The sequence below is a fragment of the Acinetobacter sp. NIPH 1852 genome, assembly GCF_022549455.1.
Classification (GTDB): domain Bacteria; phylum Pseudomonadota; class Gammaproteobacteria; order Pseudomonadales; family Moraxellaceae; genus Acinetobacter.
The window spans coordinates 1-111,451 of the sequence record NZ_JAKZGG010000012.1; the positions used below are offsets into that span (position 1 = coordinate 1).

A 111,451-nucleotide genomic window follows, 5' to 3' on the forward strand; every position below is an offset into this window, starting at 1 on the left:
AATTTATGCATCTTTATGTGCTTACCAATTATGTCATCAAAACAAGCCAACCATTCGAGTAATGGAATCATTGGCTTAAGCACGATTCGGGTTAAATTAAGTAATATCACATTTCTAAAACCGAGCTACTTACTTTAGCTCGGTTTTTTTACTCAACTAATGCGCACTGGTTTTCGATAACAAATTCAATATCAGTACACCACACATAATCAATGTAATCCCCACAATGCCCCACACATCTAGTTTTTGATCAAAGACAATCCAAGCCACAGCCGAGATGAGTACAATCCCCAACCCAGACCAAATCGCATATGCAATACCAACAGGAATCGTTTTTAAGGTTAAAGACAAACAATAAAATGCGATAATATAACCAAGCACGACAATAATTGAAGCAATCGGTTTAGTAAAACCCTCGCTACTTTTTAAAGCTGAAGTTGCAATCACTTCAGCAATAATTGCAATGAATAAAAACATCCAATTCTTCATTAATTTAGATACCTAGTCCAGTACACACGAAATAGTAAGACATGATACACAAAGAAAAACACCCTTTTTGGTAAAAGGGTGTTTTTAGGATTTATCTTATATGGCTAAACGTTACGCTGATTTCTTCGCCATATTATTTTTACGAATCGTGATCATAACCAACTGAACCGCGGCTGGAGTCACACCCGGAATACGATTGGCTTGCGCCAATGTTTCAGGACGAACGGTCTTTAATTTTTGAGTGATTTCACGAGATAAGCCCGACACAATATCATAATCAAAATCAACAGGAATCTTGGTTTCTTCCAAACGCTTCATTTGAGCAACGTCATCATGTTGGCGATTAATATAACCTTCATATTTCACAGCAATTTCGATCTGCTCACCCACATGTTGAGCAACATCCGAACCTGTCAATTCTGCGATTTGACCAAAATTAATATTTGGACGTTTCAACAAATCAATCGCACTACACTCTTTACTGAGATCTGCACCTGTCATTTCAACAAACTTTTTACCCATTGGGTTATTTGGTGCAGCCCATAAATGCTGTAAACGAGAGGTTTCACGCTCGACCGCTTCCATTTTTTCACTATAAGCAGCCCAACGTTCATCATCAACCAAACCAAGCTCACGACCAATCGGCGTTAAACGTTGATCGGCATTATCTTCACGCAACATCAAACGATATTCCGCACGCGAAGTAAACATACGGTACGGCTCTTTCGTTCCTAAAGTGATGAGGTCATCGACCAATACGCCCATATAAGCTTGATCGCGTTTTGGTGTCCATTCTTCTTGTTCCCAAGCACGGCGAGCAGCATTCAAACCAGCAAGTAAGCCTTGCGCACCCGCTTCTTCATAACCCGTTGTACCGTTAATTTGACCGGCAAAATACAGGTTCTGAATCGCTTTGGTTTCAAGCGTAAATTTAAGTGCTTGTGGATTGAAATAATCATATTCAATCGCATAGCCCGGACGTAAGATATGCGCATTTTCCATACCACGAATCGAACGAACCAAATTGAACTGCACATCAAATGGCAATGAAGTTGAGATCCCATTTGGATAAAGCTCATGGGTATCCAAGCCTTCAGGCTCTAGGAAAACTTGGTGCGAATCTTTATCTGCAAAACGATGAATTTTATCTTCAATCGATGGACAATAACGCGGTCCAACACCTTCAATCACACCGGTATACATCGGCGAACGATCTAAACCACCACGAATAATCTCATGGGTTTTTTCACTTGTATGCGTGATATAACAATTCACTTGTTCTGGGTGCATCGACACATCACCCATAAATGACATCACAGGAGATGGAAAATCACCCGGTTGTGCGGTCATGACTGAGAAATCAACGGTACGTGCATCAATACGCGGTGGTGTGCCTGTCTTTAAGCGACCCACTGGTAATTTGAGTTCACGTAAACGCTGAGCAAGGGCAATCGAAGGTGGATCACCTGCACGACCACCGCTTGAATTTTGTAAACCAATATGGATGACACCACCCAAGAATGTTCCCGTCGTCAACACCACAGTTTTAGTGTCGAAACGAATGCCCATTTGGGTCACAACACCTTTAACCGTATCGCCTTCAACAATAAGATCATCTGCCGCTTGTTGGAAAATGTCTAAATTTGCTTGGTTTTCTAAGGTATGACGAATCGCAGCTTTAAAACGAACACGGTCAGCCTGCGCACGTGTAGCACGAACTGCAGCGCCTTTACGCGAATTTAAAATACGGAACTGAATACCACCTTTATCTGCCGCCAGTGCCATTGCACCACCGAGCGCATCGATTTCACGGACTAGATGTGATTTACCAATACCACCAATCGCAGGGTTACAGCTCATCTGCCCCAAAGTCTCAATATTATGCGTCAACAATAATGTTTGTCTTCCCATACGTGCAGCCGCAAGCGCCGCTTCCGTACCAGCGTGACCGCCACCAATTACGATAACGTCGTAAACTTTAGGATAGTGCATAGTGGTAAATGTGTATTCAAAAAATGACAGAGCATTATACAGGATTTTCCTTGTTATTTGACAAAAAGCAGTGAGATTCTTATCGGCTACAAAGGATTGATAAGGCGAAAAATGACACAAAAAGAAACTTTCTGTTGCATTTTCCCTGTACTTTTAACAAAGCGCTCTAAAATTGCTAACCTGATCACCACTGTCTTATCTCAAAATATTTCTATCCTAAAAGTACAGAACAAATACTTTAGGAAAATGAAATGAACTCGAAGCTTTTACTGTCATCATTAATCTGTGGTTTATTTTTTACTGTAACGGCTCAAGCAAACGCTAAAACTGCCACTGATCCACTGACCCAGAAGTATCAGCAAGTATGTAAAGGTAAGAAACAAGGTGATGCGGTTTCATTTGCCCACAAAGGTGTTGTTTTTAACGGTGCTTGTGAAAGCGATGAAAACAACAAGCTAAGCTTCCAACCTCCAACGCCTGCCTCTGAAGCACCAGTCGAAACACAAAGCAAAATTTCAGAAACGCAATCTGAACCACGCCCAGTAAGCACACCGACTGAAATGCCAGCAGAAGCACCATCCGGACTTGCTGCTCCGATGGAAAATGCTGAACAACCGATGATGGATAATGATCAAGAAGCACCTTAAATCAATCAAAGTGCTTAAATGAAGATCCAATGAAAGAAAGGATGCCGCGTGATGTGGCATCCTTTCTTGTTTTTTAAATACCGAATTCTTAGAAACTGCAAACATTTCATCTTAAAATTGTAATCTGTCTATTTTATAAGCCCTTTAATAAGCCTGAATCCATTACAATAATCCCAAATACATTTACTTAGGTTGTCCTGTGAACTGGCTACAAATTCATATTACTGTCGATCAAGATCAAGTTGAACTTACTGAAACCCTACTCCTATCATTAGGTGCAGTGAGTGTAACTTTAGATGATGCCGAAGATCAGGCTTTACTTGAACCATTACCAGGTGAAACACCACTTTGGAACAAAGTCATTGTTACAGGCATTTATCAACAAGAAGAAGATGATCCAATTGATGTCGATACGTTGGAAGCATTCTTAAAAGCACAACTTCCAGATGTTCCGATGCGTCATGAATATCTAGAAAACCAAGTGTGGGAACGTGCATGGATGGACTATTATGAGCCAATCCAAATCGGTGAGAAATACTGGATCGTACCTGAATGGCTAGAACCTCCAGAAGCAGATGCAACCAACATCAAGCTTGATCCTGGTTTAGCTTTCGGCACAGGTAACCATGCCAGTACATTCTTGTGCCTACAATGGTTAGGCAAAACCGATGTAAAAGACAAAGTCGTAATCGACTATGGTTGTGGCTCAGGGATTTTAGGTGTTGCAGCATTGTTGCTCGGCGCAAAAAAGGTCTATGCAACAGACATTGACCCGCAAGCAGTCTTGGCGACCAAACAAAATGCAGAATTAAATGGTGTACTTGATGGTCTTTATGTAGGCTTACCAGAAGAGTTCGATCAAGAATTTAAACAACAACAAGCAGATGTACTGGTTGCAAATATTTTGGCAGCACCGTTAATGGCACTTGCGCCTGAATTCTCAACTTTATTAAAAAATGAGGGCGAGTTCGCACTTGCTGGTGTAATAGAAGAGCAAGTTGCTGATGTTTCTAGTGTTTACTCTCAGTTTTTTGATATATTAGAGATCGAAAAGCGTGAAGAAAACTGGTGTCGCATTTCAGGAAAACGTAAAACAACAACTTGAGATCTCTATAAGTTATGAGTGAAAAACAAACCCGCTGCCCTAAATGCTCAACCGTGTACAAAGTGACCCTTTCACAACTCAGCGTTGCACAGGGTATGGTTTGTTGTCCAAAATGTGTGATTAACTTTAATGCACTCACTAATTTACTCGCTTCTGAAGAAGATGAAACGATTGCCGTACCTGCAAATCGTTCATTATTTTCTTCAATCCAACCAAACAGCTCATTTGCAGAAAAGCAAATGCAAATTTTAAGTATTTTTGATCAAAAAATTGAAAACTCAAATATCGATCTATTAACCTATTTAAACAACCTAAATTATTTCAATACCGAACCAGTCACTGCTTTACCCAACTTAAACCTTTCAGAAGACACCGTTCTCATAGATGAGACTTCGACTGAAAAACAACACGGTTGGCTGTACTACACCCTTTGGGGGCTTGGCAATATCACCCTTATACTGGTATTTGCCTTTCAAATTTTATGGTTCAATCCTAAATTGATGCACGAAAGCCCTGCATTAAATCGGATCTTTAACTACGCATGCGGTGCTTTAACTTGTAAAACACGAGATGAGCAGTATAAATATTTAAACTTTGAGAAAGTGCAAGTTAGACCTGCTGATCAAAATTCAACACGTTTTTCAGGTACGCTCGTCAACCGACACGAAAACAGTGTTGTGCTTCCTGCCATTAAAGTTATTTTGAAAGACAATGGTGAAGTGGTTTCAAATACGGTATTAACCCCCCAAAACTATTTGGTTGATAGCTTGAAGACGATTCAACGCATTCCGACAAATAGCCCATTTAGGTTTGAATTTACCATCCCAAATAGCAAAAACAGCTTCAATGACTATAGTTTAGAAATTGTACAACCCTAAAAACGAAAAAAAATGACAAAAAAATATAAAAAAAGTGCAGTTAATTTGCTCACTTTTTCGTAGACAGTGGTATGATACGCGCCACGAAAGCTTTGACCTACATACTCCTCGTTATTTATAGACAAAAAATAGTTAAACGAACTGTGCTTCTATCCCATAAGCGCATTGTCGGTTTTTTTGTTTTTGAAAGTAGGCTGTAACAAATATTTAACTATTGTTACGCTTATTTTTTACACAATTCGAGGATTTGTGGCAAGCTAATAGTCCCATTGTTTTAGAGTCACTGTTTTAGGATCTAAAACAGGGCTCAGTAATTCAGACCACATTTATATATCACTTTATCCAAGTGATATTTTTATTTTTCGGATTAAAACGCATGAATAGCAAATCTCCTATTTTTACGGCTCAATCTGATGTCGCTCTCCGCATCCATGTAGATCGCGCAGTTCGTCATTATTTTGCACAATTGCAAGGTGAGCAACCATCTCAAGTGTATGACATGGTTTTAGCAGAAATGGAGAAACCTCTTTTATCTGTGGTCTTAGAATATACTCGTGGCAACCAAACACGTGCTGCTGAGATTCTAGGCCTTAACCGTGGAACTTTACGCAAAAAGTTAAAAGCTCACGGTTTAATGAGTGAATAATTGATAAAATGCTCACGTTCTCGTGGGCATTTTTTTTGTGCCTTTGTTTTAATCTGTAGACTTCAAACTGTTGACTAAAATCATGACTATCAAACGTGCTTTAATCTCTGTTTCAGACAAAACTGGAATCGTTGAATTTGCTCAAAATCTTGCAGCTCTCGGGGTAGAAATTTTATCTACTGGTGGTACATATAAGTTGCTTAAAGACAACAATATCGCCGTCGTAGAAGTTTCTGAACACACGGGCTTCCCTGAAATGATGGATGGTCGTGTCAAAACACTGCATCCAAAAATTCATGGTGGTATTTTGGCTCGTCGTGGTCTAGACGAAGCTGTAATGCAAGAACACGATATCGATCCAATTGATCTCGTTGTGGTAAATCTCTATCCGTTTGCAGCAACAGTAGCAAAACCAAACTGTTCACTTGCTGATGCGATTGAAAACATCGATATCGGTGGTCCAACGATGGTTCGTGCTGCTGCGAAGAACCATGCATCTGTCGGTATTATTGTCAATGCTGCTGACTACGATACGGTCGTTGCTGAATTAAAAGCAAATGGGACTTTATCTTACGAAACGCGTTTCGACTTAGCGGTAAAAGCATACGAACATACCGCGCAATATGATGGCATGATTGCATCTTATTTGGGCGCACGTGTGGGTAAAACTGAAGGTGAAGCGGATACGTTCGCGCGCACATTCAACACCCAACTGAATAAAGCACAAGATTTACGTTATGGTGAAAATCCACACCAAAGCGCAGCTTTCTATGTAGAAGCAAATGCACAAGAAGCATCTGTTTCGACGGCGAAACAACTACAAGGTAAAGAACTGTCTTATAACAATATCGCAGATACCGATGCCGCACTTGAATGCGTGAAGTCATTTGTAAAACCTGCTTGTGTCATCGTTAAACATGCCAACCCATGTGGTGTTGCTGTTTCACTCGATGGCATCAAAGCGGCTTACGACCTCGCTTATGCAACTGATCCTGAATCAGCGTTTGGTGGCATCATTGCGTTCAACCGCGAATTAGACGTTGCAACTGCACAAGCCATTGTTGATCGTCAATTCGTTGAAGTGATTATTGCTCCAAGTATTGCTGATGGCGTACTTGAAGTGACTGGCGCGAAAAAGAATGTCCGCGTCTTGGTTTGTGGCGAACTCCCTGCAATTGATGCACGTGCACCACAACTTGACTATAAACGTGTCAACGGTGGTTTACTGGTTCAAGACCAAGATTTAGGTATGATCAGTAAAAATGACCTAAAAGTTGTGACCAAACGTGCGCCGACTGAACAAGAGATTGATGATTTAATCTTTGCTTGGAAAGTGGCGAAATATGTGAAGTCAAACGCGATTGTTTATGCAAAAGATCGCCAAACTGTGGGTATCGGCGCAGGTCAAATGAGCCGCGTCAATTCTGCACGTATTGCAGCGATTAAAGCTGAACATGCTGGTTTAGTGGTTGAAGGTGCAGTAATGGCATCTGACGCATTCTTCCCATTCCGTGATGGTATTGATAATGCTGCTAAAGCAGGCATTAAATGTATTATCCAACCGGGTGGTTCAATGCGTGACGAAGAAACAATTGCAGCAGCTGATGAAGCTGGCATCGCAATGGTCTTTACAGGCATGCGTCACTTCCGCCATTAATAACACCCAAGTCCCTCTTTCTTGCGATGCCTTAGTCGCATCTCAGGGGGACTTTTTTATTCTGAACAGGTATATTCTTAAATACTGAAAAAGGAAATAACTTAATAATGAATATTTTAGTTTTGGGTAGCGGTGGCCGTGAACATGCACTTGCATGGAAAATCGCACAAGATACAAAAGTGGCTAAAGTTTTTGTTGCTCCCGGTAATGCAGGTACAGCAACAGAAGATAAATGTGAAAACGTCGAACTTGATATTTTAGACAACCCAGCCGTGATTGCTTTTGCAAAAGCAAATGATGTGGCATTGGTGATTGTTGGTCCAGAAGCACCATTGGTGAATGGTGTGGTCGATGCTGCTCGTGAAGCAGGTATAAAAATTTGGGGACCAACACAATACGCAGCGCAGCTTGAGGGTTCAAAAGCTTTTGCCAAGCATTTCTTAAAGCGCCATAACATTCCAACTGCTTTTTATGATGTATTCACCGAAGTAGATGCTGCTAAAGCATATGTAGAAAAAAATGGCGCACCGATCGTTATTAAAGCGGATGGCTTAGCTGCGGGTAAAGGCGTGATCGTGGCAATGACCAACGAAGAAGCTTTTGCTGCCATTGATGACATGCTTGCAGGCAATAAGTTTGGTGATGCAGGTTCACGTGTTGTGGTTGAGCAGTTCCTTGCAGGTGAAGAAGCGTCTTTCATTTGTATGATTGATGGCAACAACATTTTGCCAATGGCGACTTCACAAGATCACAAACGTATCTTTGAAGCTGACCAAGGTCCAAATACGGGTGGTATGGGTGCTTACTCTCCTGCCCCAGTTGTGACTGCAGAAGTCTTTGAACGTGTCATGAATGAAGTGATGCGCCCGACCGTTGATGGTATGGCTGCGGATGGTCACGTTTATACAGGTTTCTTATACGCAGGTTTGATGATTGATGAGCAAGGTCAACCTCGTGTCATCGAATTCAACTGCCGCTTTGGTGATCCTGAAACACAACCAATCATGATGCGTTTAAAATCATCGCTGGTTGATCTCGTTGAAGCAGGTATTGAGGGTAACTTACCAAGCGAAGCAGAATGGGACGAGCGTAAATCGATCGGTATCGTTCTTGCTGCTGAGGGTTATCCAGAAACCGTCCGTAAAGGTGATGTAATTTCGGGTATCGGTCAATCTCCTGAAGATACTAAAATCTTCCATGCAGGCACAGCCATGACTGCTGATGGACATATTGTCACTGCAGGTGGTCGTGTACTCTGCGTAACAGCACTGGGCGACACCGTACTTGAAGCACAAATCAATGCACTAGAAGTTTGCGGTCAAGTGACATTCACAGGCATGCAGTACCGTAGCGATATTGGTTACCGCGCGATTGCACGTGAAAAAGCTGAATAAAACCATATCAAGTTTAAAAAACCTTCTTCGGAAGGTTTTTTATTACTCAAATCAAAACAGTGCCCAGTTGTTTATTCAATTTTCATATAGCGCATGCAAAAAAATATATATTCATTATTCAATTGAATTATCTAAACAAATATTTAAAAAATCTGTAAAATTTTCATTCAATTATCTTTACTTAACACACAATTCCCTCAAATAATCATATATTTATACTTCTCAGTATCGTTTACTCCACTATAACCTGATCTAAAATATTGCTATGATTGTGAAAATTTTTAGCTGTTATTTTTATGTTCAGATAAAATTCTTTTCCATTATTTTCAATTGATTAGAATCATTAACTGCGCCTGACAGATAACAACTAAATCCAAATTTAATTTCAAAAGTAAGTGAATGATTCACTGTGCTATTTATCTATAGCAAACTGGAACATGAATGTTCACCTATTTTTCTCATGTTGTGAAATTTGTATTGGCGAATGCTTCAAAAATTATTCACATGATTATTTGAATACAACGCCAATCAATAGCATCGCAATCTATTACAATCTTTAATGCGGAAACCACGTGATTTTCCGACATTAATTTGATTAGGATTTATACATGAAAAAGCTAATTAGTCTTTTTTTAAGTGTATCTGTATTATTACTTGCAGCTTGCAGTAAACAACCAGATACCACAGCTACCGACCAAAACGGGGATGCTGCTGCATTACAAACTGTGGTCATCGCCTCTACAGGTTCAGATGCTGATATCTGGCGTCATATTGCCACATTACCTGAAACCAAAGCTGCTGGCCTGAAACTCGAAATTAAAAACTTCACTGATTACGTTGCGATGAATACTGCGGCGGCGAACAAAGAAGTTGATCTCAATGCATTCCAATCTTACGCTTACCTTGTTGCATTCAATGCTGCAAATAAAGATAAGATTGCGCCTGTTTCAACCACCTATTTAGAACCAATGGGTATTTACTCAAGCAAAGTCAAGAAAGTTGAAGATTTTGCTGAAGGTGCAACCATTGCGATTCCAAACGACGGTGCTAATGAATCTCGTGCATTATTACTTTTACAAAGCGCAGGCTTAATCAAGTTAAAAGCTGACTTTGACCCAGTAAAAGGTACACCAGCAGATATTATTGAGAATACTAAAAAGATTGTGATTAAACCGATCCAGATGGCGACTGCTGTACGCGTAAAAGATGAAGTTGATGCAATTTTATTAGGTAATACGCTGGCAATGGAAGGCGGTTTGAACGTTCTTAAAGATGCAATCTTCTATGAACCTGTTGATCAAAGTACTAAGCTCAATGTGAATGTTTTAGCAACTGCTGAATCACGTAAAGATGATACGGTACTACAAAAAGTTGGTGCGCTTTATCATACTGAAGCTGTGAAAAAATATGTACAAGAACACTTTGATGGCACTAAGGTTGATGTAAACAAACCGACAAGCTATCTCACCGAAGCGAATTCGTAATATACTACGCTCCGACGTTCTACAAAACAGGCAAATGATTTTGCCTGTTTTCTTTTTAATTTAGTATTGACGATATGATCGAATTTAAAAATATTTCCAAACACTATCAGCTAAATGGCCAAACCATTAATGCGCTGGATCAAATCGATTTAGAGATCCCAGAAGGCAGTATCTTTGGCATTATTGGTTATAGTGGCGCAGGTAAAAGTACATTAATTCGTTTGATTAATTTGCTGGAACGCCCATCTAAAGGGCAAGTGATTATTCATCAAAAAGATTTTACTGCGATGGATGCGCGCACGCTTCGTAACGAACGTGCGAATATCGGCATGATTTTTCAGCACTTTAATTTATTACAGACTAAAACAGTGTCTGAAAATATTGAAATGCCGCTTAAATTGCTCGGTCATCGTAAAGCTGAACGAGAAAAGCGTTTAGCTGAACTGTTAGATTTCATTGATCTCAAACATAAAAAAGATGCCTACCCCGACGAACTTTCAGGTGGTCAAAAACAACGTGTGGGTATTGCTCGTGCCCTTGCCAATCATCCCAAAATTTTACTTTGCGATGAAGCTACCTCTGCTTTAGATCCGCAAACCACCAAATCTGTTTTAGCGTTGTTGAAGAAAATTAACCAAGAACAAAATATTACCATTGTGATGGTGACCCATGAGATGGATGTGATCGAATCAGTTTGCGATTACGTTGCTGTCATGGAAGCGGGTAAAGTGATTGAAACAGGTTCGACCTTAGAGATTTTCAGTCAACCACAACATCCCACAACCAAAACCTTTATCCAAACCGTATTACAGCAACAACTGCCGATCAATATTCTCAACAATCTCGAACACAAGCACCATAACAGTATCTATAACCTGCAATTCTTAGGTACATCAGCACAAGAAACTGTGATTCAGTCTGTGATTAAACAGTTTGATATTAGTTTGAATATTCTGTTTGCCAACATGACCGAGATTAACGGTACAGTGATTGGGCAAATGTTTATACAACTGCTCGGTGACCCACGTATCATCCAAGAAGCAATCCAATTTCTAGAGCAACAAGGTGTCAAAGTTGAACCGTCTGGAGTAAGCCAATGAGAGACTTTATCGTACACTGGCTGACTGAAATCACTGCGCCTTTTTGGCAAAGTTCTTTGTCAATGGATCAATTTGTGACAGCCTTACAAGAAACCTTACAAATGGTATTCTTCTCACTGCTTTTTGGTTGTATTTGGGGCTTCATCCAAGGCATCACCTTAGTAGTGACACGTACAGGTGGTATCCTACAAAATCGAGCGATTTATTATTTCCTCAACCCAATCGTCAATGCGTTACGTTCGATTCCTTTCATTATCTTGCTAATCGCAGTTATTCCATTTACTAAATTCCTCGTTGGAACATCAATCGGAACGTGGGCAGCGATTGTTCCCCTCACCATTTATGTTGGCCCATATTTAGGTCGATTAATCGAAACCTCATTACTTGAAGTCAATGAAGGAATCATTGAATCTGCTCAAGCAATGGGCGCAACGCCTTGGCAAATCGTTTTCAAATTTATTATTCCTGAAGCACGAAGCTCAGTGATTCTAAACTTAACCACGGGAACGATTAGCTTGATTGGTGCAACGGCAATGGCAGGTGCGGTCGGTGCAGGCGGAATTGGTGACTTAGCGATTTCTTATGGCTATCAACGTTTTGATAGTAGTGTTGTGATTCTGACCGTGATCGTGCTTTTATTGTTGGTTCAATTTGTGCAAACCTTTGGTGACTGGTTAGCAAAAATGCGTTAATCATTGAGTAAACAGCTTAAAGCTCTCAATATGAGGGCTTTTTTTATCTCAAGTATTTTTATGGAAAATAGATTTCAGTCGCAGCCTTAAATGTATTGACATGTAAAGGAACGAGATCAGCTAAGGGTTGATATCCTCCAGCCAAAACAAACAACAATGGAATATTCATTTTCTTTGCCATTTCAAAGACCAAACGATCTCGTTCAAACAGTAATTCTGTCGTGAACCATTTTGAACCATAACGGTCATGCTGATGACAATCCATACCTGCCTGATAAATAATTAAATCAGTATCCCAGCGCGAAGCATATTGAAATGCCTCTAGAACAGCCTCACGGTACAAATCGAAGTTGCCTTGCTTGGGATGAATATAACGAGTCAAACTGCGTTCACTCGCCTTACAACCGAAGCGAATACCAAAGATTCCAAAATTCACAAGGTTGGGCATTCGGTTCGCAAATACGGCGGTGCCATCGCCACCATGCTGATCGCAATCTAAAATAAAAATCCGTTTTTCAGGATGCTGTTTCGCAACCAAAGCCAAACCATTAAAGGTGCAGTAGGCAGCGCCCGACTCATAACTGGCGTGATGAAAACCTTGCGCAATATTTGCGGCAATCCCCTCTTTTAACGCAATTTTAGCGCCAAGCAGTTGCCCTGCTTGTATAGATAAAATTGCGTCACGTAATTGTACTTTCCAAGGTTTAAAGCCTTGGATCGTCGCAAAACTAGATTGACCTGAAACAAATGCTTCCACATATTGAGGATTGTGTAATTTTTTAAGAATTTCAACATCAATCAAACCTGGATCAATCAACTCAACCATTTGATTGGTACGAAGCACATCCGCAACTGCGGTCAATTTTTCCATGCTATTGGTATGCGTTTGCGCATAATAGCGTGGTGAATAACAAGCTTTTAGCATGGATGTCCTACAGAGATTTGACCTTGAGCGATTTCCATAAGCTGCCCCAGTTCAGTGATATCAGGTCTAAACAATCCGTTATCCACCTGTTGCTTAAAGTGATAACCAAACGCACGGGCACGATTTTTCGGTGAAACGGCTAAAGTCGTTAATCTTAGAAACCAAAATCCATTGATCGCAGAAATCGGAATCACATGTCCTTTATAGTGTTTATTTTGGTGCTTTTCTATTGGCTCAATTTCATAATTTGCTGAAAAAAGGCTGCCTGCTGGTAAACGAACCCCATTCATCAATAATGAAACAAGGCTAATACAGGAGTGATTGTCCCCCATATTCATTTTTTCCATCATAATCGGTTGTTCATGCTCATCAACAAAAATATTTATCGCGCCCTGTCTAAGCAACCGATGATGTGCAATTCGAAGAAAGAATTTTTCAGCCATTGGACAAGAACCCACTTTAGGCTTTTCTGGCAAAGCATTGCATTCAATCAAGCCATTTTTGGCACTTTGAGGAAGAATAATATCTGCCAATAACTGACAAATCAGTACGCTTTCCTCCAGCTCGGCATATTGATGAATACTTCTGAGCTTCGCTTGAAAATCGACTTGCTGCTGCAAGTTTTTCGCAAATAATTCTTGTGGACTCAAATGCACTAAGCATTGCTGGACATCTGTGTTTATATCTAGGTTCCGCCAACTCGTTAGTTCCAAACCATAGGAAGATGCTTGATTCAAAATACTTTTCAAAGCCTTAGTTTCATAATCTTCAAAAATACGAAAATCCTGAAAACCAAGCGCATCGCGAAGTTGCGAAACAAATTCTGCGATCACACGTGTTGCTTGGGTATATCCACAACCACGCCGCTCGGTTTGATGACTAAAGTGCTCATTGAGCATTTCTGTAAGTTTGGCAGATAGAGGATATAAATATTTTCTAAAGATAACGACCACTTCATGATCGACCAAATCTGACATGATTCCCTCTCTGTCTTATTGTGATTTATTTCCGCTTTTCGCTCATTAAATTATATTTATTTACAATAACTTGTCTTTTTCAATGCCATCTTAGCAAAGAGCACATCTCTTTACCCTAAATCAACATTCGATACTTCAACAGGATAAATCCCTTCATTTTGATGATATTGAATAGAGCTCTTTCATAATTACTCATACCCTCTTAGTAATTCTCTCACGATAAGAAACAAAAGGGATTTATGAAAACCGTCTAATATGCGATTTATTTAACGCCATTTAAAACAATATAAACCATTAACTTATATGCCTTTTATCTCATCTTTATGTAAAACACCAAGCTTGTCAATGATAAAAATCCACCCTGATTTAAGCTGTCAAAATTTGCCCAAAACAGTCATATTTACGCGATGTTCATCATCAGCAGTTTTGCACTGTTACGCATTTACACTTACACTAGGAGCTCTAAAAAGCGTTTATCGACAGCTTCAAATAACCACATGACGAAAGGTTTAGGAATCGGCTATGCATTATAAGGTTCATGTAATTGACGTAAAAAATGCCTTAAAAAACTATATCTGGTTATTGGAAGATACTCACTCAAATGAAGTTATTGCGATCGATCCCACTGAAGCCTGTCTGGTCAGTGATTTCTGCGAACAACACCAGTTACAACTCAAGCAAATTTGGCTCACCCATTGGCATCCCGACCATACCAATGGTGTAGCAGAGTTATCCGCGAACAACAATCTTCCCGTATACGGCCCGCGTGACGAATTGAGTAAGATTGCTTTCATCTCAAATCCGCTGCAACACAACGACCATTTCCATTTCAATGATTTAAAGATTGAAGTCATTGCGACACCAGGACATACCTTAGGTCATATCGTTTATTTTATTGAAGAAATTGACAGTCTATTCTGCGGTGATACCCTGTTTGCAATGGGTTGTGGACGTTTGTTCGAAGGTACAGCAGAACAAATGTATCATTCTTTAAATCGTCTAGCTGCGTTGCCAATCCAAACTAAAGTCTATTGTACCCATGAATATACGCTCGCAAATGCTGAGTTTGCGCTCACCATTGAACCGAACAATGTTGCACTACAAGAGCGTGTAAAACAGGTCAAAGCATTAAGAGAATCTGATCAAATCACGCTACCTAGTAGCATTGAGTTAGAACTAGAAACCAACCCTTTCTTGCGCACCGAGAGTGCCGAGGATTTTGCTCGAATCCGTAGCCTGAAAGATCAGTTCTAATCGATTCGATCAAATAAAAAATGATTTCATTTTTCACATAGAACCAAACTGAAAAATGAAATTATTTTTTACATTTTTAATTAAATTATTTTTAAGTTTGAAACCACTTACTCAAATACACAAATATATTTTTCACAATTAAATACAGACACTTAAACCAAATGCAATTAGAACAAAATACTTAAAAATTACTCTATTTTTACATTATTTACATGTAGCAAAATAAATCTATGCAATCCCCCTTTAAAAAAATTTAAGCAACCCTTATTAATGAATACAGGTTCACAAGGAGTTCGGCTATGAAAAACAGAGTTGTTAAAGCAAAAAATTTATTGGCTTTTCGTATTTGGTTGGAAAAGTTGGGATATTCGGTTAAAAATCTGACAGATAATCGGGGTTTTACTTTTAGCTTTAAAAAAGAATATGGTTTAGTCACTTGTGATTTATCTGGAAATTCTTTAGCAATGCAGCTCGGTGAAGAATTCGAAGATCACTTGAAAGCGTAATGGTCAGTTTTAAAATTTAGGGTTTCAAATGGATAAGAAACCCTAAAGCGTCTATATAAATTTTTTAATGATATATTTGCCCCTATTTATTCCCTCATTTTCTCACCATCTCATTCAAAATTTCATTGGAACTCAACCGATTTCCAAGTATGATAATGCCCTAGTCGAGGGATGCTGCGACAATTGATTGGCACAAAAAATCAATTTGCTAGGCTCGGCGTAAGAAGCAATGCTTCCAAGACAACGGCATCCGCGAACAAAACGATCCATACTATTTTTTCTAGGAGATCCTGATGAACGCGGTGAATGCTTCATTTACAGATTATAAAGTTGCCGATATTTCACTTGCTGACTACGGCCGTAAAGAAATCAAACTTGCTGAAGCTGAAATGCCAGCCTTGATTGGTTTACGTAAGCGTTATGCTGCGGCTAAACCGCTTGCAGGCGCAAAAATCTTGGGTTGTATTCATATGACAATCCAAACTGCCGTTTTAATCGAAACTTTAATCGAGTTAGGCGCTGAAGTTCGTTGGACATCATGTAACATTTTCTCTACTCAAGATCACGCTGCTGCTGCAATTGCTGCGCGCGGTATTCCTGTATTCGCTTGGAAAGGTGAAACTGAAGAAGAATATGTTTGGTGTTTAGAGCAACAAATCAATGTCAATGGTCAGCCGTGGGCTGCCAACATGATCTTGGATGATGGCGGTGACTTAACTGCACTTGTTCATGACAAATACCCTGCACTTTTAGAACGCATCCACGGGATTACCGAAGAAACCACAACAGGTGTTCAACGTCTGTTGGAAATGTGGAAAGATGGTTCACTTAAAGTTCCAGCGATCAACGTGAATGACTCGATTACAAAATCGAAAAACGACAACAAATATGGTTGCCGCCATTCATTAAACGATGCCATTAAACGTGCGACTGACATGCTACTTTCTGGTCGCCGTGCACTTGTGATTGGCTATGGCGATGTGGGTAAAGGTTCTGCGCAATCTTTACGTCAAGAAGGCATGATTGTACGTGTAACTGAAGTTGATCCAATCTGTGCAATGCAAGCATGTATGGATGGATACGAAGTTGTTTCTCCATATAAAAATGGCGTACAAACAGGTAATAAAGAAGATATTAACCAAGACCTATTAGGCAATACTGATCTTGTTGTCACCACAACAGGTAACTACCATGTTTGTGATTCTGCAATGCTCGATAGCTTAAAAGCGGGTGCAGTCGTATGTAACATCGGTCACTTTGATACAGAAATCGACACCGCATATTTACGTGGTTATAAGTGGGTTGAAGTAAAACCACAAGTACACCAAGTATATCGTTCAGAAGATGAAAGTAATTATTTGATCCTTCTTTCTGAAGGTCGTTTGGTTAACCTTGGTAATGCAACTGGTCACCCATCACGCGTCATGGATGGTTCTTTTGCAAACCAAGTATTAGGTCAAATGCATTTGTTCGCTGAGAAATTTGCAGATCTACCTGCTGATCAAAAGCAAGCTGCAATCCGCGTAGAAGTACTTCCGAAGAAATTAGATGAAGAAGTTGCTGCTGCCATGGTCCTTGGTTTTGGTGGTGTGTTAACACAACTGACTCAAGTGCAAGCCGATTACTTAGGTGTACCAGTTGAAGGTCCATTCAAAGCTGACGCTTATAAATACTAAGTTTTAGTACCCGTCTCCCTAGCCCTCTCCCTTAGGAAGAGGTGTTATTCGTTACCCTAATGAGTATCAAAAAGTCCTCTCCGTTAAGGAGGGGATTTAGGGGAAGTGAAAAGAAATAAAAAAAAGGATTTGAAATGACCAAACGTGTTCCTATTTCTTTTGAGTTTTTCCCACCTAAAACTGATGTAGGTGCGGAGAAACTACGTACTGTTCACCAAGAATTACAGCGATTGAATCCTGAGTTTTTCTCGATTACCTACGGCGCTGGTGGTTCTACACGTGAACGAACTTTAGCTGCAATTCATGATTTCAATGGCAGTGGTACGCCTGTTGCACCTCACCTATCTTGTATTGGTGATGATAAAACACGTATTGCTGAGCTTTTAGACTTATACAAGTCTCAAGGTATTGATCGCATCGTGGCATTACGCGGAGATTTACCTTCAGGTCAGGTTGGCCTAGGTGAGCTTCCATACGCTCAGGACCTCGTGCGCTTTATCCGTGAATATTCGGGTGATCACTTTCATATCGAAGTTGCTGCTTATCCTGAAATGCATCCTCAAGCCGAAAGCTTTGATGTCGATATTCAACGTTTCGTTGAAAAAGTACACGCTGGTGCAAATGCAGGGATTACACAGTTCTTCTTTAATCCTGATGCTTATTTCTATTTTATGGAACGTCTTGATAAAGCGGGTGTGAATATCCCCGTTGCTCCTGGCATTATGCCGATTACCAATGCGAGTAATTTGATCCGCTTTGCTGATGGCACGGGTGCAGAAATTCCTCGTTGGATTCGTAAGCAGCTTGCAGCTTATGGAGATGACAGCAAAAGTATCAAAGCATTCGGCCATGAAGTTATTGTGAAACTCTGCGAACGTTTAATCGCTGGTGGCGCACCATCACTTCACTTCTATTCAATGAACCAAACTGAACCGACTCAACAACTGGTTGTTGATCTTGGTTTAAACTAATTTGTACGAGCCTAATCCAAGCATGAATCGTTTTTATATCGAAACCGAATTAAATACTGGCAATACCATTGAATTAACGGAATCGGTGTTTCACCATTGGGTACGGGTATTACGTGCAAAAGAACAAGAACAAGCCATCTTTTTTAATGGAAAAGGTGGTGAATACGTTGTAACACTGACTGAAATCAATAAGAAAAATGCATTGGTATCCGTTGATCATTTTGATCCAATTGATCGCACGCCCCCTTTTCAAATTGTTTTAGGCCAAGTCATGAGCAAAGGCGATCGCATGGATTATGCAATTCAAAAAGCGACTGAACTAGGTATTACAACGATTCAACTCTTGACCAGCGAACGCTGCGAAATGCGACTCAAGTATGATCGCGATCAAAAGAAACTAGAGCATTGGCAATCTGTCGCCATCGCCGCATGTGAACAATGCGGCATGAATCGAGTTCCAGAGGTGTTAGCTCCTATCGCATTAATCGATTGGGTCAAGTCAGCCCGACTCCCGCCATCTCGCTTTGTTTTAGCACCAAACAAAACTCAAGAAAATGTATTATTAGATGCTTCACCCGATTTGGCATTATTAATCGGTCCTGAAGGTGGCCTCAGTGAAACTGAAATCGAAACCGCAAATCAAAACCAGTTTAAAAACTGGTGCATTGGCGACCGTGTTTTAAGAACTGAAACTGCTCCGGTTGTGGCTTTGTCTATTTTGAACTATCACTTTTCCATCAAATGATATATGTGGATTGCTTTCCATTGGGTTTAGCGTTAATTTAAATGCACTCAACTCTGCTTACAAAAATAAAAGCTGTAGGCATGAAAAATGAAAAGGATTATTCGTTGTATGTCTGGGGTTCAAAAGCAAGATTCACCGCCACCTATTTATACGGATTTGATCAATTGTTCTAGCCATATCCGTACTTTTGTGCTCAGTGTACTCTGTATTTGTCTTTTAGATTATGTGTTGTTTGGTGTTTTCTACTCTTTTAGTCCCAACATTTTCACTGTTTGGATCTGTATTACTCTAATTGTTTTTCTGCTGTTCTTTTTTCTATGTCGATTCTCTTTACAACACACCTCATCCCCACTTTTCTTAAAAAGAACCAACCATTTATTCCAAATAATATGTTTTTTTACGGGTTTATTGCTCGGCGTTAACTCCATCATTATTAATTATTATCTCATCCATGATGTACCTAGCCTAACAAGCTCACATATTTCAATCTTAACCGCCTTGCTCCTCACGACATCACATATCATTGCACTTACATTTTTAACCCAACATATTCGATATTTTTTATTATTTTTTATTCCCAGTATTGTTCCACTCATTATTTCACAAATTCTATTTGGTGATCATCACCAGACGCTGTTCTATCTCGCGTATTACTCAACTTTCTTTGCAACATTACTATGCGCACAAGCAACTTATAAAATCCATAAACGTCTTTCAGGCGTACTTGAAAAAAACAAACAACTGATGGATGTTTCTGAACGACATAATCAATGGACTGAAGAACTATGCCAGCAGCTACAGCGAGAAATCAATAAATCCAAAGATATAGAAGCACAATTACAATTTAATAATCATTTATTGGAACAAAAAGTTCGTGATCGTACTTTTGATCTCACCCAAATGAATGAAAGCTTAGAAGAACACCGACAAAACCTTGCCTTTGCACATGAAACTGCGGGTATCCACCCTTGGGAATGGAATCTAGAAAATCAGACCATAGGAATAACCAACACACATAGTAAACCTGTTAAACGCGACTCAGATAACCACTATGCGCTGTTGCACAAGATCACCCATCCTGATGATATTGAACGTGTAAAAAACACCTTATATGGTCATTTATATGGACACATAGCACGATATGAAGAGACCTTTCGTATTAAGCGTCCAAATGGCGAATGGTCGTGGATACATGATGTTGGACAAGTGATTCAAAGAGATCCTGTAAATCGAAAACCTTTACGTATGGTTGGTGTCTATCGAGATATCAATCAAGAACGTAAAGATCAAGAACGCTTGAAGCTTTCTGCCAGTGTTTTTGAACAAGCGTCTGAAGGCATATTTATTTTGGACGAACAGTTTAACTATGTTGAAGTTAATCCCAAATACGAACAAATGACAGGATTAGATAAGCAAGCTATTTTAAATAAACATCTGTTTGACATTACCAAGCAAAATAAACCACATCATCAAAACTTCCAACTTTCGATACTCGACACATTAAGCGAAGAATATGAGTATGAAGGAGAGTTTCAAGAGACGTATCATTCAGGAAAGTCATGTTTCCTATGGATTCATATCAATGCCGTCAAAAATGAACAAGACCAAGTCATCAATTATATCGGCATTGTTTCGGATCAAACCGAACGTAAACATCAAGAGCAACGTTTATCTTATTTAACCAACTACGATACGCTAACAGACCTGCCGAATCGTTTTTATTATCAACAGCAGCTTCATCAGTATTTAATCAGTGACGCATCTATTCAGCACCTTGCTGTGATTCGTTTGAACATAGATCGTTTCCGCACATTGAATGAATTGATTAGCAATCAAGCGGGCAATGAACTGTTAAAACAAGTTGCTCAACGCTTACGTGTTAGCAATATCGATGCCCTTTTAGTTGCACATTTGAGTGCAGATGATTTTGCCATTATTTATGAGATGTCACCATTACATCCGCCTATTCATCAACTGTGCAATAATATTGTTGAAAACTTTTGCCAACCTTTCTATATCTCTGACCAAGAGTATTTGGTCAGTATTTCTGTGGGCGTAGCAATGTTTCCAGAGCATGGGCGTCAAGTTGATAATTTAAATACCCATGCAGAACAGGCCCTCAACGAAGCAAAACGCTTGGGTGGGAACACCATTCGCTATTATTCAAATGAAAGAGCGAGTCTAACCGCCAAATATTCAGATCTAGAACTCGACTTAAGAAAAGCGATTCAAAACAACGAACTCGTCGTTTATTATCAGCCAAAGATTATCGCCCAAAATGATCAAATTGATGGTTTCGAAGCCCTCATCCGTTGGGAGCACCCAACCAAAGGGCTGATCATGCCTGACATATTCATTCCTTTAGCAGAAAGTACCAGCCTTATTTCTGATATTGGGCAATTTGTCCTGCATGAGGCAGCTAAGCAATTGCATATATGGCAGCAGCTCGGCTTCACTGATATTCATATTGCAGTGAATATCGTGGTACAACAAATTTTACGTGGGCAACTACTTCATGATATTGATACTATCCTAGCTCAGTATTCAATTTCAGGGCAGAATCTTGAGTTAGAAATTACCGAGTCTGCTTTTCTAGAAAATACAGAAAGTGTAAAAGTCGTTTTACAAGCCCTCAAACAACGCCATATTTCGATAGCGCTTGATGATTTTGGCACGGGCTACTCTTCCCTTGCTTATTTAACCGAATACCCAATAGACACACTGAAAATTGACCGTGCTTTTATCTCAAAAATCGGCGATGCAAAACAAGACGCGATAGTTAATGCCATGATTGCAATGGGTAAAACGATTGGCCTAAAAGTCGTGGCTGAAGGCGTTGAGACTGAGCAGCAAAGCGAATACCTGAAACGTCAAAACTGTGACATATTGCAGGGTTACTTATTTGCTAGACCATTAACAGCAATACATGCGACTGAATATTTACAACAGCATACCTAACTGTCAACCGCAAAAACTTCCAATTAAGGGTGGATTTTAAGCATTTTGGCAGTTTATTTTAAGCTCGTTATGAATTGTCAATAAGCATGTTCGTTCAGTGAAAATAAGCTTTTTTGACTGGGCGAAAGCATGAACTAGTGCTATATTCTTGTGCACTTATCTTAATATAGTAATTAGCCTCCTATATGGCTGATTATTATCGGAACAATCGAGACTCAGATGGACGATCAATCTTTAAAACAGGCCGCTTTGTATTACCATGAATTTCCTACTCCGGGAAAAATCAGTGTGACACCTAGCAAGCAGCTCGTTAACCAACGAGATCTAGCGCTTGCATATTCTCCTGGTGTTGCAGCTCCGTGTTTGGAAATCGAACGAGACCCTTCTACTGCTGCCAAATATACAGCACGTGGTAATCTGGTCGCCGTCGTGAGTAATGGTACAGCTGTACTGGGTTTAGGGAACATTGGTCCTTTAGCATCAAAACCTGTAATGGAAGGTAAAGGCGTACTTTTCAAAAAGTTCGCTGGTGTCGATGTATTTGATATCGAAATCGCAGAAAATGATCCAGACAAAATCGTCGATATCGTTGCAGCATTAGAACCAACATTTGGTGGTATCAACTTAGAAGACATCAAAGCACCTGAATGTTTCTATATCGAGAAGAAGCTTCGTGAACGCATGAAGATTCCTGTGTTCCATGATGATCAACACGGTACCAGTATTATCGTAGGCTCTGCATTATTAAATGCTTTGCAAATCGTAAATAAGAAAATTGATGAAATCAAAATTGTAGCGTCTGGTGCAGGTGCTGCGGCATTGTCTTGCTTAGATTTACTTTGTGCTCTTGGTGTGAATAAAGCCAACATCACTGTTGCCGATTCTCGCGGTCTTCTCACTACTTCACGCGAAGGACTGGATGAGTCGAAAAAGCGTTACGTACAAGACATCGCAGCAACACAATTGCATGAAGTGATTGCTGGTGCGGATATGTTCTTGGGTCTTTCGGCAGCAGGTATTTTAACCAAAGAAATGGTTAAAGAAATGGCTGAAAATCCGATTATCTTTGCACTCGCTAACCCTGATCCAGAAATCTTGCCTGAACATGCACATGAAGTACGTCCTGATGTCATTATGGCGACAGGTCGTTCGGACTATCCAAACCAAGTCAATAATGCGCTTTGCTTCCCGTATATCTTCCGTGGTGCACTAGATGTCGGTGCAACCACCATCAATGAAGAAATGAAAATTGCATGTGTACATGCGATTGCACGTATGGCGCACGTAGAAGCGGATGCTGCTACTTATGGTGAAAAATCAGTATCATTTGGCCGTGATTACTTAATCCCTGGCCCACTTGATCAGCGCTTGATTTTAGAAATCGCACCTGCGGTTGCTAAAGCAGCAATGGATTCTGGTGTTGCAACACGTCCAATTGAAGATTTCTCTGCATATCGCCAAAGACTTTCTGAGTTCGTGTATAACTCAGCGTTCTTAATGAAACCAATTTTTGCTCAAGCGAAAACTGACCCTAAACGTATTGCATACGCTGAAGGTGAAGACGAGCGCGTATTACGTGCAGTACAAATCGCAGTTGATGAAGGTTTGGCTAAACCAATTTTAGTTGGCCGTACCACAGTAATTGAAGCAAATATCAAAAAATTAGGTCTGCGTTTACAACACGGTGTAAACATCGAGATCGTTGATCAAGAAAAAAATCCTCAATATGAGGAATTTTGGAAAGATTACTATAAAACCATGCAGCGCAAAGGCGTGACGGTAGAGTATGCGCAGCGTGAAACACGCCGTCGCTCGACCCTCATTGCTGCTTTATTGGTAAAATTTGGTCAAGCCGATGGTATGCTCTGTGGTACTTATGCAAGCTACGATATCCATTTAGATTTCGTTAAAAATGTCATTGGTTTAAAAGAAGGTCGCAGCACTTTCTTTACCCTAAATGCGTTAATGCTTGAAGATCGCAATTTGTTTATTGCTGACACTTATGTGAATACCAACCCAACAGCTGAACAGCTTGCTGAAATGACCATTTTAGCTGCGGAAGAAGTCCGTCGCTTTGGTATCACACCACGTGTTGCACTGCTTTCCCATTCAAGTTTTGGTAGTGATCAACTTGATTCTAGCGCTCAAAAAATGCGTGAAGTCTATCGCTTACTTACAGAGCAAGCGCCTGAACTAGAAGTTGAAGGTGAAATGCATGGAGATGCAGCATTAGACGAAAACATCCGTCACTTTGCTTTCCCAAATTCACGTTACAAAGGTTCAGCTAATCTATTGATCATGCCAAACCTAGACTCAGCAAATATTTCTTTTAATTTATTAAAAGCGACCTCTGGGAATAATGTAACGATTGGGCCGATTTTATTAGGTGCTGCCAAACCAGTTCATATCCTTACCCCAACAGCAACAACCCGCCGTCTAATCAACATGACTGCATTGACTGTTGCTGAAATTCAACAAAGCGAAAACTAACTGCTATAAGCAAAGCTTTTCCTGAAAAGCTTTGCTTAGTGCTTGAGAAAACCTCTATTCTGTAGCATGATTGTGTGAAGAATAGAGGTTTTTTCATGCAAGTTTATTTAGTAGGCGGTGCTGTTCGAGATCATTTACTTGGGCATCCCTATCACGAAAAAGATTATGTTGTGGTTGGTGCAACGCCAGAGCAATTACTCGCCGAAGGTTATCAACCTGTTGGCAAAGACTTTCCTGTATTTCTACATCCCAAAACAAAAGAAGAATACGCACTCGCTCGTACAGAACGTAAATCTGGAGTTGGTTATCATGGTTTCCAATGTTTTACAGATACTAGTGTTAAGTTAGAAGAAGATTTAATCCGCCGCGACCTTACCATCAATGCCATGGCAATGGATGAACAAGGCAAAGTTTATGACCCCTATGGCGGACAAAAAGATTTAGACCAAAAAATTCTGCGCCATGTTTCTGATGCTTTTACCGAAGATCCACTTCGCGTGCTTCGAGTTGCACGCTTTGCTGCACGATATGCAGCGTATGACTTTAAAATTGCGGATGAAACACTGCAACTCATGCAAGACATCGCTCAATCAGGCGAGTTAAATGCCCTTACTCCAGAACGCGTCTGGAAAGAAACCTCTCGGGCATTAATGGAAGATCATGCAGATGTATATTTTCAAATACTCAAAGACTGTGGTGCTTTAAAAATCTTATTTCCTGAACTCGATGCCCTGTTTGGTGTACCACAGCGCCCTGAATACCATCCTGAAATAGATTGTGGTATTCATACACTTATGGCACTGAAACAAGCATGTCAGGCCAATTATGCGCTAGATGTCCGCTTCGCTGTGCTTGTCCACGACCTAGGTAAAGCACTCACCCCTATTGAAGAATTACCAAGACATATTATGCATGAAGAACGCGGTATACAGCCCGTGACTGATGTGTGTGATCGCTTAAAAGTACCTAGCTATCTTAAAAATCTAGCGCTCACAGTATGCAAAGAACATTTGAAATGTCATCAAGTCAAAAATCTAAAACCCGGTACGTTATGGCGTTTTTTACAACGCTTAGATGTACTGCGTAGACCTGAAAAAGCTAAAGCTTTTGTTCAAGCCTGTGAATGCGATGCCAAAGGTCGTTTGGGTTTAGAACACCGCCCATATCCTCAGGCACAATATCTGCTAGATGCGATGGAAATCGTTAGACATATTCGGGCACAAGATTTACCTGAACATATTAAAGGCCCTGAAATAGGCGAAATGTTGATTCAATACCGTATTGAGGCATTAGCAAAATTTAAGGAACAGCACGAAGAATAAACCCGTTTAACACGCCATCGTTGTGCGACGAAGCAGTTTAAAATTTATATTAGACCCTTTCATAACCCTGCATATTTCTCCTATAGAGAGAATGAGGAACGATTGAAGTTTCGCAAGGGATTTATGAAAGAAGTCTATTATTTAGTCAATAATATTGGATCTTCAATGCTATAACCCGTTTCAAAAGGGATACCAAGGTATTTGACTGTCACAAGCACATTATTACTGTGAGGCACTTTATAGACTTTAGATATATTCAACCCTTGCTTGTAAGTGTTAGCTGTTTGTAATGTACTTTTTAGACGGAAGCTTTTAACCCGATATTGATAAGACCATTTATCAATAGATTCTTGTGGGTCATACCATGCCTCTGCTGTTCCCTTTTTCGTGGTTAATATTTGAATGTGGGCATTACGGTTGTGTACAGGTTGAAGTGAAAGTAAACGCTTTTGAATTTTCTTAATTTCTATATCAAATTGCGTACTCTCTTGATCATAATCAATTAATTTAGTTTTGGGATTGAGATAAAGCGAATGAACTTGAATAAGTTTCGTCGGATTAGTACTATTTAATTGATAATAATAGAGTTGAGGTAAACGACCCCGACCGTCTTCAAAATGTCGCATCAGATAAATCTTTTGGGCCTTTCGATCCAACCCTAAAACTTCTATATGCTGTGGTCCACCAACCGTTGCATAAACGGTTAGAGGTAAGCATGACAAAAAAAGTGCACCGAAAATAATTTTTAGTATAGGTTTAGACATATCCAGCTCCAAAGCAATCTGTATAGTTAAGCCCAATATATTGAGTTTTTAATGAAGATATGGTTGATTTTTATCCATTACACATTGATTTATAATAAGATCGAAAAATTCTTTTGTGACATGTTCTGGTATTGGTTTACCTAAAATGAATTTTTATTTCCAATAAAAAACCCAGCCAAAAAATGACTGGGCTTTTATAACTTTTACTTATTCAGTAAAAATTATTGAGCAGCAGCAGCTTGTGCAGCAGCAACTTCTTCAGCAAAGCTCATTTCAGCTTTCTTCTCAATACCTTCACCTACTTCAAAGCGAGTGAATTGAGCAACAACTGTACCAGTCGCTTTTAATACATCAGCAACTTTCTTATCGTTGTCGATAACATACATTTGACGATCAAGCGCAACTTCGTTCAAGTATTTCTCAACTGAACCAGTAACCATTTTCTCAACGATGTTTGCAGGCTTACCAGATTCTAAAGCTTTTGCTTCAGCAATTTCTTTCTCTTTAGCGATCAAGTCAGCTGGAACAGCTTCAGCATTTACTGCAACTGGGTTGAACGCAGCAACGTGCATTGCAATACCTTTACCAGTATCAGCATCACCAGTGTAAGAAACAACAACACCGATTTTTAAACCGTGCTTGTAAATAGCCAAGTTTTCGCCTTCAACGATTTGAGCACGACGTACTTGGATGTTTTCACCGATTTTTTGAACAAGTGCAACACGCGCTTCTTCAACAGTAGAACCATCTTCAAGTTTAAGTTCAGCAATTTTCGCAGCATCAGTTTCATTTGCAGCAAGTGCAGCTGTCGCTACTTTATCAGAGAAGTTTTTGAAGTTTTCGTCTTTAGCAACGAAGTCAGTTTGACAGTTAACTTCAACAAGAATCGCTTTATTACCGTTTTGAACGATCGTGATCGCACCATCAGCAGCAATGTTGCCTGCTTTTTTAGCAGCTTTTGCTTGACCTGATTTACGAAGGTTATCAATCGCAAGTTCGATGTCACCGCCTGCTTCTGTTAATGCTTTTTTGCATTCCATCATTGCAAGACCAGTACGGTCACGTAATTCTTTTACCATGCTTGCAGTAATTGCAGTCATGTTGATCTCCTAAAATCGGTAGAATATAAATCTGTTCAACAAAAACGGCCCAAAGGTTTCTCTGGGCCGTTTTGCTTTCTCGACGCTCAATTTGTCATCATTTTAAATCACAAAAATGACAAGCTTGCGTCAAAACGCATTAAGCCTCAGGAGCTTCTTTAGCAGCTTCTTCGCCTTTCGCTTGTGCATTCGCTTGTGATTGAGCGTATTCTTTACCAGCAAGAATCGCATCAGCCATAGCTGAAGCATACAAAGTAACTGCACGGATCGCATCGTCGTTACCAGGAATAACGTAATCTACGTTATCTGGGTTAGAGTTTGTATCAACGATACCGATTACAGGAATACCTAAGTTTTTAGCTTCTTTAATTGCAATCGCTTCGTGATCAACGTCGATTACAAATAATGCGTCAGGTAAACCACCCATGTTTTTAACGCCGCCTAAAGCACGTTCAAGTTTTTCCATCTCACGAGTACGCTCTAAAGCTTCACGTTTAGTAAGCTTAGCAAAAGTACCGTCTTGAGATTGAGTTTGAAGATCTTTTAAACGGTTGATAGATTGGCGAAGTGTTTTCCAGTTCGTCAACATACCACCTAACCAACGGTGATCTACATATGGTTGACCAGCACGTTGAGCTTGTTCACGGATGATGTTAGAAGCAGCTCGTTTTGTACCAACGAATAATACTTTGTTCTTTTTGCTCGCCAAGTTGTTAACAAAGTTCAAAGCATCATTTAACGCAGGAACAGTGTGCTCAAGGTTGATGATGTGAATTTTGTTACGCGCGCCAAAAATGTATTGACGCATTTTTGGGTTCCAGAAACGAGTTTGGTGACCAAAGTGTGCGCCTGCTTGAAGAAGGTCGCGCATGCTTACGTTGTAATCTGCCATTTTCTTTACCTTAAAGTTTGGGTTAGGCCTCCATATATCCGCATTCTCCACCCAAGGGATTGCTGTTACTTTATCAGTGGTTGCGACAGAGGACACTTTTTAGACAAAACAAGGCATGAATAGTGAAATTTAGCACTCTAAATGAACTATTCATAACGCCGTAGTGTCAAAAAACGACCCTGTCCCATAGGGTTGTGGCTAAAATTCCCTCATACTTCGTTATGAAACTTGATAAGGGAATACCATTACCAGCGTTTCATGCCTCGCATGCAGAAATTTTAGCCTACAACGCAACTCACATATAAAGTGACAACAATCCCTAGAAGCACCCAGAGTAATGTGTCGATATATGTGCGGATTTTTTTACGACTATAATTATCAGATAATTTCGTAAAATATATTCACGAAAAGCATTTGATAAAATAGGCGGCTATTTATACCATAGACACTTGCAAATTACCAAAAGTTTTTAGAGATCATGAATACAACTTATACAGCTCCTAGTCGATTAATTAAAACACCTGAAGAAATTGAAAAGATGCGTGTTGCAGGGAAATTGGCTGCTGAAGTTTTAGACATGATTAAACCGCATATTAAAGCGGGTGTGAGTACACTAGAACTCGATACAATCTGTCGCAATCATATTGAAAATGTACAAGATGCTATTCCCGCTTGTGTTGGCTACGGTGCAGCACCAGGTCGTCCTGCTTTCCAACACTCGATTTGTACTTCTGTTAACCATGTTGTTTGTCATGGTATTCCATCTGAGAATAAAATTTTAAAAAACGGCGACATTCTAAATATTGATGTCACTGTCATTAAAGATGGATATCATGGTGATACCAATATGATGTATATCGTTGGCGGTGAAACGTCTATTTTGGCAAATCGCTTGTGTTCAGTTGCTCAGGAAGCCATGTATCGTGGTATGGCCACAGTCAGAGATGGTTCATACCTTGGTGATGTTGGACACGCCATTCAACAATATGTTGAGTCTGAACGCTTCAGTGTAGTACGTGAATACTGCGGTCATGGAATTGGTAATGTTTTCCATGATGAGCCTCAAGTTTTACACTATGGGCAAAAAGGCACAGGAATGCGTCTAGAAGCAGGAATGACCTTTACTATTGAACCAATGGTCAATGCAGGTGTCTGGCAAACCAAACTTTTGGGTGACAAATGGACTGTTGTTACCAAAGATCATAAATTGTCTGCTCAATACGAACACACCATCTTAGTGACTGAGACTGGAATTGAAGTATTGACAGCTCGCCCTGAAGAAGATCTTTCACGTTTTCAATAATTCATTTTTAAGGGTGTGTACTTAAGTACCCACCCTTTTTAGCGTAAAAATCACTCAATTTTAATCTAATTACTACAATTTTAATCTAATTACTACAATTTTTTTCATAGTTATAACAATTATAAATTCTATCTAAACAAATTCTGCATAAAAAAACGTTATGATGAGCGCAAGAAAAATCCTTACAAACTTTAGGACATGGAGTCCCAAGATGATGAAGAAGTCATTTGCATGCCTGATTACAACAGGTTTATGTGCCCTTCCTACACTTACTTTTGCAGATTCACCATATTTTAGCCTCAAAGATGGAGATGGATTTAAGCGCTTCTCTGTTTCAGCGGGCTGGTTACATGCAATGCCACAAGGAAAAGCTAACAATATTTTTGTGAATACAAGTGCTAAAAATGGAACATATGCCGTTGGAGATGTTCAATTAAATTCTGTTACCGATGCAATTGCAAAAACCCCTGAAGGAGATAAAGCTAAAGAGAAACTTCTTAATGTTGCCGCTCTGGGAAAAGACATTGGACTAATAGAAAATGATACATTAACAGCAGATATGAGCGGAAGTGCAAAAATTACAAGCTTAGAAAGTTGGGAAAATCAAAATACAGGTCTAGAAGCAGAAGATGTAGACACTATTGGTTTAATGATAAATTACAATTTTACAGATAATCTATCACTAGAGGTGAAAGCTGGAATCCCTCCAAAGGTTGATATCAAAGGTAAAGGTCAAATTAATGCGCCTCTCTTAGGTATTGCCACACCAGAAGGAAATGTTGGAGGAATTCTTGGGCGAATCGCAAATGGGCTTATTAATGACATTGGTCCAATACCTCTTGACTCACAAATTCCTATCACGAATTTAAGTAAGGAGAGTAAAGCTGCCTCAGCACGAGCTTGGCTACCAGCTGTTGAACTCCATTATCAATTTGGTAAATCAGGCGTCAATAAGTTCCGCCCTTATGTAGGCGCTGGTGTAATGTATGCGTATTTTAATGATTTAAAAATGAACTCAAATATTGAAACAGATCTAATTAATGCAGGCCATATGGTACAAAATGTGCTTGATGGTAAGGCTGGTGCTGCATTAGATGGCAAAAAATCATCAGCAGATCCAGTAGTTAAACTCAAGGCAACGGATACTTTTGCCCCTATCGTTACTTTAGGTGCAACCTACGACTTTAAACCGAATTGGTTTGCTGTTGGCTCCGTTTCTTATTCAAAAATGAATAATGAGGCAAAAATTTATGTGACTGACCGAAATACAGGTAAAGAGCTGATTCGTGCAAATACTAAAATCGACATTGATCCACTCATCACTTATGTTGGTATCGGCTACCGTTTCTAATCTTTTCTTTTTATCAAAGCAGCTTCGGCTGCTTTTTTCGATCGCTATGTTTTTAATCAAACTGTATAAAAATGATGCACCATTTAAAAACAACTCATTCAATATTGCCTTACAGTTGCTATCACATTTCCTGTTTTTAAAATTTAAGCAACTGCCCACTCGGAATCTATAACAATAGAATAATTAATTTTCGCGATTTAAATTAGAATTTTAAATTGTTCTTTTGGTTAAATATTTTTATTGGCACATCCCTTGCATACTTCATAACATACAGAATCAATGTCGATTCAAAAAAATTTGTTGGCGGCCAATGATGTCCGTTCTGTTCGGTTTGTAAGCATAAGCATTTGGCTTACAGAGTAATATTTCGTTCAGTTCAGGGGAAGGCTATGTCTTCAAAAATGAGTCTAGATGCAAAGAAAGCAACTGAAATAAAATTATTTAGCTTCGCAACACCTGCAATGCGTGCATTCCATATGACATGGTTGGCATTCTTTGTTTGTTTTTTCGCATGGTTTGCCTGCGCTCCGCTAATGCCTGTAATTGCGGGTGAATTTAATTTAACCAAAGCCCAAATTGCAAACATCAATATTGCAGCTGTTGCAATCACCATCGTTATCCGCCTCATTGTCGGTCCGCTCTGTGACAAATATGGACCACGCAAGACCTATACCGCCCTATTGATTCTCGGCAGTATTCCTGTGTTTGGTGTTGCTGCTGCCAATACCTATGAATCCTTTTTATTTTTCCGTCTTTTAATTGGGGCGATTGGGGCAAGTTTCGTAATTACCCAATACCATACCAGCGTCATGTTCGCACCAAATGTTGTTGGTACTGCTAATGCCGCTGCGGCAGGTTGGGGAAATGCTGGTGGCGGTGCAACGCAAGCGATCATGCCACTCATTCTAGGTGCCATCATCATGTTTGGTGTTGAGCAAGCAATGGGCTGGCGTATCGCACTACTTGTTCCAGGAATCATGATGGTAATCGTGGGTATACTTTACTGGAAACTGACACAAGATAGTCCTCAAGGCAACTTCAAAGAATTAAGAGAACAAGGTATAGAAGCTGGCAATATTAAAAAAGGTGGTACAGCTATTTTAATGCAGGCCGCTCGTAATTACCGTGTTTGGGTTTTATTTACCGCTTATGCAGCATGTTTTGGCATCGAGATCTTCATTCATAATATTGCCGCAATGTACTATGTTGACCATTTTAATATGGGCTTGAAAGAAGCTGGACTTACTGCTGGAATTTTCGGCCTACTCGCACTATTTGCTCGCGCATTGGGTGGTATCGTTTCTGATAAAGTAGCTGCCAATAAAGGGTTGGATGGACGTACGCGGATATTATTCTTACTGATCTTGGGTGAAGGGTTATTCCTCATCATTTTCTCCCAAATGAATACTGTCATGCTCGCCGTACTTGCAATGACAATTTTTGCTCTGTTTACCCATATGGCCTGCGGTGCGACTTATGCACTCGTACCATTTATTGATCGTGACGCGCTTGGAGGTGTGGCTGGCATTATTGGTGCAGGCGGTAATGTTGGTGCTGTCGCCGCAGGATTCCTTCTCAAAGGTTTACTTGACATCCAAACTTGTCTCATGATCTTAGGCTGTCTCGTCACTGTTGCCGCATTCAGTGTCATTCTGATTCGCTTCTCAGTCGAACATAAAGAAAAAGAACAACAACTGTTTGAGCAAGCTTTGCTTGAACGTAACTCAACTGCTTAATTCAACGCTGCTCTAAGGGATGTGCTTAGTCACACATCCCTCCTAACCACTTATATCTAATTTTAACTCTAGGGGAAGTATGATGAAAATCATTTCAATTTCTTTGATCGCACTCGGCTGTTTTTCTACAACACATCTACTTGCCAATAGCGATTTTTTGACAAACACCAAGCTTTCACTCGATAGCCGCTTACGTTTCGAAATGGTTGATCAAGACAACCCGTTAAAGAAAGCTGAAGCTGCTACTTTACGGATACGCCCTGCACTGCAAACGGGTACATGGCAAGGCTTGAGTATATATGCACAGGGCGAGGCAAACATCGAACTCAATGATCGCTTTAATAGCACTCGAAACAATGAAACCACCTATAGCACCGTTCCTGATCCCAAAAACTTAGATCTTAATCAGTTATATTTAAATTATAACAGTTCCAAGTTTGATGCTCGATTAGGTCGGCAAGTTATCAATCTAGATAATCAACGCTTTATTGGTTCCGTTGGTTGGCGTCAAAATGAACAAAGTTACGATTCAATTAGCTTCAATTTTAAAGCAGATCCAAAACTCCAGTTCTACTATGCTTATATTGAACAGGTAAACACAATCTTTGGTAGTGAAACAGCTAAACCAGTTGCATTAAAAGCGCAAGACGGCAAACAAGATAGTCAAATCCATTTAGCACAAATTAAATACAGCTATAGCCCTCAGTTCAATGCCGTACTCTATGGCTACTTTCTTGACTTTGAAGACCTCAATGCTTGGTCAAATCAAAGCTATGGTCTTCGTTTCACAGGGAAGCACAAAAACTTCCGCTATAGTGCTGAATATGCAAAACAACAGGACTATGCAGATCAACCATTAACATACGATACGGATTATTATGCATTAGAGCTTGGCTACCAAGTTTCTGGACAGAAACCGCTTGGTGAAGTTGCAATTGGTTACGAAGTTCTAGGTAGTGATAACGGTAAAATTGCTTTTCAAACTCCACTTGCAACTAAACATCGCTTCAATGGTTGGAGTGATCTGTTTTTAAATACACCAGCCAATGGTCTACGTGATCTTTATATAAGCTCAAGTTTTAATATATTCAGTAAAGGTAAATTAACAACCGAGCTACATCATTACCGAAGTGATATAAAAGGATTAAACTATGGCCAAGAATTTTCTCTTTCCTATGGTCAAGCATTACCAATCAAGGGCTTGTCTGGATTAGCAAAATTTTCAAGTTATCAGGCTGAAGATTTTGGTGTCGATACCGAAAAGCTTTGGTTACAGTTAGATTATAAATTTTAAAAAATTTTTTTATTGTTGATTCAATGGATTGAATTAGATTACATCAAAACTTTGACAGTTGTCATCAAATTATCAAATTTGGATGATTTAATAAAAAATAAAAAGCCTATAAAAGCGCAAAAAGCCTGTTGATCGATAAGATCAACAGGCTTTTTTCTTAAGGATGAATTAATCAACCAGTCCTAATTTAAAGCGCTACTGCCCTTTCGGTAGCGGAATATATTGAGATTGAGTATTTTGTTGAACTTTTCGTTCCCCAACCTTCACTTCCAACTTCTGTTGCTTGCCGTCGCGTTCAACAACAACATCAATCATGCTCTCAGGTGCTTGCAATGCAACATAATTAATTAAATGAGAAGCTGACGAAATCTGCTCATCATTGACTTGAACAATGGTATCACCACGTTTTACACCGGCTTGATCAGCTGGACCACCACGTAAGACATCTGCAACTAGAACACCAACCGGTTTTGCAGTCAGTACGTTTTCATCTAAATTGTTTGGAATAAGACTAATTCCCAACCAACCACGCACAACACGCCCATCTTTTAGGATAGAGTTTAAAACTTGCTGACAAACCTTCGCAGGGATAGCAAAACCAATTCCAAGTGAACCGCCAGACTGTGAGAAAATCGCAGTATTTACGCCAATTAAATTACCTGCAACATCAATCAACGCCCCACCCGAATTACCTGGATTTATGGCAGCATCCGTTTGAATAAAATCTTCATAGGTGTTAATACCTAAATCTGATCGTCCTGTTGCAGAAATAATCCCTTGCGTAACAGTTTGCCCTACACCAAATGGATTACCAATCGCTAATACAACATCACCAACCTCATTACCACTAAGTTTAAACGGTAATACAGGAAGTTTATCCAACTCAATTTTGATTACAGCTAAATCTGTATCTGGATCTGTACCAATGACTTTCGCTTCTGCGCGACGGCCATCATATAACGCGACAACAATTTGCTCTGCTTGTGCAATCACATGGTTATTTGTCAAAATATAACCATCTGCACGCACGATTACGCCTGAACCTAAACTGTTTTCATTTTTAGGTTGCTGCGGAATCTGATTACCAAAAAATTCACGGAATACGGGATCATTTAAAAGCGGATGATTTGGTTGTTTGATTTTTTGAGTGGTAAAAATATTGACCACGGCAGGTGCTGCCACTTTAACCGCGGCATTGTAAGAAACTACCCCACCCATGCGATTTGTATCGACTAAGGGCTCGACCTTTTCTGCTGGCATTTTCACACCATCAGACGCTATTGTTGGTTTCGGCTGATGTGATTTTTGCCAAGCGAGAAAGCTGAATATAACGACAATGAGTAATACCCAAGGTAACCATGTAAATGCACGGCGCACGTTTATTATCCTCTAGGCGAAATTATGTTATGAACAAATTATTAAATCTGTTTTAAGAACAGGAAATTTCCATCATTGTAATGTAAATTACTTAAAAACAATGCAAAAGTTAAAAAAGTTTTGTCTAGCTTTAGTTACATTAAAAAGTATGTTTTTATTGACAGCTATAAAATGTAAATCATTTGAGGAATTCTATGGCAAATTTGCATGACATAGTGCAATGGTGTAATCAAACTTTAAAGTCGAATGAATTTAAAGACTACGCACCAAATGGCTTACAAATCGAAGGCAAGCCCGAAGTCAATAAAATTGTATGTGCTGTGACTGCATCTGAAAGTGCTATTGATGCTGCAATTGCACTACAAGCCGATGCTTTATTGGTTCATCATGGCTATTTTTGGAAAGGCGAGCCCTATCCAATCACAGGAATGCGTGGCAATCGTATCAAAAAACTCATTCAAAACAATATTTCACTGATAGCCTATCATCTACCTTTAGACGCTCACCCGACCTTAGGGAATAATGCAGCAATTGCCAATTTGATTGGTTTACAAAACATAGAAGCTTTAGATCCAACAGAAAGACATCCAATCGGAAATATTGGTTATTTAGAACATGCGATAAGTCCTGAACAGTTCAAAGAAAAGCTACAAACAATTTTTGACTTTTCTATTCTTCATCTGCCTTGTAGTAAATCTGCTATCCAAAAAGTAGGTTTCTGTACAGGCGGGGCTCAAGACTTTATCGAAAAAGCTGCGTTGGAAGATTGTGATGCTTATATCTCTGGTGAAGTGAGCGAGCGCACTTTTTATCAAGCTAAAGAACTGGATGTCCATTATTTTGCATGTGGACACCATGCCACAGAACGTTACGGTGTACAGCGTTTAGCTCAAGCGATTGCAAATCAATTTTCGATTAAAACTGAGTATTTTGAACTCAACAATCCGATTTAACCCAATCCATCTTCTGAGTGGAGTGAAATGCTTTTCACTCCTTTCCCTCGTCTTCTTATAACTGTATCTATTCATATTGAGTTATTGAAGTCATAAGGACTTCTATTGACAACCCTTCTAGCTCTTTCATATACGCTAAGAATCGAATACGTCTTCACTTTGCTACACCAACTTAATCCTCAATATAACCAATCATAAATAAAATTTATTTTTTATCTCTTCATCTATAGATAAAAGCAAATTAAAAGATATTGATTCTCATTTACTTTTAAATGAATAATGAAAGCGCTTCACTTTATACCAATAAAATCATTTTGATTAAAAGGAATCAAACACATGGCTTATTCTCTACCAGCACTACCTTATGCTTACGATGCACTTGAACCCAATATTGATACCAAAACAATGGAAATTCACCATAGTAAACATCATCAGACCTACATCAATAATATTAATGGTGCCATTGAAGGTACAGAATGGGAAAAACTCCCAGTAGAAGAATTGGTTGCAAAAGTGAATGAATTCCCTGCCAACCTTAAAAACATGGCAATCAACAATGCAGGAGGCCATGCCAATCACTCACTATTTTGGACAGTCATGAGTCCACAAGGTGGCGGCAAACCCACAGGGCCTGTTGCAGACGCAATTGATCAACAACTTGGTGGTTTTGATGCTTTTAAAGATGCTTTTACCAAGGCTGCAATTAGTCGTTTTGGTAGCGGTTGGGCATGGCTCAGCGTTACCCCTGAGCATAAACTGATAGTAGAAAGTAGCGCGAATCAAGACTCACCATTGATGTATGGCAATACGCCTATTCTGGGCTTAGATGTATGGGAACATGCATATTATTTGAAATACCAAAACCGCCGTCCTGAATATATTGCTGCGTTTTACAATGTTGTAAATTGGGATGAAGTGAATCGTCGTTATCATGATGCATTACAAACTAAAGCTCAGTAATTTTCTTGGTCAATTAACTTAAATCTACACCTCTAAAAAACGGGTTAGAGCCTTTTAGAACGTTCACTAAACGAACTAAAGACTCTAATCATTGTTGTATCGTATATGTCTCATAAAGAAATTTTTTGCATATTTTGTGTATTAAAAGACTGCCCTATTGTCCATAGAATCATTTACAATAAAGGCACTTGATGTAAAACCCAGCAAATTTGCAAGGAATGAAACATGACAACCATTACTTTACCTGCACTTCCATATGGCTATGATGATTTAGCGCCACACATCACTCGCGAAACTTTAGAATATCATCACGATAAGCATCATAATACATATGTTGTTAACTTGAACAACTTAATCAAAGGGACTGACCTTGAAGGTAAAACTTTAGAGGAAATCATCAAAGCGTCTGCTGGTGATGCATCTAAAGCAGGTATCTTCAACAATGCTGCACAAGTATGGAACCACACATTCTACTGGAACAGCATGAAGCCAAATGGTGGTGGTAAACCAACTGGCGCGATTGCAGCTAAAATCGATGAAGCTTTTGGTAGCTACGAAAAATTTGCAGAAGAATTTACTGCTGCTGCAACAACTCAATTTGGTTCAGGTTGGGCTTGGTTAGTAGCTGATGAAGTAAATGGTAAATTATCAATTACTAAAACTGCCAATGCAGACACACCACTTGCTCATGGTCAAATTGCAGTATTGACGATTGATGTTTGGGAACATGCTTACTACATCGATTTCCGTAACTTACGTCCTAAATACATCGCAACTTTCTTAGAAAGCTTAGTGAACTGGGACTATGCAAATGCAAAACTTGCAGGTCAACCAGCAGGCGTTGAGAAATAATCTTTTATTTCTTGCATAAAAACTGCCCACCTCGGGCAGTTTTTTTATGAATAAAATCCGAAAAGAATATTTATCAAGCAAACGATTCATTTTATTTACTATTCTTGTTGACGCATGAATATTTCATGCCTAAAATGCGCATCAGATTCTCCAATAGCTCAGTCGGTAGAGCGACGGACTGTTAATCCGCAGGTCCCTGGTTCGAGCCCAGGTTGGAGAGCCAAGCTAATCTCCCATAGCTCAGTCGGTAGAGCGACGGACTGTTAATCCGCAGGTCCCTGGTTCGAGCCCAGGTGGGAGAGCCAAATTCTTAAGTGAATAGCTTGACCGTTAAAAGTGACATGCATAAAATGCATATCCAGATTCTCCCATAGCTCAGTCGGTAGAGCGACGGACTGTTAATCCGCAGGTCCCTGGTTCGAGCCCAGGTGGGAGAGCCAAGATTCTAAAAACCCACTCCTTTCGAGTGGGTTTTTTATTGACACCTGATCTAAAATGTTTGAATCCAGTCAGCTCATATTTTTAATTATTGGCAGTATTAGTGCCCTACTATTATTAGTCAGTTGCTTACGCCCATACTTTTTTAAACAACAGTTTTTTGCTCGCCCTGTCATCACCAGCTTTGAATCACAAATGTTTTTAAGGTTGCAGCAGGCTTTTCCACAACATCATATTTTGGCGCAGGTTGCTTTTAGTGCATTAATTACCAGTGATCATTACAAGATTCGAAGCCGCTTTAATCGTAAAGTCACAGACTTTGTAATTTTAGACAAAGATATGCAAGTGATTGCAATTATAGAGTTAGATGATCCTAGCCATATAGGTAAAGAATTAGAAGACAAAAAGCGTGATCACATGTTGCAACAAGCAGGTTATTTAGTACAACGTTATACGCAAATTCCATCTATAAAGCAGTTACAGATGGATATTCGCTAAACTAAACTGATTGAGAATTATTTTTCCAAAGTTGCAGCTTCTTGCTCTGCATTTTTTTGTTGCTCAAATCTTTTTGCTATTTCAGCACGTTGCTGCTCATATTCTCTTTTAGTTTTAGCATCACTTTTCGCCGCTAGAAAGGCCATGCCAACGATAAAAATTGGAATCAACAACCCCAACCCCATCAAAACCCATGGTACAGATCTTTTTTCAACAGCATTTTGACTCATAGCCGATTCCAAAAAGTAATATTTCAAACGAGGCGACACTATAACAAAAAAAGAGCCTCAATAAAGAGACTCTTTTACTAATCAATGAGCTATTGGGCTGGCATATTTTGCTTAATAAACTGTACTAGCTCCCCACTCTCGTTTGCTGCAAGAATTGCTCCAGTATGTGATCCATTCACAACAGGATTAGCAGGACTTGGTACAATATCAACAGCCTTTAAAGCCACATCTGTTCCAGAATTATACATTGCTTTGTATAGTGCTTCTGTAATTACATATGGAACGTTGGTATCGTATACACCTTGGATAATATAAATAGGCTTATCCAATTTCTTGGTTGTTGGCTGACTATAGTCAGTTAAAAATTTTTGAATCGTAGCATCTTTCTGAAATGCTTCAGCATTTATACCCGGATACTCCGTTACCTTAGCTGTTGGATTTTCTTCAATATAAGCTTGAATATCTTCTTTATAAACCCCCACCAGTTCAGATAAACATTCTTGCTTTGCTAAACCAGCGATTTCTTTAGCCTTATCACTACCAAACATTGTTTGATAATTGAATGAAGGCTCGTAAGCCGTAATCCCCACGCCAGCCAAAGCAGCATAAGACAACAAAGTTGCATACGTCTCAATCGCAGCAGACTGCGGCAATAAGTTAATTGCTGTTGGAGCCACTTCCAAAATTATTTTACCCAAACTTGATGCTGGTGCTCCTGCAATTGCCCCTTTATAAGTCGCATCATTATTTGCATATTCAGCTATTCCCAAGGATGCTTGCCCGCCTTGTGATTGCCCTACAGACATCCATGAGCCTTGTAATTGATTACCATAGTGCTCTTTAGCTGCTTTAACCGCATATAATGCTGAACGTGCTTGGCTTGGAATGTTCAGATAAGGATGCTCACCCTCTCCGCCTAAACCTTCATAATCTGGCGCAACAATTACATATCCCTGCTCTAACAAATTCTTTGCTGTATAGTTTTTAAAATTAGCATTTAATGGTGTATTGGTTGGTGCACATTTATCTGCAACCCCCAAAGTTCCATGAGCCCACACTACAACTCGATAACCATCTTTAGGTTTTGCGATTTTTGGAAACAATACCAAAGCAGAAGTTTCAACCGTCTTCCCCAATACATTTGGCATCTTATAGTTCATTACTTTGATTGAACTAGCCGCACTTAAATCAACCAAGCCTTCCGACTCATAGGTGTAAGATGCTTCAGAAACAAAAGATTTACTATTCTGATCAACTTTTGAGTTTGAATCTTTATCATCATTACATGCTGATAAAAATAATGCTGAAATAGAGAATGTTACCGCCAAAGCAATATTTGACCGTTTCATAAAATATCCTTTTAGTCTTTGTCATTTTTTTGTGCATGAAACTACATGCGGTTCTATTAAGGCATAAAAAAAGTGCCCTGCATAGGACACTTTTCAACTAATAAGTCATTTTAAAATATGAAGCTTAAAAAAATTCCAATAAAAATTATCATTCCAGCCCAACGATTGTGACGGAATGCCCAAAAACAAATCTGAGGGTCACGATCTTTGGTTTTAACTGCTTGATAAATAAAATCAGCAGCAACAACCAATAATGCAACCAGTCCCAATGGAATTAAAAGATCTTCTAAATAAAGTGCACTACCGATCAAACCCAAACTTAACAGTTGCAATGATCCTATAATTTGTATATCAAATCGACCAAATAAAATTGCGGTAGATTTCACACCAATTTTCAAATCATATTCACGGTCTGTAATTGCATATTGAGTATCATAAGCCACGGTCCAAGCCAAATTTCCGAAATACAAAAGCCAGCAAATTAAATCAGGTGTCTGTCCAACTGCGGTATAAGCCATTGGAATCGACCAAGAAAATGCAGCACCCAAGAACACCTGAGGTAAATGGGTATAGCGCTTCATAAAAGGATAGATGAAAGCGAGAAATAACGCTCCAAATGACCAATAGAAAGTTTCAATCGGCAAGAAAAATAAAAGACAAGCACTTGCTGCCACCAGCCCTAAAAATACAAACACGGCTTCCCGCGCTCGAATCACCCCAGTGGCTAAAGGACGTGTTTTAGTTCGCTCAACATGTGCATCTACTTTACGATCTGCAAAATCGTTGATCGCACAGCCCGCTGCCCGCATGAACAGTACACCCAGTGACATCACTAATAATATTTTTAAATCAGGAATGCCTTTTGATGCAATCCACAATGCCCACATGGTGGGCCAAAATACCAGTTCTGTGCCAATCGGCTTATCAAAACGACATAAATAATAATATGCAGCTAAACGCTGTCGCCATGTTGTTTGTTGCACTGTTTCCATGTTGCCCCTTAGAGTCAATGCTGTCGAATAAACTGTTCAAATGCAGGCAAAAATGTTTCCTGTACGATAAATTTGCAACCATGCCACGTATAGCAACTTTGCCGCGTCCAGCCATCCGCGAGATAAATCACGCGACGTTCGCAGGCTGGATTAGCTCGCTGAAATAAAAACCAACCAATTGGCTTATTTCTAATATGTTTAAATAATCGTGCTTTTTTTTGTAAGCTTAAAATTGGAAAAATACTTTTTGCTTTCACCCAAGCCTGCTGTTCTGAGCCATATAAGTAAGTTTCTCGAACCCATGCAATATGCGTATGTGGCATTCTCATCCACTGACTATCGGCGAATAATAAGCGTTGATACTGCTCTTTAATTCGCTCAACATGAAACTCTCCTGTGCCAAGGTCAGTGAGCTGTTGAGTGAGTGAACCCGATGCATACAACCATTTTTTTAATTCAGGTGGAATGTCCCTGCCCTTTATTCTACTTGGTTGTAAATTGCGCATGCTCGGCTCACTAAAAACATCATAAGGGTCTGCTGATACTTCAGCCATGCATGCGTTATAGGCTAAAACCACACAAACAAGGCATGGAACGTAGACAATGGCGATACCCTTGTCAAGTTTCATAACGAAGTTTGGGGAAGTTTTAGACATAACCCTTCGGGACAGGGTCATTTTTTGAGGTTACTACGTTAGCTCGTATTCATTTAGAAGCACTAAATTTCATACGCCCCGCCTTGTAACATCTAAAAAATGTCCTCTGTCGCAAGCATCTGTGAAGTGCCAACAGACCCTATGAGTTTACATGAATTTTTCAATAAAAAAGCCCGCCGAAGCGAGCTTTTTGAATCGGAATGTATTACAAGCTGTAGTACATGTCGAATTCAACTGGGTGAGTTGTCGTGTTAAGACGACGAACATCATCAGTTTTAAGTTCGATGTATGCATCAAGCATTTCTTTAGTGAATACGCCACCTTTCAACAAGAACTCATGATCCGCTTCAAGTGCTTCAATCGCCATATCTAAGCTGTGCGCCACAGTTGGGATTTTCGCTTCTTCTTCAGGAGGAAGATCGTACAAGTTCTTATCAGCAGCTTCACCTGGGTGAATTTTGTTTTGGATGCCGTCAATACCAGCCATCAACAATGCTGCAAAACCTAAGTATGGGTTCATCATTGGATCAGGGAAACGTGCTTCGATACGCTTACCTTTAGGGTTAGAAACGTATGGAATACGGATAGAAGCTGAACGGTTACGTGCTGAGTAAGCAAGCATAATCGGCGCTTCGTAATGTGGAACTAAACGCTTATACGAGTTTGTAGAAGGGTTAGTAATCGCATTTAAGGCACGAGCGTGTTTGATTACACCGCCAATGAAGAATAATGCCATTTCAGACAAACCAGCATATTCATCACCAGCAAACAAGTTCTTGCCATCTTTAGCGATCGACATGTGAACGTGCATACCAGAACCGTTATCACCAACCATTGGCTTAGGCATGAATGTCGCAGTTTTGCCATATTGATGAGCAACGTTCCAAACTGCATATTTGAATTGTTGAACTTCGTCTGCTTTGCGAACCAAAGTATTGAAGCTCACACCAATTTCTAACTGGCAAGATGCAACTTCGTGATGATGTACTTCTACACGACCTGGACCCATGATGTCTTCGATACGTGCACACATTTCAGCACGCATATCTTGATGAGAGTCAACAGGAGGAACTGGGAAGTAACCACCTTTCACACGTGGACGGTGACCAGAGTTACCCGCTTCAAAGTCTTTACCTGTAGACCAAGCAGCTTCTTCAGCGATCAATGTATGGCGTGCACCAGACATGTCGATGTCCCATTTTACTTCGTCAAAAACGAAGAATTCTGGTTCTGGACCAAAGAATGCAGTATCACCGATACCTGTAGATTTTAAATACTCTTCAGCACGACGAGCAATCGAACGTGGATCACGCTCGTAACCTTGACCAGTAGATGGTTCGATTACGTCACAAGTCACAACAACTGTTGGCTCAGCAAAGAACGGGTCAAGAAAACCAGTTTCAGCGTCTGGACGTAAGATCATGTCAGATGCTTCAATGCCTTTCCAGCCAGCGATTGAAGAACCATCAAACATTTTACCGTCTTCAAATGTATCTTCATCAATCGTATCAGCTGGGTAAGTTACGTGTTGTTCTTTACCTTTGGTATCAGTAAAGCGAAAATCGACCCATTTTGCGCCGCTTTCTTTGATGAGTTGAAGGACCTTGTTCGCCATGCTCATTTGCTCCAATGAATTTTTATGCACTCGTTAAGTGCGTGTTAGTTGTTGGTGTATAAACAGCAATTATCATACCAACAATTTAAAAGCGTACCTAAAACATTGAAATTCTTTGCAGAAAAAATGATTTAAGCTCCATGTTCAATATCTATATATCTTGCCCATTATTTGCAAATGCACCATATTTAAACATTTCTATTTTAATGCATCCCCAAAATAGACAATGCGATCCAAAATGGTGCATAAATACATATCAAAGAACTAATGTAGTGCCAATTACGCCATTCTTTAGCATAAACTGAGTTTTTATATCATTCTTTTCAACTTGATTCCATTCAATTCATTTAGACTTTCGATTCACTTGTCATTTATTTTTTCAAACCTTTCAATTATAAAAATTTATTGGTCTTTTTAAACACAATTTTAGTCGGTCACTTTATCTATGTAAAAATCATCTGCTCTCGAAATATTCACCATTGATCATTTGTTTTTGTTACGATTATTTCCTACCCTCTGTATCTCAATCCTCCTTCATACGCATGGATATTGAATCGTATCAATTTATAAATAGATTCATCGAAATAAAAAGCACAATAAAGTTAAAATTTTCAGAAAGTTATAATCACACTTTTACTGATTGAGCAGAAGCATATTATCGCGCCCCTGTCTTATGTGCTTGTATGGGTGCTCAACCCTGTCACTAAACATGTTTAAATGCTTGCCCAATAGCTCATTGCTCTGATTGCAGACGTTAGCTCATCAAGCTCTAAGGCTCGACTACAATACTTTTTAAATCACTCACAATGTAATACTGATCAATACACAAATCAGCTAAAGGCACTGCTCTTTTTTACTTTCAGTCATGAATCTCACCCATTAAAAAACCCACCCTCTAAAAGAGAGTGGGTTTCACCTTGATTCTTGTTTTGCGCTGAATTAAGGTTATTGTTGTTTACTTTTTTATTAAAGTAAGTCTCAAATATAAATAAAAGTGTGAACTGCGTCAATAAAATATGAAATGTTTTTAATGATTTTTTAAAGAATAACTACACAATAAAATATTTATCTCGCTGTTTCCTGCGTTTTACAGAATGTTTTGTCGCTAAAATCCATCACTTAGGCGGTTCTTTTTAAACTGAATGTGAAACGCTTGTATCTGGTTAATAGAAGCTTCCAACCCCACACTGACCTCACGACCGTCGTAAATACCATTTTAGCTACTACCTCGATTCATACGTGAATGAGGTGGTCACAAGGGAATCAAAATCTGATACATTAGCCGCTTAAATAAAGTGGCTTTTCTATTTATACATAGCCAGTTTTATTAAAGTGAGTAACAATGTCGGTAATAAACAAGACCACATGTTAAAATATCAAATATAATCAATAGGTTGAATCTAAAATGCTTCTAATGATTGACAATTATGACTCATTTACTTACAACATCGTTCAATACTTTGGCGAGTTGAATCAAGAAGTAAAAGTTGTTCGTAATGATCAAGTCACATTAGAGGATATACAGCGATGGCAGCCGAAATATCTGGTGATTGGTCCTGGTCCATGCTCTCCAAGCGAAGCAGGAATTTCCATTCCTGCAATCAATCACTTTGCAGGGAAAATTCCTTTACTCGGTGTCTGTTTAGGTCATCAAGCCATTGGACAGGCTTTCGGCGGAAATATTATTCGTGCAAAAACAGTGATGCACGGGCGCTTATCCGATATGCATCATAGTGATAAAGGCATTTTCAGTGATTTGCCTTCGCCTTTTGCTGCCACACGTTATCATTCCTTAGTGATTGAGCAAGAAACGCTTCCTGACTGTTTAGAAGTCACGTGCTGGACCAATCAAACAGATGGTACGATTGAAGAAATCATGGGCGTAAAACACAAAACACTGCCAATTGAAGGGGTTCAGTTTCATCCTGAGTCTATTTTGAGCCAACATGGTCATCAGATTTTCAAAAACTTCCTCGATATTTACGCTTAAACGGATATTTAGTTTCAGATTTATAGTTCCAACAGCCTATTTAAATGAATAGGCTGTTTTTATTTTGAACATATAAAAAGCATATACAACCTATACATACAGGCAAAATTTCCAGTTTTAAAATTAATCGAAAAAGTTTCAATTTAAAACAAATCATTATTTTTCAATAATTAATACACTTTTCACATGTTTTAAAAAATTAATTTAACTGCTGTTTGCAACATTCATTAGTTGCTTTTTCATTTTTTAGATTAAGCATAGTGATAGGAATGATTAAGTTAAACAACAATCGGGTGCTAAAATCCTAAGTCATTTTTTAGCACACTTCGCCTGAAGCAAAGATCAGGATACTTATTGTGAATACATTAGTTTTATTGAATATTCTTGTTTTTATCCTGCTGCTAGCAGGATTGTTTTTTACCTATCGACATGACTGGAGTCTAGCCAAAAAAGTACTGATCGGTATGGTGGTTGGTATTTTCTTCGGTTTAGCACTCAAAACCATTTATGGTGATGGTCAAATTCTGGAACATTCTGTCGCATGGTTCAACATTGTCGGTAATGGTTATGTGCAACTGTTACAAATGGTGATCATGCCACTCATTTTTATTTCAATTTTAAGTGCGGTGATCAAATTACACCAAACCACCTCTCTCGGAAAAATCAGTGTATTGGTGATTGGGATTTTATTAGCAACCACTGCAATCGCTGCTTTCGTTGGGGCAAGTATTACCAATTTATTTGGTCTAACAGCTGAGGGCTTAGTTCAAGGCGCACAAGAAACCGCACGTTTAGCTGCAATAGAAAGTCAATATGTGGGTCAAGTTGCAGACTTAGATGTACCCAAATTATTGCTTTCATTGTTCCCACAAAATCCTTTTGCTGACTTAACAGGGATTCGTCCGACTGCAATTATTAGTGTCGTCATATTTTCTGCTTTTCTAGGCGTTGCCGCACTTAAACTCATGGAAAAAGATACTGTGAATGGCGAACGAATCCGTCATGGTATCGAAGCGCTACAAGCACTGGTTATTAGCCTCGTCCGTTTAGTTATGCAATTTACGCCTTACGGTGTTCTTGCATTGATGACCAAAATGGTCGCTACTGCAAATTTAGCGGATATTGTTAAATTAGGTGAGTTTGTCATTGCATCTTATTTGGGTCTGGCGATCATGTTACTCGTACATGCGCTTATATTACTATTCGTACGCGTAAACCCTATCGATTTCTTTAAAAAAGCATTCCCTGTTTTAAGCTTTGCCTTTATTAGTCGTTCAAGTGCAGCCAGTATTCCTCTGAATATTGAAACCCAAACTAAGCAACTCGGTGTACCTGAAGGTATTGCCAGCTTTTCTGCATCGTTTGGTGCAACGATTGGACAAAATGGTTGTGCTGGTTTATATCCAGCAATGCTCGCGGTGATGGTCGCACCAACTGTCGGCATCAATCCCCTTGATCCGCTGTGGATTGCACAACTGATTGTCATCGTTACACTTAGCTCGATCGGCGTGGCTGGTGTTGGTGGTGGCGCAACCTTTGCAGCGCTGATTGTTTTGCCAATCATGGGCCTACCAATCACCCTTGTTGCTTTACTGATCTCAATCGAACCACTGATTGATATGGGACGCACTGCCCTGAATGTGAATGGCTCTATGACTGCTGGTACAGCAACCAGTCAAATATTGGGCGTCAGAACGCCTGTAGATGATCAGCCTCAACAAACCTAGAAATGATTATGCCAATCGACACCAATCGATTGGCATTTTTTTCAGCCGATAAATCAAAACTAAAATGCAGCTACACCGTCTTTAGAATCTGAACTTCTTGTCCAATTGCAATCATCCCTTCTCCTCGATGCAGGGCGTTTTGTCCCATCATGACCTTATTTCCCTGCTTACGATATGCCAACATCGCCTGCATCACTGCTGGCTGCTTTTGACCCGTCTCCAAATCAATGGTTGGAATAACACAGCGCGAACACGGTTTAACCAAATCAAACGTCACTTCACCAATTTGAATCTGTTTCCATTGATCCTCGGCAAATGCTTCGCATCCAGAAATCACAATATTCGGTCTAAATCGCTGCACATCCAGTGGATAACCGACTTTTTCAGCAAGAAATTCTACCGATGCTTCACTGATGATCAGAAATGGAAAACCATCAGCAAAACCGACTCGATCCCCTAGCTCTGCATATTCCAAATCAACTTGGCGAACAGTCTCTTGCGGCATATAAACCAGTTGCACTTCTCGCCCCAGTTTTTGACTCAACCAAGCATTCACTGGATGATCAATACGATTTCCAATAAGCTGATCGCGCCATACGGTCACTAAACGTTCATCTTTTTGGCCTTGCGCTTCAAGCATACTCAGTTCGATCTGTTCAGATTGATAACTAAAACTTACACTTGCAGAAGAAATAGACACCCCAATTTGTCCCATTTCAGCAACTTGCCTTTGCGTAACAAAACGACCATCTTTATCAACGATCATCCATCGGCGATCCCACTGTGGCCCAAAGGCATCAATTTCCATTTCAATGCATTTATTGCCTCGACATGACTTCACTGGATAATGAAAAAGTTGACTGACACGCATGTTAAAATTCTCATAAAGACAAATTGAATAGTTCAGTAAAAAATTGTATAGACCAAAAACAGCATAATAGTTGAAAATTATAGCAATATGTTTAAATTTAAGGCATCACATAGTTTTTATTTAAAGCCTATAAAATCTGCATTATTTTCTGATAACATAACTCACTCGCTTTGAAAGCATGTATTACACCAAGGTCATACCGAACCCATTGCGATCAACCCCTATTCTATTCTTAAATTTTTAATCAATCATAATGCTGTAACTCATGACTATGAATATCCAACAGGCACTCAATCACATTACTAAAAACATTCATTTGACCCAGTCGCAAATGGAAAATGTCATGCGCAGCATTATGCAAGGTGAAGCAACCGATGCTCAAATCGGCGCGCTAATGATGGGGTTGCGTATGAAGGGTGAGAGTATTGATGAAATCACTGCTGCAGCACGGATCATGCGTGAGTTCGCCATTAAAATTGATGTCAGTGATATTCCACATCTCGTTGATATCGTCGGAACGGGCGGTGATGGTCAGAACTTATTTAATGTCTCTACAGCATCAAGCTTTGTAGTTGCAGCAGCTGGTGCAACCATTGCTAAACATGGAAATCGTGGTGTTTCGAGTAAGTCTGGCTCATCTGATGTGCTTGAACAAATGGGCATCCAGCTTGATCTGGACATGCAACAAACTGAACGTTGTATCCGTGAAATGGGCGTGGGTTTTCTGTTTGCACCCAATCACCACAAAGCAATGAAATATGCAGTTGCTCCTCGTCGTGAACTAGGCATTCGTAGTATTTTCAATTTATTGGGACCTTTAACCAATCCTGCGGGCGTAAATCGTTTTGTCATTGGTGTCTTTTCAGATGAGCTTTGCCGACCAATCGCAGAAGTTTTAAAACAGCTTGGCGCTGTACATGTATTGGTTGTACATTCTAAAGATGGTTTAGATGAAATTAGTCTCGCAGCACCAACCGCAGTTGCTGAATTAAAAGATGGCGAAATTACAGAATGGATGTTGACCCCTGATGATGTCGGGATTCCATCTCAAACACTCACTGGTTTAGTGGTAAATAGTTCTGAAGAAAGCTTAAAGCTGATCAAAGATGCTTTAGGCCGTAACAAATCTGAAATTGGTGAAAAAGCCGCAAATATGATTGCGCTGAACGCAGCCGCTGGGATTTATGTTGCAGGACTCACTAAAACCTATAAACAAGCGGTTGAACTGGCACAAGATATTCTTTACGGCGGTCAAGCCCTAGAAAAAATGAGTATCTTGGCTGAATTTACCAAAACATTGAAACAATATCAGGCAGACTAAGGATTTCTCATGATCGATATTCAAAATACCATTTTAGGTAAAATTGTTGACCGCAAACATGAGGAACTTGCTACACGTTTAAAACAACGTAGCTTGCATGATGTTGAACAATGGGCGAAAGAAGCAACTCCTGTGCGTGGTTTTGCCAAAGCTTTACAGCATAAACGCCCTGCTGTAATTGCTGAAATTAAGAAAGCCTCACCATCAAAAGGCATCATTCGTGCAAACTTCAATCCTGCTGAAATTGCACAACAATATGAACAAGCTGGTGCCGCCTGTTTATCAGTTCTGACCGATGTGGATTTCTTCCAAGGTGCTGATGAAAATATTGCGATCGCACGCAATCATTGTGCCTTGCCTGCATTACGTAAGGATTTCTTGGTTGATCCGTATAATGTTGTTGAAGCCCGTGCATTACAAGCGGATTGTATTTTATTGATCGTGGCATGTTTATCTGATCAACAGCTTGAAGAAATGTCTAAGACTGCATTTGAGCATCAGCTTGACGTATTGGTTGAAGTACATGATGAATATGAACTGGAACGCGCTTTAAAGCTTTCTGAGCGATGTATTTTGGGTGTGAATAACCGTAATCTCAAAACCTTTGATGTGGATTTAAATACATCATTGCGTTTAAAGAAATTACTGCCAGCTTCTCGTGTTTTGGTCACTGAGAGTGGAATTGCCACGCCTGCTGATGTTGAAATGATGCAAACCAACGATATTCATACTTTCCTTGTTGGTGAAAGCTTTATGAAACAGCCTCGTCCTGATCAAGCATTTGCTGAATTATTTGGCGAGCCTGAGTTGGTTTAGATTTATCACCTAAATACGCAAAGCCAAATCTGAATAGATTTGGCTTTTTTTACGATCAAATATCATGATTTTAAATAATAATACATGGGCATCTTCTTGTGAGTTTCAAAATCAAGGTAAAACTAATATGCATTTAATAGAAATAGAACCTTACTTATGGGAGCTTTATAAAGACAATGAAGGTATATATCTCAATGTTATTGTAAATAACCAAGCCACGAGTTGGGAAAAAACTATCATTCTAGACCAGAGAGCAATTCAAGAATATTTAGAGCAAGGTAGACCATTTATTAACAATTTGGCTTGTAGGATTGAAAATAGCCAAATTAGAAATGACTATGAAAAATATTACTCATATCGTGATGTTTGCTTGGTAAAAAAAAATGCAATGTTAGAAATATTTTTAACTTGGAAAAAATCATCTATCTAACTTTAAATTACACAATGGTTATTGTCTGATGCTTTTATTTTATTATTTTAAATAATGTTTAAAGCCTACTCGAAATATTAAGCATATTGAAGAGCCCTACCTTTGGCATCAAATCCGTTACTTAATTGCAATTCAGTTCAAATCTCAGCAGATTCAGACTATAATTTTGCACCTATCTCCTATCTCGCATATTTAACTGAAATTATGAGCAAACATGATTCATCGCTTTCTAAAGATCAGTTTAATTTACTGAAACAATTTAAAAAGCAAATCTCTCAGCCACAAACGAGCAAGATCGAGCAACAAGCCGAATCGAAAAAGGTACAAGCCGTTGCTGAAGAATTAGAAGACACTGAGCTTTTTAAAAAAGCACTACAGGGTGTAAAACCGATCGCCAATGACAATATTGCTGATGTTAAACCTGCTCGTCGCAAAAAAGTAGATGCACAAACTTTAGCAAAACGCGCTGCGGCTGAAGGCTCAACTGAACATGAATTAGCAGAAATCTCTGATACCCAAGCCATCTTAAACCCTGTCGCAAGCCAAGCCACGCTCAGCTATCGCATCGCCACTTTGCAGCACAAAGTTTTTGAAGACCTCAAAGCAGGTAAAATTCGCTGGTTTGAAGCGGTCGATTTACACGGCTGTACCGTTGAACAAGCACGCGCTGCGGTATTACAAATTATCCAAATGGCAAAAGATGAAAATCAAAATGTCATTAAAATTGTACACGGCAAAGGCCCAGAAGCGATTTTAAAAACCTATGTCAATGGATGGCTCAGACAACATCGCGATGTACTCGCTTTTGTCAGTGCACCTGAGACCCAAGGCGGTACTGGCGCGGTTCTCGTGCTGCTTAAACGCGCAGAAAAGAACCCAAAGTACAAACAATAATCGGCATTTGGTTCAAAATTAATTTTTTCAATCGTTTTCTGATACAATTCCCGTTTTGTTCAACCCACCTAAGTGAACATTGTTATGTCTATGCAGCAATCGTACGCAAACATCTTAACTGCCGTTGGTGAGGATTTAACTCGCCCGGGCTTACAAGATACCCCTATGCGTGCGGCTAAAGCTTTTTCTTTTTTAACCTCTGGTTATAGTAAAACGCTTGAAGAAGTAACCAATAATGCGGTTTTCCCTTCCGATAACCATGAAATGGTATTGGTGAAGAACATCGAGTTTTACTCGCTTTGTGAACACCACCTTCTCCCATTCTATGGTCGCGTGCATATTGCTTATCTACCTGAAGGTCAGGTTTTAGGCTTATCAAAATTTGCGCGTATTACTGAAATGTTCGCACGTCGTTTGCAGATTCAAGAAAACTTGACCCAGCAAATCGCAGAAGCCGTTGCCGAAGTCACTCAAGCACGTGGTGTAGCTGTGGTCATCGACTCAGCGCATATGTGTATGATGATGCGCGGTGTGGGTAAACAAGAATCAACCACGCGTACCGTTTCTTTCGTAGGTGAGTTTAAAACAGATAAAGATGCACGTCGTGAGTTTTTGAGTGCAGTTCCTGAAAGTTATTAATAACCGATCTGAGCATGAATAATATGTCATCTATTTACTTAGCAGGTCATGGTGATTTAACACCGAATCAAGCCAGTGTAGACTACCCTCGCCCTGACCGCTTAGTTAAAGGCAATCCTGAACGTTTGACTTATAGCCTATATGAACATGCGCATATGAGCTGTGGCATTTGGCAGTGTGAAGTGGGTGCTTGGAACATCCAATTTGCAGACAATAAACAAGAATTTTTTCAGGTTATTGAAGGTGTGGTGCGCATTCATGATGCAAAAAACCACTCTTTTATTGAGGTGACTGCTGGCAATGCGGGAATTATTCCTCCTGCATTTGTTGGTACATTTGAAGTGGTAGAAGCAGTTAAAAAATACTATGTCATTGTAGAAGTGTGATCACTTATGACCACGCCATCTCAACCCAATATCTAGAAAAACCGAACATACCCTAAACCCAATTTTGTCCAATCTTTGTGATCTTGCTGTTCATATTGCCAATTCAAACGCAGTGCATTATTCGCATTCAAACTATACTGAACATGCGTTCCTATTCTTAGATTCCATTGACTTTGATGCTGCCAGTAAGGCAACTCAACTTGTAGCAAACTGTTCCACTGATCAGACCATTGATTCATACAACCCAATGTTGGTCCTACTCCAACACGCCAACCTTTGTCTAATGCGCTTCCAGCTTGCAGATGCCCTTGCAATTGTGCATAACAGAGATGTTGACGATCGTAATCCGCCAAACTATAGCCCGCTTGCATATTCAGATTCATAACACCATGTTGCTGATCTTGGCTAAACTGTCCTTTTTCGACGGCTTCTTGCTTCCAACCTAAATTAAATCCCCATGTGAGTGGCGCTTTAAATGGCTGAATCGGGTTATAAGAATTCACAGCCAATAGATCTAAGTGTTCAAGTTTCAGTTGGTCATCACGGTATTGTAGTGCACCATTTAAAAACAGTAGCTGTGTACCCAATCGATAGCCACCAGATGGATCAATAAGGTCGTGATAGGCTTGACGATGCCCCAACTCAACGAACTTTTGTCCTTGCACCTCACCTACATTTATAGATAGATTTCGAGCATGATGCCCTTCAACAGGTTGAATCTTTGGTCGTGCAGGTTCTTGGCGTTGTTTATCGATCTGAATCTGGCTACGTTTAGCCAATAATTGTCGTAAATGAACTTGAGCGACATCACCGTCTGCTTTATTGCTAATATATTGCAAGTACAAATCATCGTATGCCATTTCTAGGATTTTAGCCTGATCTTGGGGGCTATAAGATGCCAAGACAGCCGAGACTGGTTCGATCGGTGAAAATGCAACTTGATGTGCGACTTTGGCTAAAGCTGTGCCATGTTGTTTTGCTTGGGCAAGCAATTGCGTTTCTAATGCAGGACGATAAACAATGTCTTTAACCAAATTCTGCTGCTCTACAGCTTTAAGCGTCTCAATTGGAATCGCGGCATAATTAAATTGAGCCTTTAAGTTTAGATTTGGACGAACTAAATCAATTAACCCCAGCAAGCGATAAGCACAATTATCACTGACAAAATAATAAGGAAAGCTCACATGCTGCATTTCCCAAATATGTTCAACCAAGAAACGCGTTTCTTCAGCGGTTAAATTCAGCTCATATTCCCACAAATCACGACTTTCAAAATCACCGTACTCTTTTACTTTCCGATAATACGGCATCAATGAATATTCACCTGGATACTGCCCAGTTAAGCCTTTCCACGCATAAGACCAGTTATCTTGGTTGTTAACAGTTGCAGCATAATTCACTGCATAAGAAACCAAATTTAATTCTTTTTGATCTTTTGGGTCTAAACGCAATAAGGTATGCCCAAACATTGAACTTGGATTGCCCATAAAATCGGTTGCGTAAATCAATGTCGCTTTATAAGGATTAATCTGATTAATCCATTCTTCAAATTCAGGGCAATTCACCGCTGGTAGATGTTTTACATCAATATTTAACTGTTGCATCAACCAACGACTACGCGCAGGAAACTTGCATCGAAATGACTGATTATCTGCTGACTCTAGAAATAATGCTTTTATATCTGCTTGTAATTCGTTATTTAAATCAGTTTTACCTTGTTCTGCATAAAAGTAACCTTGATAGTCAACTTCACTTTTTCCAGATTGGTCCGCATACATTAAGCGTTGCCAAGTGATCTGTTGATCTAATTGTTTTTGTTCAGCAAGGTTAAGATAGTTTTGAATATTTGGTGTAACAGTCGCATGTGCAAAATGGCACATCAAAGTCGCAATCGCAAAAGTAGCTAATTTCATTCACATCAACAATATATTTTTAGAATTTCCATATAAGAAAACCCTGTCAAAAAGACAGGGTTCACTACCATTTCTGATTAAACGTAAGCTTTTAATACGTCATCATTTGCCATTACACTTTGTAATGAATCTAAAACTTGAAGTGTATGTTGATTTTCGCTTGAGTAAATCTCAGCAAAGTTTGCTTTAGATACTGCGAAGAAGCGTGCCTTGTCTTCTGATTTAATTTGCATAAGTTCAGCAAGTACATTTAAGCTTTCGCCTTGACCTACCGCCATATCACGCGCTAAAGACTCAGCATTTTCATTGGTAAACGTCACAACTTGTGCAGTAACAGTTCCACCTTGACGGCAACCTAAAGTACCGAAAGTAATACCTAATAATTGGTTAGTAAAAATACCATTGGTGGTCGCAGCAAGAATTTTAGGTCCAACACCTTTTTTACCAGCCCATACCTGTGTACCAACACCACAACCAACATCATTATCAGCCATTGCCATGGTTGAACCAGCAGCGAGTAATGCAGCTAATGCAATTTTTTTTAACATAAGAAAGTCTCCAGTATCAATTATTCTTCAATATTTGTTATTGCTATCGTGCAGTGAAAGTCACACACACAAAATAAAATAGCGAGGTTCAACTTTTTTAGCAAATGAAATTTGAAATATCGCTGAAATATTTATACAGATCCGTTTATAAATAAATTGATTAAATTAAAGACATGCCTATTTAGTTCAATCGCCAAGTTCCATTTTTGTCCCTAGTCCCTAAGATTTTAAGTACCAATACCAGACTTAACAGGAGTAATAAATACCAAGAACCAAGTTTTCCCCACCCCACCATATGCCAATTATTGACCTGACTCGGATAAAGCCAAATTTTATAAAAAGTACTGATATTTTCCGCAATCCATATGAGAAATGCGAGCAACAGTAAAACAGACAACATCGGGATTTTAAAACGATACTGATCCAGTTGGAAATACAATTTGGTTTTCCAAAAAATCAACACACTCCAAATAAACAGACCCATACGAGTATCTGGAATAAAAAACTTGCTCATGAAATTAAAATACGACAACACCGCCAATAACAGCATATTGCCGAAAGTGGGTAGGTTCTCAAAAGAAACTTGATATAATCGCAATGATCGAGCAAAAAAACTGCCTACAGCCGAATACATAAAACCAGCAAATAAAGGCACTGTTAATAATTTTAAAATAGCAGGTTGCGGATATTGCCAAGAGGCAATGGCAGGATGAGTTAGAAAAACTTCCATTCCCATTGCCATGATATGAAACAAAGCAATAACTTTGGCTTCTTCCCATGATTCGAGCTTTAAATACAACAAGCAAACCTGAATCACTAAGGCATAAAACAACAGATAGTCATAGCGAAAGAAGCCATAATATTCATGGCTACCCATCGGGGCGGTTAATGCAAATGCAATTAAAAGCAATATACCGAATAAAGCAGCCGAAACTGCCTTAGTCAAAAAACTGAGTACCAATCCAATTAACTGCACAAAATCCGCCCTTCAAATGCGTTTAAAAATATCAGCCTAAATATTTGTGGCTGTATTCATGTACAGTATCAACAAAGATTTTAGGTTGTGCAGGGTCAACCCATTGAGTAATGCCATGACCTAAGTTTGCAACATAACCTGTTTTTTCACCATTGGCATATGCATCGTCAAGCATTGCTTTCACTGCTTTTTCAATCGATGCTGCTGAGCCATAAAGTACAGCTGGGTCCAAGTTTCCTTGCAAAGCGGCACGACCAGCAACCACATCACGCGCTGTATAAAGCGGTGTGGTCCAGTCCAAACCAACTGCGTCGGCACCAGTCGTGAGGATGGTTTCTAACCATTGCCCACCACCCTTAGTAAACACGATAATTGGAATACGGCGTCCATCTTTTTCACGTTGCAGCCCAGCAATGATTTTGGTCATGTAATTCATCGAGAACTCGACATACTCACGGTGAGCAAGCGCACCACCCCAACTGTCAAAGATCTGAATCGCCTGTGCACCAGCATCTATTTGCGCATTGAGATAATCAATGACTGAATCAGCAAGATGATCAAGTAAAGCATGTAACACTTCTGGCTGGGCATACATCATTTGCTTAAGGAAACGAAACTCTTTGCTCGAACCACCCTCAACCATATACGTTGCTAAAGTCCAAGGGCTACCTGAAAATCCAATCAGAGGAACTTGCCCATTTAATGCTGATCGAATTGTAGAGACTGCATTCATCACATAAGCGAGATCAGATTTTGCATTTAGCTTTGGTAAATTTGCGACATCCTGTTCAGTACGCACAGTTTTATGAAACTTTGGACCCTCTCCAGTTTCAAAATACAGCCCTAAACCTAAAGCATCAGGCACAGTGAGAATATCTGAAAATAAAATCGCAGCATCAAGCTCATAACGACGCAAAGGTTGTAAAGTCACCTCACAAGCAAATTCTGCATTTTTACATAAGGAAAGGAAATCCCCTGCTTGCCCACGAGTTTCACGATATTCTGGTAAATAACGTCCTGCTTGACGCATCATCCATACTGGTGTGGTGTCTACAGGTTCACGTAACAAAGCTCGTAAAAAACGATCATTTTTCAACGTTGTCATTACCAATCTCTAAATTTTTTCAGGTGGCAAGCATGATAGCAAAAATCGTCCCAGATATATAATGCTATGCGGTACATGACTTTAACTGACGAAAAAAACGCTTGATCACAAAATTGCTACTGCAAGCTTGATCATTTTCTGTAATACTTGCAAAGTCTTATATTCCTAAATGAATAATTCTTAAGGTTGAATTACATGTTTGTTCGCTCATTACTCGCTATGAGTTTAAGTTGTATTCTTGCTAATGTTGCTTTTGCTGCGCCAACAACTGAGCAAGCATTAAATCCCCAAAAGATTTCTGCAGTCCAAGATCCGATTGATCCTTTGGCAATTGATTATGCAGCGCCAAGTAGTGCTGCTGTGTCTGCTGCATCTGAACCTCAGCTTAGCCGAAACCCAGCAGCAGATGTTGCTCAAAAAATAGAAAATACACCTGAAACTGCTGTAACAGCAGCTCCAGCTCGTGAAGCGACACTAGATGCAGCAACAACTGTATCTAAAACGCCATCACAAGCCCCAGAAGTTCCTGCATCTTGGACCATGGATGCCATTAACGCCGCTGAATGGTATGAAGATATGCCAAGACGCCAATTGCCTGCTTATGCACGTGCACATGTGATGTTAAACAATGCGCATGCTTCACCAGGTGCAATTGATGGTTCAAATGGTCAAAACACATTAAAAGCAATTGCTTCATTCCAGCAAATGAATGGTTTAACACCAACAGGTCAGCTCACCAAAGAAACGTGGGATGCATTGGTTGCCAAACAAACTAAGCCAGCTTATGTTGAATACACCATTACAGAAGCAGATCTAAAAGTTCCCTATGTCGACTCAATCCCTTCAGATTATGCCTTACAAGCGAAAATGAAAGGGTTGCACTACACTCGCGTAACAGAAATGTTAGGTGAAAAGTTTCACATGGATGAACGATTCCTTAGACAACTAAACCCTAAAGCAAACTTTAACAAAGTGGGTCAAAAAATTGTTGTTGCAAACGTCCGCAATGATTTACCTGAAGATATCCATTTGATTGTGGCGCACAAAGGTGCAAAACAACTTTATCTATTCAACAGCCGTAACCAAATGATTGCATCATTTCCTGCAACAATTGGCAGTACAAGTACGCCTTCTCCGACGGGTACTTATAAAGTAACAGGTGTTGCTAAAAACCCTTGGTACAGCTATTCGCCATCGAACTTTGTCCAAGGAAAAAATCTTAAGCCATTATCACTTCCACCGGGTCCAAATGGTCCTGTAGGTAATATTTGGATTGGTTTAAGCAAGAAATCATTTGGTATTCACGGTACACCAAACCCATCACTTATTTCCAAGACTGCATCACACGGTTGTATCCGTTTGACCAACTGGGATGCCAATGATTTGGGTAATAAAGTACGTTCTGGTGTAACGGTAAGATTCTTAGAGTAATTCAAATCGTTTGCATAAAATAAAACCGAATATCATTGAGTTGATCTTCGGTTTTTTTAATTTTTAAGATTTTCTTCGATATTCGGTAATGGTTGATAATAAATCTGGTTGCGCCCCAATTGTTTGGCGCGATACAACGCTTTATCAGCAGTATGGATTAACACCTCTTGGCTAATTTTTGGATTTCCATTAAAAACGGTAATCCCCAAACTGATGGTGACATGATTTGAAACTAAAGACTTCTCATGCGGAATCATCTGTCGCTCGATGGCACGATATATATTCGTCGCAACAGCATAAGCACCTTGCGCAGACGTTTGCGGTAAAAGCACCACAAACTCCTCTCCTCCATAACGTGCAACAAAGTCCATATGCCTAATCGAACCTTTTATGGTTTTAGCGATTTCAGAAATAACTTGATCACCCATCTGATGACCGTAAAAATCATTATAGTTTTTAAAATAATCAATATCGATGAACAATACAGATAAAGATGTCTGCTCTTGACATGCTAAGTCATAATAATAAGAACACATCTCTTCAAAAGTACGCCGATTTGAAACATTAGTAAGTTCATCATGTTGACTCAGATGCAATAACTCAGATGCTTGTAAACGTAGAATTTTTTCATCTATTTCTGAGATTTTTGACTTTAAAAATATTCGTCGCTCTTTAGAGTTGAGCATCACACTAATCGAAAAACCAAGTAATATACTGCCAATCAAGGTTCGCCCGATCATGAGGAAATCACAAGGAATTTTAAATAAATACAGAAATAGTAAAATCATGATGGCAGCAAGCGTACCGATCACCAACATGTGTAGTGGTTTAATACCACTTAGAATAAAACCCAACATATATAAGAAAGCAATCAAGACCATTGCCTGATTTTGAAGAACAACATTTGAAACGCTCATCATCAGTAACGAGGTCAGAAAAATAGTGTAAAAAACAATGGTGCAGGATGCGGGGTAAAATAAAGCATTCAATTTTCTAAAACGCGCAAACACCCAAAATAGAAACAGTGATATGCCAACCACGATTAAACTCAAAATGCTATAGATAAAATCTGAGACAAAATCTGCACTTTCACGAATCACGATAAAGTTAGAAGGCAAAATCAACAACACAAAAATCGCATAGGTGATCACACCTTGACCAAAAAATTGGATCGCATTTACGCGTGTTCGATCAATATTAAACCGCCAAAACTCATTTTCTAATTTTTCAGGTAAAGCTTGATGGGTTTTTTTTGACTTAAAATGCTGGACGACGAGCTGCTCGAGTGCTTCTTTAGACCGCCTTAACCGCTCAAGATCATATTGATTTTCCATCCTTTTTACTCTTCTTATAGTACGGTATTTTTATGCTGGATAAAAATAACACAAATCCACATCCCGTCGTGCACTTTACTTAACCACTTATCCGTAATTGTAGTTACCATTTTCACACTTTATGCATTATTATTTGTATTATTTTTAAGTTTGAAGTACACCTTGAATACTCTTACACTTTTACAACCAGATGATTGGCACGCTCACCTACGTGATGGTTTAGCTTTAAAACGCACAGTACCCGATTTGGCAAAACAATTTGCCCGCGCGATTTGTATGCCAAATCTTGTTCCACCAGTCAAAACTGTAGAAGAGGCTTTAGCGTACCGCGAGCGTATTCTTGCCCATGTTCCTGAAGGGCTCAATTTTGACCCTCGTATGGTGCTTTATTTTACCGATTTCACTTCACCTGATGAAGTTCGTAAAATCAAAGAATCAGATCATGTAAATGCCATCAAACTTTACCCTGCTGGCGCAACAACAAACTCTGATAACGGTGTAAGTGATATTCGTAAAGTGTATGCAGTGATTGAGCAACTTGAAGAGCATCAAGTGCCTCTATTACTTCATGGCGAAGTCACGCATAATCATGTTGATATTTTTGACCGTGAAAAAAGATTTCTAGATGAGGTGCTTTCACCTTTACTGAGACAATTCCCAAAATTAAAAGTGGTGTTAGAACATATTACCACCAGTGATGCAGCGAATTTTGTCGTTGAACAAGATCGTAATGTTGCTGCCACGATTACACCTCAACATTTATTATTTAATCGTAATGATATGTTGGTAGGTGGTGTCAAACCGCATTTCTATTGCTTACCGATTTTAAAACGTCAAACCCATCAAACGACTTTGTTAGAAGTTGCCACCAGTGGTAGCCCTAAATTTTTCTTAGGTACGGACAGTGCACCACATGCCCAAGATGCCAAAGAAAATGCATGTGGCTGTGCAGGTTGTTACAGTGCGCCATCAGCGATTGAACTCTATGCACAAGCATTTGATCAAGTCGGAAAATTAGAGCGTCTTGAGGGCTTTGCCAGCCATTTTGGGGCTGATTTTTATGGATTACCACGTAATACCACGACGATCACCTTAGTCAAAGAAGAACACACCGTTCCTGAGTCGCTTGATTATCTCGCTGACCAGAAAATCATTCCACTTCATGCAGGTAAAACACTGCAATGGAGAAAAGTGTGACACAAGAAAATAAAGCTCCCGTCATAGGGCAGCGCTTTCGCGGTTTTTTACCTGTTGTTGTTGATGTTGAAACAGCAGGTTTTAACTGTCAGACCGATGCGTTACTTGAGATTGCATGCATTCCGATTGTCTATGATGAACAAGGTCAGTTTATACCCGGCCCATCTTTTCAAGCGCATATCAATCCTTTTGAAGGCGCTAATCTTGATCGCCGTTCATTAGATTTCATTGGTATTGATCCTTTCAACCCAATGCGTGTTGCGATGGCTGAAGATGAGCGTAGTGCTTTACGTCGTATTTTCAAATCACTCACTGAAGTACGTAAAGCTCAACATTGTACCCATGCCGTACTGGTTGGTCACAATGCGCACTTTGATTTGGGTTTCTTGCAAGCAGCGATTGCACGCACTGGCACTAAAAATCAGAATCCGTTTCATAGCTTCTCGGTGTTTGATACCGTTACGCTTAGTGCAGTGATGTTTGGGCAAACCGTCCTCGCAAGAGCTTGTATTCAGGCTGGAATCGAGTTTGATGGTAAAGAAGCACACTCTGCTTTATACGATACACAGAAGACTGCTGAACTGTTTTGCTATATTTTGAACAAACTGTCTCCGCATCTTCTTGACAGTTTGGTGGCAGAACCCTAATATACACCCACCTCAAGAAGTCCCTATCGTCTAGAGGCCTAGGACATCGCCCTTTCACGGCGGTAACCGGGGTTCGAATCCCCGTAGGGACGCCAAATTCAAAAAAGCCACTGCATCTTTTAAGACAGTGGCTTTTTTATCGCTTACAGATTAAATTCCTTTTTGTTCGGTTGACTCTGTTTCAGTTACAAATGCATCAGAGACAAAATCAGTTTTAGCTAATGTAATAGACGTAGCTATCGATATGCTGCTCGAACCGCCCCCAAAATCCTTTTTTACTTGATCAAGATCAGGTGTTCTTTGATAACGAATAAGGCGATAACCAGCTTCAGAAATCAAGGCATCTCGTTCAGCATCTTTTGCTTCTTTCCCTTTATGCGATGAGTCATCAAGCTCTACGATTGCCACAACATTAAACTGTTTATCTAATACAACAAAATCAGCGACCTTACGGTTAAATAAGTTTCGTGTTGCATATCCTTTAGCAGTCATGAATGCACTGAACGCGACCTGAGCTAGAACAATGTGCTCTGGTAGTGCCTCTCTAAGTCTCAAAAATGTTGGTTGTTCATTCATGGAGATGAGACGTCGGCCTTTTATAGGATTACGTTCTCCTTTTTTATTCCCTTTATTTACATTTCCGAAAACAAATACGAAAATTGCGCATACAATTATAAGAATAACGATCCAAATCATAGATACCCCCTTAAAAAGGAATATTCTAAATGAAGATCAAATTATTTATACATAAAAATTAAAAAGGACTCCGAAGAGTCCTTAAAAGCATTAGGCTGATTTTCGAGAATTAACCCGCCCTTTAACCACTGCTTTGATATTCCCTTTTGCATAATTTAAGAATACCAATAACGGCGACAATTTAGGATTTGGTTTTTTACCTTGTCCAATCGCTTTGAACTGTGCCGCATACCAAATGATTTCCATGATTGCCATTTTATCGACAAAAGGAATGCCTGTTTTGATTTGGTTTACCGCATAACGTACATCATGACCTGCGATTAAACGATCGGTTAAATCTGTTTCAACAGCCAATGGACGAGCAATACCAATAAAATCGCAGGCACCACTTTCAAGCGCAGCATTCATTCCAGCAACAGTGCGGAAGCCACCTGTCACCATTAACTTACAAGAAACATGCTGACGGATTTTTTCAGAGAACTCTAAGAAATATGCTTCACGTGCAATCGTGCTTGCCTTACGAGAACTTGCTTTAGCACCAGCCATTGCCGGGGCTTCATAAGTACCACCAGAGATTTCAATAATATCAATACCAGCAGCATCTATAGCCTTGAATACCGTAATCACATCTTCTTCAGTAATTCCACCGCGTTGGAAGTCCGCAGAGTTAAGTTTTACAGAAATAATAAAGTTTTCTGAGGTTGCAGCACGAACAGCCTTATATGCTTCAACCAAGAAACGCATACGATTTTCAACCGAACCGCCCCACTCATCAGTACGTTTATTGGTCAGTGGTGATAAAAACTGGCTAATCAGATAGCCATGTGCACCGTGTAACTGCACACCTTCAAAACCCGCTTTCTCGCAAATCGCAGCAGCAGTGGCAAAGCGTTGAATAATATCTAAAATTTCTTCATGTTTGAGTTCACGCGGTGTACCAAACATCGTCGCCAACATCGGACTAAATGGAACAGCAGAAGGCGCAACTGTTTCTTTATTCAAACCTTTTGGACATTGACGGCCTGGATGAGACAATTGAATCAACTGTACCATACCGTATTTTTTACCGACTGCAGCCCATTGTTGTAGTCTTGCCAAATCACGTTCAGTTTCTATTGCAACGACACCAGGCTCGTTCTTGGCAGCGATATTGACCATGACATTACCTGTAATAGCACAGCCCAAACCACCTTTAGCCCATGCTTCATATAGCCCGATATGCAAATCATTGGGTTGTCCTTCATGATTGGCCAATGCTTCACTCATCGCACCTTTAATAATGCGGTTTTTAAATGTGGTATTACGAATGGTGATACTGTCTGCAATCTGACTCATGGTCATCCTCTGCTACAAAAGTTAGAGTACTTATTCAATTATAATCTGATCACTTGACAATACCACATGTCAACTTAATTACAAGCTAGTACTGACTGGCAGCAATCAACTGACGGGTATATTCTGTTTTTGGTTGTGAAAAAAGTAACGCAGTTGATTGATATTCCATTACTTTTGCATGACGTAATACCATGACCTTTTGACAGAGTGCTTTGACGACTTGCAAGTCATGACTGATAAAAATATAACTAATCTGCTCTTGCTGTTGCAATCGTCTGAGCAACTTCACGATTGCACGTTGTGTTGTTCGGTCTAAGGCTGAGGTCGGTTCATCCAAGATCATCAATTTCGGTTGTAAGACCAACGCACGTGCTAATGCAACACGTTGCCGTTGACCTCCTGATAGCTCGTGTGGATAACGATTTTTAAAATCAATCGGCAATTCCACTTTCTCAAGCGTTTGCTCAATCTGTCGCTCTACAACAACCTGATCTAATGCTTTAAGCGCCAATCCTTCACCGATAATCTGTCCAATCGTCATACGAGGATTTAAGCTACTAAATGGATCTTGAAATACAATCTGAAAATCAGTGCGCAATGGACGTAATTTTTTTTCATTGAGTTGGTTTAAATCTTTCCCCAAAAAAACAATTTTCCCTTCACTCTCAATCAAACGGGTAATTGCTAAAGCCAAAGTTGATTTACCCGACCCACTTTCTCCCACCACACCTAAAGACTCACCCTGCTCTAGCGTCAAATCTAATGGTTCAACCGCAGTAAAATAATCTTTCACTCGATTCAACAATCCTTGTTTAATCGGAAATCTAACCCCTAACTGTTCTAATTCAAGAATGACCTGACCCTCTGTATATGAGAGTGCCTGACCAAAATCATGATCCAGTAAATGCTGGGTATAAGCCGCTTGTGGACGAGTAAAAATCTCATTCACCGCCCCTTGCTCTTCCACTCGCCCTTTATTCATGACAATCACATCATCAGCATAGCGTTTGACTAAATTTAAATCATGGCTGATCAAAATCATCGCCATATTGCGTTGCTGTTGCAGTTGTTTTAGCAAATTCAAAATTTGAGTTTGTAAAGTGACATCCAATGCCGTTGTTGGCTCATCAGCAATCAAAATATCTGGCTCAAGCGCCAATGCCATTGCAATCATCACCCGTTGACGTTGTCCGCCAGATAACTCGTGCGGATAACGACGTAATTTTTGTTCGGGTTCAGGTATACCTACATCGTTCAATAAGGCAATGACCTTTTTTTGCACCTTGGCTTTAGACCAACCTTGCAACAACAAACTTTCTCCGATGATTTTCTCAACCCGATGCAAAGGATTTAATGCCGTCATCGGTTCTTGAAAAATCATGGCAATTTTTTGTCCGCGAACTTGTCGTAAAGCTGGCGTATCTACTAAAGCCAATAAGTCTTGATCATGTAGCCATGCTTGCCCTTGTATTTTTAAATGGTTAGGTAATAGCCCCAACAAAGCCAAACTACTCACAGATTTTCCTGAACCACTCTCACCCACGATTGCTAAAGTAGCTCCAGCACATAAATCAAAGCTCAATTGATCAACCAAAACCTGACCCGTCGCTGTGGAAACGGTGAGTGCTTTGACCTTGAGCACATCATTTTTTATAGAATCACTGTCTTGGATCGAATGCATCACGTGTCGCCTCCCCAATATAAATCAATAATGACAACACAATTGCAAGCGTAAAAAAGCCTGACAATGCTAACCACGGGGCGTTGAGATTATTTTTTCCTTGTAATAACAATTCACCAAGAGAAGCCGCATCTGGTGGTAAACCATAGCCTAAAAAATCCAATGCCGTTAATGCCGTGATATTTGCAGTCAACATAAATGGGAGTTGCGACAAACTCGAACTCATGGCATTGGGTAAAATGTGCCGAAAAATAATGGTTCGATCAGTCACCCCAAGCGCACGTGCGGCCCGAACATAATCAAAGTTTCTGGCGCGTAAAAATTCTGCACGAACCAATCCAACCAATGCCGTCCAGCCAAATAACAACATAATTAGAAATAGCCAATAAACGTTGGGGGTGAACATACTCACAAGGATCATCACCATAAATAACATTGGTAATCCCCCCCAAACTTCGAGAATACGCTGTCCGATTAAGTCAATCCAACCACCATAATAGCCTTGGATTGCACCCACAATAATGCCTAATACCGCCGCGCAAATGGTTAAAGCAAAACCAAATAGCAAGGACACACGTAAACCATACAGTACCCGCGCCAGTACATCCCGTCCTTGATCATCCGTCCCCAACCAGTTTTGTGCAGTCGGCTTAGAGGGTACAGGTACGGTTAAATCAAGGTTTGGTGTCTGAAATGAAAAAGGAACAATAGGTGTGAGCATCCAGCCATGAGTAGAAATCAACTCACGCACTGCGGGGTCTTGATAGTCGGTTGCGGTCTCAAACACACCACCATAAGTGGTTTCTGGATAATCTTTAAAGACAGGAAAATAAAAACTGTCTTGATACTTCACGATCAAAGGCTTGTCATTGGCAATGAATTCAGCCGCCAATGACAAAATAAAAATGATCGTAAATAGAATAAAACAGCGGAAACCGAGTTTATTTTTCTTAAAGCGGTTTAAACGTGCTTGCATCACGGGAGACATTATTTTACCCCTCGCGCATCAAAGTTAATACGAGGATCAATCACCTGATACAGCACATCACTGACCAAACGCAGAATCAGCCCAAGTAAAGTGAACAAAAACAAAGTACCAAAAATAACAGGATAATCACGTTGCACGATTGCTTCAAAGCCCAAAAGCCCAAGCCCATCTAAATTAAAGATGATTTCGATAAATAAGTTACCGACAAAGAAAATGCCAACCAAAGCTTCAGGCAATCCAGCGATCACAATCAACATGGCATTACGAAAGACATGCCCATACAACACGCGATTTTCAGTCAGTCCTTTGGAACGTGCCGCAAGTACATATTGTTTGTTTAATTCTTCCATAAAGGAGTATTTAGTCAGGTAGGTTAAACCCGCAAAACCACCCAACACGATACTCAACAATGGCAAACTCATGTGCCAAAAATAATCTTTAATTTTGTCGAGCGTACTGAGTTGGGAAAAATTCTCTGATACCAATCCTTGCAGTGGGAACCATTGGAAATAACTGCCACCTGCAAAGAACACAATCAATAACACGGCAAACACAAAAGATGGGACGGCATAGCCTACTGCCAATAATAACGAGGTCGATTTATCAAAGATTAAACCATGCTGTTTAGCCTTGCGTATGCCAAGGGGTATAGACACCAGATAAATTAAAAGCGTACTCCATAAACCCAATGAAATAGTCACGGGCATTTTCTCATAGAGTAGTTGGGTAACAGGCTTATCTTTAAAAAAACTGGTGCCAAAATCAAAAGATAGATAACCTTTGAGCATAAGCCAAAAGCGTTCGGGCGCTGATTTATCAAAGCCATACTGCGCCTTGATTTGCTCCACCATGTCCGCACTCAGCCCTCTGGCGCCCTGATATTGAGTCTGGGAACTTTGTTGTGCTGTTTCCCCTCCAGACAACCCCACACCTTGGAAATTTTGCGCTTGCTGAATCGCTTGCTCAACAGGTCCGCCTGGTGCAATTTGAATCACTGCAAAATTAATCAACAAAATAAAAAACAGAGTTGGAATAATCAGGAGTAGCCGTTTTAATATATATGTTCCCATCAATCTTATCCCTATTATCCAGACTGATTATTTTTTCCGCAAATATTGACTTACTTTCTTTGCTTTTTCAGTATCCACCCACCAGTAATCAACACCAATCGATAGTTTTGGTTTTTGCGTTGGTTGTTGGTACATATCCCAATACGCCAACCATGTTTCAGGCTTTCCATACGTTGGAATATGATAGTAGCCTGCGCGCAATAACCGATCTAATACACGAGTATGCAATACCACTTGTTCACGACTCTCGGCAGCAATAATTTTTTGGATCACTTGATCAATGGCTGGGTTTTTAATACCTGCAAAATTATAGTTTCCTTCCTCATCTGCAGCCTTTGTTCCCCATAACTGTGCTTGTTCCTTACCAGGTGTAATGGTCTGAGGTAAGCGCATGGTGGTTATATCAAAATCACTGCGTCGCATTCTCTCAATATACTGTGGCACATCGACATGCCGAATAGTGACTGTGATGCCCAAACGTTTCAAATTACGAACAAAAGGCATTAATGTCCGTTGCATACCGTCTTGGTGAATTAAAAGTTCAATTTCAATCGGCTTACCCTGACGATCAAGTAAGCGACCATTTTTGACTGTATAACCTGCATCTAGCAAGATTTGGCGAGCAGACAATAAATTTTGTCGATTGAAACCGCTGGCATCCGAAGCTGGAAATTTCCAATCCGCCAAGACACCTTTTTGCATCAATGGATTTAATTTAGATAAGTAAGGATTGATTACTGACATTTCTGCTGCGGATGGTCTTCCAACTGCGGCTAACTCACTGTTGGCAAAGTAACTTTGTAAACGTTGATATTGTCCATAAAACAGGGCTTTATTTTGCCACTCAAAATCATAGGCATAGCTTAGTGCTTTACGTAAATTAATATCATCGAATGGTTTTCGTCTGGTGTTAAATACAAAGCTCTGAAAATCTAAGGGCTTCGCTAAATTCACTTTATATTTCTTGACCAAGCCATCTCGAACTGCGGGAAATTTATATTCAGTTACCCAACGGCGCGAAATATTTTCTTCCTGCAAGGTAAATTGCCCAGATTTAAATCCTTCAAAGGTCACATCCAAATTACGATAGTACACATATCTGAGGCGATCAAAGTTATAACGTCCCCGATTGACAGGTAAATCCTTCGCCCAATAATTTGGATTACGTTTATAAGTGATACTTCGACCTGCATCAATCCGATCGATCAAGTATGGCCCTGATCCCAAAATTGGCTGCATGGTGACACGGGTAAAATCTCTATTTTGCCACTCTTGCTTGGAATAGATCGGTAAGCTTGCGACGATTAACGGCATTTCAGCATTGTCATCAGATTTAAAAGTAAATTTGACTTGGTATTTAGATAACACCTCAGTCTTTTCTAAATCTGATAGATACATTTTCAAGCCTGGGTTGGCTTTTTCTTGGTAGGTATCAAAAGTAAATTTGACATCATCAGCAGTCAACACATCGCCATTGCTAAACCGCGCTTTGGGGTTCAGATAAAAAATAACAAATTTAGGCTTATGTGGATCGTATGTGGCCTTTTCAGCCAGCAATGGATACATGACATTCGGCTCATCTAAGGAAGAATCCATCAAGGTATCAAATAAATAATTGACCCCATCGGTTGAACTGCCTTTGCCATTCATACTGTTCAGATTATCAAATGTTCCATTACTCGACTGGCTCAGCATCCCACCTTTAGGTGCATTTGCATTTGCATAAGGCATCACTTTTAAATGAGAATATTGAGGTGTTGCATGCACAGCCAAAAAAGGCGTGGTTTGTTGAGCAGCCAAACTGAATTGGCTACTCACCCCCAAACCAAACAAAAGGATGAGAGTTTGTGCTCTTCCATGAGACAAGTTCATATTTATCCTTATAAATTTGGAACTTTAATGACGTCACCGATACGTAATTGAGTATTTGGAGCTAAATCATTCATTTCCGCAAGTGCGTTGGTTTGTAAACCATATCGACTGGCTAGACCGATTAAAGTATCACCCCGCTTAACTTTATATTCCGTCACAGTTTTAGGGATCAAAATGGTTTGACCACGTTGTAAACCTGTATTGGCACGTAATTGATTTAAGTCTGCTAACTCACGCCCAGTCATCCCCAAACGGCTCGCAATACTATTCAACGACTCACCTGCTTTAACGGTATATTGTTCTGTATTTGCAGTATTTCGGTTTGCTGGTGCGTTACTTGCTCTGTTAGCTTCTGGTTGAGCTGGTGTTTCTGCTTTAGCCACTTCGCCAGTTAATTTTAAACGTTGACCGATACGCACACCCGAAGTTGGTTGCAAGCCATTCAAGTCCGCCAGATAGCTCACTTGTAAGTTGTATCGACCAGCAATCGCATTCAAACTATCCCCTGACTGAACCACATACTGATCTGGAGTTGTTGAGCCAGCAGGAATCTTCAAGCTTTGCCCGAGACGAACACCGCTATTTGACTTCAAATTATTCAGCTCAGCCAATTCATTCAGTGTGATCTTTGATCGGGTTGCAATACTGGATAATGTATCGCCACGTTGTACGGTATAGTTTTCAGTCTTATAGCTGGTCGATGCGGTTACATTTTCATATTTAACCGTACTTTTAGTCTCAGCAACTTCTTGCAGAGGAACATTGATTTTTTGCCCGACCAACAAACTACTACTTGCAGTTAGGCCAGAGGTTAGATCAGCAAGTTCTTGGTTAGATAGCGCATATCGATCAGCGATCAATTTCAAATATTCGCCACGTTTAACCGTATAAGATGTAGTGGCAACTTTTTGCGTGGTCGTTGCTTTCGCATCAGTGGCACGGGCTGTTTGTGACCCACTTTGCTGAGTGGTGCGTGTATTGTTCTTTGGCTCTTTAAGCGTTAATCGTTGCCCAACAAACAAACCATCTGTCACCGACAAGTTATTGTAATCAGCCAATTGCTTAAGCGTTAAATCAAAACGAGCCGCTAAGGTGGTTAGGCTATCACCCGATTGTACAACATAGCTCTCAGGTTTAGCTTCAGTTGCTTTTACAGCTTCGGCTTGAGGCTTCGCATCATATAAATATAAACTTGTACCTACAAATAAAGTCCCTGCTGGATCAACTTGGTTCCATTTGGCAATATCACGCCAACTCACACCATTTTTTTGAGCAATCACAGCTAAAGTATCACCTGGCATGACCACATAGGTACTACGCTTGCCTTTTGGTGCAACCACGACAACATCATTGTCAGTGCTGATATATGGTTTACCCTGATTACGTTTGGCATCATCACTGTTCGCCGTCGCTTTGTCTTCAACCAAGTTCTTCGGATAAGCAAAACCTTTACTGACTTCTTGGCCTTTTTCGTCGGAAACTGATTGGCTAGTCTGAATCGCGGTTAATTTAATCTTGCCGTCAAATGGATCTACGATTTCAGTGCCTTTTGGCGCAATCGCTTTGATTTCAGCAACAACCAAATCCTTTTCAGCTTGTGTTGCTTGAGGTTCTAATACCTGTGTAGCAGACTTCGGCTCACCTTCGATTTTCATCGCTGCAACAATTTGCTCACGCTCTTGATTTGAAATTGGCGGCTCTATATTTACAGGCTTTACATTTGCAGCTGGGGTGATGGCAACAGGAATACGTGGCGCACTTGGCACATTTGCTGATGCAGCAAATGATGCCAAAGCATCTGATCCACGTGGGGTATTCACCTTAACATTGGTTGCTGCTGTCGTTGAGCTTGGACGTGAGGTATTACTCGCGGTCAAAGGTGCTGAGGACTTTGGTGTTGTGCTACTCGTCTGTGCTGGATTGGTTGTGGTACGAATCGTGGTTGAAGCACCTGATGAATTGTTCATCACAGGTGGTGGTGTTTTACTTGCCCAAAAACCGCCAGAACCTGATTTATTAGAACGCAATCTTGCATCAATTGAAGGACTTAGATCTGCTGGAATTAAAATTCGCAATGGACTCATCGGATCCATTGTCTCACCACGATGTGCAGGGTTTAAGGCATACAATTCCGAACGGCTTAAACCCGTGATCGATGAAATTTCATTCAATGATAAAGGTGCAGCTAAGTTAACTTCACGAAAGTGAGGTCGATTGGCAATCGGTGGTAACGCAACACCATAAGCATTTGGATTTTTAATAATTTGTGCGACCGCCAAGAAACGAGGTACATAATTCATGGTTTCTTGTGGTAGTTTCAAAGACCAGTAATCCGTTGGCAAACCTGCAGCTTTATTACGGTTAATCGCTTGTTGAATGCGTCCTGGCCCTGCATTATAAGCAGCCAAAGCCAGTTCCCAAGAACCAAATTGATTATATAAGCTACCTAAGAACTCATATGCAGCACGTGTAGATTCCACAACATCACGGCGACCATCATATAAACTGGTTTGTTGTAAACCATAGATACGTCCCGTACTTGGAATAAACTGCCATAAACCTGCCGCTGCTGCACTACTGGTCGCCGCAGGGTCGTAAGAGCTTTCAATCACAGGCAATAATGCGAGTTCGGTTGGCATGCCACGACGTTCTGCTTCTTTCACAGTGTGATATAAATATCGGCTGGCACGTGCACTCAAACGATCTAGATAAGGCTGACGAGAAATAAACCAACCACGTTGTGCTTCAATTCGAGAGTCCCGACGATTCAAATCCATCTTGAAACCTACGGTCATTCGCTTCCACACATCACCGTGTTTCAACACCAGTAGACGATCACCTTCTACTGCTCGCATGTCCGTCGCAGAAAGTAAATCTTCAAGTGAATCTAAACTACTTGCATCTAAATAACCCGAGCCAAGTTGCTTAGAAGATGAAGCCTTTTTTGATTGAGGTGTTGAGGAACATCCCGTTGTAATTCCCAACGCAGCCAGAGCAGAAGTAAGTACAGTAATTTTGAATAATGATGTTGCAGATGTTTGCCACACCAATGTGTTCGATTTATACATAAAATCTTCCAGTCCACTTACGCGAGTTTATTACTTTGATTTGCCATTGTAGTAAAGCATGTCACTTAGACAAGGCAATAATTTAACGTGATTTGCATGGAAATGTTACAAGAAATTAAAAAAGATGAGTTTTGTAACGCTCACAAGCAAAATTTAGCATTTACAATGCAAGTTATCACGAGGGAATGCTAATATTCCCTATCCACTTGAATGTCTACTTCTGCCTATTTGCACGAGAAACACATCAAGCTTTTCATCCGTTTTATTGTTCAGGTTCAAATATGTCACAGACAATCACGCTTTATGTTGATGGCGCATGTAAAGGTAACCCAGGTCTCGGGGGTTGGGGGGCATACATCATTACTGAACAAGGTGAACATAAACTCTATGGTGGTGAGCCTGAAACCACAAATAATCGTATGGAGCTTCAAGCAGCCATTGAAGGCGTTTCTTTTTGTCCAATGGATGCTCATCTTATTATTTGGACAGACTCTAACTATGTCAAACAAGGCATTACCGAGTGGATTCATGGTTGGAAAAAGAAAAACTGGAAAGACGTAAAAAACCCAGACTTGTGGAAAAAATTAGATGCAGTTTGTGCCAATCGTGATATCGAGTGGAACTGGATCAAAGGTCATGCTGGGCATGAAGGCAATGAAATGGCCGACCAGTTAGCCAATCAAGGTGCTGAACAAATTGCTCAACAACTGAAATCACCCACACAGGCTAACGCTGATATAAAAAAGCCTGAAGCTGATTGGCTCTTAAATGATCCTTTTGGCTTAGATCTAGAAGCTGATACAGATGAGATGATCGAGGCGTCAGAACCTGAGGAAATTATAGACAATGGAGAGGAAACTGAAGTATCTACTGAAGTTGTGATGGATGTCCTATCCACAAATCAGCACCCACATATTGTGATTACTGAGGCGAAAGTACATCTGCAAGGCCCTCGCCAGCTTATTCTCGATACAGAAACCACAGGTTTTTATTTTCAAGATGGTGACCGCATTATCGAAGTAGGTGCGATTGAAATGATCAATCGCAAACTCACAGGCAGCTCGATTCACATCTATATCAACCCAGAAAAACCTGTCGGTGATTCTGAAAATGTGCATGGGATTAGCGATGACTTTTTAAAAGACAAACCTAAATATGCAGAAATTGCCGATACACTATTTGCCTTTTTAAAAGGTGCTGAAATTATCGCGCACAATGCCGCATTCGATATGAACTTCTTAAATATGGAGTTTAAACGTGTTGGTTTGCCTTTACTCTCAGAAGTCTGTGAAGTCACCGATACCTTAGCATTAGCGAAAAACAAACACCCTGGCCAGAAAAACTCCTTGGATGCACTGGTAAGACGCTATGAAATTCCTGCACGTGACCGTACTTTCCACGGCGCATTACTCGATGCTGAAATTTTAGCAGATGTCTATCTTGCGATGACTGGTGGACAAGTCGCATTTGATATGGACACCCTGACCCAAGCAGAACAAGATGAAAAGAAAATAACCCGTCAAAGTGTTCAAGTTGACTTAGTCATTATCAAACCATCAGAACATGAGTTAGATGAACATGAGACATGGGTCAAACAATATGAAGAAAAACATGGAGAAGCTTGCCTTTTCGCCAAATAATTTTTTTGATCGAGGTTAGTTTTTATATTTTAAGTGCTCAAAGTTAAGTTATATTAACTGTCAGTGATTTAGACCTCCTGAAAAGGAGGTACATGGATATAACAACTCAGGAAAGGTGTAGGTCATATGTCTTACCAAACCTCGATTCATTTCGACCCAACGGCATTATTAATAATAAAAAATGAGATCGATAACTCGATTAAATTGGTAGAAACCGCAGTAAATACGCTTGCCGAAGAACAAGCCCTACCCTTTGGGATTGATGACGCGCTCAATCAATTTGAACAATGTACGCAAGTACTTGCCTTGATTGATATGCCGCATTTGTCACAAATTACACAATATTCTACTGAGCTTATGCGTAAAATCATGGCTCAACCTGAACAAATCAAGATCAGTGATGTCGTTGCGCTCAGTGAAGGAACAACGATGTTGAGACGTTATATTGAATTTATCTGTCTCCGCGAGGTTAAAGTTCCGCAATTCTTGCTGGATACACTTAATCGTTTAGAGCTCGCTCTAGGCAAACCGATGACTAAAGAAGGTCAAACCATCCAACCCTTACTTGGATTTATCACACCGAGCTTCAACCTTCCTAAAGCACCAAGCTTAGAACAATCCCAATATATTCATCAGCTTTATAAGCTATGTTTAAATAAACTGATTAAACAAGTCGAAACACCATTAGATTTGCAAGGAATTAAACTGGTTGGTGTTTATCTAGCTGGCTTAGCTTCCAACCTTCCAAGTCAACAATACTGGCAATTGGTGAATGTTGGCTTAGGTCTCATTGATGAACTTTCGATTACAGAAGCGCGTCTGCGTACCCTGATTCAAATTGAAACCAATATCGGTAAGTTCTTAGCAGCACCGCCTGCTTTTCAAAGTAACATTGTCGATCTCGCCGATATTTTATCGATTTGTATTAGCCAAGAAGATCATATTTCACAGCATATTCGAGAACAACTCAATATTGGTGATGAGCTATTAAGTGATACACAACTTCAAGTTTTAAGTCGTCATTTATACGGCCCTGACTATGAAACCATTCATACCATCAGCCAATTGATGACGGATGAAATGGCTCAAATTCGCAATGAAATTGAGTACAATCACCAAAATATGTCAAATGAAAAAACCCAAGAGATTCAGCTAAAATTAAATCAGCTTTCTAATGTATTCAAGGTGCTGAATTTAAATGAGGCAGCAAGAGAGTTAACGCAACAAGCTGAAAAATTAAGCCAATCTAACACTCTAACGGATGCGACTTCAGTTCAGCAGTTGATGAATAGTATTTTAGCGTCCATGAATTCAATTGGAATTTTGGAGCGTAATTACACCTCCAGCCGTCTACAGTTACGCGTCAATAATATGCATATCTCACTAGATCGGTTGGATGAAGCCCATAAAGCCTTGTTGACTGAGACAAAGTCACTTGTGGAAACATTGACGCAAACTTTAAGCCTTTATGTTCAAGACCCAACTGCGCACAGCTTGGAAGCCTTGCCTAAATACTTAAAAGAGCTTTCTGGTGCTGCCCAATTCTTAGGTAGCTCTGCGCAACAAACGGCACTCTTAGGTGCAGCACAATTTGCCGAAAATCGTTTGGCACAGAACCTTGTGTTCGATGCACAACAAATTAACTGTATTCTGAATGTCGTCGCAGGTTTAGATTTACTTGTTGATAACTTAAGAAACAAACAGCCTGTATTGCAATCTATGTTCGATGTGGCATTATCAAATAGTCAGCAATTACAAACTTTAGCAGCCTAATGTCTCAACTATCACTTGCTTATATTTTTCAACATCAAAAACTTTTAGTAGATGAAAACTTCCAACTACCCAAGGTTGAAAAATTAGCAAGTGACTTGCCGATACACCACAATGATCGTGTCGTCGCACGTGATCTGTTTGACGGCGAATCAATTCCCGAAGGGTATCAACTTATCCCCATTCGGGAACTTATCCAAAGATGGTCAACCTCAGATTTTTTACAAGCAAGTCGCGCCGTTCAACTACTTGAGTGGCGACGCAATCACAAATTCTGTAGTCATTGTGGACACGCAACCGATATTCATACCAAAGAGTATGCAATGGTTTGCCCTGCTTGTGCATATCATCAATACCCACGTGTACAGCCTTGCATCATTACCATCATTACCAAAGGTCATGATGAAGTATTATTGGCTAAATCAGCGCATAACAAAAGCAATATGTATGGGTTAATTGCAGGATTCGTTGAAGTTGGCGAAACCTTAGAAGAAGCAGTACAACGAGAAACATTAGAAGAAGTGGGTTTAAAACTTAAAAATATTCGCTACATGTCAAGCCAACCTTGGCCTTTCCCAAGTAATCTCATGATTGCTTTTCATGCGGAATACGATTCTGGTGAAATCGAATTACAGCTTGAAGAGATCAGTGATGCTCAATTCTTTAGATTTGATCAATTACCAGAGATTCCTTTCAAGGGCAGTATCGCACATGCCATGATTATGCAGATGATGGAAAATAAAAAAGCATCTTAATGATGCTTTTCCTTTAAGGTTCTAACGCCTCTTCCATAAAATGTAAAATCGTACGCTTGGTTTTAAAATAATGACTCATCAGACTTGCTAATGTCGCCAAAATCGTAACATGCCCCGTCTTTGGGATCACGGCAATATGACTATGGTTGCCTTTTTCTCTTAAAGCATTATCAAGCTTATAACTATTTTCTTTACCAACCAACTGATCTTGTTCAGCCATTAGCAAATAATGTTTAATCTGATTTGGCTCAATAAAATAGCAAGGCATGACTTGTTGATAGGGAATATTTAGATTAAAAGCATGTTCCGATAAAGGGTCACCAACATAATCAAAATGATAAGGTCCAGCCAATCCAATAATCGCTTTAATCTTATCTTTGTATTTAAAACTTTGTGCTTGAGCAGAATACACCACTGACATGACATTGAAAGCGCCAGCAGAATGCCCCATCAAAATCAGATTCTCCGTAGAGATATTTAACTTACTTTGATTCTGATTTAAATAGTGAATGGCTTGTGCAATATCATCAATAAATGTTGGAAAGATATGCTCAGGTGCAAGATGATAATTAATGACTGCAACATCATAACCTTCTCGCGCAAATGTTTCTCCAATAAACAGATAATCACGTTTATTGCCATGCTGCCACGAACCACCATGAACAAATACAATTAACGGTCTCTGTTTCTTCGAATTTTTGGTGCGATATAAATCTAAACGCTGTCTCGCTTTCAAGCCATAAGCAAGATGTACTTCTTTTTCAAAGGTATCTTTAGGCGTCAAATAGTTAATTGAATAACTTGCAAAATCATACAGGCGAAACTCTTGATAAAAGTTTTTCGCCCGCATTACATTTTGTTGTACTTGTTGAATAATTTGTTTCATAAATTAGGGAGTAGTTGGAGTAATAGTCACTGGCTCAGCTTGATCTGGATCAATTGCCACAGGCGTTTCAACCAAAGGTTGTGTTGTCGCAGCACCGACCATCGGCATCGCAGCCGTCGAGCTTGCCATTGTTCCTGAAGACTGGTCAATATTGTCAATCAGAGTAACAATTCTACTCACATTACCAACTTTTTGTAAAACGTCATCTAAATCTCTGATCTCAGCAGTATTTAAACGCCCCATCACATACAACACACCATTTTCAGTATGCACAAGAACTTTACTGTCAGAGACAACTGGTGCTCTCATGAGCAAACCACGTGTGTTCGCAGTCACCGTACCATCTTGCATAATGGTGCTATAACCGACTTTGTCACCGACAGTGATGTAGTTATGCACTGCTTTTACGTCAGTCATTGCACGAACATTGTCTTCAGCCAACTGTTTCAAATAAGGATCAGGCACTTGTCCTGTCAATAGAACATTGCTATGGAAGCTTTCGATATTAATCCGAGACTGTCTAAAGCGATTATCGAGTTTATATAAATTGACATTTGCAGTACGTTTGATTGAAGAATCAATAAAAACCTGCCCTAGACTACGCTCACCGCTACTTGTCCCAACAGGTGCCGTTCCCGTTCCACCAGAAATAAAACTTGCACATCCCGATAAACTTGCAGCACAAAGCAGCGTAATCGATAAACGTTTTAACACTTGGCCAGACTCCCTATTCACACATTTTCTCAATCTTCCACATTTATTTTCAGACCGTTATTGCCACAATTAATCTAAAATAAATGCATGTTCAATCCATTGCTGATCATACTGCAATTTTGAAAAATCTGGTTGTACTGTTTTTGCAATTTTCTGTGGAAAATCAAAACAAATCACATCAAAACGACAATCAAAGTCTCCATAACTCGGATATCTTTGTAAAAAGAACTGAGCAGTTTTAATAATCTTACGCCGCTGTGCATTTGAAATCACTTCGATAGCCTGTGCATAACTCCCTGATGACCTCGCTTTTACTTCAACAAAAACAAGCTCTTTTCCACGTTTTACAATTAAATCAATTTCGCCAAACCGTGAATGATAGTTTTGATTTACACATTGATAACCATGTGAACGGAGCAATGACATTGCGGTTTGTTCTGCCCATTGCCCCAATAAATTTGACTGTTGTTTCATCATACAGTGATCTTATTTTAAAATATGAATCCCATTTTTTTGTTGTTCATAACAAAATGGCTGTCTGTTAATCACCCCAGCTTTCACTTCGATTGCACCCGTCCGACCCTCAAATGAAAACTGCGGATCTATCGGACTCGATAAAAACTGTTGACTGATCGTCCATGCATCTCCACCAAAGGCAAGTAGTCTTTGAAATGCCATATTTTCAGGTTGTTCTTTATAGGCTTCAATTAAATCTGCCCATTGCCCATTGTACAAAGCTGGAGTATCGCAAAAACGCAATCCGTTTGGTATATGCTTGCCCTGTTCGATGCTGAGTGGTGTCGCATAAATATTTTGTTTGGGTAATGGACCTAATTGCTCCATCCATTGATGATCGCCAAGTAGTAGCAAGCCTGTTTTTTTTGCTAATTTTTTCGGCAGCTCATTGACAACTTCGATCTCAGATCTAGATTCAGACATCAGCGCCATCATAAGCAATTCAGTAGCAGATTCTGTTCCCGCTTGGCGTAAGATCAATAGTTTCTTGATCTGGTCTTTTTCAAGTAATTTGTTTAAAGCCACTGCATCATGTTGTTTGGCTAAGCTAAATTGCCAAACATTGTTTACTTGCGTATTGACATCATTTAAGCTTAAAACTGGAATTTTCGGCTTCAATTTTATCACCGTTTCAATTTCAGATCGTGCCAATGGCCCAACCACCAACCGCGTCTTCTTATTCACCCTTGTCTTAAAAATCTGTTCGATGCTACTTTTTGCTGAATCAACAAAAATAATTTTTTCTTTACTGCCTGATGCTGTATAAGCACTCAAGTAACCTCGTTTAATGCTGTCACCAGCTCGCGCCATTGCACCAGATTCAGGTAGAATCACCAACACGTCCGCATAAGCGGGGCTAATCAATGCTGCCAAACTGAGTAGCAGCCAATATTTTTTTAAATACATTATGGAGTTACCTTTTATGAGTGCTCAATTATTTGTTGTAGCAACCCCGATTGGGCACTTGGATGATATGACTTTCCGTGCAATCGATATTTTAAAATCAGTCTCGGTGGTTGCAGCAGAAGATACTCGTCAATCTGCTCAGTTATTCAAGCACTATAATATCGCAACTCCGCTTACGGCGTGTCATGATCACAACGAAAGTAACAAAATTGATCAACTTCTCCAAAAAATGTTAAAAGGCGAATCAGTTGCTTTAATTAGTGATGCTGGTACGCCCCTTATTAGTGATCCTGGTTTTAAATTGGTTCGTGCTGCGCAAGCACATGGTATTCGCGTGATTCCTGTACCTGGTGCATGTGCGGCTATTGCTGCTTTAAGTGCCGTCGGTTTACCGAGCGATCGTTTTAGTTTTGAAGGATTTTTACCGTCAAAGGCATCGCAACGCATCAGCCAACTCGAAAAACTTAAAAATGAAACGCAAACCTTGATTTTCTATGAAGCTCCACATCGGATTTTAGACAGTATTAAAAATATGGCTCAGGTCTTTGGTGAAGATCGACCCGTTGGTTTTGCGCGTGAAATTACTAAAACCTTTGAAACCATCAAGAAAATGACCCTCAAAGAATTGGTTAGCTTTATTGAAAATGATCATAACCAACAAAAAGGTGAAATTGTCGTTGTTGTTGGTGGGGCATTAGAAGTTAAAGACATGGAACAAGAAAAATTAGACGAGTTGCTCATGCGTTTATTGCAAGATCTCTCGGTTAAAGCTGCATCACAATTGGCTGCGGATTTGACAGGAATCAAAAAGAAAATCGCTTATCAACGTGCTTTGGAGTTGACCCAAGCGTAGTCGTCTTGATTTGAGCAAGGTGATGAACACTGCACAGCATTACCTTGCATCTCTTTTAAACAACATAGATTTCTTAGAAAATCCCAAATAACTATATCAATAATTTTTTAGCTGCCTGCACAATTGTTTCTGTCAACAGATCAAGTTGTTTAGACTGCCGTTTCCAGTGATGCCAATATAAAGGAATGTCGAGTTGAGCTTCAGGCATGATCTCTACAAATGCGCCACTGCTTAATAAGGAATGAACCTGAATTTCAGGAGCCATTCCAAAACCTAAACCGAGTTGAATTGCTTTCACAAATGCATCTGTTGACGGAATAAAATGATAAGGATAACTTTGCATTGGCAATCCAAAACACTTCAACAGCATCTCTGAGTGCATCAGATCTTTATGGTTAAAAATCACTGCGGGCGCATTTCTTAGGCTTTCCCTATTCACTCCCTGTCGAAACCAATACGCAGCAAAATCAGCAGAAGCCAACATTTTATAACGCATTTTGCCTAATGGCTGAGCCAAACAACCTGACATGACCTGCTCTTCCGCAGAGATACAGGCATTGACCTGACCTGTTTCTAATAACGTGTGCGTATGCGACTGGTCGTCAATTTTTAATTCCAATACGATTTTTTCTTTAAACAGTGTGGGCTGAATACTCGGCAAAAGCCAAGTTGCCAATGAGTCTGCATTTGAAGCCAACGCAATCTTATAAAATTCGGAGTCAGATGTTTTCCCCATCAAACCTTGTAAAAGATTTTGTTCCATGAGCCGCGTATGACGTAAATGCTGCAACAGGGTTTGCCCAGCTTTGGTGAGCACACTTGGTCGACCACGGATAATTAAAATCTGACCTAGATATTTCTCTAAAGCCTGTACGCGTAACGAGACAGCGGAAGGCGTAATATATAATTGCTCGCCAGCAGCATCAAAACTTCCTACTTCTGCGACTGCAAGAAAGGCTTCACATTGCTTACTATCTAACATAGACAAACCTAAATTATTTTTAGTTAAACCTAAATATTCTTAATTTTACTTATTTTGTATTTAAAAGTCAGATAATTCTCACATCTGTTTTTTTGTTTTATTGATATGCTCTCTCTTAGCGTTTTTTTTAAAGGTTTTGGTATTGGCAGCGGTCTCATTGTTGCGATCGGCGTTCAAAATGCTTTTGTTCTAAAACAAGGACTCAAGCAACAATATGTCTTTTGGTTGTGTTTCCTGTGCGCACTCTCTGACTCGATCTTAATTGCACTTGGTGTGTTGGGTTTCGCTGAATTGATGACGGCGTCACCGCTTTTAGTTACGATTGCCAAGTATTTAGGTGCAACATTTTTATTGGTTTATGGTACTAAAGCATTTTACGCTGCATTTAAAACGACTCAAACGATGCAACTGGAGAGCAACCATAAACAGACTTTGACTCAGGTGCTCTTAACAGGTCTTGCCTTTACTTGGCTAAATCCACATGTCTATCTAGATACCATCATACTGATTGGATCAGTTGCAACTCAATTTGAAGATAAGATCAGTTTTGCACTTGGAAGTATTGTGGCTTCATGGATTTTCTTTTTTAGTCTGGGTTATGGCTCAAGACTCTTGAAACCGCTGTTTAGTAATCCAAAAGCATGGAAAGTTTTAGATTTTATGATCGGCTGTATGATGTGGAGCATTGCAGTATCTCTGCTGCTCTAATTCATTTTCGAAGCAAAAAAGTATCATGGCGGTATGATACTTTTTTGCTGACTAAATTGATTTATACATTATGACCTAACACAGCTTTGGACTGCTTTCTTTCTCGCAGTGACTGTTTAATCACAGAGTAACCTGAAGAGACACCTAAATAAGCAATAATAAATGCTACGATTAAGTCTGGAAACATTGTTCCTGTTCCAAATACACCGACTGCAGCGATAATAATCGCTAAGTTCGCAATCGCATCATTGCGGCTACAAAGCCAAACTGAACGCATATTGGCATCCCCATCGCGGAATGCATACAACATCAATGCTACTGCTACGTTCACCACGAGCGCCAGCACACCAATGAGTCCCATTAACATCGGTTCAGGGATCACGCCAAGCCACCATGACCAAAGTACTTTTACGATCACAAAAATACCAAACGCCGCCATCGTCAATCCTTTGAGTAATGCTGCAGTTGCTCTCCAATATAAACTCATAGAGAGCACTGCCAAAGAGATTGCGTAGTTTGCAGCGTCACCAGCGAAATCCAGCGCATCTGCCCATAAAGCAACTGAACGTGCATGAGAACCACCAATAATTTCTACAAAAAACATCCCAGCATTCAGAAACAAAGCAATCCACAATGCTTTTCTAAACCTTGGACTAATGATTTGCGTTGAAGGTGTTGTATTACATCCACATCCTGCCATGACTTTTCTCACACTATGTTTTATAGTGATTTAAAACCCTAGAGTAACTCCAGAGTCAAGCATGGCAAATTTTACAATTGGGCAATTGGCAAAAAAGTCAGGCGTATCAGTCGATACACTTCGTTATTATGAAAAAATTGGGCTTTTAGAAAAAGTACAACGTACCTCGGGAAATTATCGTTATTATTCTGAACAGATACTTTCGGATTTGTTTTTCGTTAAACATTGCCGAGAGCTCGGAATCACCATACAGGATATTCAAAAGTTAAAAGATTTAGCAAAAAGTCCAAATCAAACCTGTGAGGAAGTCGATCATCTGATTGATCAATACCTTGCAGAGGTTTCCCAAAAAATTAAGAACCTAGAACATCTCAAGCAAGATTTAACCCATCTCAAACAGCAATGTTCACAGCATCGTACCATTGAACAATGTGGGATTTTAAAAGAACTAAATCATCCGCTTGAGTGTGAACATGAATCGCATCAACACAAGAAAGCATAATATCCATTGAAATCCCTCCCAACCTCCCTTTCTGAAAGGGAGGAGTCCCACTGTAATTGGGAGCACTGTGTTAACCACAGCACAAGGGAGATAAAAACTTAATCTTCGTGTTCGCCTGGCGGCACTTCGACAATTCGCCCACCACGTGCCAAGAATGCAGCAACTTCATCCTCTAATGCTTGACGTTGTTTTTGCTTAGCAGTCACGGTTAGGCTTTCTGCTTCGGCAAGATCAATATCATTGGCAGCAGAAGATTCTTCACTATCTGCACCGTTTTCGGCAGCTTTTGCCTCATCATCGTCAACAGCAGAGTCTTCTGTGTTTTCGTCGTAATCATTCATTTCCGTCATATTACTCTCCCCACAATGACTGATCTTTCATCATCGTTATTTGGTCATCAGAACTTGGTGAAATTTAACAAGCTCTCATCATTTCGCAAAGCACAATATTTGTTAAATCGTGTTTTTTTCGACCAAATTCACTCTGATTTATAAATGATTGTTTAAAAAATATCTACTATTTTTTAGCAAGCGTATCTCGTTGCTTGTAAGGCCTTTAAACCATTCGCTTGCTGCATAAAACGATCTTTGAACCAATCGAATTGTTCGACCTGTTTTAAACCGAAGTTTCTCGCCCACACGAACGGAAATAACTCAGAACTTTCCAACCAACCAATCGCAGACATGCTGTGCATCATGGCGTCGTTCTGCCCTTTACGTTGGTGCTCGTAACGTAACAAAGTCTGCTCATTTGCCCACACACCACGTTTTAAATCTTGTAGTAATACATCGCAGAGTACTGCTGCATCTAAGCAACCAATATTGACACCTTGCCCAGCTAAAGGATGAATCACATGTGCTGCATCCCCAATCAATGCCAAGCCTGATTTAATGTAGCGCTGTGCAGCACGAGCTTTGAGTGGAAACTGTGCGCGTGAACGCACTTCAACCACTTCACCAAGCATTTGTAAGCTTTCTCGAGTCAGCAATTGCATAAACTCTTGGTCAGAGAATGCTGAATATTCATCGGCATAATCATCAGGCAAAGTCCAGACAATCGATTGCCAATAGCCATTTTCTTGGGCATCAAGACTTGCCATTGGTAAATAAGCCAGTGGCCCAGTCGGCAAGAAAATTTGACGTGCGACATATTGATTTGGTTGTGTGGTTTTAATCGCACAACTGATTGCAGCTTGTTGATAGTCCAATACATCTAAATCGATATAAGCCTGTTCACGCACAAATGAGTTCGCACCATCAGCACCAATCAATAATTTGGTTTTAAGCGTAGTCCCATCAGCCAATTCAATCGACCAACCTTGCGGAATTTGCTCAATCCGAATCACTTTAACTTGGGTACGGTAGTCTTTGAGTTGCTGTAGCATTTTTTGTTGAATAGCAACATTTAAAACACTTGGCTCTACCATTGAGCCTAACGCTTGATCAGGCTGTGGTGGTTGCTCAGATGCATGTCCAAAATTGATCTCGCCATAGCCATTTTTATTCCAAACTTGCATGCCTGAATACGGCATTTGACGTGCTAAATCATCCCACACATTAACCGTTTTCAGTAAATGAATGGTGGCTTGACTGAGTGCCAGTACCCGAGGATTCATCACCGCAAGTGTATTTTGTTGATCCAGTACAGGCGCAGCATCCAATACTGTTGCTTGCACGCCTCCTTGTGCCAATAGCAAGGCGGTTAAGCCACCGACCAAGCCACCTCCGACAATGACCACATCTAACATTTCACTCATGCTTTCAGCCCCATTGCATAATTGGCAACCAACGGCTTAATGCCCGGAATCACGTCAAAGGCAACCAATCCTGTATTACGTATTAATTTGAGGATTGGGTTTTGATTGCTAAAACCACGCACCACGGAATCACAGAACTTAATCACACGTTGCTGATCTTTTAAACGCGCTTGTTCATAAGCGAGTAAATTATCTGGCTGACCAATATCATCAGACTTCGCCAATTGTTCCATTAAGAAGCGAACCAAGACATCAGCATCACGCAAACACAGGTTAAAACCTTGTCCTGCGACGGGGTGAATGGTATGTGCTGCATTGCCCATCAACACCACTCGCCCCACTGCTTGTTTATGTGCTAAAACTTGTGACAATGGGTAGCAGAAACGTTTACCAGTTTTTTCAAACTTCCCAGCACGATCACCATAGGTTTGTTGCAAGGTATCAAGGAAATATTGATCATTTTCCTCACCTAAGAATGGCTGTTCTGTGCCTTTTTTTACAGGAAATACCACAGAACGGCGGTACTCACCCGGTAAAGGTAAGAGTGCCAACGGTCCTAACGCACTAAAACGTTCAAAACCGACTTGTTGATGTGGTTTAGAGGTTTGTACGGTGGTGACAATCGCAACTTGATCATAATCATGTTCATATACACCAATGCCTATTGCTTGACGACAGAATGAATCACGACCATCCGCAGCAATCACTAATTTTGATTTCAATGAATGGATATACTCGCCATTTCGCATGGCTTCAATGTGTACATGCTCTTCATCTTGAGCCAATGAAGTCACTTGGACACCATCAATCAATTCAATCAATGGGTGTTGACGAACTTGGGTCAACAATACCCGACCAAGCCAAGCGTTCTCAATCACTTGTCCAAAGCTTTCTACTTTTTCTTGTTCTGCAACTAAGCGCGCCTTACCAAAGCTGCCCTGTTCAGTGATATGGACTTGAAGAATTGGCGTTGCATGTTGTTGCAAGGCATCCCATAAACCTAGTTTTTGGTAAATCTGAACACTACGGCGTGACAATGCAGTATTTCTTGCATCAAAACTAGAATGATAAGGCGCAAGGTTTTCATCGTCATAATTTGGATATTTCACAGCTTCTAATAGCTTTACCTCGATATTAGATTTTGCCAACATTAAAGCAAGGCTGAGTCCAACCATACCCCCACCGACAATGATGACTTGTTGCTGCATAATATTATTCCTTATCAGTTTTTCATGACTTGACGTTTCGGGACTATCTTACTCTAACTCAACTCAGGAAGGGAATTTGTACTTTGTTTGGTCTGTGTTTTTAAAATATCGTCAAAAGTTATTTTGAGCATCAAACTAAATAATTTGAGTTCGACAATAATATGATACTCGGAAATGTCATCCGCAACTGTTTGAGACAGGACTCCATTAATAAGGTATTGTTTCTGCGACTCATTAAATTAGCTGACGGCAATCAACGAGTTTTGCGGTGAGCAGCGATGTAGCTGCGCAAGATGGTTGCCCTTGCGGAGCTTCGCTCCTCATGCCGAAACAAAAGTAGGTCCAGCTGAAGGCTTATCCTAAAATTGGATAATTTCTCAAGAAGATTCCACAAAGATATTTTTTTCAATAAGTTAGAAAAATTTTAAGTTAAACCCAGGGTAAATAAAAAGGCCTATCAATCGATAAGCCTTTTTCTCAACCTCTACTTAATGACTTGCCATCAAACTTTCAATTTCCTCAACGGTTTTCACTACGTTTTTAGTGAGAACGAGTGGACCATTTTCAGTCACGACAACATCATCTTCAATACGAATACCGATACCACGCCACTTGGCATCAACCGTTTCATCATCTGGTGCAACATATAAGCCCGGCTCAACTGTGACCACCATACCTGCTTCATAAGCACGCCAGTCTTCGCCAATTTTGTAGGCACCGACATCATGCACATCCATACCAAGCCAATGACCTGTCCCATGCATGAAGAATTGACGGAAAGCTTCACTTTCAACCAACTCATCTACATCACCATTGAGTAGACCAAGATCAACCAAACCTTGGGTTAATATCTTCACCGCCACTTCATGCGGATATTTATAATTATTGCCAATACGAGTGGCATCAATCGCAGCAAGCTGGGCATCCAAAACAATATTGTATAAAGCTTTTTGCTCAGGACTAAACTTGCCATTTACAGGGAAAGTACGGGTGATATCCGAGGCATAAAATTCATATTCACAAGCTGCATCAATCAAGACTAAATCACCATCTTTTAACGGCTTATTATTTTCAACATAATGCAAAATACAGGCATTTTCACCGCCACCCACAATGCTATTGTAGGCAGGTACACAACCATTTTTTCCAAAAATATAATTGAGCTCTGCTTCTAAGGCATACTCCATCATATTTGGCTTCACAGTTTGCATGGCACGAGTATGGGCTTCTGCGCTGATATTGGATGCGATCTGCATCAGCTCAATTTCCTGCGCTGATTTTTTCAAACGCATTTCATCGACAATACGATCAAGTTGAATCATTTCAGCAGGTGCAGTACCACCACGACGCTGTTGTGCGTCCACTTTCTGAATCCATTGGCTTACTTTCGCATCAAATTCAGCATTTTGCCCCATACGATAGTAAAGACGCTGTTTATTTAATAACTTCTCGATAATTTCTTCATCTAATAAATCAATTGCATAAGCTTCATCTGCATCATAGATTTCAACTGCACCGTCGACTCCAGCACGATAACCATTCCAGATTTCCATTTCACGGTTACGTTCACGACAGAACAGGCTATAGCTATATTCTTCACCTTCTTCAAAGGTTTCAATAATGGCAACTGCTTCTGGCTCTGCAAATCCAGTGAGATAATAAAAACTACTGTCTGCACGATATTTATAATCAGCATCACGATTACGATACATTTCTGCTCGGGTCGCAATCACGGCAATGCTATTACTGCCCATTTTCTCAGCGAGAAGATCGCGGCGTTGTTTAAAATCTGCTTGATTGAGTTTCATATCGCCCTACTGATGAAGATGAAGGATTGTAAGTATCTTTAATGATAAAGTTTCAAGGCAGCGCCCGAGTTAACTCGGACGATGTGGGGTAAACATTTCAACGACTGTTTGCGGATCAACTGCGGTATCTTGGTTTCTGCTTTTCGCATGAAAGTTTTGTAGCAAAGAACTTTCAGCTATAGGCATTTTTGTCCGACCTATTGATAAACTTACTGGTATAAGACGCACAAACTCATACAGTTCCAGATAACTTTCTTCACCTTCTTCATCATTATCTGAATCTTCAAACTCAACGGCTGCAACTTCTTGTAAATGTTCAATCAGTTCTTGTTCATCGCCACGAATACGACCGCAAGCTAAACCAAAACCCAAAACCACCCCTGCACACCAATCTGCCAATGCGCTTACACGTTCTTCAAGCGAATGACTATCATCTGGTAGCATTGGTAAATAGTCGAGTTCATCATCAGATAAAGCATGCGATACATCCTCTGCTTCAACCGTTAAACTTTCTAATGCTTCTGCTGTCAATGCAGGTACATTTAAGGTGTTTAAGATTTGTGACCATTCATCAGTTGTCGGCGCTTGTGTCACACAAACTATACCTGTTAGCAACCCATGTAACTCACTTGGGCTTGAAATTTCTTCAATTCCCTTAAAATGAGCATTCCATTCGTTCCAACCTGAAATATCGTCTTGCATTCGTTTATCCAATCTCTATACTGCTGTATATATTACCTTTGATTGCAACTCTGTGCGACCTTCGTTATGTTAGAACAATTACAGCGTCTACAAGCGCATATTGGCGTTTTAAAAACACGCCTACGCCATATAGAGCGAGAAAACACATCGCTTACTGAAGCTAAACAATTAGCTGCAACTGAACATCATGCACAAATTGTGCAGAAGAATAGCATCATCACGCAAAAACAGGATGAAGTTGATAACTTAACTGAACAACTGACTCAGTTACAAGATCAATTTAAACAACTGAATAATGATGCAACAACTTTGGCTGAACGCTATAGCCGTTTAGAGAAAAGTACCACTGATCTAAAAAATCGTTTCCAAGAAATCTTGGCTGAACGTAATGATTTGCGTGTAATGAAAGAAAAGTTACAAGCACAACAACGTAATAATCAGCAAGAAATCCAAGATCTACAACAAGATCGTGACCGCTTATTACAGAAAAATGAATTAGCGAAGGCTAAAGTTGAAGCGATTATTCAACGTCTCGCAATCTTAGGTACAGCACAAGATCAACATGCACAAGAAATTCAGCAGCTTGCCCACCCGATTGCTGAAACTCACGAGGAATCTTAATCATGAGTGAACCTATCGTTGTCGAATTGCGCTTAATTGAACAAACTTTCCGGCTGAACACCACAGAAGATAAGCGCGAAGAGTTAGAACGCGCTGCTGAATTGCTCAATCAAAAATTCCATGACATGCGTCGTAGTGCACCTAGAGTGGAACACAACAAGTTGGTCATCATGGTTGCACTACAAATGGCACAGGAAGTATTTGCTTTAAATAAATCTTTACAGCAATACGCACACTGCGAACACCTACTCCAAACGATTTTGGAAGATGTAGAGCAAACTGTTCAATAAACATGGTGATTGCACAAAGCCTCATCAATTAGTAAGTATCTTTACATGCAAACATTGTCATCAGGTCAAGATCAGTTATACTAAGTCTATCTCTAGGATGTTCGCCAGCGGGTCCGATTCCCCTGAGCCGATATCATCACTTTAGGATGGTGTTCTGTATATTTAGAGTGTATGTCTGCCCCGTGCAGAAAACCCAGCAAGTATGCGGCGCCCTCCACCTTGAACTTTAGGGTTCAAGGGTAACGACATGCAGCGGCATCTCTGGAGTGTTTTTTATTTTTCTAAATCTTCCTCGCACCACATATTCAAAAGCCAAAACCTCTTGCCATGTTGCAGGCCGATTCAAGCCTATCTTCTGTTTTTGTAGTTTATTTTTGAGTTCAAGAATGATACTCATGATTTACCTTATAAAAGAATATCTCTCATAAGATAAATCATTTCTGTAATTTTAATGATCAATTCTTTAGATATTAGACTTATGATTAAACTAGCATCTGTTGATATTTCATCAATGCTTGCTGCGGCTGCATAATTTAGATTATTTTGTCCGCGTATCCAGATATTCAATATAACCAGTACCTTCTATTGTTTGACCTCGAAACGTACCTTTATATTGATAACTTCCTGCGTAACCACCTGCCATACCATACTGAAAATCGCCATTTGCTAGGCCATCAATACATATTAAAGGCTTACCTTTTTCATCATTCACACTCCATGAAAAAGTTCGAGGTAAACGCATAGATAAACCATTAGGCGTTATAGAGCGTTGTGATTCAAACTCATGAACTTCCAATTTAAAGTCTTCAGAATGAATACTTCCATGATCATCAATCGCACGAATATACACACGGCGTTGTAAGACAAGATTCAATGGACCAAGTACCTCAACTAAAAGAACCTGAGTTTTCTCATCGATATTTAAAATATGATATGTAAAATAGTTCATATGCAAATTGAAATCTATTGCACGTGCATATTCATAGGTACACAAACCCTCGACGTGGGTTTTCTTGCCTTGATATTCGAGATAACCTTCGTATTGGCAGAGTAAAGCCCAATGATTATATAAACCGAAAGTTAACTCAGCAAAGTTTGCAACTTTATCAGTTGCAGTGATTTTCAAATCAAAATTAAATTCATGCCCTTCACGATAAGCATGAAAATTAGGATAAGTCCCTTCTAACAATAAATCTCGACCAAAACATAAAGATGAACCATTACTTACTAAAGCACAGTCATTTTTGACGCTATAACCATTAAAATAGTCTTTTGTTCCTATAGCTGTACCAATTAATACATTTGCTGTATCAATACTTGAAGTTTTAATTAAATGTTCGTTACGAAAAATTTTAACTCGAGGTTGTCCAACCACGGTTAAAAGGTTCAAAAAATTAAAGGGTGCAGGGAGATTAGGAATCATCACACCATAGTGAACACAAGTATATTTTCCTTGAGGTGTATGCGTTTCCGTTTCGACATCAAAAGGTCGACCATTTCTTTTTCCTGAATAGTCAATCATCTCATGCAATGGTTTTGGAGCAACAATTTGTTTTGGGAATAATCGTGACATTTCAGAACCTCTATTAAACTTTACTCAATATTTCAGCTATCCCCCCTCTCATATATCTTTATGTCTAACATGCTTTGTAGTACAAATTTGACCAAAAATAAAACGAATTAAAGGGTTAACATCATCTTGAATTTATCAAGACATTTTAAGTATGAGAGAAAGAGCTATAAAAAAATTGACCGAAGAGGAAGACAAATTGATGTCAAAAATGTCAAATTAATAAATTGGCTAATATCTTATTTTACTTGAATTTATCATAGCGAGCGACGAATATGGTTTGAGCAATGGATTGCTTAGTCTTGCTATAATTTCATGCTTTAAAGGAGTGGCAACAATCTCTAGACCACTTAAATAAAATGCCATAAAACTCTCATCAGAAAGCTTTATGGCATATCCCAACATTTACATTACTACTGATCGTATGAGCTAACAGCTCGCTAATAAAATTTTATATCTAAATAACCTCTACTCTTTCCGTAGAATTCTAGACATTGGTCTGACTATAAAAATCACTCATCATTCAATGCACATTCATAATGCGTCGGCTGCTGCGAACAACGGACTTGTTTCAGCAACTTCATCATGTCTTTATCGTAGTAACCTTCTTTGGTCATTTGAATACGTGCTTCTCGCATCAGTCGCATATAACCAGGTTTTTCACTCTCATAAATATCCATCCAGTATTTTTCAGGAATATCTTTTTCAATTTTATCTACAAAATCAAAGGCAGGCTGCAATTGTTTAGAGATGATTTCTCGTGCAATCGGTCCCATTCCCGCTGGGAATTTATTGCGATGCATGATCAAAGTACCTGTAACCTGTACAACAGGAAAACGAATAATCCCACCTGCAATTTTTCCTGATTTATCCGTCATGCCTTTATGTAATTCCAGTGGATCAAACAAAATCGCTGGACCAGCCATGATTTCGACTTCTCTATTGTTGAATTTGGGTCCTACAGTTGCTAAATCCACTGAAATCGCTTGTGCACCGACATTTTGAGCTAACTTCTTTTGTGTTGGATCAAATGAAAATACTGCGATTTTTCGTCCAGCGGCTTTTGCGAGTGTATTAATATTTCGATCACTCACCATAATATAAGCAGCACCAAGCGGCACAACCCCCACGACCTCATAATCATGATTGATCATTTTGTCGTCGAATTTAGGATGAGCTAATAATTGAATCACTGAGGTAAGTTGCTTGTAGTTCTGTAATGCACCAATCGCATCAATACTTCCTACAAATGGATTAAACTGTCTTGCTCTTAAATTACTAATCCCCGCACCATCACAGCGTTTGCTGCGAAAGTCTTCCGTTAATACCCCCTCATTGGTATAGACTTTGAGTGTCACCATAGTCGACGCATTTTGTTTTAATTTTGGATAGTCCAGATCAATCTTGAGCTGTAAATTGGAAGGTCGAGTAATATTCATATTGACCCCATATTGTTTAGCAATACGTACAATACGGGGTAATTCACTGATATAACTGGTGGCTTGTTGAAATGCCTCACCATGTTCCCCATTCGGTGAATACACACATAAAGTCACTTGTTTGGGAATCTGTTTCCAAATCTTTGGATCATTGAGCAAAGTTTTGATTTTATTCTGCGAATGCTGAGATAAAGTGAGATCAAGCTTCTCGGCTGGTGGCGCAGCGTGTAAAGTAGATGAGATCAGTAATGAAGCTGCCAATGTAGATGCAAGCGAGAATGATCGGATCAAAGTGTTGTATTGCCATTTTTGTTGTTGTCGCACAAACATTTTTTCACTCCTGTGAATTATCATTTGACACTAAGCAAATCACACGCAAATAAAATTGACCCAATGACTTTAGCTTTGGGCAGAATAGTCATATTAGCCCATAAAAAAGCTGTCTAGCTATAAAACCAGACAGCGAACTTACAACAGTGAAAAGAGAAAGCTTAAGAGCGGTTTAGGCGCAAGGCATTCACTACAACAGACAATGAACTCAGCGACATCGCCACTGCTGCAAACATTGGTGTAAGTAATAACCCAGTCAATGGAAAGAATATTCCTGCTGCTACAGGCACCCCCAATCCATTATAAACAAAGGAAAATGCAAGATTCTGTTTCATATTTCTTACACCAAGTTTCGCCATATGCAACGCTTGACCAATCCCTTGCATATCGCCTTTGACTAAGGTGACTTGTGCCGTTTGTTTAGCGATATCAGTGCCTGTACCCATCGCAATCCCAACATTGGCCTGTGCAAGTGCGGGTGCATCATTAATTCCATCCCCTGCCATTGCGACGATCTTGCCTTGCGCTTGCGCCAGTTTGACGATCTCAAGTTTTTGCTTCGGATCAAGATTGCCATGAACCTGTTTGATTCCTAAAACATTAGCGACCATCTGTGCATTTTTCGCATGATCACCTGTCGCCATAATCACTTCTATGCCATCAGCATGGAGTTGGTCGATCACCGCTTTGGCATTTTGTTTAATCGCATCATGAATCGAAACGTAAGCAATCAACTCCTGTTCTGACATCAAGAAACTAATCACATCGCCTTGCGAACGTTTTTGGTCTAGCATTTTGCTTAAGTCATCACTGAGTGTTAAATCAAGCTGCTCAACCAATTTCTGACTGCCAATATATAGCGTTTTGCCATTAATATTGCCCTTTACACCAAAACCAGTCACATCTTCAAAGTCAGCCACATTAAGCAATTGATTTGCATCCACCAATTTAGTCAAAGTCTGAGCAATCGGATGGCTTGAATATTGTTCAATCGAAGCAATCCACAGTTCAATTTGGGCTTGAGTATAGGTTTTTGATAAAGGCTGAATTTCTTTTAAGCTTGGTTTACCTTCAGTCAATGTGCCTGTTTTATCAATAATCAGGGTGTTTACTTTGCTTAATGCTTCAATCGCTTCAGCATCTTTGAATAGCACCCCTTTTTGCGCTGCGCGACCTGTGGTTGCCATCACTGACATTGGTGTTGCTAAGCCTAAAGCACATGGACAGGCAATAATTAAAACGGCTACCGCACACATCAAAGCCAAATCAAACTGTGCTTGACCAAAAACCATCCATGCAATGAACGTCAACACGCTGATCGTGAGCACCGCAATCACAAAATATTTCGCCACAACATCCGCGATACGTTGCAATGGTGCTTTGGAACGCTGTGCATCCGCTACAGTCTGAATCATTTTGGCTAAAGTGGTATTGTTCCCGACAGCAGTCGTTTGAATACGAATAGAACCTTGTTGATTGATTGTTCCACCAATCACTTGATCATCTTTTTGCTTTTTCACAGGCACAGGTTCACCTGTCATCATCGACTCATCGACATAGGTTTTTCCATCAACCACAACACCATCTAAAGGGATTTGCTCACCCGATGCGATTTGTAAAATATCACTTTGTTTGACCATAGCAATATCAACATCCACAACTTGGTCGTGCTGCACCAATTTGGCTTTGGCAGGTTGTAAACGTAGCAGTGCTTTCAATGAGTTTGCCGTTTGGGAACGTGCTTTAAGCTCAAGAACCTGTCCGAGTAAACTTAAGGAAACAATCATACAGGCCGCTTCAAAATACACAGCGACCCCATGTCCTGTCTTGGCTTCAACAGGAATCACAGATGGAAAGACCGTTGCAACCACGCTATAAATAAATGCAGCGAGTACACCCACACCGATCAGACTCCACATATTGAGATGCCCTGTTTTATAAGACACCCAACACCGTTGTAGAATCGGATAACCCGCCCATAACACCACAGGTAAACTGAGAACTAACTCAATCCACGGTTGAATATGCGGTGAGATAAAAGCGTGAATATGTGAGCCCATCGCTAAGATCATCACCAATAAACTTAAAGGTAAGGTTGTCCAAAAACGCCGACTGAAATCAACCAGTTCTGGATTTGGACCTTCATCTAAAGTCGGTTGCATGGGTTCAAGTGCCATACCGCAAATCGGACAAGTACCCGGCCCTTTTTGCACAATCTCTGGGTCCATTGGACAGGTATAATCCATATCCATTGCCCCTTCGGGTACTGGGCGCTGATCCACAGGAATTAAATAAAACGCTGGATCATGTTTAAATTTCTCTAAGCAGGAAGGGTTACAGAAATAATAAGTTTTTGCTTGGTAGTCAGTTTTTAAATCAGTCGTGGTCTTGACTGACATGCCACAGACTGGATCGATCTCGGTTTGGCCATCGGCGGCGACATGGTGTTGATGGCTTTGTCCTCCACCGCAACAGGATGATTTTTTTTCTTGTTCTTTAATGGGTTGCGATTCTGCTTTAGAGCCACAGCATGAACTTTTCTTTGGTTCAATGGGTTTTGGCCCACAACAAGATGTAGCATTGACGGATTCATTTACTTGCGCTGTTTTAGCATCGTCACTGGCATTTTTTTTAACTTGCTTGTCTTTTGAACAGCATGATGAAGTCTCATGTTGAGTCATGGTTCGACCTATCTTTTATTACGCGATAGGCTTAGGATAAAGTCTGTACCTAGGTACAGAGTCAAGCACTTTTGAGAATGATTTTTAAATGCATGATTTTAGGAGCATAGCGTGGAACTTACCATCGGTAAATTAGCAAAGGCATGTGATATCAATGTCGAAACGATTCGTTATTATCAACGGATTGGTTTAATGCGCGTGCCCGAAACCAAGCAAAGCTATCGTTATTATCATCAACAAGATTTGGAGACATTGAGTTTCATCCAAAAAGCCAAAGATGCAGGCTTACAACTCAATGAAATTAAAGAATTATTGACCTTAAATTTAGACGATCGTATCCAAGTCCGTCAGGTCATCGAGCAACGTTTAAGCAAGATTGATGAGAGAATTCAGGAGTTACAAGGACTCAAACAACGCCTTTCAACTTGGCTCGATGACTGTAAAAGCACAGAAAATGATTGCTGTCCGATATTGGTAGAACTTAAGAAATCAAATTAAATATTTAATAGGATAAATATCTAGATACAAACATAAGATACATATTATTGATCCATTAGAAAAAAGACCAAACAACATTTTCATCTTGTTGTTTTAATACGAAACTGGTCTGATGATCATCTTCTACGACAATATGCTGATTTGAAATCATTTTTACTTTAAGCAACGTATCATTTTCATACACTAAATCATGTTTGCCCTCTTTGGTTAAGACAAGAGTTTGATCTAGGACGATTAGATTTCTCGATTCCAACATAGCTTTCCCCTTCGAAACTGCTCTACAAATCTTGCGTATTACGATCAAGCCAACAGCCATTTATATTGCAAAAGTTTTTTAAATAATTTGCAATAAACAACAGAGTGCCATTCATTTAAGTGACATCTTGACCTGTTCGTTCTTGCTGTGCATTTTAGATCATTTCTCAACCAATTGCATATATATTGTCTAACAGTTCACATAAATCTATATTTATGCAAAATTATACATAACCATAAATTGCAAAAGCTAAATCATCCTGTTTTTAACTGTATGGGAAGATTAATTTGCATCTTTAGTGTTAAATCACAGATATAAACTAGCCGTAAAATTAAATCTGTATTCAATCGTGTGGTAGCGAGAATTAAGTCGATTTGTTTAGTTAATAAACTCAACCCTGCGTCCTGAGCCAGTTGGCTCTGTCGCTGTAGCGTTTCAATCTGCGAAGTACTCAATTGCAAACGCCCTGAACAAACAAGACTGAGTAATACTTCTAAAATCGGTTCACACACCTTTTGGCTCAAACTGATTTGGGTAGAAGCAAATTTTGCTTGCTGTTTTTTCTTTGCCATTAATTGTTCAATACGTCCAATCAGACTTTCTTTTAAGGTCTTTTTTGGTTCAGCCAATTGATCAAAATCGAGATGAAACAGTCGAGTTTTATCATTTTGAGTGATCAGTAAACTGATTGGTGATAAAACCAGTTGATGTCCCTGTATTCGAGCATGAGCAAAGATCGATGAAACTTGAATCATTTGGCCACAAACACGTTCAAGCTGACGAATTTTATCCAACTCCTGCATTTTCCAGTCCAGACGTAAATGAATCACAGAACCTTGCTGATCATAGACATTCCACCATAGACATTGTTCGATTTCATCCACTTGCGGTGCATCATAACGGGAAATATTCAATAAAATTGTATGATCAATCCCCTCTACAGTTTGCATTTGTTGTTGCCAGTGCTGTTGTACGGTCTGCCAATGATTAAAACCCATCTGTTGATATAGGCCAAAATCTTCAATCTTGCTTAGGCTATTTAATGGTAATGCACGACTTTGTCCCGATGCCGATAACCGTCCATCTTCACCAAAACGTGGTTGTTGCAAACGTACAGTTTTCTGCATCAGTTGTTGAGCAGTCAGCATCCAGATACTGTGCTGTGACCACGCATTATAACGATTAAAATTCGGATCATTATTCTCTGCCCGCGCCACCGTGACTTCAAAAGTCTTAGCGTTTTCTAATTCAGAGAAATACAGCGTCAGTCCTCTCGCACCACCTTGGGTACGCCACCAACGTGCACCTAGAGGAAGTAATTCCAAATCAGGCTGTTGTTCATCGACTTGATATTGCTGTCGGATTTTTCCTCTTAGGGAAAGTAATTGTTCGCCCTGTGCCTGTTGTAGTTGATAAAGATAAGCACGCATTTGCGCTAGATACAGTAAAGTGTCTTGCTCAGAACTATGCTCATCTCGTTGCAATAAACGGCTGACTTGACCGCTGAGTTGTCTCAACATGGCAGCTAATCGTGGTAAGGCTTCGCTACGTGCTGACATATTGAGTAAGTGCAATTGTCGAGCTGTGCTGTCATTGACATGCGACAAACCAAATTCTAATAATTGATTTAAATCATCTTGTAATTCAACAACAAACTGGCGTTCACTTTCACTTAAAATTGCTGGGTTTTCCGCTTCACTGAGTTGCAATGCTGCCCATGATTTACCTTGTAATCTTTGAACTTCACTCAGCGCAGCTAAATGGTAAGCAGGTTGATCTTTTTCCAGATTGGATAACATGCCTGCAAAACCTGTACCTGCTATATAGCTGATGTCTTCATTAATACTGGCAATGTGAATCTTTAAACGATAGTCATCTTCAAACAATTCAGTTTGCTGTTCTTGCTGCCAAAGTCGGGCATATTTAATGGCTTTTTGGGCCTGTACCCTGCCTATTTTTTTAGCGATGTGGTCAAGGTCTAATGCCAAAATTTCATCTAGTGGATTGATTTTTATCTGTTCAGTTACATTATTTTTGGGTTGATCTTTAGGAGTAGAAATTTGATTTTCTTGAGCCTGATCATTGGATTCATCTTTCGACTGACAATGTATTTGAAACCATAATACGGCTGCCACAATATGTTTACACGCACCTGTGGCAGGACAAGAACACACCGCATTGACCAGACCTGTGGCAGATAAATAAACCTGTTGCCCATCACTTTCAATGCTGACTTGATCAGCTTGCTCAGTACGTAACACCACCTTTTCTGCTTCAATATCTTTTAATGCACGACGCACTAATCCTGCATTGGCATAAGTCGCGAGACTGTCTTGATCATAGGCTAAATATTGTTGTTGCCAACTCATTGCATCACCTCTGCCATCCATTCAGCAAAATGTTCAGGCGTTAAAGCTGCCACTGACATGCCTCGCTCATTGAGTTTTTGTGCCATTTGAATATCGTAGACAGGGTTTGCCTGTTCATCTAACGCTGCCAAACCTAGCAATTTCACTTGTTGGCTATGCAATCGACTCACTGCATTGAGTAAATGTGCCACCGACCCACCTTCCTCAAAATCACTGATCAAGGTAAAAATGGTGCGATGTGGTTGGATAATTAAACGTTCACAATAATTGACTGCTTTAGCAATATCAGTGCCGCCACCCAACTGTACCGTCAGCAACACTTCAACAGGGTCGGATGCCATGTGGGATAAATCGACAATATTGGTATCGAACAGCACCAAATGCACTTTGACCGCAGGCAAACTGGCTAGGATACTGGCACAAATGGCACTGTACATGACGGAGTTCATCATCGAGCCACTTTGGTCGACACAGAGCACCACTGTCCACGGTAAATGGCGTTGCACGCGTGCATTAAAAAAAGGCTGCTGAATAATCAGCTTATTCATATCCTGATTATAATGTTTTAGATTTTCCCGAATGGTTCTGCGCCAATCAAAATTTTGGCTATTGGCTATCAGAGAACGACGAAAACGGTTCCGGCGACCATGAATGGCATTGATAAAATTCGGTTTTAATCGAGCCACTATCTGCTCAACCACAGTTTTTATAATGTCACGCACTGCATCTCGTGTTTGTACATTCATACGACCACGCATGGTCAGTAAGGCTTTTGCCAATTGTGGTGTCGGTTCTAAACTGCGTAAACTTTGTGGATCTTTGAGCAAAGCATCCAGTTGATAGCGTTCAACCGCTTGAGTTTGCACACGTTCAAAAGTACTCTGCGGAAAGAGCTTGCGAGCATTATTCAACCAGTTAATTGCGGTCAGTTGCGAATCATCCAGTGAACCATGACGAGACTCTCCTGCAACCTGCCCGCGTCTTTCATATTCACGGTTATATAAATAGTCTAATGTTCGCTCCAAGCGTAATTGATCCGCGTCAAGTTGAACCTGATTCAGCGCACGATCACTATAACGTCCTAAAATTAAACGCCAACGTGCAGAAAGATCTTGCGAATTTGAATCATTCATTATGCAAACCAACCTTGTAAATTCTGTTCAACCAGAAACTGCTGTAGCTGCTGATTTAACTGCACCCCTTGCAACATTTCAGCTTGAGAAACCTCACTGCTATATTGGGAAATATCCAAACTCGAAACCCCATTCAATTGCGCCACCTGTTCTGCAAAATTCGCTGTCTCTTTCGGTTTAAAATGCGTAAAAGCTTGGCGTAAATCAGGCAAGATCGCGACAAAGGCTGCATCATCCCATTGATCTAACAATTGATTGAGTAACTGCGACATCACGGGATAACGCAATAATAATTCTGGTGCGCTTTGCATCATGCCTGCCAGATAAGCCACCGCATGTTCAGGACTTGCGCCGATACCGAAATGTTGCTGAACCGATTGCTGTAATTCATGTTCAGATAAATTTCCATCAATAAACCGCAACGCATCTACCGCACCTGCCAACAGATCGAGCTGCTGCCAGTCGGCATGTAAACGCTGTAAAGTTTGATAAAATTGGGCTAATAAATCTGTTTCTGCACCACTGCTTTTCACACCAATAATCCGTTGAATCTGCTTCACCAAACTCCGCAATTGCAACAGTTGATTTAAAATCTGTTGCTGCTGATCTTCAGGTGGTGTTGCCAATTGGGAAAGTAAAAACAAGGCTGTTGGAATAACGTTTTTCAATAAAGCCTTGAGTTCAGGTTGTTGCTGAAAAGCCAGAAAATCTTTACCTGTCCATAAATTCAGCAATTTTTGCCCACATTGAATCACTGAATCTAAATCGGGGTCGTTGGGTAAATATTGTTCAACTTCGGCAAATAAAATGGGGATTTGTTTTTGTAATCCCATCAATGCTGCACGAATTAAAAGCTGTACGGCAAGATGTGAAGATCGTCCTTGCCCTGACTGAGAGAAAGACGCTTTCAATTGCAATAATCTCTGTATTGCAATGCGATGCAAATCATTGCCTAATTCTGATAATTCAATCAGTTGTGCTTCAACATGCGGTGTCCAAGCATAATCCCATTCTTCAAATAACAAATGTAAACGTCCACCGCCTAAAAAATCAGGTCCACTGACAGGCTTGGCAAAACCGACTTGTAAAAAATCGAGTAAATGTAAAAAACGGCTACGCAAACGGTGTTTAGCATTCCGAAACACATCTAGTTTTGCTCGTTTGGTGGTGGTTTCATCCAGTTTAAAACGATGAACTTTTGCCAATTCATAGACCTGCGCCAGCAAAGGCGGTGTCTGTGTCGATTGCACCACTTGTCCTAGACTTGCCCCACTCAGAATCTGCCGAAGCAATTGCTGAAATGCCTGTTGCCCATCATCCAGACTGCCTTTGACAAAGCTGCTTTGACAGGCATCGATCAAATCAAAACGACCAATCAGGTGATGCCCCCTTAAAGCCGCCAGACCAATTGCCTGTTCAGTGGCATTCTTCACCGTAATAAAACTACTGTCTAAAATCTGCTGTTCTCGAAGTTGCTTGGAAAAATCAGATAATAATTCAACGGTTAAGGCTTGCCTTTGTTCAATTTCATTTTTCGAATCATCAACAAGCTGTTGCCAACAACGTTGGTAAAATGCAGGTGATGGCATTCCCGATGCATAACCATTTAAAGCATCGAGACGATCAAAACTATATCGAATCAACCAAGATTGATCATCTGTATCTGTGGATTTTAGTTTTTTTATTTTCTTGGGTTTTTCATTGGCTGTTGATTTTTCTGTCAATAACTGTGCTGCTAATTCTTCAATCAATGCCAAGGTATGAAAACCACCCGTAACCACACAAATCTTGCCTTTTTTTTGTGCCTCGCACTCTAAAATGCTTTGCAACATACATTGTTCACGAATCAAGGAGGCATCAGCCTCTAACACACTGTCTTCATAATCCAGTCGTGACATGGCACACCAGACCAACACCTCATGAAAAAAAGCTTGCCAGTCCTGCATCTGCTGTTTGGGTTTTAACTCGAATAAATGATCCCAGAGTTCATCATGATTACGACAATGCAGCTTTTGCGCCAATGCCTGTAAATATTGGCTATGCGCTAAATAACGTTCTTGTTGCAAACTCCGTGTTTGCCATGTTTGTTCTGCAACATTTTGCTGTTCATGCGCCACCTGACTCGTCCAAGCCAAATCAATAAACTCGACATTGGCAGCAATTTTTGGCGCATAACGTAACGCTACCCATTCAGGCGAATAATCACAGAATGGAAAATAGGCAGTGCGAGTTTGTTTTTGTTCGCCTATATCCTCTTTTTTAGCATCAGCTTTTTGTTCAATAATTTCTGTTTGACACAATACAGCTAAAGGCGGCCGACTATCGGTATGCTGCAAATCGGCAATCAAACGATTAAATGAGCGTGGTGCTTCAATCAAAATATGCTGAGGCTGTAATTGTTGCAATGCCTGTAAGGTGGCATAGGCACAGGCAGGGCTATGATGGCGAATGGGTAAAAAATAAATCCCCTTTTCTGCCAAAGCTGCTTGCTGTTGTAAGGCGTTTTGTAACCGTATTGGAATCGTCATATTGATTACTGCCAAAAAGCCTTCCCAGCATCAAAAAAAGCCTTCCATGTTGCATCCTGTTTGGCACGTTCACGCGCCACATTATCCATATAGAAACGCATCCGCTTAGCATCATCAGTATTATCTTTTAGCACCACACCAATCAACTGACGAGCAATCGCTGCCCCATTCAACGATTTATCACCGAGATAATAGCCCTCCAAAGCAGCTGCATAAGCAATATTCACTGCTTCCGCTGTAGACATAACGGCATCTGGGATTTTAATTGAAGTACCGTCTTTAGTTGTGCCTTGACGTAATTCCTGAAAAACCGTGACTAATAAATCAATCACCGAATCAGACATCTGAATCTGATCAGATAAATCGCCTAGCTCTTGTTTCAACTGAGTCAGTACAAGCTCACGTTCAAAAACAGGATCAGCAATCGGTCGCACTGTTTCAAAATTAAAACGACGTTTCAATGCTGATGACATCTCATGCACGCCACGATCACGCAAGTTTGCTGTAGCAATAATATTAAAGCCTGCTTTGGCATATACTCGCCCCTGCTGACCCAGTTCTGGAATCATCATGGTCTTTTCAGACATCAACGAAACCAGTACGTCCTGAATTTCAGGTGGACAACGGGTGATTTCTTCAAAACGGATGATCTTGCCTTGTTGCATTGCTTGGTAAATAGGTGATGCAACCAAAGACTTTTCATTTGGACCTTCCGCGAGTAGCAAGGCATAATTCCACGAATATTTTAAATGGTCTTCGGTCGTCCCCGCTGTACCTTGTATGGTTAAACCTGAATCATCACTAATCGCAGCCGCCAATAATTCAGACAGCATGGATTTTGCTGTACCCGGTTCACCGACTAACATTAAGCCTTGCTTACCCAATAAAGTCACAATGGCACGATCAACTAATGCATCATCACCATAGAATTTACGGCTAATTCCAAGTTTGTCATCACCTAAAATAAATTGGCGCACCGCTTTGGGTGAACGCAACCAGCCTTGTGGTTTTGGGGCATTGTCCTGCTCAGTTAAAATTGCCAATTCCTCGGCAAAACGTTGTTCAGCACTTTGTTTAATGATGTTTTGTTGGGTCATATATTTACCATTTCTTCTTAAAATCTTGATCAGATTGATCTAAATCTATTATAAAAATCTTTAATTCCCATATCAGCTATGGTGGAAGCGGCATGGATGCCGCCTCTACATTGCAAATCCTGATTACGAATTTAAAATAAGATCAATCATATTTTACCAAGGTGTTTTCTTCTGCCATTCAGGATCAAACCCAGAACAAGCATCTGCCACTTTTAAATAATCCGCATAGGTTTCAGCCAATAATACAGGCGAAACATCTGCCAAGCTCATACTACTCTCACGCCATGACCGCACATTCTTTTTCTCAAAACTCAAGTCATATAACACTGCTGCAAGATTTTCCTCTGGCACATAACTACCACTAAAACGAATCACCGCAGACAAACCAATTTGGCTAAATGATTTAAAGTAGCTATCAAATGAACCGCCATCTTCAATCGACGCACGTTGATAGCCCAATTTAGTAATAACACCGCGCAAAGTAAAAGTATCGGTCAACCAACCTTTTCGATCCTCAATGATTTCAGCATGAACATCAAATGTCGGTAGTTGACGCGTCATTTGTTCAAATAAAAACTTCACTTTATAGTCTTTAAAATGCGCTTGCCACGCCTCTGCTTCATCGGTATTGATCAAGACCACATGTGCAATTTTTATTTGACTATCAGCTTGTAATTCAACTTCATCATCATCCAGATTGAGTAAACAGCCATCATCACTAGGACGGAAACTTTGTAAAATTTCACCTTCTGCTGATATTTCCAACCACACTAAACGCTGAATCAAACGCTTCATAATTGGATGAGCAAATAAGTATTCCTGCCAATCTGCACTGCTCCAAGTCCGTTCGCTACACATCGCTTCATACAAACGTTGTGTTTGTAAATCAATCACCTGCTTAAATTCTTTTTTGCTACTGCTAAATAATGATTTTGCTTCTTTAATTAGCGCTTCGTCATCGCCTTGTCGTGCAGTTGGTAAACTTTTGATAATCTTACTATCTTCATTTTTCAGTACAAATTTATCCTTATCATCGACATAAGCCGTCAAAACGCGTGAACCATATTCAAGAGTTAAAATGCCTGAATCATCCAGTCCCGCTGTTGGAATGGTACGATCCGCAAGTTCATCACTACTCCATTGATTACGTTCTGCAATTTGCTCAACCAATTGTTTTGCAAGATTTTGAACCGATGCAGTACGATAACGACGTGAAAGACTCAGTAATAATTGAATGATCAGCGGATCATCGCTGACCGAAAAACTACTCAACATCGCTTCGATTTGTGCACGACGTTGATAATGTTGCTTCATATAATCTTGCAGCAATTTCACTGCAACACTACCTTGCGTTTTAAAGGTCAACGCCAACATACCTTTGCTTTTTATCGCAGAGCCTAGATAAATCGCCAAACGTTCGCGTTTAATTTCTTCAACCACTTCTTCCAGTGTGATGTGCTCATAGCGCCCGTAATATTCTGGGTACTTCTGCCCCCATCGTTGAAATGAATCCTGATAAGAGGCCAAACGGCTCGGTGCTTCCTTATTGGCAATATCCATCGCCTCTTCCAAACTTGGGTTACGAGTATCTTGATGAATAAAGCTTTGTAATAAATATAATGCCAATGTCTGTTGACTCTTTTCATTCAACAAACCAACATAACGTTGCAGCAAGGCATTCGGAATCGGATCTTTGAGTTTATCGGCTAAAATCACCCACCATTGAATAATTTTAGTATCGACTGCTGTGCCATCCTGCCATTGCACTTGTGGTAAATGACTCAAATCAAACCATGCAAAGCTACTGACGATTTTGCCTTTTAAACCTTTCTCAGCATCTTTGAGTAAAGCTTCAGCTGAAAGATAGACACTAATGTCCTCACCTAACTGCTCCAATGCTGTCAAAATCGCAGCAATAACAACTTCTTTTTTCTCTTTTTTCAATAAATCATAAAGCGCTGACACCGCAGTTGGATGTTGTAATCGAGCTAGCCATTCAATCGCAGTAATCCGAATTTCTTGCTTACCATTTCCTAAAGCTTCAATTGCTCTTAAGTGAATATCAGGTAATTTTCTCAACACTTCCTGAGCATCAAAACGTAAACGTTTGCTATCACCTAATGCAAATTCGAGTAATCGAGGAATAAACTGTTTTGGAACTTGTGGGAAGCGTTGTAATAAAGCCAATGCCTTGATCGGATCATAATAACGCCATGAATTTTTATTTTTACTTGGCAGCAATCCTAAAGCTTCAGCAATTAAATCAATATTCTCCACAAAAAAAGGAATTACTTTTTCATCATCAGCGATTCGTGTATTCAGTTCAGTACCGCTGTAATTTTCTAGGTATTCATTTGCAATACAACGTTTACTACTCTCTTCTGAAATCCCGACTTGTTGCAAAACTTGGCCTAACTGACGCAATTCAATTGTTTCCCAGTTCTTGGCATCTAAAAACTGGAAAAACTGATACCAATTGATCCAATCATTGTTTCGATGCCCAAGCACCAAACGAGCTGCATGAATCAAACTAAACTCAGGCAACTGCTGTAATTTTTTTTGATAATTGGCAATTTCTTCAATATACGAACGATAGTTATTTTGACCATTTAAATGACCAAGAATTAATTTTCCAACATCTTCAACTTTGTCATAAGATTTGCAGAAGTCTCGATAGTTATTTTGTCTCCAATGGCTTTTGTATCCACCTTTTTCAACAGATTTATTATCTTCAATTTCCTGTTCTGCGGCTTGACGATATTTTTCTCTTACAACCAAGTAATTATCTTGTAGAACCTGAGCAAAAATTTCAGGAATATCTTTAGCCTCAATCACCTCGATTTCAGGTAACGTATATTCAACCTCGACCATTTTCTCCAAGGATTCGAGTCGTTGTAAAGCAGAAAGGATATTCGCCTGTACCGATTTTAATTTTTCGTTTTCTGCTGCTTGTTGCAAGATTTGTCGATTTTTCTCACCCAAACGTGCTAACAAATCCGCTGCAAAACTACGCTGTTTACTCTCGCCATTAACGAGGAAATACTGTAAATGTTGCTGGCTTTCAGCCTCATCGAGATGGGAAAGTAACACAGTGGCTTGTTCACGAACGTTCTTACTCGAACTTAATGCAAGAATAATAATCAGCTCGGTTTGTAGTTGCAGTAACTCCTGATGTTGAGCAATAAATTCGAGGAAAATCCCCTGAGCCGTGGCAGATAATTTTGGCAGAACTGCTCTAATCAGTTGTAGATGCTCTGTGAAAAAAACAACGCTATCTGAAAAGTTAAAAAGTACGTTGAGTTGATCATGGTGATAACTATTTACATCACCACGTTCAAATAAAGTCGCGATAAAATCCTCAGTATTATTTTCAGATTCAGACAAATAGAGTTGTTTTAATTCAGCAATTGTCCAAGTCTGACGGTGTGATTTTTTCTGTCGATCATCAAAATGTTGATGGTTGAAACTCGTTACCAGTCCATCTACCAAAATATAGCTAAACCATACAGGTGTATTCTTTGAAAGCTGTGGATAATTTCGTTGCTGAGTAGCTGCTTCTAAAAATTTACCATACCGAACCGTTTGTTCACGACTGAACTTTGAAAAAATATTGATATATAGCTTATAGCGTGCATTCTGCGATGCTTTGCATAATTTTTCTTGGGCTTTGGTCAATTCAGATGACGGCCAAAACCATCCATAAGTTCCCGGACTACCCAGTAAAGCACACACCTTATCCGTCGCTTGCTGTTGTAAGGTCAGTAACGCCTCAGGATTTTGCCCATTGACGATATAATTTAAGACCTGATTAGCCAATGAAGCATTCACTTCCGCTAATGGTTCTACAATGGTGCTAAGTAATGCTAAAGTTTCGGAGTCTATTGTATTTTGACCTTGTAGATTGATGAACTGATTTACTCTATTCTTAATACTTTCAAACATTGAATTGCCTCTTATTTTCCCCAGTTTTAAACTTAACATTTGATTTTTAATTTAAAAATCACGATTACTTTTTTCTAATTCAAAGATTTTACAATAATACATAGCAACCCACTGAGTATATTTTTGATGGCTTCATTATAAGAAATTGAAAATCAAAAGCATCCCGAAAATTGGGTCTGTACGACAGTTATTGTCGTACACATTATTTTTAGGACATAAAAAATGGCTACTTTAAAGTAGCCATTTTTTATTAAAGATCAATTACCAACTTACGTTTACACGTCTGTTTGGTGCCAAACAACCAACGAGTTGTGTGTTGGCTTTGTTGCCCGCGCATTGCTGATATAAATCAGTTTGGCTATTGGCTTGAATTTGAATGCGACTCGCATCAATACCTTCATTCACCAATAACTTTGCAACGGTATTGGCACGTTGTGCCGACAATTGGTGGTTATAGGCAAATTTACCAAGCGGATCTGCAAATCCAGCTACAATAATAGGGCTGTTGGATGGATTCTGTTTGATACGTTGTGCAATTGCAGCAACTGTATTAGAACCTTGTTGAATAGCATTAGCATTTGAACGATCAAATGCAAAGAAGACACTACCTGAGCGTGCAGTATTTACATTGGCATCACTTGATACCTGATTGTTTGCACCCCAAGCCATTAAGCCTTCACATGCTTCACCTTTCCAAGTTAAACGCTCTGACAAATTGTCTTTATCAAAGTCGACACGGAGTTGGCAACGCAAGTAATCCTGACTATTTGGCTGGCGAATATCTAAAACATAATTCCAAGTTTTCACAAAGAATAAACCTTCACTAAATTGAGGATTTCCCAATAAATGACGGATTTGGTCTTTGGTTAAACCTGTATCTAAACGTGCAACATTATCATATTCATAACGTTTGACTTGTTTTAAATAGCTGTTTTCAACTACTGGAAATTTGATTTCATCTTGTTGTACAACAGCCTGTTCTTCTGCAAATGCAGAAAAAGCAAAACTAGATGCAACCCCTAAAACCAATGCTTTTATCATATTTTTCATATTCAAACTCACTTTATCTATTGGTGATGAGGAGAACCCAAGCCTTTAGGTTCTCCCTAACAACTATTCCTTAGTCAATTACGCCACTGATACCGATACGTACACTTGGATCACCTTGTGATGCAGCAGCTACACCACCCGTAATAGACCAACGCCCATTGTCAGCAGTCTTACGTAAAGTTACGCCGACTGCATTTTCGCCACCATGATATGAAGCACCAGCCGCATAGGTATATTTACCAGCAATATATGGCGCAGCTTCTAAAGCCATTGCCGCTGCAATACCTGCATTTGCTCTTTTCTCAACATTATCAATACGTTGATTTGTTGAATAGAAGGCTTGCTCAAGACGATTGCTTACATTGTCAATTTTACTATCCAATGCTTGATCAGCCTTGTTCAATGCATCGATTGCACCACCAACATTATTATGCGTTGTATCACCTACTGTGTAAGTTGGATTGGTAAAGCTATTGGTAATATTGTCATAACCTGCTCCGCCACCTAAGAATTCAACCACTTTGTTGTTCGTAGCATTAAGCTGAGAACCATTCACGGCATCTTTAGAGGTTGCACTAATCGTTCCATCTTTAACACCAGTCACGACACGATCACCATCCTTACCAGCAACACTTACTGTAGTACCACCAGTATCTTTACCAACTGTGATTTCACCATTTGGTGTTTGTTGCTGAACTAGACCAGATTTACCATCATTAATGTTGTTGATATTGGTTTGGATGTTTGAAATATCACTTGTATTTTGGTTCACTTGTTCTTGAACATTCCACAATTGACCGCCATTTACAGCATCCTTAGAGTTTTGCTCAACTTTGCCATCTTTTACATTGGTAATCGTAGTGCCATCAGCGCCGCCTAAAGTGATCTTATCTTTCGATGCATCATCATATTTAACAGCATTATTGGCAAGCTCGTTAACATTGTTGTTCACATTGCTAATAGCAGCATCTAATTGACCTTTGTTCACGGCATCGGTAGCATTTGTTCCTGCTGCAACATTGGTAATTTGCTTACTGCCGGCATTGATTCCTTGTGTTGTTACACTTGGACCACCAGCGATAATTAAACCTGTGTTATTCAACACAACGGTATTATTACCAATGCTAACTCCTGCGTTGTTTAAAACAGTATCACCAGCTTTAATAGAATCGACCGTCAAATCTTTTGCAGTTGATACTTCATAGTTATCAGAACCATCTGCATTTTTTGATTTGTTAACAACAATATTTTCGCCATTCGATACTGTTGTTTTAGATGTGGTTGCAGCCGAACCAATAGCTTTATCTAAAGCATCTAAAGCATCACCAACATTCGACTGAGTACTTTGTGCAACATTATAAGTTGGACCTGTAATTGTGCCATCGGCATTCACTTTCGCACCGCCACCAAGGCTATTCACAAGTGATGTTTGTGTGGTTACAACTTGATTTTCCACTACCTTCAATTGTTCTTCAGTAGCAGCTCTACCTTGGGTAGCAAAATCACTACCATTCAAGTCTTTATTACTTAAACCTGTAATCGTATTCGTTGATTTATCAACAACAACACTACCTACCTGAAGCTGATTGGTCGTCACACTGGTCAAACTCAAGTCTTGGCTTAATGCAAATGCGACATTATTGCCTGTCTTCGTTGCCGTAAGGTTCGTATCTGCTGGATCAACTACACCGATATCAACCGTATCACCCGCTTTGATCGCACCGCTGTTTGCACCATTGGTCTGTAAGTTAAAACCACCTTTCAAAGTCGTGATGTCACCAGTGTTGGTCGTAATCTGATTGCCTTGATTAGTCACAGTAGTGTTCAGTGTGCTGATATCGCCTGTGTTCTTCGCAATGTTGCTGGTATTGGTTGCAATGTTCGTGGTGTTTTCATCAACCTTTTGATTGGTTGTAAACAATTGACTGCCATTCACCGCATCAGTTGAAGTCGCTGACACATCACCTGCTTTCACATTGGTCAGTGTCGTACCACCTGCACCCGCTAAAGTCACTTTGTCTTTAACTGCTGCATCGTC

Annotated in this window: 93 protein-coding genes, 4 tRNA genes, 1 other RNA gene and 1 pseudogene; 50 read left to right on the forward strand and 49 right to left on the reverse strand. The window is 39.9% G+C overall.

Annotated features, from left to right (window positions below; all coding sequences use genetic code 11):
- Window positions 1-156: 156 nt before the first annotated feature.
- Complete coding sequence (locus tag MMO38_RS10670; protein ID WP_241323529.1) at window positions 157-489, reverse strand: multidrug efflux SMR transporter; 333 nt, start codon at window positions 487-489, stop codon at window positions 157-159.
- 111 nt (window positions 490-600) lie between these two features.
- On the reverse strand, window positions 601-2,481 hold the full coding sequence (gene mnmG, locus MMO38_RS10675; RefSeq protein WP_005197586.1) for a tRNA uridine-5-carboxymethylaminomethyl(34) synthesis enzyme MnmG: 1,881 nt from the start codon (window positions 2,479-2,481) through the stop codon (window positions 601-603).
- 251 nt (window positions 2,482-2,732) lie between these two features.
- On the opposite strand from mnmG, the gene MMO38_RS10680 reads away from it, so the two are divergent.
- The 9 genes from MMO38_RS10680 (at window position 2,733) to MMO38_RS10720 (ending at window position 12,084) form a co-directional block, all read left to right on the forward strand.
- A complete protein-coding gene (locus MMO38_RS10680) occupies window positions 2,733-3,128 on the forward strand; it encodes a hypothetical protein (protein WP_004670588.1) in 396 nt (131 codons plus the stop codon).
- A gap of 199 nt (window positions 3,129-3,327) precedes the next feature.
- Window positions 3,328-4,233 (forward strand): 50S ribosomal protein L11 methyltransferase, encoded by a 906-nt coding sequence (gene prmA, locus MMO38_RS10685; protein WP_241323530.1) that lies wholly within the window; start codon window positions 3,328-3,330, stop codon window positions 4,231-4,233.
- A 14-nt stretch (window positions 4,234-4,247) separates the two neighbouring features.
- Window positions 4,248-5,111, forward strand: coding sequence for a zinc-ribbon and DUF3426 domain-containing protein (locus MMO38_RS10690; protein WP_241323531.1), 864 nt, complete (start codon window positions 4,248-4,250; stop codon window positions 5,109-5,111).
- A 376-nt stretch (window positions 5,112-5,487) separates the two neighbouring features.
- Window positions 5,488-5,757 (forward strand): DNA-binding transcriptional regulator Fis, encoded by a 270-nt coding sequence (gene fis / locus MMO38_RS10695; protein ID WP_001086304.1) that lies wholly within the window; start codon window positions 5,488-5,490, stop codon window positions 5,755-5,757.
- 82 nt (window positions 5,758-5,839) lie between these two features.
- Window positions 5,840-7,414 carry a bifunctional phosphoribosylaminoimidazolecarboxamide formyltransferase/IMP cyclohydrolase gene (gene purH, locus MMO38_RS10700; RefSeq protein WP_241323532.1) on the forward strand — a complete coding sequence of 525 codons (1,575 nt, stop codon included), beginning with the start codon at window positions 5,840-5,842 and terminating at the stop codon, window positions 7,412-7,414.
- A gap of 107 nt (window positions 7,415-7,521) precedes the next feature.
- Complete coding sequence (gene purD / locus MMO38_RS10705) at window positions 7,522-8,808, forward strand: phosphoribosylamine--glycine ligase (RefSeq protein WP_241323533.1); 1,287 nt, start codon at window positions 7,522-7,524, stop codon at window positions 8,806-8,808.
- Between the two features lie 608 nt (window positions 8,809-9,416).
- A complete protein-coding gene (locus MMO38_RS10710; protein WP_241323534.1) occupies window positions 9,417-10,292 on the forward strand; it encodes a MetQ/NlpA family ABC transporter substrate-binding protein in 876 nt (291 codons plus the stop codon).
- 74 nt (window positions 10,293-10,366) lie between these two features.
- Complete coding sequence (locus MMO38_RS10715; RefSeq protein ID WP_004670582.1) at window positions 10,367-11,392, forward strand: ATP-binding cassette domain-containing protein; 1,026 nt, start codon at window positions 10,367-10,369, stop codon at window positions 11,390-11,392.
- Window positions 11,389-12,084 (forward strand): methionine ABC transporter permease, encoded by a 696-nt coding sequence (locus MMO38_RS10720; RefSeq protein ID WP_005197600.1) that lies wholly within the window; start codon window positions 11,389-11,391, stop codon window positions 12,082-12,084. The genes MMO38_RS10715 and MMO38_RS10720 overlap by 4 nt, the downstream gene beginning before the upstream one ends.
- A 58-nt stretch (window positions 12,085-12,142) precedes the next feature.
- Here the strand turns inward: MMO38_RS10720 and MMO38_RS10725 are convergent, their stop codons facing one another.
- On the reverse strand, window positions 12,143-13,009 hold the full coding sequence (locus MMO38_RS10725; RefSeq protein ID WP_241323535.1) for a histone deacetylase: 867 nt from the start codon (window positions 13,007-13,009) through the stop codon (window positions 12,143-12,145).
- Window positions 13,003-13,986: a hypothetical protein gene (locus MMO38_RS10730; protein ID WP_241323536.1), complete on the reverse strand. Its 984-nt coding sequence runs from the start codon at window positions 13,984-13,986 to the stop codon at window positions 13,003-13,005. Before MMO38_RS10730 ends, MMO38_RS10725 begins: the two co-directional genes overlap by 7 nt.
- Before the next feature lie 522 nt (window positions 13,987-14,508).
- On the opposite strand from MMO38_RS10730, the gene gloB reads away from it, so the two are divergent.
- The 8 genes from gloB to MMO38_RS10770 all read left to right on the forward strand — a co-directional run bounded on the left by gloB (window position 14,509) and on the right by MMO38_RS10770 (window position 25,908).
- A complete protein-coding gene (gloB, locus tag MMO38_RS10735) occupies window positions 14,509-15,240 on the forward strand; it encodes a hydroxyacylglutathione hydrolase (protein WP_241323537.1) in 732 nt (243 codons plus the stop codon).
- A 299-nt stretch (window positions 15,241-15,539) separates the two neighbouring features.
- Window positions 15,540-15,746 carry a hypothetical protein gene (locus MMO38_RS10740; RefSeq protein WP_004670577.1) on the forward strand — a complete coding sequence of 69 codons (207 nt, stop codon included), beginning with the start codon at window positions 15,540-15,542 and terminating at the stop codon, window positions 15,744-15,746.
- Between the two features lie 293 nt (window positions 15,747-16,039).
- A complete protein-coding gene (gene ahcY / locus MMO38_RS10745) occupies window positions 16,040-17,422 on the forward strand; it encodes an adenosylhomocysteinase (protein ID WP_241323538.1) in 1,383 nt (460 codons plus the stop codon).
- A 134-nt stretch (window positions 17,423-17,556) separates the two neighbouring features.
- Entirely contained in the window at window positions 17,557-18,393 is an 837-nt protein-coding gene (gene metF, locus MMO38_RS10750; RefSeq protein ID WP_004670573.1) for a methylenetetrahydrofolate reductase [NAD(P)H], read from the forward strand.
- Window positions 18,394-18,415: 22 nt separating this feature from the next.
- Entirely contained in the window at window positions 18,416-19,138 is a 723-nt protein-coding gene (locus MMO38_RS10755) for a 16S rRNA (uracil(1498)-N(3))-methyltransferase (RefSeq protein ID WP_241323539.1), read from the forward strand.
- Window positions 19,139-19,246: 108 nt separating this feature from the next.
- A complete protein-coding gene (locus tag MMO38_RS10760; RefSeq protein ID WP_241323585.1) occupies window positions 19,247-22,096 on the forward strand; it encodes an EAL domain-containing protein in 2,850 nt (949 codons plus the stop codon).
- 219 nt (window positions 22,097-22,315) lie between these two features.
- Complete coding sequence (locus MMO38_RS10765; RefSeq protein WP_005197614.1) at window positions 22,316-24,586, forward strand: NADP-dependent malic enzyme; 2,271 nt, start codon at window positions 22,316-22,318, stop codon at window positions 24,584-24,586.
- A 95-nt stretch (window positions 24,587-24,681) separates the two neighbouring features.
- Window positions 24,682-25,908: a multifunctional CCA addition/repair protein gene (locus tag MMO38_RS10770; protein ID WP_241323540.1), complete on the forward strand. Its 1,227-nt coding sequence runs from the start codon at window positions 24,682-24,684 to the stop codon at window positions 25,906-25,908.
- 137 nt (window positions 25,909-26,045) lie between these two features.
- On the opposite strand, the gene MMO38_RS10775 is transcribed toward MMO38_RS10770, so the two are convergent.
- The 3 genes from MMO38_RS10775 to rpsB form a co-directional block, all read right to left on the reverse strand.
- Entirely contained in the window at window positions 26,046-26,672 is a 627-nt protein-coding gene (locus MMO38_RS10775) for an aminotransferase (protein WP_241323541.1), read from the reverse strand.
- A gap of 221 nt (window positions 26,673-26,893) precedes the next feature.
- Entirely contained in the window at window positions 26,894-27,772 is an 879-nt protein-coding gene (gene tsf, locus MMO38_RS10780; RefSeq protein ID WP_241323542.1) for a translation elongation factor Ts, read from the reverse strand.
- Between the two features lie 139 nt (window positions 27,773-27,911).
- Window positions 27,912-28,664, reverse strand: coding sequence for a 30S ribosomal protein S2 (gene rpsB / locus MMO38_RS10785; protein WP_005082020.1), 753 nt, complete (start codon window positions 28,662-28,664; stop codon window positions 27,912-27,914).
- Between the two features lie 478 nt (window positions 28,665-29,142).
- On the opposite strand from rpsB, the gene map reads away from it, so the two are divergent.
- From map to MMO38_RS10805, 4 genes are all read left to right on the forward strand, one after another.
- Entirely contained in the window at window positions 29,143-29,967 is an 825-nt protein-coding gene (map, locus tag MMO38_RS10790; RefSeq protein WP_241323543.1) for a type I methionyl aminopeptidase, read from the forward strand.
- Window positions 29,968-30,181: 214 nt separating this feature from the next.
- Window positions 30,182-31,318: an OmpW family outer membrane protein gene (locus MMO38_RS10795; protein WP_241323586.1), complete on the forward strand. Its 1,137-nt coding sequence runs from the start codon at window positions 30,182-30,184 to the stop codon at window positions 31,316-31,318.
- Window positions 31,319-31,707: 389 nt separating this feature from the next.
- Complete coding sequence (locus MMO38_RS10800; protein ID WP_161421932.1) at window positions 31,708-33,054, forward strand: MFS transporter; 1,347 nt, start codon at window positions 31,708-31,710, stop codon at window positions 33,052-33,054.
- A gap of 82 nt (window positions 33,055-33,136) precedes the next feature.
- Window positions 33,137-34,348: an alginate export family protein gene (locus tag MMO38_RS10805; RefSeq protein ID WP_241323544.1), complete on the forward strand. Its 1,212-nt coding sequence runs from the start codon at window positions 33,137-33,139 to the stop codon at window positions 34,346-34,348.
- Between the two features lie 195 nt (window positions 34,349-34,543).
- Here MMO38_RS10805 and MMO38_RS10810 read toward each other — a convergent pair whose 3' ends face one another.
- A complete protein-coding gene (locus MMO38_RS10810; protein WP_004638477.1) occupies window positions 34,544-35,725 on the reverse strand; it encodes a trypsin-like peptidase domain-containing protein in 1,182 nt (393 codons plus the stop codon).
- 194 nt (window positions 35,726-35,919) lie between these two features.
- Between MMO38_RS10810 and MMO38_RS10815 the strand changes: the two genes are divergently transcribed.
- The 7 genes from MMO38_RS10815 (at window position 35,920) to MMO38_RS10845 (ending at window position 39,426) form a co-directional block, all read left to right on the forward strand.
- Complete coding sequence (locus MMO38_RS10815; RefSeq protein ID WP_008940952.1) at window positions 35,920-36,678, forward strand: Nif3-like dinuclear metal center hexameric protein; 759 nt, start codon at window positions 35,920-35,922, stop codon at window positions 36,676-36,678.
- A gap of 336 nt (window positions 36,679-37,014) precedes the next feature.
- Window positions 37,015-37,638, forward strand: coding sequence for a superoxide dismutase (locus MMO38_RS10820; RefSeq protein WP_008940951.1), 624 nt, complete (start codon window positions 37,015-37,017; stop codon window positions 37,636-37,638).
- A gap of 225 nt (window positions 37,639-37,863) precedes the next feature.
- The gene (locus MMO38_RS10825; protein WP_004638474.1) at window positions 37,864-38,490 is read left to right on the forward strand and encodes a superoxide dismutase; all 627 of its coding nucleotides are present in this window, start codon (window positions 37,864-37,866) and stop codon (window positions 38,488-38,490) included.
- Between the two features lie 147 nt (window positions 38,491-38,637).
- Window positions 38,638-38,713: transfer RNA gene (locus MMO38_RS10830), tRNA-Asn, on the forward strand.
- A 6-nt stretch (window positions 38,714-38,719) separates the two neighbouring features.
- A tRNA-Asn gene (locus tag MMO38_RS10835) sits at window positions 38,720-38,795 on the forward strand.
- A 59-nt stretch (window positions 38,796-38,854) separates the two neighbouring features.
- Window positions 38,855-38,930: transfer RNA gene (locus MMO38_RS10840), tRNA-Asn, on the forward strand.
- A 55-nt stretch (window positions 38,931-38,985) separates the two neighbouring features.
- On the forward strand, window positions 38,986-39,426 hold the full coding sequence (locus MMO38_RS10845; protein ID WP_005091014.1) for a DUF2726 domain-containing protein: 441 nt from the start codon (window positions 38,986-38,988) through the stop codon (window positions 39,424-39,426).
- Window positions 39,427-39,443: 17 nt separating this feature from the next.
- On the opposite strand, the gene MMO38_RS10850 is transcribed toward MMO38_RS10845, so the two are convergent.
- The 5 genes from MMO38_RS10850 to glnA all read right to left on the reverse strand — a co-directional run bounded on the left by MMO38_RS10850 (window position 39,444) and on the right by glnA (window position 44,274).
- On the reverse strand, window positions 39,444-39,656 hold the full coding sequence (locus tag MMO38_RS10850; protein ID WP_004638464.1) for a hypothetical protein: 213 nt from the start codon (window positions 39,654-39,656) through the stop codon (window positions 39,444-39,446).
- An 89-nt stretch (window positions 39,657-39,745) separates the two neighbouring features.
- Window positions 39,746-41,005 (reverse strand): lipase family protein, encoded by a 1,260-nt coding sequence (locus MMO38_RS10855; RefSeq protein WP_004638463.1) that lies wholly within the window; start codon window positions 41,003-41,005, stop codon window positions 39,746-39,748.
- Between the two features lie 110 nt (window positions 41,006-41,115).
- On the reverse strand, window positions 41,116-41,997 hold the full coding sequence (gene ubiA / locus MMO38_RS10860) for a 4-hydroxybenzoate octaprenyltransferase (protein ID WP_241323545.1): 882 nt from the start codon (window positions 41,995-41,997) through the stop codon (window positions 41,116-41,118).
- A 14-nt stretch (window positions 41,998-42,011) separates the two neighbouring features.
- Window positions 42,012-42,503 (reverse strand): chorismate lyase, encoded by a 492-nt coding sequence (locus MMO38_RS10865; protein ID WP_241323587.1) that lies wholly within the window; start codon window positions 42,501-42,503, stop codon window positions 42,012-42,014.
- A 355-nt stretch (window positions 42,504-42,858) separates the two neighbouring features.
- On the reverse strand, window positions 42,859-44,274 hold the full coding sequence (gene glnA / locus MMO38_RS10870; RefSeq protein ID WP_171063427.1) for a type I glutamate--ammonia ligase: 1,416 nt from the start codon (window positions 44,272-44,274) through the stop codon (window positions 42,859-42,861).
- 1,399 nt (window positions 44,275-45,673) lie between these two features.
- Between glnA and MMO38_RS10875 the strand changes: the two genes are divergently transcribed.
- Together MMO38_RS10875 and MMO38_RS10880 are read left to right on the forward strand one after the other, a co-directional pair.
- The gene (locus MMO38_RS10875; protein ID WP_004670528.1) at window positions 45,674-46,258 is read left to right on the forward strand and encodes an aminodeoxychorismate/anthranilate synthase component II; all 585 of its coding nucleotides are present in this window, start codon (window positions 45,674-45,676) and stop codon (window positions 46,256-46,258) included.
- Between the two features lie 356 nt (window positions 46,259-46,614).
- Window positions 46,615-47,985, forward strand: coding sequence for an L-cystine transporter (locus MMO38_RS10880; protein ID WP_241323546.1), 1,371 nt, complete (start codon window positions 46,615-46,617; stop codon window positions 47,983-47,985).
- 70 nt (window positions 47,986-48,055) lie between these two features.
- Here the strand turns inward: MMO38_RS10880 and MMO38_RS10885 are convergent, their stop codons facing one another.
- On the reverse strand, window positions 48,056-48,856 hold the full coding sequence (locus tag MMO38_RS10885; protein WP_241323547.1) for an MOSC N-terminal beta barrel domain-containing protein: 801 nt from the start codon (window positions 48,854-48,856) through the stop codon (window positions 48,056-48,058).
- Window positions 48,857-49,127: 271 nt separating this feature from the next.
- Between MMO38_RS10885 and trpD the strand changes: the two genes are divergently transcribed.
- The 6 genes from trpD (at window position 49,128) to MMO38_RS10915 (ending at window position 53,342) form a co-directional block, all read left to right on the forward strand.
- On the forward strand, window positions 49,128-50,177 hold the full coding sequence (trpD, locus tag MMO38_RS10890; protein ID WP_241323588.1) for an anthranilate phosphoribosyltransferase: 1,050 nt from the start codon (window positions 49,128-49,130) through the stop codon (window positions 50,175-50,177).
- A gap of 9 nt (window positions 50,178-50,186) precedes the next feature.
- Entirely contained in the window at window positions 50,187-50,993 is an 807-nt protein-coding gene (gene trpC / locus MMO38_RS10895; RefSeq protein WP_241323548.1) for an indole-3-glycerol phosphate synthase TrpC, read from the forward strand.
- Window positions 50,994-51,057: 64 nt separating this feature from the next.
- Window positions 51,058-51,423: a hypothetical protein gene (locus MMO38_RS10900; RefSeq protein WP_241323549.1), complete on the forward strand. Its 366-nt coding sequence runs from the start codon at window positions 51,058-51,060 to the stop codon at window positions 51,421-51,423.
- Window positions 51,424-51,627: 204 nt separating this feature from the next.
- Entirely contained in the window at window positions 51,628-52,317 is a 690-nt protein-coding gene (locus MMO38_RS10905) for a Smr/MutS family protein (protein WP_004670521.1), read from the forward strand.
- A 90-nt stretch (window positions 52,318-52,407) separates the two neighbouring features.
- Window positions 52,408-52,956, forward strand: a complete 549-nt coding sequence (folE, locus tag MMO38_RS10910; RefSeq protein WP_005197658.1) for a GTP cyclohydrolase I FolE — start codon at window positions 52,408-52,410, stop codon at window positions 52,954-52,956.
- A gap of 23 nt (window positions 52,957-52,979) precedes the next feature.
- Window positions 52,980-53,342 carry a cupin domain-containing protein gene (locus tag MMO38_RS10915; RefSeq protein ID WP_241323550.1) on the forward strand — a complete coding sequence of 121 codons (363 nt, stop codon included), beginning with the start codon at window positions 52,980-52,982 and terminating at the stop codon, window positions 53,340-53,342.
- A gap of 32 nt (window positions 53,343-53,374) precedes the next feature.
- On the opposite strand, the gene MMO38_RS10920 is transcribed toward MMO38_RS10915, so the two are convergent.
- The 4 genes from MMO38_RS10920 to hemE form a co-directional block, all read right to left on the reverse strand.
- The gene (locus MMO38_RS10920; RefSeq protein WP_241323551.1) at window positions 53,375-55,255 is read right to left on the reverse strand and encodes a DUF4105 domain-containing protein; all 1,881 of its coding nucleotides are present in this window, start codon (window positions 55,253-55,255) and stop codon (window positions 53,375-53,377) included.
- Between the two features lie 77 nt (window positions 55,256-55,332).
- On the reverse strand, window positions 55,333-55,803 hold the full coding sequence (locus MMO38_RS10925; RefSeq protein ID WP_004670517.1) for a DUF3015 family protein: 471 nt from the start codon (window positions 55,801-55,803) through the stop codon (window positions 55,333-55,335).
- Between the two features lie 181 nt (window positions 55,804-55,984).
- Entirely contained in the window at window positions 55,985-56,779 is a 795-nt protein-coding gene (locus MMO38_RS10930) for a DUF817 family protein (protein ID WP_241323552.1), read from the reverse strand.
- A gap of 31 nt (window positions 56,780-56,810) precedes the next feature.
- Window positions 56,811-57,884, reverse strand: a complete 1,074-nt coding sequence (gene hemE, locus MMO38_RS10935) for a uroporphyrinogen decarboxylase (RefSeq protein ID WP_004670515.1) — start codon at window positions 57,882-57,884, stop codon at window positions 56,811-56,813.
- Window positions 57,885-58,079: 195 nt separating this feature from the next.
- On the opposite strand from hemE, the gene MMO38_RS10940 reads away from it, so the two are divergent.
- Window positions 58,080-59,315, forward strand: coding sequence for a L,D-transpeptidase (locus tag MMO38_RS10940; RefSeq protein ID WP_241323553.1), 1,236 nt, complete (start codon window positions 58,080-58,082; stop codon window positions 59,313-59,315).
- A gap of 56 nt (window positions 59,316-59,371) precedes the next feature.
- Here MMO38_RS10940 and MMO38_RS10945 read toward each other — a convergent pair whose 3' ends face one another.
- Window positions 59,372-60,649: a GGDEF domain-containing protein gene (locus MMO38_RS10945; protein ID WP_241323554.1), complete on the reverse strand. Its 1,278-nt coding sequence runs from the start codon at window positions 60,647-60,649 to the stop codon at window positions 59,372-59,374.
- 162 nt (window positions 60,650-60,811) lie between these two features.
- Between MMO38_RS10945 and pyrC the strand changes: the two genes are divergently transcribed.
- The 3 genes from pyrC to MMO38_RS10960 all read left to right on the forward strand — a co-directional run bounded on the left by pyrC (window position 60,812) and on the right by MMO38_RS10960 (window position 62,588).
- Entirely contained in the window at window positions 60,812-61,846 is a 1,035-nt protein-coding gene (pyrC, locus tag MMO38_RS10950) for a dihydroorotase (RefSeq protein ID WP_004670512.1), read from the forward strand.
- Window positions 61,831-62,493 (forward strand): ribonuclease T, encoded by a 663-nt coding sequence (gene rnt, locus MMO38_RS10955; protein WP_241323555.1) that lies wholly within the window; start codon window positions 61,831-61,833, stop codon window positions 62,491-62,493. Before pyrC ends, rnt begins: the two co-directional genes overlap by 16 nt.
- 19 nt (window positions 62,494-62,512) lie before the next feature.
- A tRNA-Glu gene (locus tag MMO38_RS10960) sits at window positions 62,513-62,588 on the forward strand.
- Between the two features lie 55 nt (window positions 62,589-62,643).
- On the opposite strand, the gene MMO38_RS10965 is transcribed toward MMO38_RS10960, so the two are convergent.
- The 7 genes from MMO38_RS10965 to MMO38_RS10995 form a co-directional block, all read right to left on the reverse strand.
- A complete protein-coding gene (locus MMO38_RS10965; RefSeq protein WP_241323556.1) occupies window positions 62,644-63,189 on the reverse strand; it encodes a DUF2726 domain-containing protein in 546 nt (181 codons plus the stop codon).
- A gap of 90 nt (window positions 63,190-63,279) precedes the next feature.
- Window positions 63,280-64,524, reverse strand: coding sequence for an NADH:flavin oxidoreductase/NADH oxidase family protein (locus MMO38_RS10970; RefSeq protein ID WP_241323557.1), 1,245 nt, complete (start codon window positions 64,522-64,524; stop codon window positions 63,280-63,282).
- 85 nt (window positions 64,525-64,609) lie between these two features.
- Window positions 64,610-66,205, reverse strand: coding sequence for a dipeptide ABC transporter ATP-binding protein (locus tag MMO38_RS10975; protein ID WP_241323589.1), 1,596 nt, complete (start codon window positions 66,203-66,205; stop codon window positions 64,610-64,612).
- Window positions 66,183-67,193 carry an ABC transporter permease gene (locus MMO38_RS10980; protein WP_241323558.1) on the reverse strand — a complete coding sequence of 337 codons (1,011 nt, stop codon included), beginning with the start codon at window positions 67,191-67,193 and terminating at the stop codon, window positions 66,183-66,185. Before MMO38_RS10980 ends, MMO38_RS10975 begins: the two co-directional genes overlap by 23 nt.
- A complete protein-coding gene (gene yejB / locus MMO38_RS10985; protein ID WP_241323559.1) occupies window positions 67,193-68,263 on the reverse strand; it encodes a microcin C ABC transporter permease YejB in 1,071 nt (356 codons plus the stop codon). Before yejB ends, MMO38_RS10980 begins: the two co-directional genes overlap by 1 nt.
- 27 nt (window positions 68,264-68,290) lie before the next feature.
- Entirely contained in the window at window positions 68,291-70,135 is a 1,845-nt protein-coding gene (locus MMO38_RS10990) for an extracellular solute-binding protein (RefSeq protein ID WP_241323560.1), read from the reverse strand.
- A gap of 8 nt (window positions 70,136-70,143) precedes the next feature.
- The gene (locus MMO38_RS10995; RefSeq protein ID WP_241323561.1) at window positions 70,144-73,203 is read right to left on the reverse strand and encodes a LysM peptidoglycan-binding domain-containing protein; all 3,060 of its coding nucleotides are present in this window, start codon (window positions 73,201-73,203) and stop codon (window positions 70,144-70,146) included.
- A 281-nt stretch (window positions 73,204-73,484) separates the two neighbouring features.
- On the opposite strand from MMO38_RS10995, the gene dnaQ reads away from it, so the two are divergent.
- The 3 genes from dnaQ to nudC all read left to right on the forward strand — a co-directional run bounded on the left by dnaQ (window position 73,485) and on the right by nudC (window position 77,368).
- The gene (dnaQ, locus tag MMO38_RS11000) at window positions 73,485-74,843 is read left to right on the forward strand and encodes a DNA polymerase III subunit epsilon (protein ID WP_241323562.1); all 1,359 of its coding nucleotides are present in this window, start codon (window positions 73,485-73,487) and stop codon (window positions 74,841-74,843) included.
- Between the two features lie 126 nt (window positions 74,844-74,969).
- On the forward strand, window positions 74,970-76,616 hold the full coding sequence (locus MMO38_RS11005; protein ID WP_241323563.1) for a chemotaxis protein: 1,647 nt from the start codon (window positions 74,970-74,972) through the stop codon (window positions 76,614-76,616).
- Window positions 76,616-77,368 (forward strand): NAD(+) diphosphatase, encoded by a 753-nt coding sequence (nudC, locus tag MMO38_RS11010; protein ID WP_241323564.1) that lies wholly within the window; start codon window positions 76,616-76,618, stop codon window positions 77,366-77,368. Before MMO38_RS11005 ends, nudC begins: the two co-directional genes overlap by 1 nt.
- 13 nt (window positions 77,369-77,381) lie before the next feature.
- On the opposite strand, the gene MMO38_RS11015 is transcribed toward nudC, so the two are convergent.
- The 4 genes from MMO38_RS11015 to MMO38_RS11030 all read right to left on the reverse strand — a co-directional run bounded on the left by MMO38_RS11015 (window position 77,382) and on the right by MMO38_RS11030 (window position 80,390).
- Window positions 77,382-78,254: an alpha/beta hydrolase gene (locus MMO38_RS11015; RefSeq protein ID WP_241323565.1), complete on the reverse strand. Its 873-nt coding sequence runs from the start codon at window positions 78,252-78,254 to the stop codon at window positions 77,382-77,384.
- Between the two features lie 3 nt (window positions 78,255-78,257).
- On the reverse strand, window positions 78,258-78,968 hold the full coding sequence (locus tag MMO38_RS11020) for a BON domain-containing protein (protein ID WP_004670500.1): 711 nt from the start codon (window positions 78,966-78,968) through the stop codon (window positions 78,258-78,260).
- Window positions 78,969-79,037: 69 nt separating this feature from the next.
- Window positions 79,038-79,442 carry a YraN family protein gene (locus tag MMO38_RS11025; protein WP_241323590.1) on the reverse strand — a complete coding sequence of 135 codons (405 nt, stop codon included), beginning with the start codon at window positions 79,440-79,442 and terminating at the stop codon, window positions 79,038-79,040.
- A 12-nt stretch (window positions 79,443-79,454) separates the two neighbouring features.
- The gene (locus tag MMO38_RS11030; RefSeq protein WP_241323566.1) at window positions 79,455-80,390 is read right to left on the reverse strand and encodes a penicillin-binding protein activator; all 936 of its coding nucleotides are present in this window, start codon (window positions 80,388-80,390) and stop codon (window positions 79,455-79,457) included.
- Between the two features lie 16 nt (window positions 80,391-80,406).
- Between MMO38_RS11030 and rsmI the strand changes: the two genes are divergently transcribed.
- Window positions 80,407-81,243, forward strand: a complete 837-nt coding sequence (gene rsmI, locus MMO38_RS11035) for a 16S rRNA (cytidine(1402)-2'-O)-methyltransferase (RefSeq protein WP_241323567.1) — start codon at window positions 80,407-80,409, stop codon at window positions 81,241-81,243.
- Window positions 81,244-81,334: 91 nt separating this feature from the next.
- Here rsmI and MMO38_RS11040 read toward each other — a convergent pair whose 3' ends face one another.
- On the reverse strand, window positions 81,335-82,225 hold the full coding sequence (locus MMO38_RS11040; protein ID WP_241323568.1) for a LysR family transcriptional regulator ArgP: 891 nt from the start codon (window positions 82,223-82,225) through the stop codon (window positions 81,335-81,337).
- A 105-nt stretch (window positions 82,226-82,330) separates the two neighbouring features.
- Between MMO38_RS11040 and MMO38_RS11045 the strand changes: the two genes are divergently transcribed.
- On the forward strand, window positions 82,331-82,933 hold the full coding sequence (locus tag MMO38_RS11045; protein WP_241323569.1) for a LysE/ArgO family amino acid transporter: 603 nt from the start codon (window positions 82,331-82,333) through the stop codon (window positions 82,931-82,933).
- Window positions 82,934-82,994: 61 nt separating this feature from the next.
- Here MMO38_RS11045 and MMO38_RS11050 read toward each other — a convergent pair whose 3' ends face one another.
- Window positions 82,995-83,633 carry a cation transporter gene (locus MMO38_RS11050; protein ID WP_004670494.1) on the reverse strand — a complete coding sequence of 213 codons (639 nt, stop codon included), beginning with the start codon at window positions 83,631-83,633 and terminating at the stop codon, window positions 82,995-82,997.
- Window positions 83,634-83,694: 61 nt separating this feature from the next.
- Between MMO38_RS11050 and MMO38_RS11055 the strand changes: the two genes are divergently transcribed.
- Window positions 83,695-84,135, forward strand: coding sequence for a MerR family transcriptional regulator (locus MMO38_RS11055; protein ID WP_004670493.1), 441 nt, complete (start codon window positions 83,695-83,697; stop codon window positions 84,133-84,135).
- Window positions 84,136-84,233: 98 nt separating this feature from the next.
- On the opposite strand, the gene MMO38_RS11060 is transcribed toward MMO38_RS11055, so the two are convergent.
- From MMO38_RS11060 to MMO38_RS11080, 5 genes are all read right to left on the reverse strand, one after another.
- Entirely contained in the window at window positions 84,234-84,485 is a 252-nt protein-coding gene (locus MMO38_RS11060; RefSeq protein ID WP_004670492.1) for a hypothetical protein, read from the reverse strand.
- A 173-nt stretch (window positions 84,486-84,658) separates the two neighbouring features.
- Window positions 84,659-85,891: an FAD-dependent monooxygenase gene (locus MMO38_RS11065; RefSeq protein WP_241323570.1), complete on the reverse strand. Its 1,233-nt coding sequence runs from the start codon at window positions 85,889-85,891 to the stop codon at window positions 84,659-84,661.
- Window positions 85,888-87,099 carry a 2-octaprenyl-6-methoxyphenyl hydroxylase gene (ubiH, locus tag MMO38_RS11070; protein WP_241323571.1) on the reverse strand — a complete coding sequence of 404 codons (1,212 nt, stop codon included), beginning with the start codon at window positions 87,097-87,099 and terminating at the stop codon, window positions 85,888-85,890. Before ubiH ends, MMO38_RS11065 begins: the two co-directional genes overlap by 4 nt.
- A gap of 488 nt (window positions 87,100-87,587) precedes the next feature.
- Window positions 87,588-88,907, reverse strand: a complete 1,320-nt coding sequence (gene pepP / locus MMO38_RS11075) for a Xaa-Pro aminopeptidase (protein ID WP_241323572.1) — start codon at window positions 88,905-88,907, stop codon at window positions 87,588-87,590.
- A gap of 69 nt (window positions 88,908-88,976) precedes the next feature.
- The gene (locus MMO38_RS11080; RefSeq protein WP_241323573.1) at window positions 88,977-89,609 is read right to left on the reverse strand and encodes a UPF0149 family protein; all 633 of its coding nucleotides are present in this window, start codon (window positions 89,607-89,609) and stop codon (window positions 88,977-88,979) included.
- Between the two features lie 66 nt (window positions 89,610-89,675).
- Between MMO38_RS11080 and MMO38_RS11085 the strand changes: the two genes are divergently transcribed.
- The 3 genes from MMO38_RS11085 to ssrS all read left to right on the forward strand — a co-directional run bounded on the left by MMO38_RS11085 (window position 89,676) and on the right by ssrS (window position 90,792).
- On the forward strand, window positions 89,676-90,230 hold the full coding sequence (locus MMO38_RS11085; protein WP_004670487.1) for a hypothetical protein: 555 nt from the start codon (window positions 89,676-89,678) through the stop codon (window positions 90,228-90,230).
- A 2-nt stretch (window positions 90,231-90,232) separates the two neighbouring features.
- Complete coding sequence (locus MMO38_RS11090; protein ID WP_004670486.1) at window positions 90,233-90,520, forward strand: cell division protein ZapA; 288 nt, start codon at window positions 90,233-90,235, stop codon at window positions 90,518-90,520.
- A gap of 86 nt (window positions 90,521-90,606) precedes the next feature.
- Window positions 90,607-90,792: non-coding RNA, 6S RNA (ssrS, locus tag MMO38_RS11095), on the forward strand.
- Between the two features lie 29 nt (window positions 90,793-90,821).
- Here ssrS and MMO38_RS11100 read toward each other — a convergent pair.
- The 4 genes and pseudogenes from MMO38_RS11100 to MMO38_RS11115 form a co-directional block, all read right to left on the reverse strand.
- A pseudogene (locus MMO38_RS11100) lies at window positions 90,822-90,917 on the reverse strand (SMI1/KNR4 family protein); the annotation flags it as partial.
- Between the two features lie 141 nt (window positions 90,918-91,058).
- Window positions 91,059-92,093: a DUF6670 family protein gene (locus tag MMO38_RS11105; protein WP_241323574.1), complete on the reverse strand. Its 1,035-nt coding sequence runs from the start codon at window positions 92,091-92,093 to the stop codon at window positions 91,059-91,061.
- A gap of 509 nt (window positions 92,094-92,602) precedes the next feature.
- The gene (locus MMO38_RS11110; RefSeq protein ID WP_241323575.1) at window positions 92,603-93,859 is read right to left on the reverse strand and encodes a putative solute-binding protein; all 1,257 of its coding nucleotides are present in this window, start codon (window positions 93,857-93,859) and stop codon (window positions 92,603-92,605) included.
- A gap of 161 nt (window positions 93,860-94,020) precedes the next feature.
- Entirely contained in the window at window positions 94,021-96,540 is a 2,520-nt protein-coding gene (locus MMO38_RS11115) for a heavy metal translocating P-type ATPase (protein ID WP_241323576.1), read from the reverse strand.
- A gap of 111 nt (window positions 96,541-96,651) precedes the next feature.
- On the opposite strand from MMO38_RS11115, the gene MMO38_RS11120 reads away from it, so the two are divergent.
- A complete protein-coding gene (locus tag MMO38_RS11120) occupies window positions 96,652-97,038 on the forward strand; it encodes a MerR family transcriptional regulator (RefSeq protein ID WP_241323577.1) in 387 nt (128 codons plus the stop codon).
- A gap of 55 nt (window positions 97,039-97,093) precedes the next feature.
- On the opposite strand, the gene MMO38_RS11125 is transcribed toward MMO38_RS11120, so the two are convergent.
- The 8 genes from MMO38_RS11125 to MMO38_RS11160 form a co-directional block, all read right to left on the reverse strand.
- The gene (locus tag MMO38_RS11125; RefSeq protein ID WP_241323578.1) at window positions 97,094-97,294 is read right to left on the reverse strand and encodes a hypothetical protein; all 201 of its coding nucleotides are present in this window, start codon (window positions 97,292-97,294) and stop codon (window positions 97,094-97,096) included.
- A gap of 254 nt (window positions 97,295-97,548) precedes the next feature.
- On the reverse strand, window positions 97,549-99,663 hold the full coding sequence (locus MMO38_RS11130) for a hypothetical protein (RefSeq protein WP_241323579.1): 2,115 nt from the start codon (window positions 99,661-99,663) through the stop codon (window positions 97,549-97,551).
- On the reverse strand, window positions 99,660-100,796 hold the full coding sequence (locus MMO38_RS11135; RefSeq protein WP_241323580.1) for a VWA domain-containing protein: 1,137 nt from the start codon (window positions 100,794-100,796) through the stop codon (window positions 99,660-99,662). Before MMO38_RS11135 ends, MMO38_RS11130 begins: the two co-directional genes overlap by 4 nt.
- The gene (locus MMO38_RS11140) at window positions 100,796-103,324 is read right to left on the reverse strand and encodes a DUF5682 family protein (RefSeq protein WP_241323591.1); all 2,529 of its coding nucleotides are present in this window, start codon (window positions 103,322-103,324) and stop codon (window positions 100,796-100,798) included. Before MMO38_RS11140 ends, MMO38_RS11135 begins: the two co-directional genes overlap by 1 nt.
- A gap of 5 nt (window positions 103,325-103,329) precedes the next feature.
- Window positions 103,330-104,421: an AAA family ATPase gene (locus MMO38_RS11145; protein WP_241323581.1), complete on the reverse strand. Its 1,092-nt coding sequence runs from the start codon at window positions 104,419-104,421 to the stop codon at window positions 103,330-103,332.
- A gap of 153 nt (window positions 104,422-104,574) precedes the next feature.
- Window positions 104,575-108,363, reverse strand: coding sequence for a DUF4132 domain-containing protein (locus tag MMO38_RS11150; protein WP_241323582.1), 3,789 nt, complete (start codon window positions 108,361-108,363; stop codon window positions 104,575-104,577).
- A gap of 261 nt (window positions 108,364-108,624) precedes the next feature.
- Window positions 108,625-109,413 (reverse strand): OmpA family protein, encoded by a 789-nt coding sequence (locus MMO38_RS11155; protein ID WP_241323583.1) that lies wholly within the window; start codon window positions 109,411-109,413, stop codon window positions 108,625-108,627.
- A gap of 70 nt (window positions 109,414-109,483) precedes the next feature.
- A partial coding sequence (locus MMO38_RS11160) for a YadA-like family protein (protein ID WP_241323584.1) occupies window positions 109,484-111,451 on the reverse strand: 1,968 nt, incomplete at its 5' end.

Coding starts and splice junctions, on each gene's coding strand:
- MMO38_RS11055 (WP_004670493.1), top strand. CDS start 83,695: ATGGCAAATTTTACAATTGGGCAATTGGCAAAAAAGTCAGGCGTATCA.
- MMO38_RS11045 (WP_241323569.1), top strand. CDS start 82,331: ATGCTCTCTCTTAGCGTTTTTTTTAAAGGTTTTGGTATTGGCAGCGGT.
- MMO38_RS11130 (WP_241323579.1), bottom strand. CDS start 99,663: ATGAGTTGGCAACAACAATATTTAGCCTATGATCAAGACAGTCTCGCG.
- MMO38_RS10690 (WP_241323531.1), top strand. CDS start 4,248: ATGAGTGAAAAACAAACCCGCTGCCCTAAATGCTCAACCGTGTACAAA.
- MMO38_RS10850 (WP_004638464.1), bottom strand. CDS start 39,656: ATGAGTCAAAATGCTGTTGAAAAAAGATCTGTACCATGGGTTTTGATG.
- MMO38_RS10980 (WP_241323558.1), bottom strand. CDS start 67,193: ATGTCTCCCGTGATGCAAGCACGTTTAAACCGCTTTAAGAAAAATAAA.
- hemE (WP_004670515.1), bottom strand. CDS start 57,884: ATGACAACGTTGAAAAATGATCGTTTTTTACGAGCTTTGTTACGTGAA.
- yejB (WP_241323559.1), bottom strand. CDS start 68,263: ATGGGAACATATATATTAAAACGGCTACTCCTGATTATTCCAACTCTG.
- MMO38_RS10820 (WP_008940951.1), top strand. CDS start 37,015: ATGGCTTATTCTCTACCAGCACTACCTTATGCTTACGATGCACTTGAA.
- MMO38_RS10965 (WP_241323556.1), bottom strand. CDS start 63,189: ATGATTTGGATCGTTATTCTTATAATTGTATGCGCAATTTTCGTATTT.
- MMO38_RS10770 (WP_241323540.1), top strand. CDS start 24,682: ATGCAAGTTTATTTAGTAGGCGGTGCTGTTCGAGATCATTTACTTGGG.
- MMO38_RS10875 (WP_004670528.1), top strand. CDS start 45,674: ATGCTTCTAATGATTGACAATTATGACTCATTTACTTACAACATCGTT.
- MMO38_RS10765 (WP_005197614.1), top strand. CDS start 22,316: ATGGACGATCAATCTTTAAAACAGGCCGCTTTGTATTACCATGAATTT.
- MMO38_RS11080 (WP_241323573.1), bottom strand. CDS start 89,609: ATGCAAGACGATATTTCAGGTTGGAACGAATGGAATGCTCATTTTAAG.
- MMO38_RS10915 (WP_241323550.1), top strand. CDS start 52,980: ATGTCATCTATTTACTTAGCAGGTCATGGTGATTTAACACCGAATCAA.
- MMO38_RS11140 (WP_241323591.1), bottom strand. CDS start 103,324: ATGACGATTCCAATACGGTTACAAAACGCCTTACAACAGCAAGCAGCT.
- MMO38_RS11145 (WP_241323581.1), bottom strand. CDS start 104,421: ATGACCCAACAAAACATCATTAAACAAAGTGCTGAACAACGTTTTGCC.
- MMO38_RS10740 (WP_004670577.1), top strand. CDS start 15,540: ATGAAAAACAGAGTTGTTAAAGCAAAAAATTTATTGGCTTTTCGTATT.
- MMO38_RS10900 (WP_241323549.1), top strand. CDS start 51,058: ATGATTTTAAATAATAATACATGGGCATCTTCTTGTGAGTTTCAAAAT.
- MMO38_RS10945 (WP_241323554.1), bottom strand. CDS start 60,649: ATGGAAAATCAATATGATCTTGAGCGGTTAAGGCGGTCTAAAGAAGCA.
- trpC (WP_241323548.1), top strand. CDS start 50,187: ATGATCGATATTCAAAATACCATTTTAGGTAAAATTGTTGACCGCAAA.
- MMO38_RS10995 (WP_241323561.1), bottom strand. CDS start 73,203: ATGTATAAATCGAACACATTGGTGTGGCAAACATCTGCAACATCATTA.
- MMO38_RS11115 (WP_241323576.1), bottom strand. CDS start 96,540: ATGACTCAACATGAGACTTCATCATGCTGTTCAAAAGACAAGCAAGTT.
- MMO38_RS11025 (WP_241323590.1), bottom strand. CDS start 79,442: ATGAAACAACAGTCAAATTTATTGGGGCAATGGGCAGAACAAACCGCA.
- MMO38_RS10905 (WP_004670521.1), top strand. CDS start 51,628: ATGAGCAAACATGATTCATCGCTTTCTAAAGATCAGTTTAATTTACTG.
- MMO38_RS10725 (WP_241323535.1), bottom strand. CDS start 13,009: ATGCTAAAAGCTTGTTATTCACCACGCTATTATGCGCAAACGCATACC.
- MMO38_RS11040 (WP_241323568.1), bottom strand. CDS start 82,225: ATGTTAGATAGTAAGCAATGTGAAGCCTTTCTTGCAGTCGCAGAAGTA.
- MMO38_RS11135 (WP_241323580.1), bottom strand. CDS start 100,796: ATGAATGATTCAAATTCGCAAGATCTTTCTGCACGTTGGCGTTTAATT.
- MMO38_RS11090 (WP_004670486.1), top strand. CDS start 90,233: ATGAGTGAACCTATCGTTGTCGAATTGCGCTTAATTGAACAAACTTTC.
- ubiA (WP_241323545.1), bottom strand. CDS start 41,997: ATGGAAACAGTGCAACAAACAACATGGCGACAGCGTTTAGCTGCATAT.
- MMO38_RS10925 (WP_004670517.1), bottom strand. CDS start 55,803: ATGTTAAAAAAAATTGCATTAGCTGCATTACTCGCTGCTGGTTCAACC.
- MMO38_RS10760 (WP_241323585.1), top strand. CDS start 19,247: ATGTCTGGGGTTCAAAAGCAAGATTCACCGCCACCTATTTATACGGAT.
- gloB (WP_241323537.1), top strand. CDS start 14,509: ATGCATTATAAGGTTCATGTAATTGACGTAAAAAATGCCTTAAAAAAC.
- MMO38_RS10970 (WP_241323557.1), bottom strand. CDS start 64,524: ATGAGTCAGATTGCAGACAGTATCACCATTCGTAATACCACATTTAAA.
- MMO38_RS10800 (WP_161421932.1), top strand. CDS start 31,708: ATGTCTTCAAAAATGAGTCTAGATGCAAAGAAAGCAACTGAAATAAAA.
- MMO38_RS10990 (WP_241323560.1), bottom strand. CDS start 70,135: ATGAACTTGTCTCATGGAAGAGCACAAACTCTCATCCTTTTGTTTGGT.
- MMO38_RS10855 (WP_004638463.1), bottom strand. CDS start 41,005: ATGAAACGGTCAAATATTGCTTTGGCGGTAACATTCTCTATTTCAGCA.
- MMO38_RS10865 (WP_241323587.1), bottom strand. CDS start 42,503: ATGCGCAATTTACAACCAAGTAGAATAAAGGGCAGGGACATTCCACCT.
- pepP (WP_241323572.1), bottom strand. CDS start 88,907: ATGAAACTCAATCAAGCAGATTTTAAACAACGCCGCGATCTTCTCGCT.
- MMO38_RS10775 (WP_241323541.1), bottom strand. CDS start 26,672: ATGTCTAAACCTATACTAAAAATTATTTTCGGTGCACTTTTTTTGTCA.
- purD (WP_241323533.1), top strand. CDS start 7,522: ATGAATATTTTAGTTTTGGGTAGCGGTGGCCGTGAACATGCACTTGCA.
- MMO38_RS10940 (WP_241323553.1), top strand. CDS start 58,080: ATGTTTGTTCGCTCATTACTCGCTATGAGTTTAAGTTGTATTCTTGCT.
- MMO38_RS11155 (WP_241323583.1), bottom strand. CDS start 109,413: ATGAAAAATATGATAAAAGCATTGGTTTTAGGGGTTGCATCTAGTTTT.
- rpsB (WP_005082020.1), bottom strand. CDS start 28,664: ATGGCAGATTACAACGTAAGCATGCGCGACCTTCTTCAAGCAGGCGCA.
- MMO38_RS10920 (WP_241323551.1), bottom strand. CDS start 55,255: ATGAAATTAGCTACTTTTGCGATTGCGACTTTGATGTGCCATTTTGCA.
- MMO38_RS10885 (WP_241323547.1), bottom strand. CDS start 48,856: ATGCGTGTCAGTCAACTTTTTCATTATCCAGTGAAGTCATGTCGAGGC.
- MMO38_RS10715 (WP_004670582.1), top strand. CDS start 10,367: ATGATCGAATTTAAAAATATTTCCAAACACTATCAGCTAAATGGCCAA.
- MMO38_RS10815 (WP_008940952.1), top strand. CDS start 35,920: ATGGCAAATTTGCATGACATAGTGCAATGGTGTAATCAAACTTTAAAG.
- glnA (WP_171063427.1), bottom strand. CDS start 44,274: ATGAGCATGGCGAACAAGGTCCTTCAACTCATCAAAGAAAGCGGCGCA.
- nudC (WP_241323564.1), top strand. CDS start 76,616: ATGTCTCAACTATCACTTGCTTATATTTTTCAACATCAAAAACTTTTA.
- MMO38_RS11150 (WP_241323582.1), bottom strand. CDS start 108,363: ATGTTTGAAAGTATTAAGAATAGAGTAAATCAGTTCATCAATCTACAA.
- MMO38_RS10755 (WP_241323539.1), top strand. CDS start 18,416: ATGAATCGTTTTTATATCGAAACCGAATTAAATACTGGCAATACCATT.
- MMO38_RS10730 (WP_241323536.1), bottom strand. CDS start 13,986: ATGTCAGATTTGGTCGATCATGAAGTGGTCGTTATCTTTAGAAAATAT.
- rnt (WP_241323555.1), top strand. CDS start 61,831: ATGGAGAAAAGTGTGACACAAGAAAATAAAGCTCCCGTCATAGGGCAG.
- MMO38_RS11105 (WP_241323574.1), bottom strand. CDS start 92,093: ATGTCACGATTATTCCCAAAACAAATTGTTGCTCCAAAACCATTGCAT.
- MMO38_RS11060 (WP_004670492.1), bottom strand. CDS start 84,485: ATGACGGAAATGAATGATTACGACGAAAACACAGAAGACTCTGCTGTT.
- ahcY (WP_241323538.1), top strand. CDS start 16,040: ATGAACGCGGTGAATGCTTCATTTACAGATTATAAAGTTGCCGATATT.
- tsf (WP_241323542.1), bottom strand. CDS start 27,772: ATGACTGCAATTACTGCAAGCATGGTAAAAGAATTACGTGACCGTACT.
- MMO38_RS11065 (WP_241323570.1), bottom strand. CDS start 85,891: ATGAGTGAAATGTTAGATGTGGTCATTGTCGGAGGTGGCTTGGTCGGT.
- purH (WP_241323532.1), top strand. CDS start 5,840: ATGACTATCAAACGTGCTTTAATCTCTGTTTCAGACAAAACTGGAATC.
- MMO38_RS11125 (WP_241323578.1), bottom strand. CDS start 97,294: ATGTTGGAATCGAGAAATCTAATCGTCCTAGATCAAACTCTTGTCTTA.
- rsmI (WP_241323567.1), top strand. CDS start 80,407: ATGAGTGCTCAATTATTTGTTGTAGCAACCCCGATTGGGCACTTGGAT.
- MMO38_RS11030 (WP_241323566.1), bottom strand. CDS start 80,390: ATGTATTTAAAAAAATATTGGCTGCTACTCAGTTTGGCAGCATTGATT.
- MMO38_RS10720 (WP_005197600.1), top strand. CDS start 11,389: ATGAGAGACTTTATCGTACACTGGCTGACTGAAATCACTGCGCCTTTT.
- MMO38_RS10710 (WP_241323534.1), top strand. CDS start 9,417: ATGAAAAAGCTAATTAGTCTTTTTTTAAGTGTATCTGTATTATTACTT.
- MMO38_RS11015 (WP_241323565.1), bottom strand. CDS start 78,254: ATGAAACAAATTATTCAACAAGTACAACAAAATGTAATGCGGGCGAAA.
- fis (WP_001086304.1), top strand. CDS start 5,488: ATGAATAGCAAATCTCCTATTTTTACGGCTCAATCTGATGTCGCTCTC.
- MMO38_RS11050 (WP_004670494.1), bottom strand. CDS start 83,633: ATGGCAGGATGTGGATGTAATACAACACCTTCAACGCAAATCATTAGT.
- MMO38_RS11005 (WP_241323563.1), top strand. CDS start 74,970: ATGTCTTACCAAACCTCGATTCATTTCGACCCAACGGCATTATTAATA.
- dnaQ (WP_241323562.1), top strand. CDS start 73,485: ATGTCACAGACAATCACGCTTTATGTTGATGGCGCATGTAAAGGTAAC.
- MMO38_RS11110 (WP_241323575.1), bottom strand. CDS start 93,859: ATGTTTGTGCGACAACAACAAAAATGGCAATACAACACTTTGATCCGA.
- MMO38_RS10795 (WP_241323586.1), top strand. CDS start 30,182: ATGAAGAAGTCATTTGCATGCCTGATTACAACAGGTTTATGTGCCCTT.
- ubiH (WP_241323571.1), bottom strand. CDS start 87,099: ATGCAGCAACAAGTCATCATTGTCGGTGGGGGTATGGTTGGACTCAGC.
- MMO38_RS11085 (WP_004670487.1), top strand. CDS start 89,676: ATGTTAGAACAATTACAGCGTCTACAAGCGCATATTGGCGTTTTAAAA.
- MMO38_RS10670 (WP_241323529.1), bottom strand. CDS start 489: ATGAAGAATTGGATGTTTTTATTCATTGCAATTATTGCTGAAGTGATT.
- MMO38_RS10845 (WP_005091014.1), top strand. CDS start 38,986: ATGTTTGAATCCAGTCAGCTCATATTTTTAATTATTGGCAGTATTAGT.
- MMO38_RS10680 (WP_004670588.1), top strand. CDS start 2,733: ATGAACTCGAAGCTTTTACTGTCATCATTAATCTGTGGTTTATTTTTT.
- MMO38_RS10975 (WP_241323589.1), bottom strand. CDS start 66,205: ATGCATTCGATCCAAGACAGTGATTCTATAAAAAATGATGTGCTCAAG.
- metF (WP_004670573.1), top strand. CDS start 17,557: ATGACCAAACGTGTTCCTATTTCTTTTGAGTTTTTCCCACCTAAAACT.
- MMO38_RS10805 (WP_241323544.1), top strand. CDS start 33,137: ATGAAAATCATTTCAATTTCTTTGATCGCACTCGGCTGTTTTTCTACA.
- folE (WP_005197658.1), top strand. CDS start 52,408: ATGCAGCAATCGTACGCAAACATCTTAACTGCCGTTGGTGAGGATTTA.
- trpD (WP_241323588.1), top strand. CDS start 49,128: ATGAATATCCAACAGGCACTCAATCACATTACTAAAAACATTCATTTG.
- map (WP_241323543.1), top strand. CDS start 29,143: ATGAATACAACTTATACAGCTCCTAGTCGATTAATTAAAACACCTGAA.
- mnmG (WP_005197586.1), bottom strand. CDS start 2,481: ATGCACTATCCTAAAGTTTACGACGTTATCGTAATTGGTGGCGGTCAC.
- MMO38_RS10825 (WP_004638474.1), top strand. CDS start 37,864: ATGACAACCATTACTTTACCTGCACTTCCATATGGCTATGATGATTTA.